General features: G+C 37.9%; 105 protein-coding genes, 1 tRNA gene and 2 pseudogenes (1 of these 108 running past the window's edge). 44 read left to right on the top strand and 64 right to left on the bottom strand.

Annotated features, from left to right (window positions below):
* Positions 1-331 (top strand): lipocalin family protein (locus HX129_RS09570; protein ID WP_286436168.1); only part of this gene is annotated, 331 nt, incomplete at its 5' end.
* 223 nt (positions 332-554) lie between these two features.
* Here HX129_RS09570 and HX129_RS09575 read toward each other — a convergent pair.
* Both HX129_RS09575 and rpiA read right to left on the bottom strand, forming a co-directional pair.
* Positions 555-1232 carry a YgjP family zinc-dependent metalloprotease gene (locus tag HX129_RS09575; protein ID WP_286434657.1) on the bottom strand — a complete coding sequence of 226 codons (678 nt, stop codon included), beginning with the start codon at positions 1230-1232 and terminating at the stop codon, positions 555-557.
* A gap of 129 nt (positions 1233-1361) precedes the next feature.
* Entirely contained in the window at positions 1362-2033 is a 672-nt protein-coding gene (gene rpiA / locus HX129_RS09580) for a ribose-5-phosphate isomerase RpiA (RefSeq protein ID WP_107008774.1), read from the bottom strand.
* Between the two features lie 116 nt (positions 2034-2149).
* On the opposite strand from rpiA, the gene ilvA reads away from it, so the two are divergent.
* Positions 2150-3688 carry a threonine ammonia-lyase, biosynthetic gene (gene ilvA / locus HX129_RS09585; protein ID WP_174492501.1) on the top strand — a complete coding sequence of 513 codons (1539 nt, stop codon included), beginning with the start codon at positions 2150-2152 and terminating at the stop codon, positions 3686-3688.
* Between the two features lie 180 nt (positions 3689-3868).
* Here the strand turns inward: ilvA and HX129_RS09590 are convergent, their stop codons facing one another.
* The 16 genes from HX129_RS09590 to HX129_RS09665 form a co-directional block, all read right to left on the bottom strand.
* Entirely contained in the window at positions 3869-3982 is a 114-nt protein-coding gene (locus tag HX129_RS09590) for a hypothetical protein (protein WP_286434658.1), read from the bottom strand.
* Between the two features lie 111 nt (positions 3983-4093).
* Positions 4094-4846, bottom strand: coding sequence for an SMI1/KNR4 family protein (locus tag HX129_RS09595; protein ID WP_286434659.1), 753 nt, complete (start codon positions 4844-4846; stop codon positions 4094-4096).
* 46 nt (positions 4847-4892) lie between these two features.
* Complete coding sequence (locus tag HX129_RS09600) at positions 4893-6671, bottom strand: amidohydrolase (protein WP_130073327.1); 1779 nt, start codon at positions 6669-6671, stop codon at positions 4893-4895.
* A 192-nt stretch (positions 6672-6863) separates the two neighbouring features.
* Positions 6864-10022, bottom strand: coding sequence for an efflux RND transporter permease subunit (locus HX129_RS09605; protein WP_286434660.1), 3159 nt, complete (start codon positions 10020-10022; stop codon positions 6864-6866).
* Complete coding sequence (locus HX129_RS09610; RefSeq protein WP_286434661.1) at positions 10012-11292, bottom strand: efflux RND transporter periplasmic adaptor subunit; 1281 nt, start codon at positions 11290-11292, stop codon at positions 10012-10014. Before HX129_RS09610 ends, HX129_RS09605 begins: the two co-directional genes overlap by 11 nt.
* A 1-nt stretch (position 11293) precedes the next feature.
* Complete coding sequence (locus HX129_RS09615) at positions 11294-12652, bottom strand: TolC family protein (RefSeq protein ID WP_286434662.1); 1359 nt, start codon at positions 12650-12652, stop codon at positions 11294-11296.
* A gap of 50 nt (positions 12653-12702) precedes the next feature.
* The gene (locus HX129_RS09620; protein WP_286434663.1) at positions 12703-13110 is read right to left on the bottom strand and encodes a cation efflux protein, CzcI-like; all 408 of its coding nucleotides are present in this window, start codon (positions 13108-13110) and stop codon (positions 12703-12705) included.
* 207 nt (positions 13111-13317) lie between these two features.
* On the bottom strand, positions 13318-14133 hold the full coding sequence (gene phnX, locus HX129_RS09625; RefSeq protein WP_286434664.1) for a phosphonoacetaldehyde hydrolase: 816 nt from the start codon (positions 14131-14133) through the stop codon (positions 13318-13320).
* A gap of 57 nt (positions 14134-14190) precedes the next feature.
* Positions 14191-15303, bottom strand: a complete 1113-nt coding sequence (phnW, locus tag HX129_RS09630) for a 2-aminoethylphosphonate--pyruvate transaminase (RefSeq protein WP_286434665.1) — start codon at positions 15301-15303, stop codon at positions 14191-14193.
* Positions 15304-15359: 56 nt separating this feature from the next.
* Complete coding sequence (locus HX129_RS09635) at positions 15360-16514, bottom strand: TIGR03364 family FAD-dependent oxidoreductase (RefSeq protein ID WP_286434666.1); 1155 nt, start codon at positions 16512-16514, stop codon at positions 15360-15362.
* Positions 16515-16637: 123 nt separating this feature from the next.
* Positions 16638-18350 (bottom strand): putative 2-aminoethylphosphonate ABC transporter permease subunit, encoded by a 1713-nt coding sequence (locus HX129_RS09640; RefSeq protein WP_286434667.1) that lies wholly within the window; start codon positions 18348-18350, stop codon positions 16638-16640.
* A complete protein-coding gene (locus HX129_RS09645; RefSeq protein ID WP_130073319.1) occupies positions 18344-19555 on the bottom strand; it encodes an ABC transporter ATP-binding protein in 1212 nt (403 codons plus the stop codon). Before HX129_RS09645 ends, HX129_RS09640 begins: the two co-directional genes overlap by 7 nt.
* A gap of 44 nt (positions 19556-19599) precedes the next feature.
* The gene (locus HX129_RS09650) at positions 19600-20595 is read right to left on the bottom strand and encodes a putative 2-aminoethylphosphonate ABC transporter substrate-binding protein (protein ID WP_373687888.1); all 996 of its coding nucleotides are present in this window, start codon (positions 20593-20595) and stop codon (positions 19600-19602) included.
* A 150-nt stretch (positions 20596-20745) separates the two neighbouring features.
* Complete coding sequence (locus HX129_RS09655) at positions 20746-21483, bottom strand: UTRA domain-containing protein (protein WP_416377004.1); 738 nt, start codon at positions 21481-21483, stop codon at positions 20746-20748.
* A gap of 103 nt (positions 21484-21586) precedes the next feature.
* Positions 21587-22087, bottom strand: coding sequence for a hypothetical protein (locus HX129_RS09660; protein ID WP_286434669.1), 501 nt, complete (start codon positions 22085-22087; stop codon positions 21587-21589).
* Between the two features lie 104 nt (positions 22088-22191).
* Positions 22192-22731: a hypothetical protein gene (locus HX129_RS09665; protein WP_286434670.1), complete on the bottom strand. Its 540-nt coding sequence runs from the start codon at positions 22729-22731 to the stop codon at positions 22192-22194.
* 321 nt (positions 22732-23052) lie between these two features.
* Here HX129_RS09665 and HX129_RS09670 point away from each other — a divergent pair, with 321 nt between their 5' ends.
* Together HX129_RS09670 and HX129_RS09675 are read left to right on the top strand one after the other, a co-directional pair.
* Entirely contained in the window at positions 23053-23706 is a 654-nt protein-coding gene (locus HX129_RS09670) for a potassium channel family protein (protein ID WP_130073314.1), read from the top strand.
* An 8-nt stretch (positions 23707-23714) separates the two neighbouring features.
* Positions 23715-25067 (top strand): TrkH family potassium uptake protein, encoded by a 1353-nt coding sequence (locus HX129_RS09675; protein WP_130073313.1) that lies wholly within the window; start codon positions 23715-23717, stop codon positions 25065-25067.
* Positions 25068-25137: 70 nt separating this feature from the next.
* Here the strand turns inward: HX129_RS09675 and HX129_RS09680 are convergent, their stop codons facing one another.
* The 3 genes from HX129_RS09680 to HX129_RS09690 form a co-directional block, all read right to left on the bottom strand.
* Complete coding sequence (locus tag HX129_RS09680) at positions 25138-26289, bottom strand: phospholipase A (protein WP_286434671.1); 1152 nt, start codon at positions 26287-26289, stop codon at positions 25138-25140.
* A 20-nt stretch (positions 26290-26309) separates the two neighbouring features.
* On the bottom strand, positions 26310-29249 hold the full coding sequence (locus HX129_RS09685; protein WP_286434672.1) for an insulinase family protein: 2940 nt from the start codon (positions 29247-29249) through the stop codon (positions 26310-26312).
* A 331-nt stretch (positions 29250-29580) separates the two neighbouring features.
* A complete protein-coding gene (locus HX129_RS09690) occupies positions 29581-30345 on the bottom strand; it encodes a COG4705 family protein (RefSeq protein ID WP_286434673.1) in 765 nt (254 codons plus the stop codon).
* Between the two features lie 488 nt (positions 30346-30833).
* Here HX129_RS09690 and HX129_RS09695 point away from each other — a divergent pair, with 488 nt between their 5' ends.
* The 8 genes from HX129_RS09695 (at position 30834) to HX129_RS09730 (ending at position 36640) form a co-directional block, all read left to right on the top strand.
* Positions 30834-31838: an adenosine kinase gene (locus HX129_RS09695; RefSeq protein WP_286434674.1), complete on the top strand. Its 1005-nt coding sequence runs from the start codon at positions 30834-30836 to the stop codon at positions 31836-31838.
* A 19-nt stretch (positions 31839-31857) separates the two neighbouring features.
* Positions 31858-32169, top strand: coding sequence for a Rieske (2Fe-2S) protein (locus HX129_RS09700; protein WP_130073348.1), 312 nt, complete (start codon positions 31858-31860; stop codon positions 32167-32169).
* Positions 32170-32188: 19 nt separating this feature from the next.
* Positions 32189-32797 (top strand): OB-fold-containig protein, encoded by a 609-nt coding sequence (locus HX129_RS09705; RefSeq protein ID WP_130073308.1) that lies wholly within the window; start codon positions 32189-32191, stop codon positions 32795-32797.
* 497 nt (positions 32798-33294) lie between these two features.
* Positions 33295-33486 carry a cytochrome oxidase putative small subunit CydP gene (gene cydP / locus HX129_RS09710; protein ID WP_174492480.1) on the top strand — a complete coding sequence of 64 codons (192 nt, stop codon included), beginning with the start codon at positions 33295-33297 and terminating at the stop codon, positions 33484-33486.
* Positions 33486-35072: a cytochrome ubiquinol oxidase subunit I gene (locus tag HX129_RS09715; RefSeq protein WP_286434675.1), complete on the top strand. Its 1587-nt coding sequence runs from the start codon at positions 33486-33488 to the stop codon at positions 35070-35072. The genes cydP and HX129_RS09715 overlap by 1 nt, the downstream gene beginning before the upstream one ends.
* Entirely contained in the window at positions 35069-36214 is a 1146-nt protein-coding gene (gene cydB / locus HX129_RS09720) for a cytochrome d ubiquinol oxidase subunit II (protein WP_286434676.1), read from the top strand. Before HX129_RS09715 ends, cydB begins: the two co-directional genes overlap by 4 nt.
* Before the next feature lie 23 nt (positions 36215-36237).
* A complete protein-coding gene (cydX, locus tag HX129_RS09725; protein WP_002120988.1) occupies positions 36238-36339 on the top strand; it encodes a cytochrome bd-I oxidase subunit CydX in 102 nt (33 codons plus the stop codon).
* 4 nt (positions 36340-36343) lie between these two features.
* Entirely contained in the window at positions 36344-36640 is a 297-nt protein-coding gene (locus tag HX129_RS09730) for a cyd operon YbgE family protein (protein WP_130073304.1), read from the top strand.
* 42 nt (positions 36641-36682) lie between these two features.
* On the opposite strand, the gene HX129_RS09735 is transcribed toward HX129_RS09730, so the two are convergent.
* Both HX129_RS09735 and HX129_RS09740 read right to left on the bottom strand, forming a co-directional pair.
* Complete coding sequence (locus HX129_RS09735) at positions 36683-37294, bottom strand: hypothetical protein (RefSeq protein ID WP_286434677.1); 612 nt, start codon at positions 37292-37294, stop codon at positions 36683-36685.
* 43 nt (positions 37295-37337) lie between these two features.
* Positions 37338-37736 carry a GNAT family N-acetyltransferase gene (locus tag HX129_RS09740; protein WP_286434678.1) on the bottom strand — a complete coding sequence of 133 codons (399 nt, stop codon included), beginning with the start codon at positions 37734-37736 and terminating at the stop codon, positions 37338-37340.
* Between the two features lie 228 nt (positions 37737-37964).
* On the opposite strand from HX129_RS09740, the gene purT reads away from it, so the two are divergent.
* The 5 genes from purT to HX129_RS09765 all read left to right on the top strand — a co-directional run bounded on the left by purT (position 37965) and on the right by HX129_RS09765 (position 47592).
* Entirely contained in the window at positions 37965-39179 is a 1215-nt protein-coding gene (gene purT / locus HX129_RS09745; protein ID WP_286434679.1) for a formate-dependent phosphoribosylglycinamide formyltransferase, read from the top strand.
* Between the two features lie 31 nt (positions 39180-39210).
* Positions 39211-41877 carry a [protein-PII] uridylyltransferase gene (glnD, locus tag HX129_RS09750; protein ID WP_286434680.1) on the top strand — a complete coding sequence of 889 codons (2667 nt, stop codon included), beginning with the start codon at positions 39211-39213 and terminating at the stop codon, positions 41875-41877.
* Positions 41878-41926: 49 nt separating this feature from the next.
* Positions 41927-43096, top strand: a complete 1170-nt coding sequence (gene dapC / locus HX129_RS09755) for a succinyldiaminopimelate transaminase (protein ID WP_286434681.1) — start codon at positions 41927-41929, stop codon at positions 43094-43096.
* Between the two features lie 169 nt (positions 43097-43265).
* Entirely contained in the window at positions 43266-44462 is a 1197-nt protein-coding gene (locus HX129_RS09760; RefSeq protein ID WP_286434682.1) for an efflux RND transporter periplasmic adaptor subunit, read from the top strand.
* A gap of 1 nt (position 44463) precedes the next feature.
* A complete protein-coding gene (locus HX129_RS09765) occupies positions 44464-47592 on the top strand; it encodes an efflux RND transporter permease subunit (protein ID WP_286434683.1) in 3129 nt (1042 codons plus the stop codon).
* Positions 47593-47698: 106 nt separating this feature from the next.
* On the opposite strand, the gene trpA is transcribed toward HX129_RS09765, so the two are convergent.
* Positions 47699-48478 (bottom strand): tryptophan synthase subunit alpha, encoded by a 780-nt coding sequence (trpA, locus tag HX129_RS09770; RefSeq protein WP_286434684.1) that lies wholly within the window; start codon positions 48476-48478, stop codon positions 47699-47701.
* A gap of 1 nt (position 48479) precedes the next feature.
* Positions 48480-49694, bottom strand: coding sequence for a tryptophan synthase subunit beta (trpB, locus tag HX129_RS09775; RefSeq protein ID WP_286434685.1), 1215 nt, complete (start codon positions 49692-49694; stop codon positions 48480-48482).
* An 80-nt stretch (positions 49695-49774) separates the two neighbouring features.
* Between trpB and HX129_RS09780 the strand changes: the two genes are divergently transcribed.
* Positions 49775-50698 carry a LysR substrate-binding domain-containing protein gene (locus HX129_RS09780; protein ID WP_286434686.1) on the top strand — a complete coding sequence of 308 codons (924 nt, stop codon included), beginning with the start codon at positions 49775-49777 and terminating at the stop codon, positions 50696-50698.
* Here HX129_RS09780 and HX129_RS09785 read toward each other — a convergent pair.
* The 3 genes from HX129_RS09785 to HX129_RS09795 all read right to left on the bottom strand — a co-directional run bounded on the left by HX129_RS09785 (position 50693) and on the right by HX129_RS09795 (position 52645).
* Positions 50693-51004, bottom strand: a complete 312-nt coding sequence (locus HX129_RS09785; RefSeq protein WP_130073294.1) for a hypothetical protein — start codon at positions 51002-51004, stop codon at positions 50693-50695. The genes HX129_RS09780 and HX129_RS09785 overlap by 6 nt on opposite strands.
* Before the next feature lie 26 nt (positions 51005-51030).
* Positions 51031-51501 carry an Lrp/AsnC family transcriptional regulator gene (locus HX129_RS09790; protein WP_065993943.1) on the bottom strand — a complete coding sequence of 157 codons (471 nt, stop codon included), beginning with the start codon at positions 51499-51501 and terminating at the stop codon, positions 51031-51033.
* 379 nt (positions 51502-51880) lie between these two features.
* A complete protein-coding gene (locus tag HX129_RS09795) occupies positions 51881-52645 on the bottom strand; it encodes a glutathione S-transferase family protein (RefSeq protein ID WP_130073293.1) in 765 nt (254 codons plus the stop codon).
* 377 nt (positions 52646-53022) lie between these two features.
* Between HX129_RS09795 and HX129_RS09800 the strand changes: the two genes are divergently transcribed.
* The 7 genes from HX129_RS09800 to HX129_RS09830 are packed head-to-tail and all read left to right on the top strand — an operon-like array spanning position 53023 to position 60447.
* On the top strand, positions 53023-54243 hold the full coding sequence (locus HX129_RS09800; RefSeq protein WP_286434687.1) for an SfnB family sulfur acquisition oxidoreductase: 1221 nt from the start codon (positions 53023-53025) through the stop codon (positions 54241-54243).
* A 25-nt stretch (positions 54244-54268) separates the two neighbouring features.
* Positions 54269-55513, top strand: coding sequence for an SfnB family sulfur acquisition oxidoreductase (locus tag HX129_RS09805; protein ID WP_286434688.1), 1245 nt, complete (start codon positions 54269-54271; stop codon positions 55511-55513).
* The gene (locus HX129_RS09810; RefSeq protein ID WP_286434689.1) at positions 55513-56961 is read left to right on the top strand and encodes an LLM class flavin-dependent oxidoreductase; all 1449 of its coding nucleotides are present in this window, start codon (positions 55513-55515) and stop codon (positions 56959-56961) included. The genes HX129_RS09805 and HX129_RS09810 overlap by 1 nt, the downstream gene beginning before the upstream one ends.
* A gap of 56 nt (positions 56962-57017) precedes the next feature.
* A complete protein-coding gene (locus HX129_RS09815; RefSeq protein WP_286434690.1) occupies positions 57018-57884 on the top strand; it encodes a MetQ/NlpA family ABC transporter substrate-binding protein in 867 nt (288 codons plus the stop codon).
* 4 nt (positions 57885-57888) lie between these two features.
* The gene (locus tag HX129_RS09820; RefSeq protein ID WP_286434691.1) at positions 57889-58725 is read left to right on the top strand and encodes a MetQ/NlpA family ABC transporter substrate-binding protein; all 837 of its coding nucleotides are present in this window, start codon (positions 57889-57891) and stop codon (positions 58723-58725) included.
* 11 nt (positions 58726-58736) lie between these two features.
* On the top strand, positions 58737-59807 hold the full coding sequence (locus tag HX129_RS09825) for a methionine ABC transporter ATP-binding protein (RefSeq protein ID WP_286434692.1): 1071 nt from the start codon (positions 58737-58739) through the stop codon (positions 59805-59807).
* Positions 59788-60447: a methionine ABC transporter permease gene (locus HX129_RS09830; protein ID WP_286434693.1), complete on the top strand. Its 660-nt coding sequence runs from the start codon at positions 59788-59790 to the stop codon at positions 60445-60447. Before HX129_RS09825 ends, HX129_RS09830 begins: the two co-directional genes overlap by 20 nt.
* A 193-nt stretch (positions 60448-60640) precedes the next feature.
* On the opposite strand, the gene HX129_RS09835 is transcribed toward HX129_RS09830, so the two are convergent.
* On the bottom strand, positions 60641-61015 hold the full coding sequence (locus HX129_RS09835) for a hypothetical protein (RefSeq protein WP_130073285.1): 375 nt from the start codon (positions 61013-61015) through the stop codon (positions 60641-60643).
* A gap of 124 nt (positions 61016-61139) precedes the next feature.
* On the opposite strand from HX129_RS09835, the gene ychF reads away from it, so the two are divergent.
* Both ychF and HX129_RS17790 read left to right on the top strand, forming a co-directional pair.
* Entirely contained in the window at positions 61140-62231 is a 1092-nt protein-coding gene (gene ychF / locus HX129_RS09840) for a redox-regulated ATPase YchF (protein ID WP_130073284.1), read from the top strand.
* 196 nt (positions 62232-62427) lie between these two features.
* Entirely contained in the window at positions 62428-62640 is a 213-nt protein-coding gene (locus HX129_RS17790) for a hypothetical protein (protein WP_130073283.1), read from the top strand.
* A gap of 151 nt (positions 62641-62791) precedes the next feature.
* On the opposite strand, the gene HX129_RS09850 is transcribed toward HX129_RS17790, so the two are convergent.
* The 3 genes from HX129_RS09850 to HX129_RS09860 form a co-directional block, all read right to left on the bottom strand.
* Positions 62792-64657, bottom strand: coding sequence for a SurA N-terminal domain-containing protein (locus HX129_RS09850; RefSeq protein WP_180045961.1), 1866 nt, complete (start codon positions 64655-64657; stop codon positions 62792-62794).
* Between the two features lie 129 nt (positions 64658-64786).
* The gene (gene hbs / locus HX129_RS09855; RefSeq protein ID WP_065993948.1) at positions 64787-65059 is read right to left on the bottom strand and encodes a non-specific DNA-binding protein Hbs; all 273 of its coding nucleotides are present in this window, start codon (positions 65057-65059) and stop codon (positions 64787-64789) included.
* 148 nt (positions 65060-65207) lie between these two features.
* Entirely contained in the window at positions 65208-65639 is a 432-nt protein-coding gene (locus HX129_RS09860; RefSeq protein ID WP_227554810.1) for a phasin family protein, read from the bottom strand.
* A gap of 258 nt (positions 65640-65897) precedes the next feature.
* Here HX129_RS09860 and HX129_RS09865 point away from each other — a divergent pair, with 258 nt between their 5' ends.
* From HX129_RS09865 to fdx, 8 genes are all read left to right on the top strand, one after another.
* Positions 65898-66551, top strand: coding sequence for a hypothetical protein (locus HX129_RS09865; protein WP_130073280.1), 654 nt, complete (start codon positions 65898-65900; stop codon positions 66549-66551).
* Positions 66552-66693: 142 nt separating this feature from the next.
* Positions 66694-67167: an Rrf2 family transcriptional regulator gene (locus HX129_RS09870; protein ID WP_130073279.1), complete on the top strand. Its 474-nt coding sequence runs from the start codon at positions 66694-66696 to the stop codon at positions 67165-67167.
* Between the two features lies 1 nt (position 67168).
* Complete coding sequence (locus HX129_RS09875; RefSeq protein WP_130073278.1) at positions 67169-68386, top strand: IscS subfamily cysteine desulfurase; 1218 nt, start codon at positions 67169-67171, stop codon at positions 68384-68386.
* Positions 68387-68494: 108 nt separating this feature from the next.
* Complete coding sequence (iscU, locus tag HX129_RS09880) at positions 68495-68881, top strand: Fe-S cluster assembly scaffold IscU (RefSeq protein WP_086209207.1); 387 nt, start codon at positions 68495-68497, stop codon at positions 68879-68881.
* Between the two features lie 44 nt (positions 68882-68925).
* The gene (gene iscA / locus HX129_RS09885) at positions 68926-69246 is read left to right on the top strand and encodes an iron-sulfur cluster assembly protein IscA (RefSeq protein WP_111857963.1); all 321 of its coding nucleotides are present in this window, start codon (positions 68926-68928) and stop codon (positions 69244-69246) included.
* Between the two features lie 104 nt (positions 69247-69350).
* The gene (gene hscB / locus HX129_RS09890) at positions 69351-69866 is read left to right on the top strand and encodes a Fe-S protein assembly co-chaperone HscB (RefSeq protein WP_130073277.1); all 516 of its coding nucleotides are present in this window, start codon (positions 69351-69353) and stop codon (positions 69864-69866) included.
* Positions 69867-69898: 32 nt separating this feature from the next.
* Positions 69899-71758 carry a Fe-S protein assembly chaperone HscA gene (hscA, locus tag HX129_RS09895; protein ID WP_286434694.1) on the top strand — a complete coding sequence of 620 codons (1860 nt, stop codon included), beginning with the start codon at positions 69899-69901 and terminating at the stop codon, positions 71756-71758.
* Positions 71759-71774: 16 nt separating this feature from the next.
* Positions 71775-72113: an ISC system 2Fe-2S type ferredoxin gene (gene fdx / locus HX129_RS09900; protein WP_130073275.1), complete on the top strand. Its 339-nt coding sequence runs from the start codon at positions 71775-71777 to the stop codon at positions 72111-72113.
* Positions 72114-72231: 118 nt separating this feature from the next.
* On the opposite strand, the gene HX129_RS09905 is transcribed toward fdx, so the two are convergent.
* From HX129_RS09905 to mfd, 3 genes are all read right to left on the bottom strand, one after another.
* Positions 72232-73680: an adenylate/guanylate cyclase domain-containing protein gene (locus tag HX129_RS09905; protein WP_286434695.1), complete on the bottom strand. Its 1449-nt coding sequence runs from the start codon at positions 73678-73680 to the stop codon at positions 72232-72234.
* A 49-nt stretch (positions 73681-73729) separates the two neighbouring features.
* A complete protein-coding gene (locus HX129_RS09910; protein WP_130073273.1) occupies positions 73730-74164 on the bottom strand; it encodes an HIT domain-containing protein in 435 nt (144 codons plus the stop codon).
* Between the two features lie 226 nt (positions 74165-74390).
* Positions 74391-77852 carry a transcription-repair coupling factor gene (gene mfd / locus HX129_RS09915; RefSeq protein WP_286434696.1) on the bottom strand — a complete coding sequence of 1154 codons (3462 nt, stop codon included), beginning with the start codon at positions 77850-77852 and terminating at the stop codon, positions 74391-74393.
* Between the two features lie 233 nt (positions 77853-78085).
* On the opposite strand from mfd, the gene HX129_RS09920 reads away from it, so the two are divergent.
* Positions 78086-78679, top strand: a complete 594-nt coding sequence (locus tag HX129_RS09920; RefSeq protein ID WP_130073271.1) for a DUF1269 domain-containing protein — start codon at positions 78086-78088, stop codon at positions 78677-78679.
* Between the two features lie 93 nt (positions 78680-78772).
* Here HX129_RS09920 and HX129_RS09925 read toward each other — a convergent pair whose 3' ends face one another.
* The 4 genes from HX129_RS09925 to HX129_RS09940 form a co-directional block, all read right to left on the bottom strand.
* Positions 78773-79129 carry a hypothetical protein gene (locus tag HX129_RS09925; protein ID WP_286434697.1) on the bottom strand — a complete coding sequence of 119 codons (357 nt, stop codon included), beginning with the start codon at positions 79127-79129 and terminating at the stop codon, positions 78773-78775.
* Between the two features lie 133 nt (positions 79130-79262).
* Positions 79263-80048 carry a glutathione S-transferase N-terminal domain-containing protein gene (locus HX129_RS09930; RefSeq protein ID WP_174492459.1) on the bottom strand — a complete coding sequence of 262 codons (786 nt, stop codon included), beginning with the start codon at positions 80046-80048 and terminating at the stop codon, positions 79263-79265.
* Between the two features lie 34 nt (positions 80049-80082).
* Positions 80083-80595 (bottom strand): ribonuclease E activity regulator RraA, encoded by a 513-nt coding sequence (gene rraA, locus HX129_RS09935; protein ID WP_286434698.1) that lies wholly within the window; start codon positions 80593-80595, stop codon positions 80083-80085.
* Between the two features lie 12 nt (positions 80596-80607).
* Positions 80608-81273, bottom strand: a complete 666-nt coding sequence (locus HX129_RS09940; protein WP_130073267.1) for an NAD(P)H-binding protein — start codon at positions 81271-81273, stop codon at positions 80608-80610.
* A 212-nt stretch (positions 81274-81485) separates the two neighbouring features.
* Here HX129_RS09940 and rpsT point away from each other — a divergent pair, with 212 nt between their 5' ends.
* On the top strand, positions 81486-81752 hold the full coding sequence (gene rpsT / locus HX129_RS09945) for a 30S ribosomal protein S20 (protein ID WP_111857950.1): 267 nt from the start codon (positions 81486-81488) through the stop codon (positions 81750-81752).
* 280 nt (positions 81753-82032) lie between these two features.
* Here rpsT and HX129_RS09950 read toward each other — a convergent pair whose 3' ends face one another.
* The 3 genes from HX129_RS09950 to pheA form a co-directional block, all read right to left on the bottom strand.
* Positions 82033-82413, bottom strand: coding sequence for a hypothetical protein (locus tag HX129_RS09950; protein WP_286434699.1), 381 nt, complete (start codon positions 82411-82413; stop codon positions 82033-82035).
* 139 nt (positions 82414-82552) lie between these two features.
* The gene (locus HX129_RS09955) at positions 82553-84799 is read right to left on the bottom strand and encodes a bifunctional prephenate dehydrogenase/3-phosphoshikimate 1-carboxyvinyltransferase (RefSeq protein ID WP_286434700.1); all 2247 of its coding nucleotides are present in this window, start codon (positions 84797-84799) and stop codon (positions 82553-82555) included.
* 24 nt (positions 84800-84823) lie between these two features.
* Positions 84824-85930 (bottom strand): prephenate dehydratase, encoded by a 1107-nt coding sequence (gene pheA / locus HX129_RS09960; RefSeq protein WP_130073264.1) that lies wholly within the window; start codon positions 85928-85930, stop codon positions 84824-84826.
* A gap of 249 nt (positions 85931-86179) precedes the next feature.
* Between pheA and HX129_RS09965 the strand changes: the two genes are divergently transcribed.
* Complete coding sequence (locus HX129_RS09965) at positions 86180-86698, top strand: DJ-1/PfpI/YhbO family deglycase/protease (RefSeq protein WP_130073263.1); 519 nt, start codon at positions 86180-86182, stop codon at positions 86696-86698.
* Positions 86699-86838: 140 nt separating this feature from the next.
* Here HX129_RS09965 and HX129_RS09970 read toward each other — a convergent pair whose 3' ends face one another.
* Together HX129_RS09970 and HX129_RS09975 are read right to left on the bottom strand one after the other, a co-directional pair.
* Positions 86839-87975, bottom strand: coding sequence for an acyl-CoA dehydrogenase family protein (locus HX129_RS09970; RefSeq protein WP_130073262.1), 1137 nt, complete (start codon positions 87973-87975; stop codon positions 86839-86841).
* Positions 87976-88158: 183 nt separating this feature from the next.
* Positions 88159-88929, bottom strand: a complete 771-nt coding sequence (locus tag HX129_RS09975) for an SDR family NAD(P)-dependent oxidoreductase (RefSeq protein WP_130073261.1) — start codon at positions 88927-88929, stop codon at positions 88159-88161.
* 145 nt (positions 88930-89074) lie between these two features.
* Between HX129_RS09975 and HX129_RS09980 the strand changes: the two genes are divergently transcribed.
* From HX129_RS09980 to HX129_RS09990, 3 genes are all read left to right on the top strand, one after another.
* Positions 89075-90100, top strand: a complete 1026-nt coding sequence (locus tag HX129_RS09980) for an AraC family transcriptional regulator (RefSeq protein WP_286434701.1) — start codon at positions 89075-89077, stop codon at positions 90098-90100.
* 139 nt (positions 90101-90239) lie between these two features.
* Positions 90240-90587 carry a hypothetical protein gene (locus HX129_RS09985; protein ID WP_286434702.1) on the top strand — a complete coding sequence of 116 codons (348 nt, stop codon included), beginning with the start codon at positions 90240-90242 and terminating at the stop codon, positions 90585-90587.
* A 2307-nt stretch (positions 90588-92894) separates the two neighbouring features.
* The gene (locus HX129_RS09990; RefSeq protein ID WP_286434703.1) at positions 92895-93269 is read left to right on the top strand and encodes a hypothetical protein; all 375 of its coding nucleotides are present in this window, start codon (positions 92895-92897) and stop codon (positions 93267-93269) included.
* Positions 93270-93556: 287 nt separating this feature from the next.
* On the opposite strand, the gene HX129_RS09995 is transcribed toward HX129_RS09990, so the two are convergent.
* From HX129_RS09995 to efp, 18 genes and pseudogenes are all read right to left on the bottom strand, one after another.
* On the bottom strand, positions 93557-95707 hold the full coding sequence (locus tag HX129_RS09995) for a DUF3987 domain-containing protein (RefSeq protein WP_286434704.1): 2151 nt from the start codon (positions 95705-95707) through the stop codon (positions 93557-93559).
* Positions 95704-95976 (bottom strand): hypothetical protein, encoded by a 273-nt coding sequence (locus HX129_RS10000; RefSeq protein ID WP_286434705.1) that lies wholly within the window; start codon positions 95974-95976, stop codon positions 95704-95706. Before HX129_RS10000 ends, HX129_RS09995 begins: the two co-directional genes overlap by 4 nt.
* A gap of 2 nt (positions 95977-95978) precedes the next feature.
* Complete coding sequence (locus HX129_RS10005) at positions 95979-96275, bottom strand: hypothetical protein (protein WP_130073254.1); 297 nt, start codon at positions 96273-96275, stop codon at positions 95979-95981.
* 2 nt (positions 96276-96277) lie between these two features.
* Positions 96278-96616, bottom strand: coding sequence for a hypothetical protein (locus HX129_RS10010; protein ID WP_502872641.1), 339 nt, complete (start codon positions 96614-96616; stop codon positions 96278-96280).
* Between the two features lie 123 nt (positions 96617-96739).
* Positions 96740-97276 (bottom strand): annotated as a pseudogene (locus HX129_RS10015) (BRO-N domain-containing protein); the annotation flags it as partial.
* Positions 97273-97488, bottom strand: a complete 216-nt coding sequence (locus HX129_RS10020; protein ID WP_286434706.1) for a helix-turn-helix domain-containing protein — start codon at positions 97486-97488, stop codon at positions 97273-97275. The pseudogene HX129_RS10015 and the gene HX129_RS10020, both read right to left, overlap by 4 nt.
* A complete protein-coding gene (locus tag HX129_RS10025; protein ID WP_286434707.1) occupies positions 97485-98198 on the bottom strand; it encodes a phage antirepressor KilAC domain-containing protein in 714 nt (237 codons plus the stop codon). The genes HX129_RS10020 and HX129_RS10025 overlap by 4 nt, the downstream gene beginning before the upstream one ends.
* On the bottom strand, positions 98195-98578 hold the full coding sequence (locus tag HX129_RS10030; protein ID WP_286434708.1) for a hypothetical protein: 384 nt from the start codon (positions 98576-98578) through the stop codon (positions 98195-98197). The genes HX129_RS10025 and HX129_RS10030 overlap by 4 nt, the downstream gene beginning before the upstream one ends.
* 3 nt (positions 98579-98581) lie before the next feature.
* The gene (locus HX129_RS10035) at positions 98582-98791 is read right to left on the bottom strand and encodes a transcriptional regulator (protein ID WP_286434709.1); all 210 of its coding nucleotides are present in this window, start codon (positions 98789-98791) and stop codon (positions 98582-98584) included.
* A 132-nt stretch (positions 98792-98923) separates the two neighbouring features.
* Positions 98924-99811 carry a DUF6387 family protein gene (locus tag HX129_RS10040; RefSeq protein WP_286434710.1) on the bottom strand — a complete coding sequence of 296 codons (888 nt, stop codon included), beginning with the start codon at positions 99809-99811 and terminating at the stop codon, positions 98924-98926.
* 150 nt (positions 99812-99961) lie between these two features.
* Positions 99962-101166, bottom strand: a pseudogene (locus HX129_RS10045) (tyrosine-type recombinase/integrase).
* Between the two features lie 181 nt (positions 101167-101347).
* A tRNA-Val gene (locus tag HX129_RS10050) sits at positions 101348-101424 on the bottom strand.
* Between the two features lie 50 nt (positions 101425-101474).
* Positions 101475-103469, bottom strand: a complete 1995-nt coding sequence (locus HX129_RS10055) for a transglutaminase TgpA family protein (protein ID WP_286434711.1) — start codon at positions 103467-103469, stop codon at positions 101475-101477.
* Positions 103470-103480: 11 nt separating this feature from the next.
* Positions 103481-104419, bottom strand: coding sequence for a BatD family protein (locus HX129_RS10060; protein ID WP_286434712.1), 939 nt, complete (start codon positions 104417-104419; stop codon positions 103481-103483).
* Positions 104420-104430: 11 nt separating this feature from the next.
* The gene (locus HX129_RS10065) at positions 104431-105390 is read right to left on the bottom strand and encodes an AAA family ATPase (protein ID WP_286434713.1); all 960 of its coding nucleotides are present in this window, start codon (positions 105388-105390) and stop codon (positions 104431-104433) included.
* A 170-nt stretch (positions 105391-105560) separates the two neighbouring features.
* Complete coding sequence (locus HX129_RS10070; protein ID WP_130073242.1) at positions 105561-105863, bottom strand: YbdD/YjiX family protein; 303 nt, start codon at positions 105861-105863, stop codon at positions 105561-105563.
* A 19-nt stretch (positions 105864-105882) separates the two neighbouring features.
* Entirely contained in the window at positions 105883-107985 is a 2103-nt protein-coding gene (locus tag HX129_RS10075; RefSeq protein ID WP_130073241.1) for a carbon starvation CstA family protein, read from the bottom strand.
* Positions 107986-108312: 327 nt separating this feature from the next.
* Complete coding sequence (gene efp, locus HX129_RS10080) at positions 108313-108882, bottom strand: elongation factor P (RefSeq protein WP_130073240.1); 570 nt, start codon at positions 108880-108882, stop codon at positions 108313-108315.
* A 373-nt stretch (positions 108883-109255) separates the two neighbouring features.
* Here efp and epmB point away from each other — a divergent pair, with 373 nt between their 5' ends.
* The 3 genes from epmB to HX129_RS10095 are packed head-to-tail and all read left to right on the top strand — an operon-like array spanning position 109256 to position 114276.
* Complete coding sequence (gene epmB, locus HX129_RS10085) at positions 109256-110272, top strand: EF-P beta-lysylation protein EpmB (RefSeq protein ID WP_130073239.1); 1017 nt, start codon at positions 109256-109258, stop codon at positions 110270-110272.
* A gap of 27 nt (positions 110273-110299) precedes the next feature.
* Complete coding sequence (locus HX129_RS10090) at positions 110300-112054, top strand: cyclic-di-GMP receptor FimW-related protein (RefSeq protein WP_286434714.1); 1755 nt, start codon at positions 110300-110302, stop codon at positions 112052-112054.
* Complete coding sequence (locus tag HX129_RS10095) at positions 112036-114276, top strand: EAL domain-containing protein (protein ID WP_286434715.1); 2241 nt, start codon at positions 112036-112038, stop codon at positions 114274-114276. Before HX129_RS10090 ends, HX129_RS10095 begins: the two co-directional genes overlap by 19 nt.
* 98 nt (positions 114277-114374) lie before the next feature.
* Here HX129_RS10095 and rpmE read toward each other — a convergent pair whose 3' ends face one another.
* Together rpmE and HX129_RS10105 are read right to left on the bottom strand one after the other, a co-directional pair.
* Complete coding sequence (gene rpmE, locus HX129_RS10100) at positions 114375-114602, bottom strand: 50S ribosomal protein L31 (protein WP_130073236.1); 228 nt, start codon at positions 114600-114602, stop codon at positions 114375-114377.
* Between the two features lie 221 nt (positions 114603-114823).
* Positions 114824-115343: the 3' portion of a bile acid:sodium symporter family protein gene (locus HX129_RS10105; RefSeq protein ID WP_286434716.1), read on the bottom strand. It continues 479 nt past the right edge of the window; only the last 520 of its 999 coding nucleotides appear in the window; its start codon lies beyond the right edge, outside the window; its stop codon occupies positions 114824-114826.

Genomic DNA, 115343 nt, shown 5'->3' on the forward strand with positions numbered 1-115343 from the left:
CCACTTACCCAAGTTACGCCTTAAATTTGGATCAATTAGGGGCGCTTTGCATTTCAAATCTTTGTGCAACAAAGCCCCTAAAAACTCAAAATTAAAAGTGAGTTTTTTACCCAGTATTATCCGTTGGTTGCCTATCGCACGTGGAGACTACTGGATTTTAAAACTTGATGAAAACTACCAAACTGCTTTAGTGGGAACACCAAATAAAAAATACCTTTGGGTATTAAGTCGTACACCACAACTCGATCAATCTATTCTTGATGAATATCTTAATTATGCAAAAACTCTAGGCTATGAATTAAATGATATTATTTACACTCAACATAAATAATTAAAGTTATTATTCAAGTCTATTTTCCCCACTATCTGTTTTCAGAAAATAGACTTGAAACTGCTTATTTCAATCTATAAAAACAACTGAATTTAATAGTTTATTTTTTAATATCCATTTTACCCTATTATTTTAAATCAAAGTAAATCTGAATATTTTTCATACACCCAATAAATCTATCTAAAATTATGTAATATGAAAACTATGTATTGAATGTAATTATTCAAACCACCCACCACCATGGCATCACACCACTTTTTAAAATTTTACGATGATTCTTATAATGCACATCATGTTTTTCAACTTCTGCCCAAAATGCAGGGCTATGATCAAAATGCCGTGTATGCGCTAACTCATGCACACAAACATAACGAGTAATATGTTGATCGACTAAAACCAAAGCACTATTCAACATAATATCGTGCTGAGCTGTGCAGCTTCCCCAACGGGTTTTAGGTTGGCGAATCGAGCAATCAGCAAACTTTAAACCAATTTCATTACTAACTTGTGTTAAATAAATCGGTAAATAATGCTTGGCATAAGCGATCACAAAAGCTTTTAAATAACGTGCAGAATCACGATCACTGATCAAAAGTTGATGATTTTTATCATCAAAAATATAAGAATTTTTCTGATCTTGGTAAATAATCTGTAAAGGACGATTTAAATTAAAAAGTTTTAGTTCAGTCGGCAATACTTTCTCAACTTTCCCGACTTTTTCCTGTTGTTTCTGCCATGTTTCAATCATCCATTGCTCGGATTGTTTTAAAAAATCTGTAATTTGACGTTTTGTACAAAACCGAGGCACTGTTAAACGAATCTGTGTCGGTTCGACACGTAAGCGTAATCGAGTAGCACGTGCATGATGGGTGATTTGGATTTCGGGGAGGTTTGGGGTCATTTATTCTAAATTTTATCATTTGATTTTGAGTCCCTTCTCCCTCAGGGAGAAGGTTAGGATGAGGGGATTATTCATATAAATCCTCTCCCTATCCCTCTCCTTTATAAAGGAGAGGGAACTAACGGCATGTTAAACCGCTGTACGCTCTTCAATACCATTGTCAGTTGCAACAACCGCAATATCCGCTTTGTTAATGGCGAAAATACCATTACACACCACACCCGGAATATCATTGATGGTTTTTTCAAGCTCTAAAGCATTCAAAATATTCAGGTTATGCACATCTAAAATCACATTACCATTGTCAGTCACAACGCCTTCACGATAGACAGGGTCGCCACCTAAAGAGACAATTTTACGTGCCACAGCAGAACGCGCCATTGGAATCACTTCAATTGGTAGCGGGAATTCACGTCCTAACTGCTCTACCCATTTAGAATCATCCACAATACACACGAATTTCTTGGCAATGGATGCTACAATTTTTTCACGGGTTAAAGCTGCACCCCCCCCTTTGATCATATGCATATGACGATCAATTTCATCTGCACCATCGACATAGGCATCTAAACCACCGACATGGTTCATATCAACAACTTCAATGCCGAGTTTTTTCAAACGTTGAGCCGTTGCTTCTGAACTCGCCACAGCAGCTTCAAGTTGCAGCTCAGGTAAAAGTTCAATTAAAAAATTTACAGTACTGCCTGTACCGACTCCTAAAATGCCCCCTTTTGGCAAGTGTTTTAAAGCTGCTTTGGCTGCTGCTTGTTTTTTCTCATCTTGGGATGCATAAAGGCTCATGACTTCTCTCAATAAATTTTCAAATTTCTGCACTTTTTGTATAATTTAAAAACGCAAATGTGCAGGGGGTTTGTTACAATCAAAGCTCATTTTAAACTGTTATATGGAAAATTAACATGCTGTCTCGTTTGGTTCGACAAATATTACAGGCAACGGTCTATGACGTTGCAATCGAAACCCCACTCGAAGCAGCGCCACGAATTAGTGAAAAACTAAACAACAACATTCGCTTTAAACGCGAAGACTTGCAACCTGTCTTTTCCTTCAAACTGCGCGGTGCTTATAACCGTATCAGTCAATTACCGAAATCTCAGTTGGAACGTGGCGTTATTACTGCTTCTGCGGGTAACCATGCTCAGGGCGTGGCATTATCTGGACAAAAGTTGGGTATTCGCGCCATTATTGTGATGCCAAAAACCACACCTGACATTAAAGTCCAAGCGGTGAAACGCTTAGGCGGTGAAGTGGTTTTACATGGTGACTCATTTGATGTTGCCAATAAATATGCCATCCAACGTGCCAAAGATGAAGATATGGCGTTCATTCCACCTTATGATGATGAATTGGTAATGGCTGGACAAGGCACCATTGCCAATGAGATTTTACGTCAATGGCGTGATGTCGATTATGTCTTCGTTGCTGTCGGCGGTGGCGGCCTCATCGCAGGTGTTGCAGCTTATTTAGGCGATGTTGCCCCACATGTTAAAGTAATCCCTGTGGAATATGATGAGTCAGCATGTTTAAAAGCAGCGTTTGAAGCCAATGAACGCGTGATTTTACCTTCTGTCGGTTTATTTGCGGATGGTACAGCAGTCGCACAAATTGGTGAAAAACCTTTTGAAGTCATTCAATTACAAAAATCAGATAACTCAGGTCCAATCGTTGAACGTGAAGTTGTACTGGTCAATACCGATGAAATCTGTGCAGCGATCAAAGACACTTATGATGAATGTCGTAGTATCGTTGAACCATCAGGTGCAATGGCTTTGGCAGGTATTAAAAAATACGTTGAAGCACATGGCTTAGAAAATAAAAACATGGTGTCGATTGTTTGTGGCGCAAACATGAACTTCGACCGTTTACGCTATATCGCAGAACGCACAGAATTGGGTGAACGTAAAGAAGCCATTTTTGCAGTGACTATTCCTGAAGAAAAAGGTTCGTTCCTGAATTTCTGCCGTGCCTTACAAGGGCGTAATATCACTGAGTTTAACTACCGTGCAAGTGATGCGAGCGCTGCACAAGTCTTTGTCGGCATCAGCTTAAAATCAGGGGAAAAAGAACGTCACGATATCTATGAAGCTTTAAAACTTCATTATGACGTAGATGATTTATCTGATGATGAAGTGGCAAAACTGCATATTCGCTACTTGATCGGTGGTCATGCCGACATTGAAAATGAACGTTTATTCCGTGTTGAGTTCCCTGAACGCCCGGGTGCCTTGTTGACTTTCTTAGAGCGTCTAGGTCCGACCCATAACATTACTCTGTTCCACTATCGTAATCACGGTGCTGCAGAAGGACGTGTTTTAGTCGGCTTAGAAGCAGAAGATGCGCAGCAAAATCCAGATGGCTTAGTTGAAACTTTAGAAAGTATTAGCTACCCATATGTAGAAATTACCAATAACTTAGGTTATCAACGTTTCTTAAAATAATATTGATCTAAATATTGTTTTAAATATTAAAGCCAGTTTATAGATCATAGACTGGCTTTTTTATTGATTGCTTTTATGTATCGTCATTAAATTTATACAATAAAAAATGAGCATATTGAAATACACTCATTTTCATTGAGTTTGATGGTCGGGAGAGAAACTCAAACTTCAAATATTATTTTACTGTAAGATAAATTCCCAAATGATATATCCTAAAGCAAAACCAAGAAATGAATAAAGCGTAATAATGAAAAAAACAAAACTGGCTTTATTTTTCTTTTTTAAAAAATTCATACTACAATCCAAATTTAAATTCAGCATGAACATACTAACTATTTGTTTTCAAAAAAGCGAATATTAAAAATAAAAACTTTATATTTCATCATCATATAAGAAAACATGTATTTAAAATTGATTTTTATTGGCTAAAAATTCAGTCGTCGCACCGATATTTTCGAGTTGTATTTGTATACATTGACAATGTTGCTGTGAACCTGTGTCGATCTCTAAAGGAAGTTGCTGAATACAATGTAAAGCTTCAGCACCTGTTAGCTTCAAATGCTGTTTGATAAAACTCACGACTTTTAATTTATGCTGACCTATTTCAGTTAATATTAATTTTCCATAAATCAAAGGTGTATATTCTTCAACAACAGTATTTTCATTTAACTGTGAAGTTTGAGTATTTTGCAATGAGCAATATAACTCATTCCATAGTTCTATTTTTAAATCTTTATGTTGTTGAATATATGCTGCAAATTTTAGTTTATCTTGTTGTAAAGTTTGAAAATATTTTAAATCTTGCTGAAACTGATCTAAATTTTCAGCAATTTTCTCAAAATTCCAACGCCCTGCGCCATGTTGAGCATAATACACAGGGAAACCTTGCGCAGACGCTGTCAAATAAATCACAAAGGGATCAGCAAAATAATTCACTGCGATAACATAAGCATCTGGATGCCAATCCCCTGCTTGATGTCCAGTTAAATCAGTTGCTGAGTTTCCACAAAATCGATAGCCCTCTTGAAAGTCCAAAAATGAAGCGATATCTGGATAATGACAAGGTAGACACATCATTTCCATTTCAAATGGCATCGCTAAAAAATCAATTAAATCTTTGGGTAAAACCACCGACATCATGCCATCCATTTTAGTCAATATCGCTGCAAATTTTATAACCTACGCTAACTCGTTCAATATAAAGTTAGCGCTGATAAATCAGTTGACCTTCTTTATACGTTGCTAAGATCTGAATGTCTTTAATTTTTTGACTGTCTATTTTCAATGGGTCATCACTTAAAATCACAAAATCACCATATTTCCCTTGCTCTAATGTACCTTTTTGCTTTTCCTCAAAATATTGATATGCCGCCCAATCTGTTACACTTTTTAAGGCAATATAAGGACTGACTCTCTGCTCTGCACCTAACACTTTACCCCTGCGTGTCGTGCGATTTACCGTCGCATCTAACACCATCATACTTTTTGGCGGAATCACAGGTGCATCATGATGTTGAGTAAAGATCATGCCACGTTTAAGTGCTGAACCTGTAGGCGAAATACGTGATGCACGTTGCTCACCTAAGGTTTGTGCGACATGCCAATCGCCCCAATAATAAGTATGCAGTGAAAAAAATGAAGGAATAAGCTTTAATTTTTTAGCTTGGTCTAACTGGTCTTCACGCATCGTTTGTGCATGAATAATCACATCACGGCGTTGTGCTGTTGGAAAATGTTTCTGTGAATTTGTAATCACACTGAGATATTGATCAATCGCTGCGTCACCATTGGCATGTGCTAAAATTTGCCAATCATGTTGAAATGCTAAATCAATCATTTTCTGTACATCTTGTTGTTGTGCAAATGCAGGATAACCCCGATAATTTTTATCTTGCCCTTCAGGTGGAATTATATAAGGCTGTGTTAGCCATGCGGTTTTACCCTGTGGTGAACCATCTAAACTGATTTTCACCCCACCTATGCGAAAATGATTTTGGTAATTTTTACTGCTACCGTGTTGTAACATATAACTTTGTTCAGAACTGATATCTGGATATGACACCACATCAATTGGTAATTGATTTCGATTGGCTAGACTACGCCATAACTCAGTGGTTCCATGATCTGCACGTCCTTCTTGTACAGTGGTATAACCATTTTCTACATAGGTGTTGACTGCTTTTAATGCCATTTTTTCCATCATTTGTGGAGGCACAGTTTTAAATGCCTGCATCATCGCCTGAATGACAATACTTTCCTCTAATACGCCATTCGGTTCATTTGTACCATTTACACGACGAATGACACCCCCATCTGGATTTTTTGTCGCAGAAGTAATATTGAGCAATGCTAAAGCTTTATGATTCACAGAAGCAAGATGACCTGATTGATGTAAAATCAAAACAGGTTGTGTGGTTGAAACTTGATCTAAATCGCTTGCTGTAGGATGCTTATTTTCTTGTAATTGTGCATCATCATAACCATTACCAATGATCCAGCCTGAAGTCGCTTGAATAAAATCAGGGTTTTGTGCTGCCCAGTTTTTCATTGCCTGAACTAAAGTTGCAATATTAACCACATTACCATCAGGAGGTGAATATAAGTTTGCGACCGTTTGTTGCATACCTACAGAGTTTAAATGACTATGTGCATCAATAATGCCGGGAATCACGGTTTTATTTTTTAAATCTAAGCGTTGCGCTTGGGCTGCTATTTTTTCAGCATCGACTAATTTTCCAGTAAAACGAATGATTCCATCTTCAATCAACATGGCTTCTACATACTGCGGCTGATCCCCCTGCATGGTTAAAATAGAGCCACCATAGACAAGTAATGAACTTGTATCATGATTTTGCGGTTGGTCTGATAAAGTATGTGGCAAATCTCGCTGTGTTTGAAAAGATGTAGAACTACATGCACTGAGCAATGCAACATGTGAAAATAATAAAGCACTTAAACCTAGAGAAAATTTATTTTGCATCATTTGTCTCATCCTCATTTCATTATCATTTTTTATCGCTTGATTGATTATAAACATATTTTTTATTTTTCATGTCGAAAATAAACTTGATTTATCAAATGATTTTTTGTATTTATTTCATGATCAATAGATTTAAATGTATAAAGAAAAAGAGCACAAACTCTCGTTTATGCTCTTTTTAAATATTTCAAAGCCTTATCTCATTACTTTTCTTTCATTGATCCAACGATAAAGCACAGGTAAAAGCACTAAAGTTAATGCGGTAGATGACAATATTCCACCAATCACGACAGTTGCCAATGGACGTTGTACTTCTGCACCTGTACCCGTTGCCAATGCCATCGGCACAAAACCTAAAGCTGCGACACAAGCCGTCATCAATACAGGGCGTAAACGCATCACTGCACCTTTCCATGTGGCATGATGAATATCAAACTGTTGACGTAATTCTTTAATAAACGTCAACATTACCAAACCATTTAACACAGCTACACCCGATAAAGCAATAAAACCAATCCCTGCCGACATTGATAATGGAATATCTCTGAGCCAAAGTGCAACAAGCCCACCGCATAATGCAAATGGCACACCTGAAAACACTAAAAGACTTTCTTTTATACTGTGGAATACAGCCATTAATAAAATAAAAATCGTGATCAAAGCCAAAGGTACAACCCATTGCATACGTGCTTTTGCTGACATCAGATTTTCAAATTGACCGCCATAATCTAACCAGTAACCACTAGGTAAAGTATCTTTGGCTAACGTGCTCTGTAATTCTTTGACAAAGGAACCTAAATCACGCCCTTCTACATTCGCAGTCACCACCACTCGACGTTTGGCATTTTCACGACTGACTTGGTTGATGCCTAAAATATTTTCAACTTTTGCGACATCTTGCAGTTGGATCAAACCACCATTCGGTAGTTGAATTGGAAGTTGTGCCAATTGCTCAGGTGTGCGTTGTGCTTCATCTAAACGCACTACAAAATCAAAGCGTTTGTCTCCTTCTAAAATCATGCCCACACTTTGTCCACCCATACTCATCGCCACTAAGTCTTGAATAGATTTTACAGATAAACCATATTGTGCAGCTTTGGTATGATCGATATCAATATTTAATAAAGGTAGCCCACTGGTTTGTTCAACATTGACGGCTGTTGCCCCTGAAATAGCCCGAACTTTTTGTGCAATACGATTGGCTTCTTGGTTCAAAACTTCCATATCATCACCAAAAATTTTGATTCCGACATCGCTACGTACACCTGAAATCAGCTCATTAAAACGTAGCTCAATCGGCTGTGAAAACTCACTGTTATTTCCAGGTAAAGTGTCCAAAAATGCAATCATACGTTGACGTAATTCATCAATGCTTTCTTTTGGATTTGACCATTGATCATGTGGCTTTAACAATAGAACAGCATCGGAAATATTGGGTGGCATGACATCCGTTGCAACTTCTGCTGTTCCTGTTCGGGCAAAAATTGCTTTTATTTCAGGGAATTTTTTTAACAATAATTTTTCTGTATTTTCTTGCATCCGTAAAGACTGCTCTAGCCCTGTACTTGGTGAGCGCATTTGTTGTACTGCAAAATCTCCCTCACTCAGTTGAGGTGCAAACTCGCTTCCAATTTTTGTGGCTAAAACTCCCGTTAAAACTAAAATACATAATGCAACTGTTAAAACAAAACCTCGAAATTCGTACGCCCAATCCAACATTTTTTCATAGCGTGTTTTTAAACCATGCATCCAGCGACTTTCAGTTTCTTTTACAGCACCATTGACAAATAATGCCACAGCCGCAGGAACAAAAGTTACGGATAAGATCATTGCACCAAGTAAGGCTAAAACCACTGTCATTGCCATCGGATGGAAGAGTTTTGCCTCAACCCCAGACAAAGCAAAGATCGGTAAATAGACAACAAGAATAATCAATTGACCAAAAACTAAAGGACGTCGTGCCTGTTTCGCTGCTAAAAAAACCTCAGTAAAACGTTCGGAACGTGTCAATAAACGCCCTCGATGTTTTTGTGCTTCAGCAAGGCGTCGAATACAGTTTTCGACGATGACCACCGCACCATCCACAATAATCCCGAAATCCAATGCCCCTAAACTCATTAAGTTGGCACTAATTTTTTGTTCTGCCATGCCTGACAAGGTAAACAACATGGATAAAGGAATAACACACGCAGTGATTAAAGCTGCACGAATATTTCCCAAAAATAAGAACAAAATGATGATGACTAAGATTGCACCTTCAACCAAATTTTTTTGTACAGTTTTAATGGCACGATCAACCAAATGAGTACGATCATAAACCGTTTCGATGATCACACCTTTGGGTAAACTGCTTTGAATACTTTGTACTTTCGCATCAATCGCTTGGGCAACAGTTCGACTATTTTCTCCCATCATCATCATGGCGATCCCGAGTACAGCTTCTTCGCCATTATAGGTTGCTGCACCTGTGCGTAAGTCGTGCCCAACAGAAACTGTCGCAATATCAGCAACACGAATTGGGTAACCATTTTTATTGGCGATACTGATATTCTCAATATCACTTAGGCTATTAAGTGTTCCCGGTACACGAACAGTGAGTTGTTGCCCATTTTTTTCAATATAACCTGCACCACGGTTTTCATTATTTTCAGTTAAAGCTGTTTGTAAATCACCTAATGGAATTTGTAATTGCTGCAAACGTGTTAAATCAGGGGTTACAACAAAGGTTTTATTAAAGCCACCAATACTATTAACCTCAGCAACGCCAGCAACTCGCTGTAACTGTGGACGTACTACCCAGTCTTGGATTTCGCGTAAATCCATTGCGCTATAGGGCGTTCCATCTGTTTTTTTTGCATTTGGCTCAGCTTTAATCACCCATTGATAAATTTCACCTAAGCCTGTAGAAATCGGGGACATCGTGGGCTGAATACCAACTGGAATTTCACTTGCAGCTTCTTGTAAACGTTGATTAATCAACTGCCGTGCCCAGTAAATATCGGTTCCATCTTCAAAAATAATGGTGACTTGCGATAGACCATAACGTGAAATCGAACGTGTTTGTTCGAGTTTTGGCAAACCTGACATCGCATTTTCAATCGGATAGGTAATGCGTTGCTCAGTTTCTAAAGCCGTAAAACCATTGGCTTGGGTATTAATTTGCACTTGCGTATTGGTAATATCAGGAACAGCATCGATGGGTAATTTTTGATAGCTATAAATTCCTACACCCATCCACGCCACCACAAAGAGCATGACCCAAATCGCATTTTGAATAGAAAACTGAATAATACGGTCAAACCAGCCTTCGGGCTTAGGTAAATAATGTTCGTTTTGAGGCGAGTTAGTGTTCATGGGTCGCCTCTCCTTTTTCTAATTCTGATTTTAGTAAGAAACTCCCTTGCGCTGCGTATTGCTGTCCGACACTGACGCCAGAAATTACACTGACCCATTCAGGATCATCAATTTCAGTATTTAATTGTACAGGCTGGGTGCTAAACTCGATTTTTTGATCATGATTTTTCGCAATAAATACAACACTTTGTCCATCAACTTGCTGTATTGCACTTTTTTGGATACGAATGCCTTGTGTCGTGCCTTGTTCTAATAAAATATTGACCATTAAATTTGGCTTCAACTCTGCCGACTGTGACAAGACTTTAGCTCTGACTTGTAAACGTCCTGTTTGTGCATCTGCTTCAGTATTTAAACTTTGCACTTCTGCTTGAAAATGATTGCCTGACTGTAATGATTTAAAGTTAATTTTTCGGTTTGGACTAAAATGTTGTACATCGGCATGCGGCACAATAAATTCAAGCCATAATTGATTCAACTGATCAATCACAAAAAGCTGATCTGCAAGTTGCACATTTTCACCTACGACCAAATCTTTTTTACTGATCACACCTGAAATGGGTGCTTTAAGCTGATATTGCCCACGACTGGAACTTGCCGCACCAAAAGCACTTAAGCGAGATTGAGCTGCTTGTACTTGAATTTGTGCTTGTTGATAGGCGTTATATGCACGTTGATAATCTTGTTTAGCAGAGATCCCTTGCTGCCAAAGTTGACGTTCACGCTCATAATCTTGTTTTGCTAATTGTAAATTGGCTTGCTCTAATTTTAAGTTAGCTTGTTGGTCGACCAAATCGGGAACAAGTAAAGTTGCCAACACTTGCCCTTTCTGAACAGATTGTCCCAACTGCACATAAACTGCCTCAACATGACCACTAAAATTAGGTGAAACATGGGCTTGCTGGTCGGTATTTACCGTCAATTTTGCAGGATAAGTTGCCAACTTCATTACACTGCCTTGTTCAACTTTAGCTAACTGAATACCTTGTTCAACCAACTGTTGTGCGGTTAAAGCAATACTTTCAGCATGTCCTTGTTCTGTATCTTTACCTTCATCATGTGCATGCCCTTCTTCACCTTCTTCATGTTCTTTTTCCTCCGCATGTGATTCTTCTGCACCATGCCCATGTTCATCTGTTTTGGCTTGATCTTTCGTCCACCAAATCAATGCCGCAGCTAAAATTGCAGTACTAATGACCGCAATGAGGATCAAAATAGACTGAGAAACTTTTCCTGATTGTGTATTTAAATCTAATTTTTGTTTGATCATTTTAGTTTCCCCCTACCGTTGGCAATGACTGAATATTGTCCCAAAGACTTTGATTGATTCCAGCTAAGCTATCATTTGACATGACAGCACTGGGTTCTAAACCAAGACTTAAGCTTTCAGCTGTGATCGCGTTTTGCCATGCGCGTTTTAACAATTCAACTTTACGTTGACGAATCTCTTGCAGTTGCAAAGTCGCTTGCTGTACATCTGTTAAAGCAAATTTTCCTGCACTAAATCCAAGTAGAGTTTTTTGCTGTACTTCAGTGGCAAGCACAAGTTGAGTGTGTTCAATCTCTTTAAACTGCACTTCTAAACCTTGTAATTCGGTCAATAAAGTCCCAATACGTAAGGCATTTTGCTGTGTATAAAAAGACTGTTGTTGGGTAAGCGCCTCTTGTTTTTGTTGTTGAACCTGCACACGATATTGTTGACGATCAAAAATATTAAGTGGCAGACTTAACCCTAACATCATTTGATTTTCACTTGAATTTTCAGGTGATTTACTACGATTCACACCAAAACTGACTGTAGGATTTGGACGACTGACTGCCTTACTTTGTTCTATTTGTGCATTGGAGATTTTTAGCTGTAATTGACGAGATTTTTCAATATAATTTTCTGTCAAATAACGCTGCACATTGTCATGACTTGCACTCGGCCACAACAATGATGGACGCATTGTTACACTTAATGTTTTATCTGACTCACCCCAAACACTGGACAGTTGTTGCTGTGCCAATTGAACTTGTAAATCCGCTTGTTTAAATAAACGGATATTTTCACTATGGCTGAGTTTTGCACGCTTTAAATCAACTTCTGCGACACTGCCTGCTTGAAACCTTTTTTGAATCGCATTGACATTTGCCTCACTGACACTCAATTGAGCTTGTGTAATCTGCTTTTCTAACTCAGCAATCGCCAATTGTGACCATAGATATTTTACTGCGAGTTCGAGTTGTGCCTGATAAATCTGCTGCTGTAATGCACTTTGATCTTGTGCCAATACCGCCAGTTGACGATTGGCTTTTCTGACACCAAACACATCCAGTTCTTGTGAAATACCAATGGATAACTCTTGTTCTTGATGAGAATCAAAACCTGTTTGTTCTATACTCAGCTCAGGGTTTTTCCATAACTGACTTTGCTTCACATTGGCAGTATCAATATTGTTTTGTATCGTCCAAATATGCTGTGATGCTTGATAAGCCTGTGTCTTTTCAAGTGCTTGCTCCAATGAAATTGGTGCCGCATTGACCCACGAGCCGAGTGTAAATAAAGCGACACTACAAGCAATATATTTAAGCCTAAAGCATTGCTGTGCAACAACATGTGATTGTTGTTGAAAATATTTTTTTGACATGAACATGCCCCACTTTTAAAAAATAAAGAAAAGTGGTGGGCTGTTTGCGACTACCCCACCTGTAGTGGGGCTAAAATTGGAGGCGGGTTATTTAATGTCAGATCAGGCGATTGATAAAAATTATACCAAGGCAATGCATTGACTAATGCAATGATTTGACGATTTAAAAATATAAAATAGTCTTGTTCTTCGACCAAAATCAGGGCATTAAATGAGGGTAAATGATCTTGATGATCATCCTCTAAAAATGAAAAATCACTTGAAAGATGACTAGGTGCATGTGAGATTTTAAATTCACTTTGACAAAACTGAGTCATTTGATGATGACCAAAATGTTGCGTTGAACTCTGGCTGAATGTCATTTCTTCATGCACGCAAAATGCTGCCGCAACATTCCAAAGACTTTGGAACGTCAACAAAGCAAAGAGCAATGTAATCCAACCACTTCGTTTCAACATTTTTAGATCAATGTACCTATAAACCGCTATAGCATAGCGAAATTTGCTTTGTTATAAAATTACAAATGTGAAATTAGCTCACCTTTAAATACAAATGAACACTTTACATCTATTCAAAGACTTCATGATGAGAGATATTTTATCAATCTAAATCTTTACAAAAAAATACCAGCCATCAAGACTGGTATTTTTTATACAAAAACTGCATTAAGGCTTTTCACCATTTGCTAGGCGCTGCTCAATTGCATCTAATACCGCAGGCAGATCAGCAATACTATCAATGACATAATGTGCACCTGAAGCATTCATTTTTGCATAGGCTTTTTCTTTTAAGTTTGCTTGTTCAGATGCAGAAAGCGCTGACCACTCATCAAAACTTAAGCCGACTTCATTGCCGCTGACTGCCAAACCCACCGTCCAGCAACCAGCATTTAAACCTTCTTCAATCCCCACCACGGTATCATCAACTTTTACCACTGTTTTAATATCAGAAACATCAAGTTCAATAAGGTTTTTCCAGAGCATTTCAGGATATGGACGACCATGCTTCACATCACTTGCGGTAATAATACAATCAGGTACATAACCTTGATCAGCAGCATCTTGAACTAACTGACCAATCATCATCGATGCATAACCTGTGTTACTGCCAATTTTTGCACCACGCGCACGAATATCTGCAAAAGCTTCTAATGCACCTGAAATCAATTGTGAACATTGTGGAATGGTTTTTAATTGGTATGGAATAAAGTCTTGATATAAACGGTCGATATCCGCCACTGTCACTTCTGCGCCATGTGCCTGTTGCCATGCGTCTGCAACACGTGGCATTTTTAACACAGCAGCAATATGATCACGTTTTTCTAAACCCATGGGCGCACGTGCTTCTTCAATTGAAATTTCAACTTTATTGTCTGCAAATAATGCCATAAATGCCAAAATTGGTGCGCGTGATCCGAAATCTACCGTTGTACCTGCCCAATCAAAAACAACGGCTTGTAATAATGAATTTGAAGTGTTCATAAGTTTGTCCTAAAAGTTTATGTCTTAAATTGATCAATAAATAAGTAAAAAATAAAATTAAGCCTGACGATATTGCTCAACTGCATTTAAAAGTCTTTCAATATCATCTAGATAAACCTCACCAATATTGCCAATACGGAAACAATTTAAATCGGTGACTTTACCTGGATAGATTACAAACCCTGCTTGTTTCAGATTTTCATACAAGGCTTGAAAGCTAAAATCTGCTTCATTTGGATATAAAAATGTGGTGATAATCGGTGATTGAGGTTGGTTTGAATCTAAGACCAATTCAAAGCCCAATGCCTGCATGCCTGCGGCCAAGCGCTGTTGATTATTTGTGTAACGTTGATAACGTGCAGCCACACCACCTTCTTGTTCAAGTTCTAAAAGTGCTTGATAAAATGCACGTACCACATGTGTAGGTGATGTAAAGCGCCATTTTCCATCATGCTGTTGCATGGTGTTCCATTGATCATATAAGTCTAAACTGACTGAACGCGCCAAGCCTTTACATGATTGTAATTGTTCATTTTTTGCAATAATAAAACCAAATCCTGGTACACCTTGAATACACTTGTTGGCACTGGAAATTAAAAAGTCGATCTCTAAATCTGCAATATCCATCGGCACACCACCGAATGAACTCATCGCATCTACGATCCACACTTTATTTTTCGCTTTGACAATTTTACCAATCTCTTGAATCGGGTTAAGTAAACCTGTCGTGGTTTCACAATGCACACAAGACACATGTGTGATGCTGTCATCTTCGAGTACTTTTTCAATGTCTGCTAAATTTGGCATTTGTGTTTCAGCATATGCCAATTCCACCACATCAATTTTTAAACAACGCGCCATTTGCACCATACGTGCGCCATAAGCACCGTTATTGATAATTAAAATTTTGCCATTGTGTGGAATAGCGGAACCTAAAACCGCTTCAACTGAAAAACTGCCACTGCCTTGCATCAATACTGCACTATATTTTTCAGTATGTTGTGTTGCCAACGTCACCAAACGGTGACGAATGTCTTGCACCAATCCATTATATTCTTTGTCCCATGTACACCAGTCTCGCTGCATGACACGGCGGACACTTGCAGATGTCGACAATGGTCCTGGTGTTAATAATAAATATTTATTTTCCAACTCAATATGTGCATTCATTTTGCTTAACCTTTGTTCAATTCAATACAGCATAATACAATCTGGTTTAAACCAGATTACAAAACATAATTTTCTAACATTTCTTTCATAAATCCTGCACCTGTAGTCATCCCCTTACCTGCAATCGCACTCACCAAGAAAATATTTGGCTCAGCCTCTGTCACACATGCCAATTCAGTAGGATGCGTGAGATAATAACCATTCCAACGTGACTCAATTTCAGGCAGTTCTAAGCCAATATTTTCTTTACAATATTGCAAAATAAATTGATTAATTTCTTCGCGTTGATTAAATTGTGGCGTTTCATCAATCGGGTAATATTCATGACTATCGCCCAAAATAAGTTGTCCAAATTGATTTTGCTTGATCAAAATATGAATACCGTATTTTTCGACTAAGCCTGTTTGTGATTGAGTTTTTAACTCTTGATGACTTGGGCAAATTTCAAAAGCAGGATAACGAGAGATTGATAAACCTGAATAAATTGAAGCATTCAAAGTGACTTTTAAGGGTTTTGTCATCGCCATTTGCAAAGTACAACGCAATAGCCCTTTTTGTTGTAATAGATCGGGATAAAGTAATTGAGTCACTTCACCATGACAGATTAAAACTTTATTTGCTGTGAATGTTTGCCCTGTTGCCAAACGAATGTGCGCTCTACCTTGACTCGACTGCGTCTGTACCACACAAGCATTGCACTGAATGTGTACCCCAAGCTTTTCTGCATATTGCAATAAACGTAGCCCAACCAAATGTGGTTCAACTGAATAATCCTCATGAAATAGCATGCCACCACGAATTGCTGTTTCAGGATTAAAATAGCGATATTGTTCAAAGAGTTGCTGTTTTGATAATAAGGTCACAGGAATCTGATAATGTGGTGCTGCCTGTGCAAACTCGTTTAAAACTCGCCATTCCAGTTCCGTATTTGCCACATATAAACCATCACGTTGTTGAAATGAAATATCGGTTTGTGCCTGAATCCATTGATAAAACTCACGAGTTGCTAAAGCATATTCACGCCATTTTGCATCTGGGCGGCTCAGTGTTGATGTCCCCACCATGCCAAAGTTACGCCGTGTTGCGCCAACGGGTTGTGCATCTTTTTCAAAGACTTGTACCTTTAAGCCTTGCTCTGCTGCTTGAATTGCAGCTGATAATCCTAAAATGCCTGCACCGACAATAATTAAGTCAAATTGTGCTGTATTCATGCTACTTTTCACCTTATTTACTTTTTTCAGGACGCAAAATCCCAAGCGCCTAAAAACAAGCGTTTAATTCATTACAAATGGTTTAAAAAATTTAAGAGTTAATATTGAATGATCAGTCTATGATCAGTGGCTTTGTTCACGCCATCGCTGAGTTGACGCCATCATTTTTCGAGTGAATAACCAATGCACCAACTTAACAGCACATGACGTAAGTAAAATCAAAATACTCATCGCAACCGCTGCCACGGTATCACCCGCATCATCCATATTCAGCACCGCCACTGAAGCCAAGTTGGTATCAGGCGAGTACAGAAAAATTGCAGCTGAAACAGTGGTCATAGCATTGACAAATAAATACACCGATACATCACATAAAGCAGGAAAAGTCAGTGGTAAATACACTTTATGAAACATTTTCCAATGTGAAGTCCCCAAGCTTTGTGCAGCATGATCAAGCTGTGTCGGAATTTGTTTAATGGCATTACTCAAAGTCAAATGTGGCACAGTGTAATAATGAATAATGGTTGAAATCACCAATAACATCATGCTGCCATATAGCCATGACAATGGGTTTTCAGGTGTATTAAAAAATAAGATATAGGCAATTCCGAGTACCAAACCAGGTACAGCCAAAGGCAATAGCACCAATATTTGTACATAATTTTTTAACATCGGATGACTTTTAAAACGCTCCGTAAACAGAGCAATGATGAAGATTAAAATCGTCCCGACTACAGTGCTTAACAATGCCAATTTAATCGAATTAAAATAACTCGCCCAACCACCGCCATCAACATAATCAAAACGGTAATGACTGAGTGTTAAAGACAAATCATATGGCCAATAGCGAATAAAAGATGCCAAAACTGCGGTCACAATAATCAGTACAATGCCGCCAGAAATCAAACTACAAAACACCATTAAAGCTTTTTCAAGTGTAGGATGACTGTGCATACGATAAGGTTGGATTTGAAAATTTTGATAACGTTCTTGACGGCGACTTTGGTAACGATCAAAAATAAATGCCAACACCGCAGGACATAACAATAAAATTGAAATCACTGCGCCCATATTCATATTTTGTTGACCAATGATCTGTTTATAAACATCCAAAGCCATCATATTAAATGAGCCACCAATGACTTTAGGAATACCAAAATCGGTAATGACATAAGTAAATGCCACCAAACAGGCACTGACCAAACCATAACGGATCGCAGGTAAAGTCACTGCCCTATGCGTTTGCCACGTATTTTTGCCTAAAGAATGCGATGCCTCAATTAAACGCTGATCAATATTACGAAATGCGCCCATCATTAACATGACCATGGCTGGAAATAACCAAAAGCAATAGCTGATTAAAATACCAAGCGGACCATAAATTTCGACATCACCTAAAATACCTTTCAAAACACCTTGTTGCCCAAATAAATACACCAATGCCAAAGAGGGTAAAATAGAGGGTGCAAGGATCGGTAAAAATGCCACGATTTTAAAAAAAGCTTTGCCGCGAATATTACAATTGGTCAGTGCAAAAGCATAAACACTTGCCAAGCTGACTGCGATCAACATCGCCGTCAAGGACACCCATATTGAATTAAAAATGGATGACATTAAGGCAGGATTGGCAAAATATTGAATAAAATTTTCTAAGCCTACAAATTGTCGTTGTTCATTTAAAAATGCACTTTGCATCAGCATGAATAACGGTGCAATTAAGCTTAAAGTCAATAAAATAGCAGCAACCGCAAGCACCATACTTGAACGCAAGGAATAACGAGAACGCTGTGCTGTCTGACTTTTTAACAAAGCGTCTGCCGCAGATTGATTTAACATCTTGCATGCCCTCGTGAATCAAACACATGTAAAGCATGCATAGGCACATATAAATACATATCATCTGCGATCGCTGCCATGTACTGATGATCAATATCGACCTGAATGACAGTCGCTTTTTCTTGTAAATTTTGGTTTTTTAACTCACAAAATAAACGACGCTTTGCCCCTAAAAACTCCATATTTAATATACGAATGGGCAATTTTAAACCTGTCGCTTGCTGCTGCAAATCAGTAAGATCGTGCTGTGTAAATAACGTTATATTTTCAGGTCGAAATGCTATTTCAAAATGTTCACCTTGAACACATGTTAAATGTGGAAACTCCAGTACATCTTGCGCTGCAATTTTTAAACAATGTGCATCTACTGCTACCGCCTGCATAAAATTCATACTGCCAATAAACTGCGCCACGAAACGCGTTTGTGGTTTGTAATAAATATTATGTGGTGTATCCAGTTGTTCAATCACACCTTTATTCATCACTGCGACACGGTCAGAAATACTCAAAGCTTCCTCTTGATCATGCGTGACCATAATGGCAGGCAAATTTAACTGCCGTTGAATATTTCGAATTTTTTGACGTAAGTTTAAACGTACCAAGGCATCCAAAGCAGACAAAGGCTCATCCAACAATAACAAATCAGGTTTTGGTGCAATCGCGCGTGCTAAAGCAACACGCTGTTGCTGCCCACCTGACAATTGATTGGGATACTTCTCAGCGATGTTTGGCAACTCAATCAAATCGAGCAGTTCAGTGATCCGTGCCTGAATTTGCGGTTTAGACCATTGTTTTTTATGCAAACCAAATGCAATATTTTCCGCGACTGTTAAGTTTGGAAATAACGCATAATTTTGAAATACAATGCCACATTTACGTTTTGCAGTATTAAAATGAGTAATGTCAATCTCTTGCTTAATGACTTTTCCATAATCAGGCTGTTCTAGCCCCGCAATAATGCGTAATAATGTGGTTTTCCCACAGCCCGAAGGTCCTAAAAAACTAACAAATTCACCTGCTTTTAAATCTAAATTAATATGTTCTAAAACTCTGGTTTTCCCAAAAGATTTTTGAATATCAACCGCTTCAAGCACTGTTTTTGATTCTGTCATTTTAAATGTTCTAAGCGTTGCAAGCAGATGTCCTGCTGTGTTTGGCATAACATGCCCTGTTTGACTCTTTTGTAAATGCGATGGGATTTGCATATTGCACCTAAGACTGAAGACCTTATTTTGTATCAATGGTTCAATTACTTTTCAAATTGTGCTGACCATTGTTTTAGAATTGATTCACGTTGCTCAGCTGCCCAATAAAAATCATTTTTCACCAACTGCTGAGCAAGATTTTTAGGGAAATCTTGGTTTTGACTGTGCACATTTTGATGTGCAACCATGGAGAAATTTTGTGCATAGGCTTCATTTGCTGCTTGGCTCACTGTCCAATCCATAAATTTTTCTGCACTGCTACGGTTTTTCGTCCCTTTCACAATCGCTGAAGCTTCCATTTCCCAACCTAAACCCTCCTTTGGATAGACAATTTCTAAGGGTGCTCCACGAGATTTGAGTTTAAAACCGGGATAGCCAAACGAAATACCGATGACCGTTTCACCTTGTGCAGCCATTTTGCAAGGCTTCGAGCCTGAATGTACATATTGAGAGATATTTTTATCGAGGGCTTGCATATAGTGCCACGCTTGTTTTTCACCGAAAATTTGCATCCATGCAGTTACATCTAAATAACCTGTCCCACTTGATGCAGGATTTGGCATGACGATTAAACCTTTATAGATCGGTTTGGTTAAATCTTGCCATGTATATGGAATTGGTAATTTTTTCTTGGCAAGCTCAACAGTATTAACACATACTGCCGACTCCCAAGCGGTCATTCCTGTCCATGTTGGAATCTCTTTTTGACTATAAAAATCTGTTTTTAATTGTTCGACATTTTTAGGGCGATAAGGCTGTAATAAGTCATTTTTTTCCATAACCAACAAACTGGTCAATGCCAAACCCATGACCACATCAGCTTGCGGATTTTTCTGCTCGGCTAATAATTTAGCCGTAATAACACCTGTAGAATCGCGCACCCATTTTACTTTTAATTCGGGATGTGCCTTGCGTAATTCCCATTGATAACGCTTAAGCTGATCCGCTTCCACTGCGGTATAAACGGTAATTTGCTCAACCTCATTTGAGCTTGATGAGGTAGTACAAGCAACCGACAAACACGCTGCTGTAAGACTCATCGTTAAGCTAAAAAACTTTTTTTGATGCTGTTTGAAATACTGAATCATGTGACATTCCTAACGAATGCTGCTTCTTGATAATACGTATTTCAACAAAAGTTTATGACATTTTAATTAATCTGGTTTAAACCAGATTAATTATTTTATATATTATTCTGATGCTTCAAAATGCAAATCAAGCACATCATGTAACCAATATTCTTGATCGACATCCGTAATTACACCATTTTGATCACAATTGGTACGGCAAATATATAAGCCCATACTGCCGACATTGACATGCAAAGCTTTTGCTTGCTGCTCTGAAAATGCGGTTGGATATAGGTTAATATGTGCACGTGTTAATTGACGCTGATAATGCTCAGCCATCAAGATGGTGATTGAATCTTCTAATGATTGTGTTAAAAAATCAGGAAATAAACGCGCATTTATACGCAAATGCTCAACAACAACAGGACGACCATTAATACTACGTCGACGCCAAATGGAATAGATCTCATCACCAACTGCGATATTTAAATGAGTTGCATCCCACTGTGTTGCTGATAGTAACTCTGCTGAAATCAATTCAGTGCTCGGTATGCCGCCTTGCTCTGTCACATATTGGTTAAAACTTTTAGTTGATTGTGGACGATAAATAATTCGTGGTGCACGTACAAACCAACCACGGCGGTCTAAACGATAGATTAAACCATCCATTTCTAAGGCTAACAGTGCTTCCCGAACTGCAACACGTGTCGTTACAAACTGTTCAGAAAGCACACGTTCAGAAGTGAGTTTAGTATTAGCAGTTAATTGCCCAGACTCAATTTCATGGGCAATCGCATCTCGAATGGCAATGTACTTAGGAATACGTGCAGCAGTGTTTTCACGAACAGACATAAACATTTATTTTTTGAAAATTTCTTCTAATATACTCAAATATCATGTCCAAGCGATGAAATTCTCAAAATATTTATTTTAGATTTTAAGACTATAGTGAATACAAAAATTAATACATCCCCATCGTGAGATCATCACGTTTAAAACTTTGATTAAATACATCTACAATCCGTTGTAGTTGCAATTCATCTTGCGTTGGCACCACCAACCAATACGGATTTTCTCGAAAAATAACCAGTAATGACAATTGTTTTTGCTCAGCAAAAAATTTGATTTGATCAAATAAGATTTCTTCGACTTTTTGTTGCTGTACTTCAATATCATCTGCATCATCATCTTCGTCTTCATATTCAAATGACTCAAAAAAGATATCAATCTCATTTTCAATCGCTTGATTTAAAGCTTCTGCATCCACTTGTTTTTGTTGAAATACAGTACTTTCATTAATACCATTGTCCTCATATTCTTTGATTTCAACATATTGAATAAACGAATGATCTTGATTGAGCCAATCTCTAAACGTAGTAAATTCAGTTAGATCATCGGGTAAATCTTGCTGTTTTAATTCAGGAAAAATCTCTTGAAAAATTTCATAAATATTTTGAGTCATATTTTTAAGCTTCAGTTTGTTATAAAAATGAAAGATGAATTAAACAAAATTATTTCTTAAATACCATTCTTTTTTGTAAAATACTCATTTTAATACAGTTTATATTAGGTTGAACGGCTACAGACATAACGCTCGTAATGTTCAATCAGAATATTGTGATCTTTAAATTGCTGATTGAATGACTTACAAAATTTTTCTATTTTAGCTTCATCATTCGGTACCAATAACCAATAATAAGCTTCGGCATACACCAATAAAAGTTGGTAATCAATCTGTTCTGCGACCGTGAGAACTTCCTCTAACAGAATATCTAAAATTTGTTCATTTACATCATAATAGCGCCCAATCACCGCTTTATGCTGTTCAAAATACGCTAAAATTGGATCTGCTTTGGCTGCAATGTTGTCTTTTAATACAGTTAAATCGATCTGAAAATCTTGTAAAACAGCAGATTGTTCCATTTCATTTTCAAACAAACAATCAGGCTGCATTTTCATCATATACAATAGCGTGGCAAAATTTTCCTCTTTGATCCATTGTAGAAAATCAGAAAAATTTTTCCGATATTTTTTCTTGGGAATCTCAGCATTTTTAAGTAATGGAAACCAATGTTGCAGAATTTTATAAATTTTTTTATCATCCATGGCAAAAACTCTAGTCTTTTTCGTGCTTGAATTTTATGACAAATGCATTTAACTCTGATGACATGATGTCGATTTTAAGCCGCAAAGCGTTGTTTTTCTGTAGCCACATGAATGCTATTTAAAAAATACAAATAAAAATATAATATTGAATTTAATCATCTTTTTCATTTAAAAAACAATTAAATTACTGTTTTTTAAAGTTTAAATCCTGAGTTCATTGGCTCAATCTCGCTTTAACGATAAAATAGCCCGAGAAAATACCAGATCAACACTTTTAAGTATGCAAATTGATTGATCTACAAGCGTAAGGATAAATTCATTATGGCACTATTTGCAGTCATTGGTTTAGGGAGTTTTGGCGGCACAGTAGCGCTAGAATTGACCCACTTAAATCACGATGTGATTGGGATTGATACCCTGAAAAAGAATGTCGAAAATATCGCAGATCAAATCAGTCACGCCGTGATTGCTGATGCGACCGATGAACATGTCCTCGAAGAACTCAATATTCAAAATTGTGATGCTGTTGTCGTTGCCATTGGTGATGATATTGAAGCCAGTATTTTATGTGTTCTTCATTTAAAAAATTTAGGCATTCACCAAATCTTGGTCAAAGCCAAATCCAAAGCACACCACATGATTTTATCGCATTTGGGTGTAGATCAAATTATTCATCCTGAAGAAGACATGGGAATCCGTGTTGCACAGTCGTTAAGTTATCCGATGGTACGCCGTTATATGGCACTCAATAATGAGCGTTATATTGTCAAAATTGAAATTGCATCCAATTTACAAGGTGCACAATTTCAAACATTAATGGATGATAGCAATAATGAAATTCATACCTTGTTATTGCAACGTGGCTCGCATGTACTCTATCAGATTGCACCAGGTACCATTTTACAAGAAAAAGATATTTTGATTGTTGAAGGTCCTGTGGAACAATTACGACAACTTTCTAATCGCTTCTTATAGAATGAATTATGCGTTTATCTAAAAAAGAATTGATCAATAAAAAGCATAATCGCATTAATCTCAGTCCGCCGAGTTTATTAGCCTTAGGTTTTTTAAGTTTCATTATCATTGGTACTTTGTTGCTGAAGCTTCCTTTTGCGCATCACGGGGAACTTTCTTGGATTAATGCCTTATTTACTGCAACGTCAGCCGTCACGATTACAGGTTTGTCAGTGGTCAATATTGGTGAGTCCTTCACGACTTTTGGCAAAGTGGTGGTTATGTTGCTGATCCAATGTGGTGGTTTAGGCTTTATGACCTTTGCTATTTTGGCTGCACTCAGTTTGTCCTCACGTGTTGGTCTTAAACAACAAGTGATGGCACAAGAAATCATTGGACAAACCAGCCTATCTAAAGCCACAACGACCATCAAAGGCGTACTGATTTATTCTTTGTTTTTTGAAGCCATTGGAACGATTATTTTAACCATTGCATGGTCAAATCACTACGATATTGAACATGCCTTTTTCTACGCCCTGTTTTATAGTATTTCCGCCTTTAATAATGGTGGATTTTCCTTATTTCCCAATAGTTTAATGAGTTTCTCTGATCAGTATATGGTCACATTCACCATTAGTATGTTGTATATGATTGGTGGGATTGGTTTTGTCGTATTAATGGATATTCGACGTGCTCAAAAATGGAAAAAACTCTCTGCCAACAGTAAGCTAGTGCTCTCCACCATTGCAGGATTAAACTTATTTGCTTTTGTAACGATTTGGTTAATTGAAGCATCCAACCCTTTAACGCTTGCACCTATGTCGATAGGAGATCAAGCCTTAAATGCATGGTTCCACGCAACTGTACCTCGTTCTTCAGGCTTTAACAGTCTCGAAGTTGGCAACATGAGTAATGCATCCACCTTAGTGACCATGGTACTCATGTTTATTGGTGGAGGCTCTTTAAGTACCGCAGGCGGTATTAAGGTGGGCACATTTATTATTATGATTTTAAGTGTGGTGACTTTCTTAAAGCGTTCAGATGAAATTAGGGTGTTTGGACATTCCATTTCACATCAAGCGACATTTAAAGCACTTGCCGTAATTGCCATCAATTCCTTATTGATTCTGATCGGTTTCTTTACCCTTTTGCTGCTTGAACCGAATAAAAAGTTCTTAGATTTATTATTTGAAGCCGTATCTGCGGCATGTACTGTCGGTTTATCTCGTGGTATCACAGAAGACTTACATGCAGGTAGTTTAATTACATTAATGCTACTGATGTTTGCAGGGCGATTAGGGCCTTTAACCTTGGCATATTTAATTGCAACACCCAATAAAAGCCGTGTTAGCCATCCTAATGCTGAAATTCAGGTGGGTTAAAATATCAACTTTTGTTCTTAATCAATAAAAAACCGCTCAAAATTGAGCGGTTTTCTTTATGCTGTATCTTTTAATACGCATTCATCAATGAAACACCTAAACCAACATAAGTTGCACGATGATTATAATCAATCAAGCTTTCACCATAACCATCAAACAGTTGGAAATGTCCACGTAATTTGCCTTTAATTGGAAATGCCCAATCAAACTGTGCTGCACCATGTGAATCGTCACCACCTTTGAGCGAATGACGCAACATCAAAGAAAACTCATTGTCTTTCCAGCGATAAAATGCAGTGACATCACCACGTCCAACATAGTCTTCAATATCAGCATTATTATCATCTTTGGCATCTTCATCTAAACGATACCAAGGACGAATCATCAAAGCAAAGTTATCTTTTTCAAAACCAAGATTCATGATCACTCGGTTCCAACTACGCGACAATGGATCTGAGCGCCCGTTAGATTGGTGATTTAATGTCAGTCCCAATAAACGTCCATTGAGTCCCAACACTTCATAATTGGTTCTAAAAATTAAGCTCGCTTCAGGCTCATAATTGGTTTCACGAAATGGACGCGACTCGTCTTCATTATAAACTTGCCAACGTGATGACTGAGTATAGCCTACCCATAAATCACCATTATCACCGATTATATTTTCAACCGCTTTGGTTTTTAACGAGATTTGGAATTTCGCTTCAGTTGATTTTAAATCTTGTGCTTCTTCCACGGTATTCTGTGGATTTGGACTGTGTGGAAATTCATTTTTATTACTTGTCCAATAAGCAGGTAATAAATACACAGGTTGGTGTGCACGAATGTTCCATGTTCCGAGTTTACTGTCTGGCGAAAGTTCCCAACGCTTATCTAAAAGTGAGGTATTCGGATCAATCTTTGCCCCATGTACTGAGAATAAACTTTCTACTTTATCTTCAATTTTAGCTTTGATGCCTTGTGGCTCAGCTTTTGGTGCTTCTAATTCTTTTGCAGCGCGTTGTTCCGAAACAATGACAGGAACTGGCTCAGATGTCCCCACTTTAAAAAGTGCATCATAACATGCCAAACGATCTGCATTTGATTCTAAAGCCACACAGGCTTGTGTGCTTGCAGGATTAACAGATGCTGTATCCTCAGCATGTGTCGCTGTCACCCAACCAAAACTGAGCATCATTAAGATGCTCAGATTCAATGGTGTGCGTTCAAAATTTTTGAACGACATAGTCTTCTCCAAAAAGGGTTTTAATTGACTTTTTTGATTTCAAAACCTAATTGTTCTAAAGCCTCTTTTTTGGCGAATGGTGCAACCACTGCTTTTGTTGGCTTTTGACCGATTAAGTAAGTTTGTGCAACACGTTTTAAATCTTCCAAGCTCACTTTCAGTAAACGTTCACGCATTTGACGTCTAAATGCAGGTGTACGTCCATGCAATAACGCATAACAAGCCGTAATTGCTTCACCCGCAGGTGAACCTGGTTTATCCATACTTGAAACTAAACCTAAAATGGCCTCTTCCAGCTGATGTGGTTTTTGTTCTTCATTCATCAACCAGTTTAAACTTGCTTCAAAGTCGGCAAATGTTTCTGCTAAGCGAGGGTCACGATAGCTATAGAAACGGAATGCACAGGCATTGCCATCATAGCTTGCTCCACCACCATAGGCACCGCCTTTCTCACGAATCGCACTATGCAAGAAACCATTGCGTAAGTATGCTGCCAAAATCATGAGTGGCGCAGCATCAGGATGTGACACTTCTACTGCTTGATAAGCCGAGGCGCAGAATTGTACATTGGCTTGAATCAGCCAAGCTTCATCTGCATCACTAGATGAACGCTCAACTTCTGTCAATAAAACAGGAGTCTGATCTACATCTAATTTATCCCAAACATTTTGAATTTCTTCAAGTAAACGTTCAGAATGATGTTCTTCACACACCAACAAAAATTGTTTTGGCGCCAACATTAAACCGCGATGAATTGCTTTTAACTCATCAATTAAAGCATCAAACTCAGCTGCATCATTTTCGATTTTAGTCACAAGTTCAGCTAACCAATTTAATGCCCCTAAACCTGTATTTTGGTAATCACGCTGTGCCAAAGCACTGCTGTTACGAGAGGCAATTTGCATCGCATAACTATGACCTGAACCTGACAAACGAGATGCCCAACGGGTTTTACGTTGCTGCAATAGCTCTAAAATACGGTCTTTTTCATCGAAACGTAATTGCTCAAATGCCAACTTTAATAAGCCAATTGCATCAAGTTTGTCGGATAAAGACTTAGTGGTTAATGTCAACCAAGCCGTAATTTTGCCTTTATCATCAGTTTTTGAACGTAAAGATGCCCCCATACCTAAGCCGCCACTAACTGCTGTTTGCAGTTGTTGTAACTCAAGATAATCATATTGGCCTGCACCCACTTCACCCATCAAAATCGACAGTAAATTAAAATATGGTGACTTCACAATTTGATCAGGAATTTGAATCAACACTTGTTGATAGTAAATACCATTAGTTCCTGCATGGTACAGATTTAAAGGTGTATCCACCTGATTTGAAATGATTTCACGCAATTGACCTTGTACGATGGTCAAGTCTGCAGGAATATCTTCTAACCCGACTTTTGGCAATAAATTTAAATCATCAGGTGTTTCTTGACGGATTTTTAACGCTTCAGTTTGTGCAATAATTTCTGCTTTTTCAGCTTCTGTTAATGCTGCACCGATTTTCGCTAAACGTGCCTTTTCATCTGCTGCTTCTTGTGCTGATTTATGTGCATCAGGCACTAAAGTCAGTTGTACACGATGTGGGTTGTCCAAAAGATAAGTTTGAATCAAGTTTGACAACCACATTGGGTCTTTAAGTTCTTCTTTTACTTCAGCAATGGCGGTATCGACATCCCAAACATGCACGGGGTCATTATGGTGAATCGCACTGCCTAAACCATTTAAAATCAAAGACAAACCATACGGTGTACCATCGCCATTGATTTCACGTTGATGCAATTCGATTTGATGTAAAATTGCTTCAACAATCTCAGGATCGGCAGGTTTAGACGCAGCCTGTTGTAAAATATTCAACACACCATTTTTAAATTCTTCCGCGTGTTCAGGGTTTGAACCTTGTACCGCACAGTAGAATGTCATTTCAAAATTAGAATCATCCACACCCATAAACGGACCTGTAGACTGTGCATAACCACACGTTTCTAAATAATGACGTAGTGGTGAAGCCGAATTTTCTAGCAAAATTCCTTCAACTAAACGCATACCTAAACGCACTTTGATATTGCTTGCCTCAGGCAATAACCAAGACAAAACATGATAGGTTTTATCTTTTAAATCATCACCATCAAGTGCATAAGTCTCTTGTACGGCAATCGGTGCAGTCAAACGTTGTTCAGGTTTTGAATATAAAGTCTCACCTTTTTCAAATTTTGATAAGGCTAAAGTTTCAAATTGCGCTTGTAAATCATAAGCAGTTTGATTACCAAAGGTCATAAAGACCGCATTACTTGGATGATAGTGAGATTTATAGAAACTTACCAATTCATCATAAGTTAGGTCAGGAATATCTTTTGGGTCACCGCCTGAGTTGTAGTGATAAGTCGTTTTGGGAAATAAATGATGAGCCAATTGGTGATAAAGCTGATCTGAAGGAGAACTCATAGCCCCTTTCATTTCATTAAAAACCACGCCTTTATACACAGGTTCGCCATTTTCCAGCTCAATGCGAATGCCTTCTTGTGCGAAATCTAAGGGATTCAAATTCGCTGCAAATGCAGCATCCATATACACTTCTAAAAGGTTTTGGAAGTCCTTTTTATTTTGTGTTGCAAATGGATAAGCTGTCCAATCTGCTGCGGTAAACGCATTCATGAACGTATTCAGTGAACGGCGAATCATCAAGAAAAATGGATCACGTACAGGGAATTTTTCAGACCCACATAATGCAGTATGCTCTAAAATATGCGCTTCGCCTTTAGAGTCCATGGGTTGTGTACGGAAAGCAACTAAGAATACATTCTCATCATGTTCAGTTGCCAGATGAAAATGTACAGCACCTGTCACTTTATGCTTATATTCTGAAACTAAAATATCTAAAGCTTCAACATGGTGTTGACGTACCAACTGAAACGCAGGATGAACAGTTTGGGCTAAGGTTTCAGTGACATCTACAGTCATGTGATCTCCTAAAATTTAAAAAAATATTACATCTAATATGGCATTATACATTCAGAATTCAATCTAATTCATCTATTAAAGATGATGCCATTACAAAAATCCCTAGTTCTATGCTCGGAATTGTAAATGTAATTATTTTTCAGGTTATTGATCACACTTTTAAAATGACTGCTTTTAGCAAACTAACAGGTCAGATCAGCACATTTACAAAGTCTTATGGCTTTAAATTGAACCGAATATACAAATACCTCATATAAATGTTTTAAACCACAAACGTAAAGCCTAATTACTTAGGCTAAATAAACGTTATTATGTACTTTTAAAAATCAGATTAGGATTGCTGTATTTGAGTCTGATTGAGTTTTTTTGATAGAAAAATACAGACTAAAATCGCAATTAACAGCACCGTAGATGCAGCGAAACGACTTAAATCCAAACCACCATGATCTAATGGTTTATCTAAGAAATCGCCAACAACTGCACCTAGAGGACGTGTAAGTACAAAGGCTGCCCAAAACAATAAAGTTCGAGAGACTTTGGTGCAAAAATATAAAGCCACGATCACGGCCAATAAAGCCACGTATAAGAAAATACCACCTGTATATCCTAATCCTGCTGTATCTGATGACCAATCACCCAAGGCTGTACCTAAAGTCTGTGAAAAGGTAATGGTCAACCAATAAAACAATTCTGTACGAGGATGATCAATCGAATGCGGAGAAATTATCCCTTCAACTTTGTACCAACTATATAATGAAATTAGCACCAAACTTAGTAATAATGTACTTCCTCCCAAATAACCAATGCCCAATGAGCGGTCAACAAAGTCCGCTAAAGTCGTCCCCACTGTCGTACTGGAAATAATGGTAAACCAATACAAATATGGCTGATAAGTTTTAGCCTTGACTTGAAAAAATACAAAAGCAATGAAAATAAATGCAAAAATAAAAGTACTGACCAAGTAGCCCAAATTCATGGACATCGACACAGCATCACCTGCTGTTTCACCAAATGTTGTGGCAAATATTTTAGTGATCCAAAACAGCAAAGTAACTTGAGGAACTTTTGAAATAAGTTCGGATTTGAGATTTTCCATGACAGTATGCTAAATATCGAAGAAAGTCTCATCATTCGCTGAACAACTTAATCTGAGCTTAAGATTTTCAAAGTACAAATATTTTTTTATTTTTAACCTAATACACTCATCAAGACTTTATCCATTAAAAATCGCCCTCAATCCCACCCCTCTCCCTGAGCCGTATCATGCTTGTTGTCAATTTTCTACACATAAAATATCGATCATTTGCACTTGATCACGATTTACCGCAACATCTAATTGCATGATTTCATGCTCAAACCATTGTGTTGGTAAAATACGCATTGGCTTTAATTGTGAACTTTGATTTATTTTTTGAGTTGTAGTTTAAATGTAAAATTTAAGTTTTTAGATTTAACTGCTTACTTCACAAATGAATAAACCATCTGAACAATGCTGATTGAGCTGAATTTTCTTCAACAAACTATGGTAAAACTGAGCATTCGTGTAAACTTTAGCTTTTTAAAACCCTAGATGTGATGAATAACATGGCTACAGTTGATCTTTTTGCAATTGGTAATGCACTCATTGACCAAGAATTTACAGTATCTGATACATTTTTAGCTGAACAAAATTTGCAAAAAGGCACCATGCAACTCACCGATGGTGAAACCCAAACTCAACTTTATAATAATTTAAAAGCCAGTCAAGTTTATAAAGGCCAAGCTTCAGGTGGTTCTGCTGCCAATACGACTGTGGCATTTAGTGCCTTAGGTGCTTCTGCATTTTATGCATGCCGTGTTGGAAATGATGAACTCGGTGCAATTTATTTAAATGGTTTAAATGAAGCAGGTATTCAAACCTCAGAAAAGTCTATCAGCGAAGGCATAACAGGAACCTGTATGGTTTTAGTGAGCGAAGACTCTGAACGCACCATGCATACGTATTTGGGTATTACAGCTGAATTGTCAGATGTACAAATGGATTTTGAACCCTTAAAAACAGCAAAATGGCTGTATATTGAAGGTTATTTATCAACAAGTGACTCTGCACGTGCAGCAGTCAAAATTGCTCGACAAATTGCGCGTGAAAATGGTGTTAAAATCGCACTCACATTATCTGACCCTGCAATGGTGCAATATGCACGTACAGGCTTAGACGAATTAATTGATGATGGTGTCGACCTCATTTTCTGTAATGAACAAGAAGCCATGATGTATACCGAAACTGATTCAGTTGAAGCAGCCTTGGCAAAATTGAAATTACTTAGCCATGACGTTGTCATTACACTCAGTGAAAAAGGTGCGCTTGTTGCTAATCAAGAACAACATTTCCATATTCAAGGACGTAAAGTGGTGGCAGTAGATGCGAACGGTGCAGGTGATGCTTTCGCAGGTGCATTCTTATATGCACTGAATGCGGGTGAATCTTTACAAACAGCTGCACAATTGGCAATTTTAATCTCAAGTGAAGTGGTTTCTCAGTTTGGTCCTCGTTTAGCAGTTGTAGATTATGCAAACTTGCTTGCAAGCTTTAAAAAGGAATGTGCATAAAATGTCTGAAAAAATTGCCATGATGGAAGAAATTCCAGAACGTGAAGCACGTGCATTTGACACCATGACAGGTGATACGATTTTCATTACTCAGCGTGATGGTGCATTCTATGCCTATCAAAATGTTTGCCCTCACCTACAAACTGAGCTTGAGTTTTTAGAAAATCAGTTTTTAGATCGTGATGGTGAATACATTGAATGTTCAACACATGGTGCTTTATTTAATGTTGAAACAGGCGAATGTATTTCTGGCCCTTGTTTGGGCGATACGCTTGAAAAAGTGAATATCAAAGTACATTCTGACGGTGGCATTTACATCGTAGAAGAATAATTGATTCGCAGGGACCGCCATGTTTGCATTTTTTTTAGAATATGACTTAATGCCTTTTCATTTAAGTGTACTCGCTTTAATTTTGCTAAGCATGGCGGAAACGATTGGTTATTATGTGGGCTTAAGACCCAGCACTTTTCTGAAACGTATTTTGCCACATTGGCTGTCCCGTGCCCCACTACTACAGGTAAAGTTTGCTAAAGTTCTAATTTTTGTATTTTTATTGATTAATTTCAGCTTTGCAGGCTATTTTTTACAACTGTGTATTTTTGCCAGTCAGCAACAGTTTTTCCCTTGGTACTATGTCATTTTACCCGCTTCAGTCATCGCTATTTTCTTTACGGTATTTATGATTCACTGTTTAGATCAGGTGATCAAGCCCAAGTTCAGTTCAACAACCGTCAATTTGTTAGGTCGTTTAGCAACCGTATCGAGTGGCAATGCTCGCCCTGGTTTTTCAGCACAAGCGCGTGTCCGTGACGAATTTGGTCAACTGCACTATGTACAAGTTGAACCTGAATTTGGTGAATTAGAATTTCAGTCGCAAATTATTTTGATCCGTTTTCGTAAATCACATTACATTGCCAAAAAAATCTCAGTCTCTAATGATTTATTTAGCTTAGAATAATTTTCAATCAACACAGCACATCAGTGCCTATTTATCTAAAAAATCTTAAATTAAATTTTAATTTTCCCAAAAAAATTTAAATCCTGTCTCTGGCAAACCTGTTCGAGGATTTAATCCTGGTGATGTTGTACTCAATTTTTTAGAAACCAACAATCAATGAATTTAATATAACAATCTTTATAAGATCAATTATCATTATTTATTTAATTACACTTAATTTTCAAATTATCCCAGTGTAAATTAATCGACTTAAATTTAAATCCATACCATTTTAGTTTGATTTAAAATATGAATTTAGACTATTTTAGTCTACTTTATTTTTTAATTCCAAGTATTTTAATCAACTTTATTTTTTAGTTTATTTTTTAATTAATTAAAATACAAACCATTGTTTATATTGAAAATAATAATATATTTTTATTTTAATTATTTTATCTATTTATTTTCTGTTGTGTTTTGTTTAATAATATAAACAGAGTTTAAAAATAGGCTTTGTTATGAGCTTTAAACGCACTGATATAAATCGTCGTCTAGTCAGAGAAATTACGATCATTTTAATAATTAAGGTCATTCTTTTACTTATCATCAAACATATTTGGTTTGATGCTCCGACGATTCCTAAAGATTTTGATAACCAAGTTGCTGAGCGTATTGCTGGCAGTCCTTCCCAAACTAAGGAGACACGTTGATGATTTCTGAAAGCGTGGTCGATCTTTCGCGGTTCCAATTTGCAATGACCGCGTTGTATCACTTTATTTTTGTGCCTTTAACTCTAGGTTTAGCTTTTATTCTTGCCATTATGGAAACCACATACGTGATTTCTGGTAAAGAAATTTATAAAGACATGACTAAATTCTGGGGAAAACTCTTTGGTATTAACTTTGCCTTAGGTGTAACTACAGGTTTAACCATGGAGTTTCAATTCGGTACCAACTGGGCGTATTACTCACATTATGTGGGCGATATTTTCGGTGCACCGCTTGCTATTGAAGGATTAATGGCATTCTTTTTGGAATCAACTTTTATTGGTTTGTTCTTTTTTGGCTGGGATCGCCTCTCTAAAGTTCAACATTTAGCCGTAACATGGCTCGTCGCCCTAGGCTCCAACATGTCGGCATTGTGGATTTTAGTCGCTAATGGATGGATGCAAAACCCTGTCGGGGCTGCATTTAACTATGAAACTATGCGTATGGAACTTGTGGACTTCGGTGCGTTGATTTTCAACCCTGTTGCCCAAGTCAAATTTGTTCACACGGTTTCTTCGGGTTATGTGACTGGTGCGATTTTCGTTTTAGCTATTTCAAGTTTTTACTTGCTGAAAAAACGTGACATGCCTTTTGCACGCCGTTCTTTTGCCATTGCTGCCATCTTCGGTTTAGCATCGACATTGTCTGTGATCTTACTGGGTGACGAGTCTGGTTATGAGTTGGGTGATGTTCAAAAAACTAAACTTGCAGCCATTGAAGCGGAATGGGATACCCATCCTGCACCTGCACCATTTACTTTGTTTGGTATTCCAAACCAAGAAGAACAACGTACCGACTATGCTGTCCGTATTCCATACGTGATGGGGATCATTGCGACACGCTCTTTAGACAAAGAAGTCACTGGTATTAAAGATTTGATGGTTCAACATGAAGCACGTATCCGTAATGGTATGGTGGCATATAGTGAACTTGAAAAATTACGTGCGGGTGATCGCTCTCCTGAGTTGTTGGCATCATTTGAACAAAATCAAAAAGACTTAGGTTACGGCTTACTTCTTAAAAAATACACACCCACTGTTGTAGATGCGTCTGAAGATCATATTAAAGCAGCAACAAAAGATACGATTCCAAACGTCACTGCCTTGTTCTTCTCATTCCGTGCGATGGTCGCTTCAGGTTTCTTGATGTTATTACTGTTCATTCTTGCAACATATGCAGTGGCAAAACGTAATGCAGAAAATAAACCGTGGTTGCTTAAATTTGCACTGTATGCATTACCTTTACCCTGGATCGCAACTCAAACAGGTTGGTATGTGGCTGAAGGTGGTCGTCAACCATGGACCATTGGTGAAGTATTACCAACACATTTGTCAGCATCTAGCTTAAGTACAGGTGATGTGTGGGGTTCAATCATTGCACTTGCAGCGTTCTATACCGTACTTCTCATCATCGAAATGTACTTAATGATTAAGTTTGCGCGCTTAGGACCAAGTTCTTTGCATACAGGTAAATATCATTTTGAAAAATTAGAAGCTCAAAACCAAGCTGTTGGGGAGGCTCAATCATGATCGAATATGAATTACTGAAAATCATTTGGTGGGTGCTTGTTGGTGTTCTACTGATTGGCTTTGCCCTCACCGATGGCTTCGACATGGGTTCTATGGCCATCATGCCATTTGTAGGCAAAACAGATGACGAACGTCGTGCGGCAATCAATACGATTGCCCCACACTGGGACGGCAACCAAGTCTGGTTCATTACCGCAGGTGGTGCCTTATTCGCTGCATGGCCGATGGTCTATGCCACTGCCTTCTCAGGCATGTATTGGGCGCTGTTACTGGTTCTCTTTGCCCTATTCTTACGACCTGTGGGCTTTGACTATCGTTCTAAACTTGAAAATACCCAATGGCGTACATCATGGGACTGGGGCTTAGCCATCGGTGGTGCTGTACCTGCGCTGGTCTTTGGTGTTGCATTTGGTAATATGTTCTTAGGCGTACCTTTCACACTAGATGAAACTGTACGTTCGACTTATACAGGCAGCTTCTTTGCCTTGTTAAACCCATTTGCATTAATTTGTGGTTTAGTCAGCCTTTCTATGCTGAATGCCCACGGCGGTGCGTGGCTCATGCTCCGTACAGATGGTGCATTACGTCAACGTTCTGCGAAAGCAACACAATTAATGGGTATCGTATTCCTCGTATGTTTCTTAGGTGCGGGGGCATGGTTATACTTTGGTAATATCGAAGGTTATACACTTGCTCAACCTTTTGATACCAATGGCGTTGCTAATCCTTTGGCTAAAGAAGTCATTACCAACAACAACCACGGTTGGATGAATAACTATTCAACTTATCCAATTACCATGATTGCACCGATTATGGCAATTTTGGGTAGCTTAATCGTGATTGCTTCAGCGGCTAAAGGCAAAGCAGGCTTGAGTTTCACAGGTACTTCACTCATGATTATAGGTGCAATCCTCACTGCTGGTTTTGCATTGTTCCCATTCCTTATGCCATCAAGCATCAACCCAGTTGCAAGCTTGACCATGTGGGATGCTGTTTCAAGTAAAAATACTTTAACTGTCATGACTGTTGCTGCATGTATCTTTGTACCGATCATTTTGTGTTATACCACTTGGTGTTATTACAAAATGTGGGGTGTGATCACCAACAAACATGTACAAGAAAATTCACACAGTCTTTACTAAGTTAAAGTCGAAGGAGAACAAATATGTGGTATTTTGCTTGGATTCTTGGGATTTTGATGGCATGTTTTGCAGGTGTGCTCAGTGCGCTCTACATTGAACATCATCAAGATTTAGATGAGGAATAACAACATGACAGAAATCGCAATGACAACAGAAGAAAGTAAGCCTAACAAATTTGCTATGGCAGTTTCATTTTTAATGGCATTGCCTTTAGCTGCGGTTTTATTACTCCATCCTGCAATGATGCTCGATGCCAATGGTCACTATAACCATACGGTTTTAATGTTGGTCATGATCGGGATCTCAGGTGGATTTATTCATGGCGTAGGATTTCTGCCACGGTTTTGGTTATGGAAATGGTTATTTAGCCCTTATGTGGCATGGCCACTCATGCTTTGGGGCTATTACACGTGGTTCTTGACCTGATCCTTTAAAAGAAAACCCTGATTTATTCAGGGTTTTTTATATCTAGTTATCAAATCCAAATATAAAACGTATTTTGCCATGCAATTTTTTTAATCGAATGACTTCATCAAAAAAATACGCTAGATATTCACGAATGTCCTGTTGCCAATAAATTCGAATATAATCGCCTTTTTTACCAAACTGAAATTCTTCTTCAGTCAAAATAGTCGAACCAGAAGTAAAAAATTTATAATCAAAAAATGGAGTAGACGTTCTGTCCCAACTTGGATATTCCTGTGTCGTAATTAAGCCATCTACAATATTCAATTGTGGTGATGAATACCATTCAAGCATTTCATCATCACTCAGCCATGAACGGGAATGATCACCCATCCAAAATTTTAAAAATTCTTCTGTTTCTGCAAATTTAGGATCAACTTTTGATAACCATAACGCCATAGAATCAGTTTTGTAACAATAATCTTCATCTAACATTATACCTTCAGGTAGACCTCTAGGTTCAGCAATAAAATTTGCGACTAACTTTTGGTGTTCTCGTTGATTCGCAAGTGCTGAAAATAGGTAATAATCACGTCTTTCATCATATTGCGAAGTGATATCGACCCATTGATTATTTTCATATTTTTGAAAAAAACCATGAATATCTGTTCCCATTTTACCTTCTTCTCATTTTTCTCAATGATAAAACATTAGAAATCTAAATGACCTTCCTCATCTCAACCAAACATAAATCAACCTGTGGAATTCCCACATCCGCATCCAATGGGTAATCCTCCACGACTCCCGTTTGTATATACCCTCGTCTTTCATAAAATTCGATTAATTCTGTACGTACACTAAGTACCCACATCACATATGTTTTTAAATCAAACTGAATATCTTTAGCATATTTTTCAGCATTGTCTAAAACCAATTTTCCCAGCCCCTGATTTTGCCAATTAGGCGAAATGGCAAAAGTGCCTATTTCCACTGATAACTCTTCAAAAGTTAAACCAATACACGCCACAACTTGATTGTTTTGTTCTGCAACAAGCAAATGAAAATTATGATTTTTGAATAACTGCTCAAGCTGAGCATATGAGATTCTTTCCCCCATCACGATTAAGGATTTTTGTCATTGTTCAAGTTAGCTTTTCATTTTCTAAAAATGATAGCCTAATTTTATGATCTTCACACAACAGCTTTAACAAATAGTCCCTGTCTAATCACCCCTTCATGTTGCACTCTGACACCATTGTCCAACAATCTTCTCGATTTCTTATAATCAAGTCTTAACACTGCGCTCAGTTCTGCTATGCTAAACACAACTTATTCTTAAGCATGGATGAATCGCATGAGCGTAACTATTGGTACTCCACTCCAATCTTCTGCTTTTAAAGTACTCCTTTTGGGTTCAGGAGAATTGGGCAAAGAAGTCGTGATTTCATTACAACGCCTAGGTGTCGAAGTACATGCAGCAGATCGTTATGAAAATGCGCCCGCAATGCAAGTTGCACATTTTGCTTATGCCTTAAATATGGCAGACCCTGAACAATTAAAAAAACTCATCGAAAAAGTAAAACCAAACTTGATCGTGCCAGAAATTGAAGCCATTGCGACACAAGTCCTCATTGAAATCGAAGAACAAAATATTGCAACCGTCATTCCTTCTGCCAAAGCGGTCAATCTCACCATGAACCGTGAAGGAATCCGTCGTTTGGCTGCTGAAGAACTCGGTTTACCGACGTCTGCTTATCGTTTTGCAAATAGTTTAGAAAGCTTCCGTGCAGCATGTGATGATATTGGCTATCCAAACTTCGTTAAACCTGTCATGTCTTCATCAGGTAAAGGTCAATCACGCGTTAAAGCATTTGCTGAAGTTGATGCTGCTTGGGAATATGCACAAACTGGTGGTCGTGTTAACCAAGGTACCGTCATTGTTGAATCACAGATTGATTTTGACTTTGAAATCACCCTACTGACTGTACGTGCTAAAAATCCAGAAACAGGCGAAGTTGAAACCCATTTTTGCGATGCAATTGGACACCGCCAAGATGCAGGTGACTATGTAGAAAGTTGGCAACCGCAACCCATGACGGATGCTGCCTTAACTGAAGCCAAGCGTATTGCCGATAAAGTGACTGTTGCACTCGGTGGTTGTGGTATTTTTGGGGTAGAACTATTTGTCAAAGGTGACAAAGTATGGTTTAGTGAAGTATCACCACGCCCGCATGATACTGGTTTAGTCACGCTTGCTTCACAATTCCAAAGTGAGTTTGAACTTCATGCACGCGCAATTTTGGGCTTACCTGTCAATACAGCACGTCATAGCGTTGCAGCAAGTGCTGTGATTTATGCAGGTGTCGATGCGAAAAATTTAGAATTTTCTGGCTTAAATCTTGCTTTAGAAAATCCAAATACAGATTTAAGACTGTTTGGTAAACCTGAAGGTTTTAAACGTCGCCGCATGGGTGTGACAACAGCACGTGCTGAAACAACAGAACAAGCACGTGAGTTAGCATTTGAAACGGCTTCAAAAGTCACAGTGCAACAGAACTAATGTTTTAGAAAAATTTACGGACAATAATTTTATGATCAACACGTCTCCTCTGTTGAATTACGTCAGTAGTAATCATGATATTCAAGCCATTAACCAATGGCGTACCGATGTAGAACAACAACTGCAGGAGGCGTTTGAACAAGGACAGCCCATTCGTGAGGTGATCCATACCCGTTCTAATTTTATTGATGAAGCGCTGATTTTTTTATGGCAACATGCAGGACTCGATCAAACAGATCTGAGTCTTTTTGCGGTCGGTGGCTATGGTCGCCGCGAGATGTTACCCTACTCTGACGTAGACATTATGATCTTGTCAGAAAATGATTTAACCGCTGAACAAGAACACATTGTTTCGAGTTTTATTTCCTCTTTATGGGACGTTGGTAACTTTAAACCAGGAGTTAGCGTTCGTAGCATTCAAACTTGTTTTGAACAAGCTGCCAATGATCTCACAGTCGCGACGGCATTAATCGAAGCGCGTTTGATTACAGGCAATCAACACTTGATCAAATGGCCACGCCGTGTGGTTTCACAAACATGGACAGATAAAACCTTCTTTGATGCAAAGATGGATGAACAAGCTCGCCGTTATGCGCAACATAATAATACTGAAAGTAATTTAGAACCCGATATTAAAAATGCACCAGGCGGCATTCGCGACATCAACCAAATTGGTTGGATTGCAAAACGTCATTTCCGTGTCAATCGCATTTATGACCTCGTCCATTTAGGGTTTATTTCAGAGTTTGAACTTGGTGTTTTAGAAGAATCTGAAAATTTCCTTTGGGAAATTCGCCACCATTTACATCGTTTAACCAAACGTGATGAAAATCGTTTATTGTTTGATTATCAACGTGAAATTGCAGGTATTTTCGGCTATAAAAAAGAAGAAGGTAAACATATCAATTATCCAATTGAACAGTTTATGAAACGTTATTATCGGACTGCGCAGCAAGTATCTACCTTAAATGAAATGCTACTTGCCTATTTTAATGAGTCAGTCATTACACCACGTTTGCCCAATTATGAACGTAATATTGAAATCATCAATGAACATTTTAAATTGGTCGATGGCAAACTTGCAGTACAACATCACAAGATATTTTCTGAAAATCCGAGTGCCATCTTAGAAATTTTCTATCTGTTGGCAAATCGCCCTGAGATTCAAGGGATTCGTGCAAGAACCTTACGTTTATTGACTTTGGCAGCTAAACGTATCGACCAAAATTATCGTAGTAATCCTACTCATCAAGCCTTATTTATGGCAATTATTCGTTCACCTTATCGTTTGTATGACACGATGGTCGCGATGAAACGCTATGGTGTTTTAGGAAATTATATTCCAGCATTTGGACAAATTATGGGCTTGATGCAATATGATTTATTCCATATTTATACCGTTGATGCACATACATTATTGTTGCTCCGTAATTTAAATCGTTTTAAAGAACCTGAATTCGCTAAAGATTATCCTGTGGTCAGCTCGGTGTTCCAACGTTTAAACCGCCGAGATATTGTATTCCTTGCAGCCTTATTCCATGACATTGCCAAAGGTCGTGGTGGTGATCATAGTGAATTGGGTGCAGTCGATGCGATTGAGTTCTGTCGTGCACATGGTTTTACTGAACGTGAATGTAACCTTGTGGCTTACCTCATTCAAAATCATTTATTGATGTCCATCACAGCACAGAAAAAAGATATTTCAGACCCTGATATGGTAAAAGAATTCGCTGAAAAAATTGGCGACATGGAACATCTGGATTATTTATATACCTTAACTGTTGCCGATATTAACGCAACCAATCCAAAGCTTTGGAATACTTGGCGTTCATCATTAATGCGTCAACTCTACACACATGCGCGCGATGTGATTCGTTCCGGTTTAGGGCGTCCTGTCGATTATCAAATGCTAATCGAAGACAGTAAATTCGCAGCCAGTGAAATTTTAGTCGATGAATTTGCCTTAGATGAAGTTGAAAAAGTATGGCAAGAACTGGGCGATGAGTATTTTCTTAAAGAATCAGCCGATGAAATTGCATGGCACACACGCGCCATTTTGCAGCATGGTGATAATCCTGCACCATTAGTGCTCTTACGTGCGCACCGAAAAGCAGCACAAGATGCTGTGCAGTTGTTTATTTATACACGTGATCAACCAAATTTATTTGCAACCACAGTGGCTGTACTTGATCGTATGAATTTAGATGTACAAGATGCGCGGATTATCACTGCGACCAAAGCATTCAGTTTAGATACTTATGTGGTTCTAGACCGTTTCGGAACTTTATTAACAGATCCTGATCGTGAAGAAACAGTCAAAGAAGCGCTGGTGAAAGCCTTAAGTCAGTCAGATAAATATCCTGGGGTAATGCAACGCCGTATTCCACGCCAACTGCGTCACTTTGACATTGAAAATACTGTGGATGTCAGCTTGAATGAAGCCTTACAGCAAAATATGGTTGAAATTGCAACCTTAGACCACCCAGGTTTACTTGCCAAAGTAGGTGGTCTATTTATGATGCAAGGTTTGGACATTCACTCTGCTAGAATTGCAACCTTAGGTGAACGTGCAGAAGATATTTTCTTTGTCACCAAAAAAGATGGCTCACCTTTAAATGAGGAGGAAGCTGAATTGTTTGCCTCACAGTTAAAGGCAGCTTTAGATGAAGCTTCTCATCAAGTTTCACACCCACACTAATGTTTAGTGTGATCATTTAATTTTATTTTCACATCATGGTAATTGTTTCATGAACTCAAGTTTGTCTTTATTACATCCTTATCCATTTGAAAAACTTAATCAGTTATTTCAGGATGTACAACCCGCAGCAATGCCTTTGATTCCTCTTTCCATCGGTGAACCAAAGCATCCTGCACCTGAGTTTGTGAAACAAGCGATTATTGATAATTTTAAGCATCTTTCCACTTATCCAAATAGTAAAGGTTTGCCTGAATTACGCCAAAGCATTGCGCATTGGTTAACGCGCCGCTTTAAACTCAATACAATCAGTGCTGAATCTCAAATTTTGCCTGTTTCAGGCACACGTGAAGGGATTTTCTCTTTTGTACAAGCATTAATTAACCGAGATGAAAACCCATATGTGGTGATGCCCAATCCGTTTTATCAAATTTATGAAGGCGCAACGCTACTTGCAGGTGCAACTCCTTATTTCATTAATTGTACTGAAGAAAATGGTTATTTAGGTGACTTTGATGCTGTACCTGCCGAAGTATGGCAAAAAACAGCACTTTTATTTGTCTGTACACCGGGCAATCCAACAGGTGCAGTACTGTCAAAAGAACAATTTAAAAAACTCATTGAATTGTCTGATCAATATAATTTTGTCATTGCATCGGATGAATGTTATTCAGAATTATGGTTCGATGAAGCTCCTGTAGGGTTACTTGAAGTCTGTGCTGAAATAGGGCGTGATAATTACAAAAATTGTATCGTGTTCCACTCTTTGTCTAAACGCTCAAATTTACCTGGGATGCGCTCAGGCTTTGTGGCAGGTGATGCCACATTACTGCAACCTTATTTAAAATTCCGTACTTATCACGGTGCGGCATTGCCTGTACAACATCAGTTAGCATCCATCGCTGCTTGGGATGACGAGCAACACGTCGAAGAAAACCGTCAATTGTACCGTGCCAAATTTGAATTATTTCAAAATGAATTAGGTCACCTTTTACCTTTACAAAAACCTGATGCAGGCTTTTATTATTGGCTAAAAGTCGACAATGATGAACATTTTGCCAAAATGTTGATGGAAAAAGCGCATATCAAAGTGCTGCCGGGACGTTATTTATCTCGTGATACAGCACAGGGGAATCCAGGTGAAAATCATGTCCGTATGGCATTAGTTGCTGACATTGCACAGTGTGAACAAGTCATTCAGCGCTTAAAAGCCATTTTGTAAGCGTGTCATTTTAGAAACACCTTACATCTTTAAATTTCAGTAGATCAAGCGTTAAAAAATCTTCGACCTGTCGGGGATTTTTTTATTTCCAAAACGATTACACGATACATCAACATTTTTCATAAATTTGTCTATACTGCTTAAATGTAAATAACTCTGAAAAAACACAATGAATCATTCAGAACCTTCTTCTCATCAAGGTTTTAGTCGTAAACATTGGCTTATTTTAGCTGTTCTTATTCTTGTCATTTTAGTGACAATTTGGTGGTGGCAATCTCAAGCTAAAAAATCAGAACAAACGCTTGTCACGCAACCTGCTGAAAAAAGTCAACCTAAAGCAGCTTTAACCGTTACCGTCATTCAACCTGAACGTCAAAATTGGCAACAAACACTCACAGCCAATGGCAATATTGCCGCTTGGCAAGAAGTTGTTATCGGCAGTGAGCTGTCTGGACAACGTATTACCAAAGTGTATGTCAATGTAGGTGATCAAGTAAAACGTGGTCAAGTGCTTGCTGAAATCAATAGTGATACGATTCGTGCAGAATTAGCCACAGCCAAAGCCAATTATAAAGAAGCACAAGCTGTACTGAATGATGCAGTGATTAACAATAAACGTATTCAACAACTGCGCAATACAGGTGCGATTTCAGCCCAAGAGTCAACCCAATACCAAACTTCTCAAGCCACCGCGCAAGCACGCTTAGAAGCTTCAGATGCACAAATTAAAAGTAATGAACTGCGCTTAGCTCAAACTCGTGTCATCGCGCCTGACAATGGTGTGATTTCAGCACGCTCAGCAACGGTAGGTTCATTGGCACAAACCGGACAAGAACTTTTTCGTCTTATCCGTGATCATCGTCTTGAATGGCGTGCAGAAATTACCACAACAGATTTGTATAAACTTAAACAAGGCATGAAGGCGAAAATCATTTCTCCTGATCCCAACCAAAATGCGGTTACAGGAACAGTCCGAATGATCGCTCCTGTGATCGACCCACAAACACGTTATGGTTTAGTTTATGTGGATTTACCCATCACGCAAGCGGTACGTATGGGTATGTTTGTTAAAGGCGAATTTGAACTCGGTGAACAATCTGCACTGACCATTCCACAGTCGGCTTTGTTACTGCGTGATGGTTTTTCTTATGTATTTGTCGTGCAGCAAAACAACCGTGTGAAACAGCAAAAAGTGACCGTTGGACGTCGTCAAAATGATTTGGTTGAAATTCTAGATTTGCCTGAAAATGTCAAATTGGTGTCTTCAGGTACAGGCTTTCTTAGCGATGGTGACTTAGTCAAAGTGGCTGCCAATATTCCTGAAACACCTCTCAGCAAACAACTGATGACTCAGCAGGAGAATTAACATGAATTTTTCTGCATGGTCAATCCGAAATCCAATTCCTGCGATTTTACTGTTTATCATGTTGGGACTAGCGGGATTGATGTGTTTTCATTGGATGAAAATACAACAATTCCCCGACATTGAACTCCCCATGGTCACAGTGACTGCGAGTTTACCAGGTGCAGCTCCACCACAACTTGAAACAGAAGTGGCGCGTAAAATTGAAAACTCGATTGCCACCATTCAAGGTTTAAAGAACCAATATGCCAATATTCAAGATGGTGTCGTGGTCATCACCGCAGAGTTTCAGCTTGAAAAACCCTTACAAGAAGCTGTCGATGACGTACGTAATGCCGTTTCACAAATACGTTCTGACTTACCGACAGATGTACGTGATCCGATTGTCAGTAAAATCAATCTATCAGGGTCACCAATCTTAACCTACACCATTCAGTCACCCCGTATGGATGAAGAGGCACTGTCATGGTTTGTCGATTACGACGTTACACGCGCCATGCTGCAAGTCAAAGGTGTCGGTGCTGTGGCACGTGTCGGTGGTGTAACACGTCAAGTTGACGTCGAAATTCAACCTGAAAAATTATTGGCACTGAATGCTACAGCCACCGAAATTACTCGACAGCTACGCCTAACCCAACAGGATGCCTCTGGTGGTCAAACGAAAATTGGCGGTAGTGAACAATCAATTCGTACCATTGCCACCGTCAAGACTGCAGATGAAATTGCAGCGATGGACATTGCACTCAATGATGGACGACATATTCGTTTAGACCAAGTTGCCACAGTAAAAGACAGCTTTGCCGAACGGCGTTCAGCCGCTTTGCTCAATGGTCAACCTGTGATTGGTTTTGAAATTACCCGAAGCAAAGGCGCAAGTGAAGTTGATGTTGAAAAAGGCGTTATAGTAGCCTTAGACAAGTTAAAAGCTGCGCATCCGGACATTAAAATCACTGAAGCATTTAACTTTGTCACACCTGTTGCTGACAATTATAAAGGCTCAATGTCCTTACTGTATGAAGGTGCAATTTTAGCGATTTTAGTGGTGTGGTTATTTTTACGCGATTGGCGAGCAACCATTATTGCCGCAACTGCACTCCCCTTGTCGATTTTACCTGCTTTGATTGGCATGTATTATTTGGGGTTTACTTTAAATGTCGTCACATTATTGGCAATGTCTTTGGTCGTCGGAATCTTGGTCGACGATGCGATTGTTGAAATTGAAAATATCATACGGCATCTACGAATGGGCAAAACGCCCTATGAAGCAGCCATGGAAGCGGCGGATGAAATTGGCTTAGCTGTGATTGCGACAACATTTACCCTGATTGCTGTCTTTTTACCAACAGCCTTTATGAGTGGAATCGCAGGTCGTTTCTTTGTTCAGTTTGGTTGGACAGCCGCTCTAGCCATCTTTGCCTCATTATTGGTTGCCCGTTTACTCACCCCCATGATGTCAGCTTATATTTTAAAACCGTGGGTACATAAAGTCGAAGATGCACAAATAGCCACTGAAGATTCTTCAATCGATCAAGGTCAAGCTGCGCTTGCAAAAGACCGAAAAAAAGATGGTCGTGTCATGCAAGGCTATATGCAGATGGTGACATGGTGTCTACATCATCGGTGGTTAACGTTATCGGCTGCTATTTTATTTTTTATTGGTTCTCTTTCCTTAATTGGTCTATTACCGACGGGTTTTATGCCACCGCCAGATACAGGACAAACCCAAGTCCGTTTGGAGTTAACACCGGGTTCTCAGTTTGATGAAACTTTAAAAACAGCAGAATATGCACGACAGTTAATTCAGGATCATCCCGAAATCAAAAGTATTTATACCACTATTGGTGGCGGTGCTGCGGGTACAGATCCCTTTTCAGGTGGTGCATCCTCTGAGCCACGCAAAGCAACCTTAACGATTCAAATCACACCACGTAGTGATCGTTCTACAAGTTTACAAAGCATTGAAGATCAAATTCGGCAACGTCTTGCACCCATTCCCGGTGCACGTATTCAAGTCGGCTTAGCAGGAAATAATAGTCAATATCAGTTGGCGCTTTCAGGTGATGATTCAGAAAGCCTCATGGCAACGGCATTAAAACTAGAACGTGAATTACGCACTATTCCCAATATCGGCAGTATTACTTCGAGTGCAGCCTTAGTGCGCCCCGAACTGGTGATTCGTCCTGATTTTGCCAAAGCAGCAGATTTAGGTGTAACCACACAAGATATTGCAGAAACTTTGCGTATTGCAACAGCAGGAGATTTTGATCAAAACCTTGCCAAAATGAATTTATCACAACGACAAATTCCTGTGGTCATCAAACTCAGCCTCGAAGCACGCCAAGACCAAGACCTGATTAAACGGCTTATGGTTAAAGGCAGTCATGGCCCTGTCATGCTCGGCACGATTGCTGACATTAATATTGAAAGTGGTCCATCACAAATTGATCGATTTAACCGTATGCGCAATATTAATTTTAATATTGAATTGAATAATCAACCTTTGGGCGACATCACGACTAAAGTTGATCAACTCCCGACCATGCAAAATTTACCACCGACAGTGAAACGTACAGACATTGGTGATGCTGAAGTCATGCAGGAGTTATTCTCTAGTTTTGGCTTAGCCATGCTCACAGGTATTTTATGTATCTATGTTGTCTTGGTTCTTTTATTTAAAGACTTTTTACAGCCCATCACCATTTTGGTGGCATTACCACTCTCTTTAGGTGGTGCATTTGTGTTGTTGATTTTAACTAAAAGTAGTTTATCCATGCCGAGTCTTATTGGTCTGATTATGCTGATGGGCATTGCCAGTAAAAACTCAATTTTATTGGTCGATTATGCCATTATTGCGAGAAGTGAAAAAAATTACTCTCGTTTTAATGCCTTATTGGATGCGTGTCATAAACGTGCCCGTCCTATCATCATGACAACCTTGGCAATGGGTGCAGGTATGTTACCGATTGCGCTTGGTATCGGCACAGATCCAAGTTTTCGTGCACCCATGGCAATTTCTGTCATTGGTGGACTCATTACTAGTACATTCTTGTCTCTCTTGGTCATCCCTGTGATTTATACCTTTATTGATGATCTTTACCGCATCATCAAAGGCTTTAAAAAGTCCAAAGCCTGAGACAGGTCATTTTTGATCTATATCGTATAAACGCCTTCTTCATTTTTTAAGAAGGCGTTTATTGTTTATATGCTTTAGATCTTTTGGCAATGGTAGGGGGCTCGGTCTAATCCCTTAAAACTTTTGCAAAATTCTGGACTTTTTGCAAAGTTGCAGCTACACCTGATTGTGCCAAACACTCTACAAGCGTTGTTCCTACAATCACCAAATCTGCCTTATTTTTTAATGCTGCAATATCCTGTTCGGTTTTAATACCAAAACCAATACCAATTGGAATCGTAAAATATTGCTTTAACTGAGCAATTTTTTCATCCAAGTTTTGCTGCTGCCGCTGCATACCTGTGACCCCATTTTCTGCCACGTGATACAAAAATCCTTGCGCATTTTGAGCAATCAGTGCCAAACGTTCTTTGGGGGTTGAGGGTGCAGTTAAACAAATAAAGTGGATTTGATTCTGTTGTACATCATGTAAATATTCACTTTGATATTCATAAGGTAAATCTACAATCAACAGCCCATCAATCAAGCCTTTGGCATCTTGTAAAAATTGTTGAAAGCCATATTGCAAAATTGGGTTGACATAGCCCATGAGCACAATCGGTGTTTGCTCATCTTTCAGACGAATTTCTTTGACCAATTGTAAGGTTTTTGCCAATGTATGTCCTTGTGCAATCGCCTGATGATGTGCCGCTTCAATCACTTCACCATCAGCAACAGGATCTGAAAATGGCATACCTAATTCAATAATATCTGCGCCTACTTGCCCAATTTGGGTTAGTAATGCGACATCACTTGAATAGTCAGGCGCCCCTGCCGTGAAATAACACACCAAACCACTACGTTGTTGCTGCTTTAATTGCGCTAAACGAACATCTAAACGATTCATCTTATACTTCCTTATTGTTATTGTCGTAATTTTTCACGCTATGCATGTCTTTATCACCACGACCACTCAAATTGACAATAATGACCTGTTCGGAATGCATGCTTTTCGCCAATTTACATGCAAAAGCAATGGCATGTGAACTTTCTAATGCAGGAATAATACCTTCTTTTTGCGTGAGTAATTTAAAGGCAGCAATGGCTTCGTCATCGGTTGCACTAACATAATTAACTCGTCCTGTTTCCTTTAATAAAGCATGTTCAGGACCTACACCTGGATAATCTAAACCAGCTGAAATAGAGTGTGCCTCAATAATTTGACCATCCTCATCTTGTAATAAATAGGTCAAATTTCCATGTAAAACACCGGGTTTGCCCCCTGACAATGAAGCTGCATGATAAGCAGTATCTAAACCTTTACCGCCAGCTTCAACACCAAAACATTGCACCTGTTTATCTTTTAAAAAGGCATGCATTAAACCAATTGCATTTGAACCCCCACCAATACATGCCACTAAAGCATCCGGAAGTTTTTGTTCTTTTAGTAAAATTTGCTCACGGGCTTCTTTTCCAATAATTTTTTGAAATTCACGTACCATCATCGGATAGGGATGTGGCCCCGCGCCTGTCCCGAGCAGATAATACGTACTGTCTACATGACGAATCCAATCCTGTAAGGCTTCATTCATGGCATCTTTTAAGGTTGCATTGCCTTTTTTCACACTGTGGACTTCTGCACCTAACAATTTCATCCGCTCAACATTCATCTGTTGACGCTGTACATCTGTCTCCCCCATAAAAATGACACATTTCATGTTAAATAAGGCACATACTGTCGCCGTTGCTACGCCATGCTGCCCTGCACCTGTTTCAGCAATGATGCGGCTTTTCCCCATTTTGCGTGCCAATAAAATCTGTCCAATACAATTATTGATTTTATGTGCACCTGTATGATTTAAATCTTCACGCTTTAAATAAATTTTTGCACCACCACACAAAGCTGTTAGATTTTTTGCATAAAATAATGGACTTGGACGCCCGACAAAATCATTTAATAATTGCTGATATTCAGCCCAAAATTGAGGCTCATGTTTGATTTCATTAAATGCAGTTTCAAGTTGATTAATTGCTAACATCAAGCTTTCAGGCATATATTTACCACCAAACTGCCCAAAACGCCCAAGTTCATCTGGTCCATCGCCTGTATATAAATCTGTCATTACCACGATCCTATTACTTTATGATGGTTATTTTATGGATTTTGTAGAATATTAAAATTGATATAAACTCAGATCATTATGTGAAAAAAACTAACATCATGCCTAAATATCAACTTCCACCACTCAACGCACTACGCATGTTTGAAGCTGTAGCACGTCATAGTAGTTTTAGCATGGCAGCAGATGAATTATGTGTCACACATAGCGCAGTGAGTCATCAAATCAAACAACTTGAGGCTTGGGTTGGAAAAAAATTACTGATTCGTCATGCACATGGTGCAACCTTAACTGTAGATGGGCAGGCATTATTTAGTAGCTGTGTACAACTTTTTAGCGGATTAGATCAGTGCCTTGAACAAATCCGTCAACAACCCACACAACATGAGTTAGTTTTAGCTACGCCCACAAGCTTTATGGCACATTGGCTAATTCCTAAATTAGAAAATTTTGAAGCGCAATATCCTGAAATTTGCATCAAACTGATGAGTAGTAATGATCTAAAATTATTCGAAAAAAATCAAATTGATGCGTTAATTCTTAGCCATAGCCAACTGGATAAACTCCCAGAACATATTCAAAATATTACTTTATTTCAAGACCAGATCGGACCTGTGTGTACACCACAACGTGCACGAAAATTACATCACATTTCCGATATTTTTCAGCATACGCTATTACACACCCAATCCAACCAACAGGCTTGGCAACTGTGGGCGACACAACATAAACTCGATATTTCGCAAGCCAAACAACAACGCTATTTTGAACATCTCAATTTGATGATTGAAGCGGCGGCATCCGATCTTGGCATTGCCATCGCACCGCAGAGTTTAGTGGAAAAAGAACTTTTAAGCGGACGGTTGATTGCTCCATTTGGCTTTGTCGAATGTGGTTTATTATTTTCTTTATGCTACCTAAAAAAATCAATAAAAAATGAGCATATTCAATCGCTACAACATTGGCTAATCACGCAAAATTCAAGCGCATGTTCTGCTTCATTATAGTTGCCATCCCATTTTTACATGCAACCATACAACTAAAATACCGCCCACAACAGTTGAGCAAATCCATAAACATAATGCGAGTAATATTCTATAAAAAATACGCTCAATTTTATCGTATTTTTGAAACAAGTCTAATGTCGCACATAGCCATATTAAATACATCACCACAAAGAAAATGACGTTAAAAATGAGATTAAAAATACCTGAAAAATGAGGAATGATTTCATATACAGTCATAAAATCAACCGCAAACCAAATCAGCAAAATCAGGCTTGCAACCCCAAAAAATCTCAACGTCATTTTCATCTTATTTTTCTTATCATGTTAAGGTGTTAAACACGACTTAATAAGCCGCTACAGTTAAAAACATTATATTCTTTAATCACAAAACTCGAGTGCAGTGCCACGACAAACTCAATTTTACCAATCCTTTTCAGTAAAATTTCACTATAGTTTTCCATATCTTTTGCAACGACTTCGACTAAAAAGTCCGCCGACTGACCTGTTACTAAAAATGCATTAATGACTTCGGGAATATTTTCTAATTCTTCTAAAAATTTTGCAAAAGTATCGGTGTCATGTTTACTGAGTGAAACTTGTAAAATCACATGTAATTTAAAACCTAATTTCTCGTAATTAATATCACGTTTTAAATTGGTCATAATATCTGTTTCGATTAAATGCTTAATACGACGATGTACAGAACTGACCGATAAATTGATCCGCTCAGATAGCTCATTTAGATTAATATCTTCATGCGTCAAAATTTCTAAAATTTGCTTATCGTAACGATCTAGTTCCATTATTGACTCCAGCTTAGCCCGTATTTAATCATCTGTATTTTTGAATCTAATCGTCTTTTTGGATTGATTTAAAATTCATTCTGATCTTCAGTATATCGCAATGTTTCTGAGAATTTTTTTCTTATTATGTTCTTTTTAAGATAATTTTTTCCAAATTTTAATATTTATATCTCAAATACCATCGTTATAGAACACAATATGTATATGAAAAAATCAATCATGAATATTTGTGGTAGATCAAAATCATCTTAATTCAATCACATCATACTCAAAATAAAATGATCATTTTTCAAATAATCTAGTCCTGTAAGCAAAAACGCATAACTCGATTCTACGCAATTCACCCTCATATTGTTCACTGACTGACATGATGTAACGATTAGATCCCGCGCCAATCGACTCGTGCGTTCCGCTCAGTCATATAAATACGCTGTACATATTGCCCTATTGGTAAATTCAGCAACTCATTTTTATAATTTTTAACCTCTTCCGATACACTTTGCTCAGACTCAACTTCCCACGGTGTTCCATTTAAAAATAACAAGGGTGCAAGCATAGAACAGACGGCAATGTCTGCCAAACCTAAGCGGTCGCCCACCAAATAGCGACATTGATTTTCAACAAGTTTACTATTAAGTTGTTGCGTAATTTCATCGATTTTACGTTTAGATTCAGCAACTTTTTCCACATCCAATTGATAGCTTTTTGAAACCAACGTTTTTAAAATAGGTTTGGAAAATTTTTCGAATTGGCGTAAATAACCTTTTTCACCCAACATAATCTCTAAAGGTTCATCACTGGTCGATAAAGCCTGTGCTAAACCCCAACGGCGTACATGTAATCCCAATTCATTGGCAATCGCATTGATTTCTAATGCGTGTTGACGAAGTTGCGTATCTAAACGAAGCAAAGTATGTTCTGGATACTGATCATCTAAATACAATGCAATTTGGGTAGAGTCGGCAATCCAGCGCTCACCATCTTTTAAAATCGGTAGTTTATTTTGCCCTGTTTTCAATTGAGCAAATGCTCGATGCACCCCAGGCATCATATTTTGTGCTACAAAATCGATTTCTTTATGATCAAGTAACCAACGTGCTTTTTCACAGTAATGCGACAAAGGAAATTGGTAAAGGGTGCGCATATAATCTCCAAATTATTTTTTTAATCAAAGCTTTAGAATAATACCAAGCGATTACATCTACTTTAACTTTTCACTTAAAAAATTACAATGTACTTTTTGTTCAAAAAAATGGGCAATTATTCAAATTGTCATCATCAATTTATATGAGTTTAATCAATCTTTATTCTTAAATTGAATATGAGTTTCTCAACGCGACCCACTTTAATCGCTTGAAATTAATTTTCATCATACTAAACAAATACTTAACTTATAATTAAAAAATATTTTTTATGCAATTTTAATTTTAAAACTTTATTCATATAAGAATAGCATAATAGTTCGTTTAATTTTTCATGCTTTTGTGCTTAGCGTTTTGATATCTATTGAAAGGTATCGATATGACTCATATTAATTCAGCACAACTCGCACATCACATTGAAAATGATCAACAAGCGATTAACTCTGCTTTTCAAGTGGCTGATTTTGCATTGGTTGAAAGAAATATTCGTGATCAACAACGTATTTTGCCCGTTGATGTTATTGAGCAATTTAGTCAAAAAGGGCTAGGTGGAATTCGCATTGCAAAAAAATATGGCGGTGCTGAAGTTTCTAATAAAACTTTGGCGCATGTTTTTCGTATTTTAAGCAAAGCTGATGCAAATGTTGGACAGATTCCTCAGAATCAATTTGGTTTACTCAATGCCATTGAAAGTATTGCAAGTGAAACGCAAAAACAGTTTATATACAGCGAAATTTTAAAAGGTAAACGCATTGCTAACGGTGGGCCTGAACGTTATAGCAAAGACACAAAAACCATCGAAACGCGTTTAAGTTTTGAAAATGGTCAGTACCTTTTAAATGGTGAAAAGTTCTATTCCACGGGTTCATATTTTGCTGATTATTTAGCCATTCGCGCCCTCCATCCTGAAGGGCATATTGTATTAATTATTATTGATGCCAAATCTCAAGGAGTTGAAGTTGTCGATGACTGGGATGGTTTTGGTCAGCGTACTACAGCGAGTGGCACAGTTCGCCTTAAAAATGTCGTGGTCAATCCTGAACTGATCATGAATGAACACGTATTAGCAGATGCAACAAAATACCGTGGGGCCTATTCACAGCTCATCCAAGTCGCAATTGATGTCGGGATCGCAGAAGCCGCATTTGCTGAAACTATTTCTACCATTCATAAAGCACGCCCAATTGTTGATGCTAATGTCGAAAAAGCCAGTTTTGAAGCCTATACCTTACAAGAAGTTGGCAAGTTAAATGTGTTATTGGATGCTGCCATTTTACTACTCGATGAAGCCGCTGACTATCTTGATGAACTGGATTTCCTGTCACAAAGTACTGAAACAGGTATTAGTGTAGAACAAGCCAGTAAAGCCTCAATCATCGTGGCAGAAGCTAAAGTCTATGCCAATGATGCGGCACTGATCATTTCAGAAAAATTGATCGAACTCGGTGGCAGTCGCTCAAGTTTAGAAACACATAATCTCGATCAACATTGGCGTAATGCCCGTGTTCATACCTTACATGACCCTGTGCGTTGGAAATTTTATGCCATTGGTAACTACTACTTAAATGGCATCCAAAACCAACGTCATGCATGGATTTAACGGTTAAAGAATCAGGGAGAATCAAATGACCACATTTCAAAATATTAACAAAACTTTAGAAGCTCAAAATCGACCTTTTGGCAAAGCACACATCATCAAAACGGATGCAGAAGCGTTGGAAATTGCGCAACAACTCAGCCAACAATTTAAACAAAATGCGGTACTCCGTGATGCTAATCGTATTTTACCTTTTGATGAAATTGAAGCCTTTAGCCAGTCTGGTTTATGGGCGATTACTGTGCCAAAACAATATGGCGGTGCTGAGGTCTCAAGTCTTACGGTTGCAAAAATCATTGCATTGTTCAGCGGTGTTGATGGTTCTATCGGGCAAATTCCGCAAAACCATTTTTATGCTTTAGAAGTATTGCGCAATAATGGTACAGAACAACAAAAGCAGAAATTTTATACAGAAGTTCTTGCAGGTGCACGTTATGGTAATGCTTTAGCAGAATTTAAAACAAAAACGGCAGCCCAAAAGCATACCCAAATCACGCAAACTCAAAGTAAAAATCAGCATGGATACCTTATAAATGGTGAAAAATTTTATTGCACAGGGAGCTTATTTGCCCATCGTATCCCGACATTGGTGCGTGATGATCAAGAGCGTGAGTTTTTAGCCTTTATTTCATCGGATGCTCAAGGCGTACAACGCATCAATGATTGGACGGGTTTCGGGCAAAAAACTACAGGTAGTGGCACGGTTAAATTCAACCAAGTCTTTGTCGAAGCCGAAGATGTGGTTCGTTTTGATACTGCCTTTACGACTCCAACCCTAGTCGGTCCATTTGCGCAAATCATGCATGCAGCCATTGAAACAGGCATTGCCCGAGCTGCATTTGAAGAAACCATCGAACGCGTCAAAAAAGCGCGCGCTTGGATCGATTCCAATGTTGAACGTGCTGACCAAGACCCACTGACCATTTATGAAATTGGTCGCATTGCTGCGGATGTACGTGCCAGTGAAGTTCTATTAAAACAAGCGGCACAATCAATAGATGTGGCGAAACCAAACCCTACTGAAGAAAATATAGCTAAAGCATCCATTGATGTTGCAAAAGTACGTGCGCACAGCACTGAAACAGCGCTCAAAGCATCGTCAAAATTGATTGAACTTGCAGGTAGCCGCGGTAGCCAACGTACCGATGGTTTAGATCGTCATTGGCGTAATGCCCGTGTGCATACCCTACATGATGCATCACGTTGGAAATATTATTTTATTGGTAACTATATTTTGAACAATATCCTTCCACCACGTAGAGGGACATTGTAATGACGCAATTAAATCAGACTCCCGAAAATCATAACTCGAAAAAACAGATCCTACTCAATGCATTTGATATGAACTGTGTAGGTCATATCAATCATGGACTATGGACACATCCACGAGATGAATCACATCGTTTTAATGAACTGAATTATTGGACTGATCTTGCTAAAACTTTAGAAGATGGTTTATTTGATGGCTTGTTTATTGCCGATATTACAGGAGTTTATGATGTCTATCAGCATGGCATTGATTTAACTTTAAAAGAATCGATTCAATTACCAAGTCATGATCCTTCCACCCTGATTTCGGCAATGGCAAGCATCACTCAAAATCTTGGTTTTGGTGTTACGGTGAATTTAAGTTATGAATCGCCTTATCAATTTGCACGGCGCTTTGCGAGCTTAGATCATCTTACACAAGGTCGTATTGGTTGGAACATTGTCACAGGTTATTTAGACAGCGCCGAACGATTAATTGGTCAAAAAGGTTTAAAAGACCATGATCTACGTTATGAACAGGCTGAGGAATTTTTAGAGCTTTGCTATAAGTTTTGGGAAGGTTCTTGGGAAAATGATGCTGTCTTAAAGGATAAAACCAATCGTATTTTCACTGACCCTAGTAAAGTTCATCAAATTCAACATTATGGTAAGTTTTACCAAAGTGAAGGCGTATTCCAAGTTTCACCATCTCCACAACGCACGCCTGTTTTATTCCAAGCAGGTGCTTCACCACGTGGCTTGGCATTTTCAACCCGTCATGCGGAATGTGTATTTATTGGCGGTGATCAGCCTGAAAAGATTAAACAACAAGTCGATAAAATCCGTGAATTGGCAGTACAACAAGGGCGAAATCCTGAAGATATTAAAATCTTTGTTGGTATCACCGTGGTTACGGCAGAAACTGATCAATTGGCGCAAGAAAAATTAGCAGAATATGCAAGCTATGCAAGTCCTGAAGCAGGTTTGGCTCATTTTTCAAGTTCTGTGGGTATTGATCTTTCCAAATATGCAGATGATGAAGCCATTCCCTATCAACAAACCAATAGCATTGCGTCAGTAAATAACAAGTTTAAGGAAAATAAGATCACGCCCAATGATCTAAAAGCACAGCATAAACTTGGTGGTCGTTATCCTTTGATCGTTGGCAGTGGTGAAACTGTAGCAAAACGCCTAATCCAACTGATTGATGAAACTGGGATTGATGGCTTTAACCTAACACGAACTGTCGCACCTGAATCTCACCATGATTTTATTCGATTGGTGATTCCTGAACTTCAACAGCGTGGCAGATTCAAAACTGAATACGCCAGCGGAACATTAAGAAGCAAAATTTTCAATCACGGCGATCATTTAACAGCACAACACCCTGCCTCACACTTTCGATGTCAAAGCTCAACCGATAAACAAAACACCGAGCCAAATTCGGTAAATGTACATAAGCAAAGTGCTTAATTTATTTTTTTCATTCGATTTTTAATTTATAGATTTAACACATTTCGGGGAACTTTATGACTCAAACAAATTCTTCTATACACAATAATGCATCCAAGAATAAATTTATTATTCTCGGCATTATCATCATCGCAGTGATTGCAGGGCTTTTCTATTGGAAGCATCATAAAAAAGCAGGCTCAGAAGAAATCACTATTGGTATTAGCCCGCCTTTTGCTGTGCCTTTACAAGTTGCTGTAGATGAAGCAAAACAAAAAGGGATTAATGTCAAACTGGTTGAATTTTCAGATTGGAATACACCCAATATTACGCTGAATCATGGCGATATTGATGCCAATTATTTCCAACACCAACCCTTTTTAAGCAATGCGCTGAAAGAAACAGGTTTTAAACTCAAACCGATTGCAACAGGTGTTGCAACCCATGTCGGTTTATATTCTAAAAAGTACAATTCTTTAGACGCTGTACCTGAGAATGCACGTGTGGTTATTCCAAATGACCCAGTGAACCAAGGTCGAGCATTGTTACTTTTACAACAAGCAAAGCTGATTACACTCAAAGATCCTGAAAATCATTTGTCGAACTTACAAGACATTACAGCGAACCCTAAACATTTCAATTTTATCGAAGTTGAAGGTCCACAAACTGCCCGTGCCGTAGATGATGCAGACCTAGTATTTAGTTATCCACTTTATTTACGTCTTGCTAAAACCATTGATCCAAATAAAGCTCTCCTTTTAGATGACAATACCAATACCCGTTATGCCATCTTGTTTGTCGTAAAAGATGATTATGAACAAACCCATCCTGAAAAAGCTGAACAGCTCAAAGAATTTATCAAGATTTACCAAACTTCAGACAAAGTTAAACAAGCTTTGAATGATGATGTTGGTGAAAAACTTTGGTTTGCAGGTTGGAAATAAGATCATGTCGCAAACATCTAAAGCAAATTTAAAGAAAATCCTGATTGGCGTTGCTGTCATAGTTGTTATATTGGGTTTAGCTGCCTATCGCTATACCCAAAAGACGCAGCAAGATAACGTACTTACCATTGGTATTAGCCCGCCTTATGCAGAGCTTTTACAAACCGTTGCTAATGAAGTTGAAAAAGATGGTATTCATGTCAAATTGGTAGAGTTTTCAGATTGGCAAGCGCCCAATATCGCGGTTCAAAACCGAGATATTGACGCTAATTTTTTCCAACAAAGTGTATTTTTAAAAAATGCCATTAAACAAACCAATTATGACTTACATGCTTTTGGGGTCGGAAGTGGTAGTCATGTCGGTTTATATTCAAAACAATATAAATCTTTAGATGCATTGCCACAAAATGCACGTGTGGTGATTCCAAGTGACCCTGTAAATTCTGCACGAGCACTGATTTTGCTAGATCGAGCTGGACTTATAAAAATCAAAGATGTAAATAACGAACTTTCAACCCTACAAGATATTGTATCCAATCCTAAACAATTGAAATTTTTAGAAGTTGAAGGTCCTCAAACCGCTTTGGCTTATGACGATGCAGATTTAATTTTCGGCTTTCCTCACTATTTAAATATGGCAAAAAAAGCTGATCCACATAGCGCATTATTTTTAGACCCTATTGATAAAAAATACGCCATTCTTTTTGTAACGCGTACCGATTATCAAGACCAAAATCAAAAGTTAGAAAAATTTATTCATGCTTTCCAAAACTCACAAAAAGTCCGTGAAATCTTAGATAAAGATTTCGGAAAAGATATGTGGTTTGCAGGCTGGAAATAAGGAGAATTAAAATGGTGAGTTTCGGTTCAAAGGTGGATTTTTCAGTTCCACATATCAAAATCCGTGATTTAAATAAATTTTATGACGGACAAGATCAACAGATCCATGCGCTAAAAAATATTAATCTCGATATTCCCCAAGGAAAAATTTTCGGCATTATCGGTAAAAGTGGTGCAGGAAAATCCTCACTCATTCGCACATTAAATGGTTTAGAACGTATTTCTGAAGGCAGTATTCATATTCACCAACAGAATTTATCTGAACTGAATCATGCTGAACTCATTCAAACGCGACAAAAAATTGGCATGATTTTCCAGCATTTCAATCTAATGTCAGCTAAAACAGTGTGGGAAAATGTTGCACTGCCTTTGAAAATTTCGGGTGTAAATAAAGTTGAAATAGAAACACGTGTCAATGAAGTTTTAAAATTGGTTGGCTTAGAAAATAAGGCACATAACTACCCTGCTCAATTATCTGGTGGTCAAAAGCAACGTGTTGGTATTGCACGGGCACTGGTACATCACCCTGAAATTTTACTTTGTGATGAAGCCACCTCCGCACTTGATCCTGAAAGTACTTCGGTGGTTTTAGCTTTATTGAAAAAAATCAATCGTGAACTCGGTATTACCATCGTTTTAATTACCCATGAAATGCAGGTGATTCGTGAAATCTGTGACCAAGTTGTGGTGATTGAACATGGTGAAATTGTGGAATCAGGTCAGGTCTGGTCAGTATTTTCAAAACCACAGCAAAAAATCACACAAGAACTGCTCAATCTTGAACAATTGGATTTACCCTTCCAAGTGAGTCGTGACTTACAAGAAGATTCAACACATCGCATTTTAAAACTACGTTATGAAACCGATCCAAAGCATTCACCCGATTTAACCAAATTGTTTCAAGTTTTTGAAAGTTCAGTACATTTGTATCAAAGCCATATTGACAGCATACAAGGACATTTGATTGGCACGCTCATCGTAGGTATTGCTCAAACCGATCTCGATCTTGAATTTTTACAAGAAAAATTAAAACATGACATCGCACAAATAGAGGAACTAGGCTATGCACGACCAGCTCATTGATTTATTACTCACAGGTACGATTGATACCTTAATTATGGTCGGTGTTTCTGCATTGGTTGCCTTTTTAATCGGCTTGCCTTTAGCTGTGATTTTGGTCAATACCTCTGAACAAGGCATTTATCCATCAAAAAAAATTAATCATGCTTTAGGAACTGTGATTAATATTACTCGTTCAGTGCCATTCTTAATCTTAATGGTGGCTTTAATCCCTTTGACCCGTTGGATTGTCGGTACAAGTTATGGGGTTTGGGCGGCGGTTGTTCCACTGACTTTAGCAGCAACACCTTTCTTTGCACGTATTGCAGAAGTGAGTTTGCGTGAAGTTGACCACGGCTTAATTGAAGCAGCACAAGCAATGGGATGTAACCGCAAACAAATCATTTGGCATGTATTACTTCCTGAAGCCTTACCTGGCATTGTGGCAGGTTTTACCGTAACCATCGTCACCATGATTAACTCCTCAGCGATTGCAGGTGCAATTGGTGCAGGTGGTTTGGGTGATATTGCCTATCGTTATGGCTACCAACGTTTTGACATACAAATCATGGTTGCAGTGATTGTCGTATTAGTGGCGTTGGTCATGTTGGTTCAAGCGTTTGGAGATCATTTGGCGGGTCAGTTGGATAAAAGGAAGGTTTGATTTTAGATTGCTCATCTATTTGTTTAAAGATACATTAGATGAGCAACTATTTTGATTAAAAAATAACGCAATCTTTGAATATAAATGACGATTACCCTATTCAAATAGGTTTCTCCTCCTTATACAGAAAATGATTTATATGCAACGGATTTATTAGATCGAGTTTGTCAGTTAACATAAAAGATAAACGTGATCATTCATCAATATTTCCCGTTGAGTTTTTGATGATCGGCTCTAAATAATAGTTCAGCAAATCCAATTTCGAATCATCTAAATGTGTTTTGATTTGATCAACAACCTCAATAAATTCAGCCAACGGAATCACTTTTAAAAGCTTCAAATAATATTGATCAGATGCATGCGGAAGTGTTTGTAAATAATATTCCAAAATCGCCTTACGTTCGAATTTCTTCCATGTATCACTAGCAATTAAAAAATAGGCAATATAATAATCTTTGGCACTGATTGGGTAATGCTCAAAAAGCCACTGCAAACGTGAAGAACGCTCTACTTTGCGAAACTCCAATTTTATTTGTTCGATGTATTCCTGCAAATTGAAAGTCGCCATTTTTATATACGCAGCCCTGTGTCATTTTTTGAATGCTTTAAATCTTAAGTCTTAGACCTGACTTTGTCATGGCTTTCATGTAAAATCATCCACAATTTTTAGATAACACTTTGTGAGTCATTTCATGGGTTTTAATTGCGGTATTGTCGGCTTGCCGAACGTTGGTAAATCTACACTTTTCAATGCATTGACTAAAGCTGCTATTGCTGCGGAAAACTTCCCATTCTGTACCATTGAACCGAACACAGGCATCGTACCTGTACCAGATCCACGTTTAGACAAATTAACAGCGATTGTAAAACCACAACGTGTCATTCCTACAACAATGGAATTCGTTGATATTGCAGGTTTAGTTGCAGGCGCATCTAAAGGTGAAGGCTTAGGTAACCAATTCCTTGCCAACATCCGTGAAACAGATGCTATTGCACACGTCGTTCGTTGTTTTGAAGATGAAAATGTGATTCATGTGAATGGTAAAATTGATCCTTTGGATGATATTGCAACCATTAACACAGAGCTTGCACTTGCTGACTTAGACACAATTACCAAAGCAATCACACGTTTAGCAAAATCTGCAAAAGGTGGCGATAAAGAAGCAATCGCGACTAAAGCTGTTTTAGACAAAATCCTGCCTTTACTAGAAGAAGGTAAACCTGCGCGTGCAGCTGACTTAGATGACGATGAGCGTAAACTTGTGCGTGGTTTTGGTTTAATGACTTTAAAACCGACCATGTACATCGCTAACGTTGCAGAAGATGGTTTTGAAAATAATCCACATTTAGACGCTGTTAAAAAATTAGCAGCTGAAGAAAATGCAATTGTGGTTCCACTTTGTAACCAAATCGAAGCTGAAATTTCACTTCTTGAAGATGAAGATCGTGCTGAGTTCCTTGAAGCTTTAGGTATGGAAGAGCCTGGATTAAATGTCGTGATTCGTGCAGGTTATGGTCTTCTTGGCTTACAAACCTACTTCACAGCAGGTGTACAAGAAGTCCGTGCTTGGACAGTGAAAATTGGTGCAACTGCCCCTCAAGCTGCTGGTGTAATTCACACTGACTTTGAAAAAGGCTTCATCCGTGCTGAATGTGTCGCTTATGATGACTTCGTTCAATTCAATGGCGAAAACGGCGCGAAAGAAGCAGGTAAATGGCGTTTAGAAGGTAAAACATATATCGTTCAAGACGGTGATGTATTACACTTCCGCTTCAACGTTTAATTTCCCAAGCACTCATTTTGTCTTTAAAGCATCCTTCATGGATGCTTTAATTTTTAAATCCTTAAAACAAACTTAAGCAACTGTAATATATAAAATTTTCAATATAATTAAACAACAATATATAGCTAACACCCTACATTCATTTATCTTATATTTGCTTTAAGGTACTTTCACCTTATTTCATGCAGGTCTAATAATGAAAAAACTCACACAACTTTGTTCAGTCGGCATTCTTGCTACTTTATTAAGTGCTACCGCATTTGCCTGCCCCAAAGGAACAACACTCTCAGGTGGCACAGGACCTAAACATAAAGGAGGAAAATGCGTTCTCATTCAAAATAATCAGCATTCAACCAAACAACAAATCACTCATAAAACAACAGCACAACCGCCTGTTCATAAAGTATGAAAATACGCTACATCCGCAAACAAAAAATACACATACACCAACTTAATACCTAAGCTATGTTTCATTGCTGAAAAGCATGACTTATTATCATAAATCAAATAAAAAACCCCAGTTGAAACTGAGGTTTTTTTGTTTAAATTAAAGTATAAAATTACTTAATTTTTGCTTTCGATTTTAAATATTGCGTATAGTCATCCAATAATTGCTGACCACGCATTCTTTGATAAAGCTGTGTTAACTCTTTCGCTTCTGTAGGATCTAAACTATCTATAGATGCTTTTTTCACTTCAGCCACTGCAACCACCACCATTTCATTAGACAATGATGTCGTCGTTACAGACCACATACCTGCTTTCGGTGCAGGTACACTAAAGGCAGCACGCTCAATTTCACGTTTTAAACCCTGAGAACGAGTAAATGTTCCCGCAGATTCAAAATGAAATGGATATTTTGCTAAAACTTGCTGTGCAGGTAATTTTTTGAAATCCTCAAGCATTGCTGCAATTTTCGCTTTTGCAGCTTGTGCTGCTTTCTCTTGGATCAATTTCGCTTTTACACGTGCTGTTGCTTGTGCTAAAGGCTGTACACCTGCTGCATGATACTCACGTACTTTCACCCAAACCGTATTACCATCTTTCAATTGAATACTGCTTGATACGTTTTTATCACCATTTTTCACATCATCGCTAAATATTTTTGCTTTGACACTTGGATCGGCCAATACCGCATTGGTGGTTGCAATCGTCACTGCTTTTGCAGATTCTATTTTTGCCGCTTTCACTTCGCTTGGAATAATGTCTAAAGCATCATTACTCACCACTTGCTCATTTAGGCTATTCACTGTATCTGCAAATAAATTCGCAGATTTAGACTTTAATACTTCTGCTGTTAAGTCCGCTTTTTTCGCTTCAAATGATGGAATTTGACCTACAGTAGAGTGTACTTCAATCAGATGATAACCATATTGCGTTTTTACAGGACGCGTAATTTCAGCATTTTTTGCAGATTTCACCGCATTATCAAAGCTACTGCCAAAAGCACCTTCGATATAATCTAATGTACCACCATTGGTTTTAGATGAAGGATCTTCAGAATATTGTGCAGCAGCTTGCGCAAATGTCATTCCACCTTTAATTTTTGCATACACATCATTGGCTAATTTTTCAGCTTGCTGTGCATCACGATTATCTGTGGTAATTAAAATATGCTTCACATCACGTTTTGCATTTTTCTTTTGCTGCTCGACAAATGCTGCATATGCTTTATCTAACTCAACTGCAGAAACCTCTGTGCTCGCTTGTGGCAACATTGCAGGCGTTAAAAGTACATAATCCACATCAACAGATGCCACCTGTTTAAATTTATTTTGATGTTTATTGTAGTAATCTGCAATTTCTTGATTTGAGACTTTTACATTTTGCTTATATTCATCAAGATTTACGCTTGCCAAATAAAGGTTGCGTTGCTCAGTCTGTAAATTGGCAATTTGTGCTAAGTCTAATTTACTGACTAAGGCATTGTCTGTAAATGTACTCATCAACATTCTTAATGCATGATCTTGACGAAGATTTGCAATCAAGCCTGCACTTGTTGTGCCTACAGAACGTAGATAGTTTTCATACAAAGCTTTAGAAAATTGACCATTTTCTTGAAAACTCGGTTGTTGTGCCAACATCTGTTCAATTTGCGCATCACTTAACGAGATGCCCAATTTTTCAGCTTGCTGAACCAACAAAGTACGTGCAATTAAACTATCTAAAGCTGTATTTTGAATGAAAGAATTATTTAATAAAGACTCATCCCCATTGACCATTGTCAAATATTGGTCTTTTAAACCTTTGGTCTGTGCTTCTAAATCTTTTTTAGATATTTCTTGACCATTTACAGTCTTCGCCACATCTGCTTTATTTCCCCCACTAAAATAACCTTCGATACCAACTAATGCTAATGGAGTTAAAAATAAAACGAGTAGGACTTTTCCGAGCCAACCTCTTATGACTTTACGAAACGATTCCATAAATCTTCCAATATTTTATTTGCTAGGGAGTTTAACTGATATTCAGATCTGAATGAATGTGCTCAGCCCAATTAATTGGTTTATTCCATAAAAAAACGCGCCCTACGGCGCGTTTTGGAGCATCAAAGATTAAGCAACTGAATCTTTAAGCCCTTTACCAGCTTTGAAGCTTGGTACTTTACTTGCTTTAATTTGAAGCTCTTCACCAGTTTTCGGGTTACGACCAGTACGCGCTGCGCGCTCTTTTACACTAAACGTTCCAAAGCCAACTAGAGTTACAGTATCACCGCCTTTTAACGCTTCACCAATTGAAGCAATAGTCGCATCCAATGCTTTACCAGCATCAGTCTTAGACAATCCCCCTTTTTCTGCAATCGCGTCAATTAATTCTGATTTATTCATGAAGATTAAGTCCTCTTATATCGTTCGTTTAAGATCTAAGGTTGTGGTTTCAAAGGCCATGCAGACTTTATAGCAATGCTTTGGGGGAAAACGCAAGACTACAACAACGCTTTTCATCAAAATAATCTGCAAAAAATGCAAAATTAATTTATTCAACTCTCTGACTGACCATTTTTTGTATCTGATCTGACAATTTTTGGTTTTCTTCCACCAAACTATCGACCTTCTTATGCAATTGTAAGATCAAAGTCTCTAAATGCTGCATATCTTTAACAGTCACTAGACCAATACGATTTAATGAATGATTTAAGTGCTGATCTAAAGTTTTTTCAACTTTTTCTTTGGTTTCAGTCACTGTTTCTTTGGTTTTTTCAACCACATTTTTGCTAGATTGATCAGAATCTTGATCTTCAACACTTTTTGATTCTAACTCCTCACCCACCTTGACGAGGGAGTCAAAGAGTTTATTTCCTTCTTCTTCAGCACGTGAAAAAGCGCCTAAACCTGCAAGCCAAATTTGTTTAGTATATTTTCTAAAATCAAGTGGAGATTTACGTAAAGATTTTTCTTTTATCGACATTTTTTCTTTTGCAACCAATGTATTTAGATCGCCTTTCGATCTCTGCTGCTCCAAATCCATTCTATTTTTCTCCTGTATACTTTGATATACAATATCATCATTAAAATGTGAAATATCGTTATAATAACAAATAAATTACTTGAACCTTTTGCAAAACTGTTCTACAAAGCAAAGTAATTTATTTAATTTAAATGTGAACCAGTTCTCCATAGATATAACACGAGATCGGATTGTCTGTATCAATTATAGGATTTCTTTATGAGCGAATCGCAACAAAATCAAGGCCAAAGTCGTTTGTTGCTTAATACATTGATGATTATTTTAGAAACATTCTATTCATTTGTATTAAAACACGACCGCGTGGTTCGCTTGCATGCTAAACATTTTGTAGCACAACAAATCACCATTAAAATAAATAGCTACATCCCATACATAGACTTTTATATTCAATTTACCGACAAAGGTATTTTATTTGACCTAAAAGAACCTGAAAAACCTGTAGATTTAACTGTAAGCAGTACCGTCTTAGACCTCATTCAAATTTTTGTATTTGCCAACCGCCGCAGTATGAAAAAATTACGCATTGAAGGCAATGAGCTACTCAAAGACCAATTTCGTGATTTAATTCTGCCTTTTACAATTCCTAAATTATTGGCTGACTGGAAACAATGGCTTACAAATCCAAAGCATGACGAAACAGGTGTTGGTTCTAGAAAACGTATTGCCCCACTTTTAGAAAAAATTGATCAACAACGCTCTAAAATCAATACACTACAAGTTGAAGTTAAGCAGTATCAAAATCGTATTCGCCGCATGGAACAAAAACAAAAAACAGTAAATATATTGTTATCTGTAATTTCGGTTCTTTTTATTACGTTAATTGTGTATAATTTATGGCAGATATTTTCCTAATAAGTCTATTGAAACAATAAATTATAAGTTCGTGTAAAAATACCTTACCAAATTAGTCTGAATTAAACTTAAAAATACTTGACTATTTTAGTCAGGATTCATAAAATCGGTATATCTAGTCTAATAACATGTGTATCGAATCATGCGCCTTACTACTCGCGGTCGCTACGCAGTGACTGCTCTACTTGATCTAGCTTTGCAGCCAACTGAAAAAACGATCACGCTTGCTGAAATTGCAGCTCGCCAAACTATCTCTGTCGCTTATCTTGAGCAATTATTTGCCAAACTAAAACGCCATGGTTTAGTTTCTAGTGTTCGTGGTGCCAACGGTGGTTATCTTCTTGCGCGCAATGCTGAAGAAATTACAGTATTAGAAATCATTGAAGCCGTAAATGAAACCGTTGACGCGACGCGTTGTGACCACAAAGGCAACTGCCAAAATGGTGCAATGTGTTTAACACACGATTTATGGCAAGAACTCTCCCATCATATCGCCGATTATTTAGCGAATATTACACTTGCCGATCTCGTTTCACGAGACAACGTACAAACTGTTGCTCTACGCCAAAACACTCCAAGTTTAGATTCAGCCCTTTTATCGGCTACAGGTATTTGACATGAAACGTCCTATTTATCTTGACTATGCAGCAACTACTCCTGTCGACCCTCAAGTTGCTGAGCGTATGATGGAATGCTTAACCTTTGATGGTATCTTTGGTAATGCAGCATCTCGTTCACATGCTTATGGATGGCAAGCAGAAGAAAAAGTTGAATATGCACGTGAACAAGTCGCAAACTTGATCAAAGCTGACCCACGTGAAATCGTGTGGACATCAGGTGCAACTGAGTCAGACAACCTTGCACTTAAAGGTATTGCGCAGTTCTATGCATCGAAAGGCAAACACATCATTACTTCTAAAATTGAGCATAAAGCGATTTTAGATACTTGTCGTGAGCTTGAAGAAGAAGGCTTTGAGATTACTTATCTAGAGCCTGAAGAACGTACAGGTTTAATCACACCTGAAATGGTACAAGCCGCTTTACGTCCTGACACGATTCTTGTTTCACTGATGATGGTCAACAACGAAATTGGTACTGTTACTGACGTTGCTGCAATCGGCGAATTGACCCGTGCAAATAAAACATATTTCCACGTCGATGCTGCACAAGCTGCGGGTAAAGTTGAAATCGACCTTTCAACCATGAAAGTTGATTTGATGAGTTTCTCTGGTCATAAAGTATATGGCCCTAAAGGCATCGGTGCACTTTATGTTCGTCGCCAACCACGTGTTCGTATCAAAGCACAAATGCATGGTGGTGGTCATGAACGTGGCATGCGTTCAGGCACATTAGCTACTCACCAAATCGTGGGAATGGGCGAAGCTTTTGAACTTGCAGGTAAATCATTACACGCTGAACAAGCACGTTTACGTGTACTGCGTGACAAACTTTGGAATGGTTTACAAGACTTAGAGCAAGTATTCTTAAATGGTCACCCAGAATTTAATGTTGCTAACTATTTAAATGTAAGCTTCAACTTTGTTGAAGGTGAATCATTAATGATGGCACTAAAAGATGTTGCTGTGTCAAGTGGTTCAGCATGTACATCTGCAACTTTAGAACCTTCTTATGTTCTTCGTGCTTTAGGTCTTTCAGACGAACTTGCACATAGCTCAATTCGTTTCAGTTTCGGTCACTATACCACTGAAGAAGATATTGACCATGTCATTGAAATTACCAAAGCTGCAGTTGAAAAATTACGTGCTCTTTCACCACTTTGGGACATGTATAAAGAAGGTATTGACCTAAATTCAGTTGAATGGGCTGAACATTAATTCCAGATATTATTGATCGCATCTTTTTGAGCTGTTCTGATTGAAAATCAAAAAGATGCCCCAATATTATTTATTATCAACGCTGACCCCGAGGTTTGGAGAAGCATCATGGCTTATAGTGAAAAAGTAATTGATCATTACGAAAACCCTCGTAATGTTGGTGTATTAGATAAAAATGCTGAAAACGTAGGTACAGGTATGGTCGGTGCACCAGCTTGTGGTGACGTTATGCGTCTACAAATTCAAGTAGATGACAATGGTGTTATTGAAGAAGCACGTTTTAAAACCTATGGTTGCGGCTCTGCAATTGCATCTAGTTCTTTAGTGACTGAATGGCTTAAAGGTAAAACTTTAGACGAAGCACAAGCGATCAAAAATATTGACATCGCAACTGAACTTGCATTACCACCAGTAAAAGTCCACTGCTCTGTACTTGCAGAAGATGCAATTAAAGCCGCTGTTGAAGACTATCGCAGCAAAAAATCTAAAGCTTAACTTTGCTTTTGACCATTTACAGAAAATGAATTAACGGAGTTTTCATGATCCATTTAACTGAAAATGCTGCAACTCATATCAGCAATTATTTAAAAAATCGCGGTAAGGGTGAAGGTATTCGTCTGGGCGTGAAGACTTCAGGCTGTTCTGGTTTGGCTTATGTACTTGAGTTTGTAGATGATGCAGACACACATGATCAAATGTTCGAGCAGTTTGGTGTAAAAGTTTTTGTAGACCCGAAAAGTTTGGTGTATTTGGATGGCATGGAAATGGACTATGTAAAAAATGGTCTCAATGAAGGCTTCGAATTTAACAATCCAAACAAAAAAGGTGAATGTGGTTGCGGTGAATCTTTTACCGTTTAAAAGCATTTTCAGCTTTGTTTCGCATTAAAACAGTGTCCTACACTGTTTTAATCACATTTAATTCTGCTATTTTATGCAAACCCAATCGTGGATGAATATTTCCCATGAGTCATTTTGAGCTGTTCGATCTCCCAGAAGCACTCGATATTGATTTAGCAACATTAAAATCAAATTTTTTAAAATTGCAGCAACAATATCATCCTGATAAAGCCGAAGACAAAGACCAAGCCTTGATTAAATCGAGTGAGATTAACCAAGCTTATAAAGTCTTATCTAATGTTGACAGTCGTGCTGCTTATCTCCTCTCTTTGAAAAAGCAAGATCACCATTTAGACCAATCCATTAATGATTTTGAATTTCTACAATCAGCTTTAGAAATTCGTGAACAATTGGATGAGTCTCACGATATTGAACAATTACATTCACTCAAAAATGAAGTTCAGCAATGGATTGATGGTTTAGTACGTGAGTTCAAAATTGATTATGCCGATGAAGACTGGGCAGATGCTCGTGACACTGTACGCAAATTGCGCTTTTTCCAAAAAGTCATGAATGACATTGATAAAGCTGAGGATCGGCTTTTAGATGATGAAGATTTTGACTTAGATGATGATTTTTAATTTATTTATTTTTTTATTAAGGATGTAACACAATGGCACTCTTGCAAATTGCAGAACCGGGACAATCAAGTGCGCCACATGAACACCGTATTGCCATTGGCATCGACTTAGGAACCACACATTCTTTAGTTGCAACGGTGCTTTCAGGCAAAGCTAAAGTTCTCAATGATGAACAGGGTCGCGTGTTACTTCCTTCTATCGTTCATTATTCAAAAAATTCAACAGAATATGGTGATGCAGCCAAACCATCCATCACCACCGACCCAAAAAACACCATTGTTTCAGTGAAACGTTTTATGGGTCGCTCAAAAGCAGATATTAAGTTTCAGCACCCGTACACCCTTGTTGGTGAAGACAATCAAATGCCTGCATTTGAAACAGCACAAGGTCGTAAAACACCTGTCGAAATTTCTGCTGAAATTTTACAACAACTTAAAGAGCGTGCTGAATCTAGTTTAAAAAATCCTGTAAATGGTGCCGTCATTACAGTTCCTGCATATTTCGATGAAGCCCAGCGCCAAGCAACACGTGATGCAGCACAGCTTGCAGGTTTAAATGTTTTACGTTTATTGAATGAACCTACTGCTGCTGCGGTTGCTTATGGCTTAGATCAAGAGACTAACCTTGCAACCAATCGTAATTATGTCATTTATGACTTAGGCGGTGGTACTTTTGACGTTTCCATTTTACGTTTTGCACAAGGTGTGTTTGAAGTTTTAGCTACAGGTGGTCATACAGCATTGGGTGGTGATGATTTAGACCGCTTAATTGTCAAGTGGGCAAAAAAACAACTCAACATTGAAAAACTTGATGATACAGAATATGCACATTTTGTTGTTGCCGCACGTAAAGCCAAAGAAGCACTGTCTGACAATACCACTGTTGAACTTAAACTTTTAGATCAAGTTCTCACACTTGACCGTGAAAATTTTGAACAGATCATTAAAGTTGCTTTAGATAAGACGATTAGCGTATGCAAGCGTGTATTGCGTGATGCCAAACTTGAACTTGATGATATTCAAAATGTCGTTTTAGTGGGTGGCTCTACCCGTTCATACGCAGTACAAAAAGCTGTTGCAGAAGTATTTAACCAAGAACCATTGTGTACGATTAATCCTGATGAAGTAGTTGCCATTGGTGCAGCAATTACAGCAAATCAATTGATTGGCAATAGTCAAGATGGATCATTACTGTTAGATGTCACACCTCTTTCTCTTGGTTTAGAGACCATGGGCGGCCTGGTAGAGCGTTTAATTTCACGTAATACTGCAATCCCTGTTGCACGCCGTCAAGAATTCACCACATATCAAGATGGTCAAACAGCAATGCTCATCCATATTGTACAAGGTGAACGTGATTTGGTGGAACATTGTCGTAGCCTAGGACGTTTTGTACTACGTGGCATTCCACCAATGACTGCGGGTCAAGCGCGTATTGAAGTCACTTTCCAAGTCGATGCAGATGGTCTACTCACTGTGTCTGCCAAAGAAACAACGTCAGGTGTACATGCTGAAATTGACATCAAACCATCTTATGGTTTGTCAGAGACAGATACTGAGCGTTTATTGTTAGATGGCTATAAGTTTGCCGAAGAAGACAAACATTTACGTCACTTACATGAAACCAAAGTAGAAGCACAACGTGAAGTCGAAGCATTAACACAAGCACTAAAAGCGGATGCACAATTGTTGAGTAAGGAACAATTAAATGCGCTCACACAAGCTCAAGCTCATTTAATTGTTCAACTTGCAACAGATGATATTCAAGCCATCGAAGATGCTGTGGAAAAACTCAAAATTCATAGTGATGCTTTTGCTGCTGAACGTATGAATCAACATATTGATCATGCACTCAAAGGCACAAAACTTGATGACTGGTCAAACTCAAACTAATTTATAGGTAAAGACTATGCCACGTATTAAAGTACTACCTCATGCAACAATTTGCCCAAATGGTGCTGAGTTTGAAGCTGAAGCAAATAGCAATCTTTGTCAAAGTTTATTGGACAATGGAATCAAAATTGAACATGCTTGCGATATGTCAAAAGCGTGTACCACCTGTCATGTTGTGGTACGTCAAGGCTTTGACAATCTTGAAGAAATGGATGATATTGAAGCTGATTTACTTGACCGTGCTTGGGGCTTAGAACCCGACTCACGTCTGTCATGCCAAGTAAAAATTACTGATGAAGATATGGAAATCGAAATTCCAAAATATACACTCAACCATGCTTCTGAAAATCACTGATTTTCCAAGATAAAAAAATAAGCTACCCTTTAAAGTAGCTTATTTTTTATTCCACTTAATTCTGAGTTTGTAATTAACTTAGCACTAAATCAATCAAATAATACAAACAGCAAATAAGTTAATGAGGTGGAATAATAATTTCATCTTCACTATTTAATTGTGCAACACCCATAGAATTCGTTAATTGTTGTTGTAACTGAATACGTTCGATCATTTTTTCTAAAACACTGACCAATTCTGTATATTCAAAATTCTGCACTTCCTGCATATTTAAAACCAAATGAAAACCTTTATATTCATAATCAAACCATTGTTCATTTTCATTATGAATATTGCTATATTTTTCCATCACTTGCCAAGTTTTAACAGCATCTTGAATGCCTTTCAGTTCCATTGGCTCTTTAGGTGCACATAAATAACTACTTTTGACCAACTTATAAGTTTCATCTGAAATTAAAATTTCATCTATTTCTGCAGCACTCTGTAAACGCGCAGCTAAATTTGCATCACGCCCAACAATAGTATATGCCATGCGATGCATTGCCCCATAATTCCCAACGTGACAATATCCTGTACTGATTCCCATACGAATATGTAATGGTGCATACCCCATTTTTTCCCAACGTGCACGCAAAAACTTCATCTGTTGACGCATAGCAAGTGCCATATCTAGACAATTTTTCGCATCCTGCTCCACACCTTGCGAATCAGGATCACCAAAGAAAATTAAAATTGCATCACCCATGAACTTATCAATCGTTGCACCATATTGCTTAGCGATTTCTGTCATGTGGCTTAAATAATCATTCAATACGAAGGCGAGATCATCAGGAATTAATGTTTCAGATAATTCAGTAAATCCTTGAATATCAGAGAAAAAAACTGTAATTTTTTTACGTTTATACTCAAGCTTCGCCTCAGTTTCACCTCGCATGATGGACTGCCAAAGTTGCAGAGGTGCATAACGACTCAACTGATTAGATAACTGAATATAACGATTCATTTCATTAAAATAATTTTGGCGCTGTGTATTTATACGCTTTATTCTTCTATTTTGATAATAATTAGCAATATTGATAAAAATAATCAGCCCAATAAAACTAAAAATTGTTAATTCAATTGAAGTCTGTTGAAAATAATCATCAAAACCAAAAACAAAAATAATATTTAAATAGAAAAGAATAATACTAATTAGAATCGCCAATGAACTAATCATCATTGAAATTTTATAATTAACAGCAATATAAATAATGACAAACAACAAGATAAAGGTAATCACTAAACTTAAATATACAGCTGCCAAAACTGTTGAAATCACAATAATATCAATTAAAAAATAAACATTACGGCGTACTAATGCACCATATTGATATTCCAACCAACGCGATAACCTTGGACTAATCAATAAAATAAAGAAAATAAAAATCGGCACATAAAGCTGATTATATGCATTCGGTGTAGTAAAGCTATAAATAACCAACAACATTGCAAGTATGCTATATCCCATCAGCCGTTGGAATATTTCAAATTGCTTGGGTTGTTTATCCAACATACGATCTAATGGCAAAAGAGAACCTCGAACGTTATTGATTATTTATATTCATATGCAATAGCGTTTAGTCCATACGCCAATCAAAAGGCATATCTCCTTGACCACGCAATGCCAACATCAAGGTTTGGCGCATGTGTGCTAAAACTTCGTTTGAATATGGCACCGCAGGTAAACCAAAGACTGGTTTTGGCCATGCCACATCATTTTGATAACGTACAACATGATGAAAATGCAATTGTGGAACCATATTGCCAAGCGCCGCGACATTCATTTTATCTGCACGGAATACACGAGAAAGTTGGCTCGACAACCAGCTTGATTCACGTAAAAATTGCTCTTGGTCAGCTTGACTCAGCTCATATAGCTCTGTAATGCCCGGTACACGTGGAATCAGGATTAACCAAGGAAATTGCATATCATTCATTAAACGACATGTAGACAGCGGAAAATCGCCGACAAAAAAAGTATCTTGAGCAAGTTGAGGATGCAGACTAAACATATCTTTATAAATGACATAAAATTAAAAAGGATGCCTAATACTAACACATCAGTTTTAACGTGAATATTGTTAGACTTGTGTTTTGGTACAAATAAATACAGTTTGTTTTGAACACAATCACAAATTTATGACAGGAAAAGTTATAAAAAATTTTCTTGATCCATTTTGCGTATTTCACCTTCTCGTTATTACACTTTTCAAAAATGTAACAACGAGAAATCTAAGCTTATTTTAAATCACCTAAAAGCGTACTAAGTAGGTCTAAAATAAACTGAATCCTTTTTTGATTTTCTTCTAACATCACCATAACTTTAAGACGTTGTCCACCTTCCATACGGAACCAAGTCGGATGTTTCTGCATCAATTGAATCATGGTAATGGCTTGTACAGGTGTGTCAGGTGAAAATTCAATCGCACCACCATTCGCCCCAATATCAATTTTAGTAATACCCAACTGTTCAGCTTGAATGCGAATTTGATGCACACTGAACAATTGTTTGACGGCAAGTGGTGGCACGCCAAAACGGTCTATCAACTCCATACGAATATTATCAAGTTTATCTTGGGTATCCGTATTACTAATGCGTTTATAGAACATCAAACGTTGATGCACATCACCTAAATATTCATCAGGAATTAATGCAGGCATATGTAAGCTAATTTCAGAGGTTAGCGACAATGGTGCATCAAAATTTGGCGTTTTACCTTGTTGAATAGCTTTGGTCGCTTTTTCCAGCATTTCCATATATAGGCTATAACCTATTGCATTCATTGAACCACTTTGCTGTTCGCCAAGTAGCTCACCTGCACCACGAATTTCCAAATCTTCGGTTGCTAACATAAAGCCTGCACCCAAAGTTGAGGCACGTGAAATCGCATCCAGACGTTTTTCAGCATCACCTTTTAAGCCCTTGATTGAAGGCACCATGAGGTAAGCATATGCTTGGTGATGTGAACGCCCAACGCGACCACGTAATTGATGTAACTGTGCCAAACCAAGCTTATCCGCACGTTCGATGATAATCGTATTGGCATTTGGTACGTCAATACCTGTTTCAATAATCGTTGAACACACCAAGACGTTATATTCTTTGTGATAAAACTGTTGCATGACTTGCTCAAGTTCACGTTCACGCATTTGCCCATGCGCAACTGCCACACGTGCTTCAGGAACTAAATGACGAATATTTTCAGCAGCACGCTCAATGCTATCGACTTCATTATGTAAAATATAGACCTGACCACCACGCAGCAATTCACGTAGAATCGCCTCTTTCATCGTTTCATCAGTCTGTTCATTGACAAATGTTTTGACTGCCAAACGGCGTGCAGGGGGTGTCGCAATAATCGAAAGATCACGCATTCCAGAAAATGCCATATTCAAAGTGCGTGGAATCGGCGTTGCGGTCAGTGTTAACATATCGACATCAGCTCGCATTGCTTTAATACGCTCTTTGTCACGCACACCAAAACGATGTTCTTCATCGACAATCATTAAACCCAAATTTTTAAACTGGACATTTTGTTGAAGAATTTTATGTGTACCAATGACAATATCAACTTTACCGTCAGCTAAATCTTCAATAGTTTTAGTATGGGTTTTACTTGTACCAAAACGGGATAACACTTCAATTCGAATTGGCCAATCTGCAAAACGGTCTTTGAACGATTCATAATGTTGCTGTGCGAGCAAAGTCGTTGGCACTAAAACCGCGACCTGCTTATTATTTTGCACTGCAACAAAAGCAGCACGCATCGCCACCTCTGTTTTACCAAAGCCCACATCACCACAGACCAAGCGATCCATCGGTTTGGCTTGTTGCATATCATGTAAAGTCGCCTCAATGGCATTGGCTTGATCAAGCGTTTCTTCATAAGCAAAACCACTTGAAAATTGCATATAACTGCTTTGCTCAAGCTCAAAACTGATGCCAGGCTTAGACTGACGGCGTGCCTGAATATGCAGTAATTCTGCTGCAACATCGTGAATTTGCTCAAGTGCTTTACGTTTGGCTTTACTCCATGCATCTGTCCCCAATTTATGCAGAGGTGCCAGATCAGGATCACCACCACTAAAACGGCTAATCAGGTGTAAATGTGTCACAGGCACATAAACTTTAGCTTCATCGGCATAATTGAGCTGTAAAAATTCATAGTCTTGCTCATCGATATTCAGCGTCACCAAACCTGCATAGCGCCCCACACCATGATCAATATGTACCACAGGTGCACCGATATTTAATTCAGTAAGACTTTTAATTAAAAATTCTTCTGAAACTTCCTGTTGACGTTTTTTACGACGCTGTACAACACGATGCTCATACAACTGATTTTCTGAAATGACTGACAAATGATCAGTGATCAGCAAACCACGATCCAAAGGTGCATGGGTAATTGCAACTGAAAAATGAGATCGTTGAAATGCTGAAAAGCTTTCAACCACAGGAATTTCGCCCAAACTCGGACGTAACGCATCTTTTAAGGTTTCACGACGACCTGCACTTTCTGCAACCAACAACACAGGATGATTCGCATGATCAATATACTGTTTAACAGCTTTAAAGGGTTGTTCCTGTTTAGGATCAACAGGAAGTTGAGCAGGTTGTTCTGCCGCTAAATTGATTGCACCTGACTTCAAAGCATCTACAGATGCAACAGAAGCAATAATTCTCGGAAATTTATTGAGATATTCAAAAACCTGATTCGGTTGAATAAACAATTCTTCAGGTGCTAATAAAGGCTGATCAACATTGTGACGACGGTCTTCATAACGACGCGTCACATCTTTCCAAAATTGGGTTAATCCATCATCGAGATGCTCATCTGTAATGACAATGCAATGCTTTGGTAAGTACGCTGTAAGGCTACTTTGCGACTGCATCGCCTCTTTACTAAAAAATAATGGAAAATAGAAATCCAAACCTGCTGAGGCAATACCATCTAAAACATCGGTATAAATTGGATTTTTCTTTGGATTTGCTGTGGGAAAACTTTCAGCATAACGGTCACGAAATGTAGAGCGTGCTTCTTTAAGTGGAAACTCTTTAGCAGGCAAAACCGTAAAATGATCCAACTTTGTTGTTGTTCTTTGTGTTTCAGGATCGAAAAATTTTAAGCTGTCAATTTCATCATCAAATAGATCGATACGAATCGGCGCATTTTGCCCTGAGGCATAAATATCCATGATGCTGCCTCGTACCGCAAACTCGCCATGATCATAAACGGTATCAACCAAATGATAACCCGCTTGAATCAAACGCATTTTTTGTTGTTCTAAGTCAAATTTCTGCCCGACTTTGATATCAAAGTGTTCACCAAGCACCCATGACGTTGGTGCGACCCGTTGTGCCAAAGTCGTTGCGGAAACAAGTAAAATACCTTTGCTTGGCATATTAGATAAAATTGAAAGTCGTTCAGATACAATATCTTGATGTGGTGATAATCGATCGTATGGCAAAATTTCCCAGTCTGGAAATACGGTTGGTTTTATGCCATAAAACTCTAATTCGCTTTCAAGTTGGTTTAAATGCTGATTGTTTCGAGCAACTAAAACATACAATTGCTCAGATTGCTCTGAAATCTCTTTGAATAATAGTGCTGCTGATGAACCCAACATTGAACCAATCCAACGTTTTTCACCCGCTTTCAGTTGTTTTAAATTAAGGTCTGAGATTTCTTGTTTAAACATAATCGCATCAGGTCAAAAAGACATGGACGATAGTTTAACATGAGGATTTTGTAGATGGACATCTTGTTATTTGATTTCACACGACTGCTCATACAGTATCGTGCACACCACTATCCAAACAATCATCACATAATGATACAAATTTATTGAAGTACATCACCATAATAAAATAAAGATTATGTTATGAATATTCACTCTAGATTATATTTAAAACAGAAAAGGAACAATAAAGAATGTCTCATCATCTATTACTCGCAACATGGGCTGATTCAGCAAAAGCCTTTGAAAGTTTCACAAAATTAAAAAACACCACTTTTTCCCATGACATTAACAGTGCAATTATTATTGAACGTCAAGAAGATGGTCGCTTTAAAATTCAAGATCAACTCAATAATCAAGATAATACCAACACCTTAGGTGGTGGTTTTTTTGGTTCATTGCTTGGTATTTTAGGTGGTCCTCTCGGTGTTTTATTGGGCTTCAGCACGGGTGCTTTAATCGGCTCTTTGTTGGATGCTGATAATATTGACGCAAATCAAGCTGTATTAAGTAAAATTAGTCAATCCTTACCTGTTGGCTCCACAGGTTTATTTATTGACCTTGAAGAACAAGATGAAAGCCTCATAGATGCTCTATTCCCATCAGATGCGTCGCTTTTACGTTGGGATTATGATGTTGTCGTCAGCGAAGTCGAAGCCTCTGTAGCTGCATGGGAGGAAGCACAACGTATTGCTAACCATACACTTCATGAACAGAAAAAAGCTGAAAATAAAGCCAAACGTCAACAGAAATGGGCTGACTTTAAAGCTAAATTTCAAACGCATTAAACTGATTTAAAAATCAGTTTCATTAAGGGAATGCTATATTCGACACCTTCACATATGAATAAAGCATTCCTGACCTCATCAATCAGATATTTTTTACTTATCCCGTTGAAAATTTTTATAGTAATCACTCAACTTCTGAATAATGTGCTTAAACTGTTTCAAATTTTCTTCAGTATTCCCCAATCTCGCGACATAGCGACCCGATGCAATTTCCAAATCAATTTTTTCATTAATCAAAATAGCTTTATAAAACAACTCTTTTAAATCATCAAAATTTTTAAGCTTACGATTAGAAAAATACTCAAGGCGTTCTTTCAATTCAGTATTTAAAACGATGCCATCAACAATAAAACCCTGCTCAGGATCAATTTGAATATTATGTTTTTCTAAAAATTCAACTTCAGCTTTCGCCTCTTTACCTTTAAATAAATCAGCAATTTTGGCAAACATAATGTATTCCAACGTTTTAACAATCCATGTAGTTTAGTCAGATTTAGACCAAGATTAAAGTATCAAAGATCTTAGGCTATTTTAAATTCTATAATAAAAAAGCATCCTTTCGGATGCTTCATTTTGTACTATTTCAACCATATTGCTTTTGTAGATAATTTACGATTGATTCAGATTCAAATAGTTGAGCACCTGTATTTGGATCAACTAAATAAGGGACTTGAATATCCTTTTTGACCCGCCCCATCACAGGAACAACTTTTTCACGCTTACCGCCCGCCAAAGGCACATATTTACCAGGCTTTAAACGCAATACTGATGGCCCTTGATCTTGCCAACGCTCTTTTGCCACATTATGAAAAATAAAAGGAATTTCTAGTTCAGTTAACACCCCACGTACCACACGGGTATATGGACTTGCCTCAAAGCCCCACAACTCTAAAAGTTGCTCAGGTGCTGCACGATGAATAATTTTTTTATTGATCCAGACACCTCGTGCACCATTAATCAATGTACCCGCAAATGCTACAAGCGGTAATTTTGGATAATGTGCATATTTCTTGGGTATTTGACCATTTTTGCCATAATTTTTAAAAAGATAATGCACAATATCTTGCGATTCATACAACTTTTCGCCTGTATTTTCATCGACTAAAAATGGAAATTGTGCTTTTCCACCTTGTTCTTTGACAATTTTACGGTATTTAGTTCCCCCTTTTGGACAAGGATATACCTCATAATCCAAGTTCAATAAAGTCATCACCTCACGAACACGGCGACAAAATGGTGAACCTTCAAACTCGTACAGCTTTAACGCTTTTTCAGGCTGATTGGGAAATGGCGTACCATTTGCGCCACGTCCACCCTCGGTAATTGCTGAAACCAATGCTTGAGCAACTTTAATCTGATGATGCACCATTTTGTTATCCTTGGGGTTTGACTAACCCTAAATTTTAAAGATCTACTAATTTTTCTTTTGCAACTACAATGCCGTTATTGTCCGCATAGATAAAATCACCAGCATTGAAAGTTACGCTACCAAAATACAAGGGTAGATCCACTTCGCCTATGCCCTTACGGTTACTTTTTTGTGGAATTGCAGCCAATGCATGTATACCTAAATCAAGCTCAGCGAGAGCATCTACATCACGCACACAACCGTAAATCACCACACCATTCCAATGATTTTTAACTGCCGATTCAGCAATCATATCCCCCATCAAGGCACAGCGCATTGATGCCCCACCATCTACAACAAGGACTTTCCCTGTACCATCTGTTGCTAACAATTCTTTGACACGTGAATTGTCTTCAAAACATTTCACTGTGACGATTTGACCACCAAAACTTTTACGTGCGCCATAACTTTGAAAGAAGCGACCATCCAAAGATGGAATTAAAGTTTGAATCTCTTTATCAGGATGATAATCCAATAAATCACAAGTTACAAAAGCGGGTGAACTCAATTTAATTCTCCATTATTTAGCATTTTGTATGTATAAATTATCATAAATTTCAAATTTATCGGTTTGAGTTTGTGCAACCTCGACCATAGTATGAGCCACTTGTTCAGCTGTCACTGGCTTATATTTAAATGTATTTGGAATGAAATGCGAGAATTTCTGAAAGATTTTTTGTCCTACATCTTCCAAAACACGTTGCTCGTCCCGCTCACCGATCAGTAAAGAGGGGCGAATGATTGAAATACGTAATAAATCTAAACTTTGTAAATAATTTTCTAGTTCGCCTTTGACACGGTTATAAAATATTTTAGAGCTAGCGTTTGCCCCCATCGCACTGACCAAAATCAATTGTGTATCGGTATTTTCAAAAAGATCTGCAAAATGTGCATTAATTTCATAATCAATGGCATAAAATTTTTCTTTAGAACCTGCTTTTTTCTGAGTAGACCCCAAACAACTAAATGCATGACTAAAACCATTTACATCTTGATCATTTAATAATAAAAAATCATCTAAGACCAATTGTTCAACTTTTGGCAATTGTTTAAGTTCCATATCTTCTTGTCGCACAATCGCGGTAATTTTTTCACATTGCGCTAACTGGCTCAGCTTTTTGACCAATATTTTACCGACCAAACCTGTTGCCCCAATAACGATCGCATTTTTAATCGTTTGTGTCATTTTTAAACAATCTCCTACTTTTAGAAATAATCTACCGCTTTCTTTTCTTTTTTTCTGCATCTATTTGGTGTCAAAGCATGTCAAGACTTGACTTTACTAAGCGCTTTAATCAAAATATGGCACTTGTTTACGGGCTGGTGAAAATTCTCTGATGTGGGTTTTCAGATGTAATTTCAGCCCGCCCAGACCAATCTATTTCAAGGAGTGCACGAGTGGCAAACTCTGCTCAAGCTAAAAAACGTGCTAAACAAAACGTTAAAGCACGTAAACACAACGCAAGCTTACGTTCTATGGTTCGTACTTATCTTAAACGTACAGTAGCGGCTATCGCTGCTGGTGATTATGCTGCAGCTACTGAAGCTTATAAAACAGCTGTACCAGTAATCGACCGTATGGCTGATAAAGGCATCATCCATAAAAACAAAGCTGCTCGTCATAAGAGCCGTTTAAATGCACAAGTTAAAGCTTTAGCTAACTAATTTGTTGCATGAAAAGAGCCCCTTGGGGCTTTTTTTATGCCTAAAAATATATTTATCCTATTCTCTTTAAAACAATCCAACCCAGTCTTTAATAAATAGACTTCTCTTTTCAGAAATTTAAATAAATTTGTCTCGCAGCTATCCTACCTACGGCGCAAAGCAGTATTTATTTTGGCTTAACCCATACACCGAGAAAAAAGTTTTTTGTTCGACCTCAAAAGTCCTCAGCCACTTCAAAACATTTTTTTAAAGCAGCATGTTTTAAAATCCTATTCTATATTTATGCTTTCCATTGAAATTCGCTAAATAAAGCATCTTTTTTCAAGGTATTTTCTACGGCATTTGCAAGTTGTTTAACCATGCTTTGCGTTTCTATTTTTTTAAACCATGCTTGTTGTTCATTGGCATGGGCTGAAATCTGACACGTCAGTAAACCGTCATCATTTAAATGACAATGCACGCCCAAACCAATTGGATGATTTCCCACACTGACCGCTAAACGTTCTTCTGAATGGGTCAACTCAGCTTTAAAACCATATTCTGTAAGCTGTTTAGATAATAAATCCGTCACATAGGCTTGAGTGACAAGACAGGCATTTTCACCCTTTGCATTCGTTGGGCTATGCTTCTCACAGTTTGCTGTAAATTGTAATGTTCTCATTGCTTCATCCAAAGGCTTTATAGTTGTATGGGTTTAGAATAAGCAATATAAACAAAACAGCCAAGCATTTGCTTGGCTATTGTTGAAGAAATATACAAATATTAGACCAATTACTCAGTCATCCGTATTTGGTCATAGATTACTCATCGACTTGAATGTGCAAACCTGCTTGATTTGTCAATTGAGTAAATGTCGGGAAACTTGTTGCGACTGTTTCAGTACCCATGATCTTAATTTCACCTGAAGTACGCAAACCTGCCATCGAGAAACTCATGGCAATACGATGGTCATGATGTGATTCAATTTCACCACCTGTGAAAATTGCACCCCATTCGCCAGATTTGCCTTTACCTTCAATGATGATGCCATCATCAGTCGGTGTACAGTCAATCCCCATGGTTTTTAAACCATCCGCCATGACTTGAATACGGTCAGATTCTTTCACACGTAACTCAGCCGCGCCCGTCAAAATCGTTTGCCCTTCAGCACAGGCTGCTGCAATAAATAAAGATGGGAATTCATCAATCGCCAATGGCACTTGATCTTCAGGCATGTGAATACCTTTAAGCGTACGTGTACCACGAATACGAATGTCTGCAATTGGTTCACCACCTGCAATACGTTCATTTTCAACGGTTAGGTCAGCACCCATTTGTTTTAAAATTTCAATCACACCTGTACGAGTTGGGTTAATCCCTACCGCTTCAAGAGTAACATCTGAACCTTCAGTAATCGCAGCACCCACCATAAAGAACGCAGCAGAAGAAATATCTGAAGGCACTTGTATTTCAGTACCTACGAGTTTTCCACCACCTTGTAGTGAAATGCGATTGCCTTCCGTTTTCACGTCATAACCAAAAGCACGGAGCATACGCTCAGAATGATCACGCGTCGGTTCAGGTTCAGTGACAGACGTTTCACCCTCTGCCCATAAACCTGCCAATAAAATCCCTGATTTTACTTGTGCAGATGCCATTGGCAAATCGTAGTGAATACCTTTAAGTTTTTGTCCACCCGTAATCGAAATCGGTGGCGTACCACGTTCACCTGTAGACTGAATGTGCGCACCCATTTCACGTAAAGGTTTTGCAATACGTTCCATTGGACGTTTTGACAATGACGCATCACCTGTCATCACAGAATCAAAAGCCTGCGCAGATAAAATACCTGAAAGCAAACGCATCGATGTCCCTGAGTTACCCATATACAGCGCAGTTTTTGGTGCTTTTAGACCATTCATACCAACACCGTGAATGGTTACTTCACCATTCTTAGGACCTTCAATGCTCACCCCCATATCACGGAAAGCTTGAAGTGTTGCCAAAGCATCTTCACCTTCAAGGAAACCTGTCACATGTGTTGTTCCTTCGGCAATCGCACCAAACATGATAGAGCGATGTGACACTGATTTGTCACCCGGCACGGTAAATTTACCCTTAAATGTCTTCTCACCTGGCAAAATGGTAAATTGTTGTGTCACCTTATTTTTCTCCATCAAAGGTTTTTTAGCGAGCATATGATTAAAATGCTGTCGTGCTGCTTGTGCATGACCGAGCAAACCCATCAATGCTTGTGAATCTTCATTTTCAATCAATTGACGTAAAGTTCTGAGTTGTGTTTCAAAACCATCAACTGCTTTGAGTATGGCAGTTTTATTGGCAAAAAAGATATCGTGCCACATTTGCGGATCGCTTGCCGCAATCCGTGAAAAGTCACGAAATCCACCTGCGGCATACCGGAAAATATCGAGATTATCTTCACGATTTGCCAGTTGCTCAACCAAGTTAAATGCCATTAAATGTGGTAAATGACTGGTATGTGCAAGCACTTCATCGTGCTTATCGACATCCATACAAATGACTTCAGCTTTGGCTGCCTGCCAAAGTGTGATCAGTTTTTCCACCGCCCAATCCGCACTGCTTGGTAATGGCGTCAAAATCACTTTGTGGTTGGCAAAAAGATCTACTTTGCCTGCATGCACACCTGTATGTTCTGCACCTGCAATCGGATGCCCTGGAACAAAACCCACTGGTAAATTTTCACCATAAACCGCTTTGGCAGCAGCAACCACATTGCCTTTGGTACTGCCAACATCAGTGATGATGGCATTTTCCAAAACATAAGGTTTAATGGTTTCAAGAATTTTTTGTGTTGCACGTACAGGTAAAGCCAATACAATTAGATCTGCATCCTTTACCGCTTCAACAGGATCACTAAACCCTTCTGAAATAATGCCAAGTGCTTTTGCATCGTCCAAAGTTCGTTTAGATCGTGTTGACGCGACAATTTTTTCTGCAAGTTGCTCTGCAATAATCACGCGAGCCAAACTTGAACCAATCAGCCCAAGTCCGATAAAAGCAACTTTTTTAAATAAAGCTTGTGTCATGACTTTGTTTTCAGACCTTCAGTTTTAAAGTACTGCAATCGGGTATGAACCCAATACACGCACTTCTTTCACCAATGGACGAATTTCTTCAATCGCCGCTTTAACATTGTCTTGCTCAACATGACCTTCTAAGTCAATGAAGAACACATACGCCCATTTCTCAGGCAATGCAGGACGCGTTTCAATACTGGTTAAGCTAATATTATGTTTCGCAAATGGTGCAAGAATTTCCAATAACGCCCCTGCACGGTCATGTGCTGAAACCAATAATGAAGTTTTGTCATTACCTGATTGCGGCACTTTTTCACGACCAATAACAAGGAAACGTGTTGTATTTTCAGGATTATCTTCAATATTACTATGTAAAATTTCTAAATCATAAATGCTTGCAGCAACGTCCGATGCAATTGCAGCAGAGTGCCATTCATTACGAATACGGCGTGCCGCTTCAGCGTTTGAACTTAACGCAACGCGTTCTACACCTGGATAATGTGCATCTAACCAACTACGACATTGTGCAAGTGTTTGTTGGTGTGCATAAATTTGTTTAATGCTGTCTTTGCGGGTATTTGCAGAAATCAAGAACTGGTGATGAATACGCAATTCAACTTCACCAATCACATTTAAATGCGATGCTTTAAAACAGTCTAGAGTATGGTTAACCACACCTTCAGATGAGTTCTCTACAGGCACTAAGCCATAGTGAGCACTACCCGCCTCAACTTCACGGAACACTTCGTCAATGGTTGGAAGGGGGCGAACCACTGCATCTTGACCAAAATGCTTCAACACTGCGGAATGCGTATAAGTACCGACAGGTCCTAAGAATGCAATACTTTGTGGTGCTTCTAGTGCTAAACAAGCGGACATAATTTCACGGAACAAACGAGCCATCGTTGTATCTGACAATGGACCTTCATTACGCTCCATCACATTACGCAACACCTGTGCTTCACGTTCAGGACGATAAAACAACGGATTCTCTTCTGCAGCAAATTTTGCTTTAGCCACTGCTTCTGCCAACTTTGCACGGCGATTAATCAGTTGCTGGATTTGTTGATCTACTGAATCAATATCATCACGGATTTGAGCAAGATCGAGAGAAGTCGTGTTTTGATCATCGTTGATCATTGTTATATCGCCCTTTTAAAAATCTAGAATTACAGATGGTTTAAATTTTAAACCACTCACAGTATAACAATAGTTCATGCGAATTTGTTGCACAATACTGCTTTTATGTACGTTTTAAATCCCTTTCCTGACATTCATTCCTTCCTACAAGGTGAAGCAACAAAGACCTTCAACTTTACAAAGCCTCTATAGAAGTTTAAGCCACAGCATTTATGATAAATAAGTTAAGCGCAACTCGAGCACTAAAAGATGAATAAGAGAATCGCTGTTTTGATCACCCATGATTTTGAAGATGTGGAATATCACGATCCTGTTGAAGCATTTAGAGCGGCAAGCCATTCGGTACGCAATATCGAAAAAACAGCAGGAAATATCGTCTATAGTCAACAACGCAAATCTGCCGTCAGCATTGATTATGGAATTGATGAAATTTCAGTTCAGGACTTCGATGCTTTAATGATTCCGGGCGGAAATTCAACTTACTTACTCAAACAAGATATGCGTTTTATTGAATATCTACGTAATTTTGCCAACGCACAAAAACCCATTTTTTTATCTTGTTATAGTCCACATTTACTTATTGATGCACAAATTGCAATTGGACGCAGGCTAACGTCTATCCAAACTATCATTCATGACTTAAAAAATGCAGGTGCTGTAGTTTTTGATGATGACGTAGTGAATGACAATAATTTATATATTTCTTCTCGCTCCACCCAAGAATTACCTAGATTTATTCGTGAATGTCTCAATGTTTTAAGTGTTTGATTATTTTGCTGTATGTTCAATCCTAAATGACTTTATTTAAATGAAGTGCATTTTACACATTGTTAAAATCAAGCAAAATCATCAGCTATTCCTTGAGGCAACATGACCCACATGTCACCTCAACCTACAGCATATTATTTTTATGCTTGAATGACTTCACGAGCAATCACAAGACGTTGAATATCAGAAGCCCCTTCATAAATTTGGCTCACACGTACATCTCGATAAATTCGTTCTACAGGGAAATCAGAAACATAACCATAGCCGCCATGGATTTGAATCGCATCTGAACACACTTTTTCAGCAATTTCTGAAGCAAAAAGTTTTGCCATAGATGCTTCTTTTAAACAAGGTAATCCTGCATCTTTTAAACTTGCCGCATGTAAAACCAACTGTCTAGCTGCTTCAATTTGCGTTGCCATATCGGCTAAACGAAAAGCGACAGCTTGGTGCTGCACCAACTCGACACCAAAGGTTTTACGCTGATTGGCATATTCTACCGCTGCATCTAATGCTGCACGCGCCATACCCACACATTGTGATGCAATCCCAATGCGACCTGATTCTAGATTTGACAAGGCAATTTTATAACCTTCCCCTGCCTGCCCCAATAAATTTTCAGCAGGAATTCGACAGTTTTCAAAAATAATGGTCGCGGTATCGGAACAATGCTGCCCCATTTTATCTTCAATACGTGAAACAATATAACCTTGAGTATCCGTAGGAACCAAAAAGCAAGAAATCCCTCGCTTACCTGCGGCTTGATCAGTTACCGCAAAAACAATAGCAATCTGCGCATTTTTTCCTGTTGTAATGAACTGTTTTGTACCATTGAGTACCCATTCATCTCCCTCACGCACTGCTTTACATTGCAATGCACCTGCATCAGAACCTGCTTGTGGCTCGGTCAAACAAAAACAACCCAGCCATTCCCCTGTTGCCAATTTTGTTAAATACTTTTGCTTTTGTTGTTCTGTACCATAACGCTGAGTAATACCACAGGGTAAAGAGTTTTGCACACTCACAATGGTAGAAATTGCACCATCCCCTGCGGCAATTTCCTCCAAAGCCAGTACCAAAGAAATATAATCTAAACCTGCACCGCCATATTGTTCCGACACCGTCATCCCCAACGCCCCCAATTCACCTAGTTCTTTGAGCTCTTGTGCAGGGAAATGCGATGTTTGATCACGTTCTGATGCGCTCGGTTTAAGCTTATTTTGTGAATAATCACGCATCATCTCCTGAATCATTTTCTGTTCTTCATTTAAAATCATGGCAGCATCCTGTCTATATACTTTTTTAGGCAAAAAACTGACTAACTTGGTTCATAAAATAACCAAGAGAATCAAAGATAAATTAAAATTTTGATGAGAAATTCATATACTTCTTCATTGAATACAAAGAAGTATATAAATAAAAATAGATAATTAAATTGAGAAAAATCTTATTTTAATGCATTATTTAGGTTGCATACGAATTGCACCATCGAGACGAATCGTTTCACCATTCAAGTAACTATTCTCACAAATTTGCCCAACCAATGATGCAAATTCTTCAGGTTTTGCCAAACGTGGTGGGAATGGCACCATTTGCCCCAATGCATCTTGGACATTTTGTGGCAATGCTTTAAGCATAGGTGTTTCCATGATTCCTGGTGCAATGGTCATCACTCGAATAGCATGTTGTGCAAGCTCACGTGCCAAAGGTAAAGTCATTGCCACAACTGCACCTTTTGATGCTGAATAAGCAGTTTGTCCAATTTGTCCATCAAATGCCGCAACTGAAGCCGTATTGATAATTACACCACGGTCTTCCTCACCTGCTTGTAACTCATATTTTGCAATCAAATTGGCAGCAAAACGTAGCATATTAAATGTGCCTGACACATTGATATTTAATACGCGCTGAAAATCTGTTAATGCATGAATGCCTTTTTTACCCAGAACTTTGGCAGATGGACCAATACCAGCACAGTTCACGAGACCATTCAACTGTCCATATTCTTGTTCTACATCATTAAAAAATTGTTCAACGGTAGTCTCATCTGTCACATCAAGTTGCACAAACTTGGCCTTTTCACCCAGTTGTTGCTGTGTTTGCTGCCCCAATTCATTATTCATATCGACAATGATAACTTTAGCATCACGCTCAACTAAAAAAGCTGCGGTCGCTGCACCCAAACCCGATGCACCACCTGTGACAACAAAAACTTTTCCTGCAATTTTCATATTATTTTCCTATTCATTTTTTGAATGAGCACTCGACTTAAGCAGCAGAGTAAACATAGAAATACTTCAGTACAATTCCCAAAAGTTGCATTTTAAATGATGCATTTGGACAATGACGTCGTGCTACAAAATAATGGAATAACCTATGGATAATCAACTACCCAAGTACAGTAAGGGAACGATTTCTATTACATTGGTACAAGAAGCCCTAGCCACTGCACAAAATAAAAATTTAGACTTAGCACAATTAATCCAAAAAATGGGCATTTCTCCAGAATTAATGCAATCAGATAAAAGTAGAGTTTCCGTTCATACATTTGCCCTACTTTGGACAGAAATCGCAAATCAAATGAATGATGAGTTTTTTGGTATGGACAGCCATGCGATGCGTAGAGGCAGTTTTCAACTCTTGTCAAAAATGCTGATGCAAGCTGAAAATGTCAAAATTGCACTGACACAAATTTTACAGTTTTTAAATGCAATTTTAGATGACTTTTCGAGCACGCTATTTGTTGAAGAAAATTATGCTTATATTGTCATTTATGATCGGCAAGCACCTAAAAATATGTTTGCATATGCCACCTATCTCATGCTAATTCATGGTTTAATTTGTTGGCTCAGTGGACAACGTTTAATCATTAACAAAATTCAACTGCGATGTGCCGCTCCACAAGATGATCATGATTATAAAGTACGGTTTTGTGAAAACATTCATTATCATTCAGATGAAAATTACATCCAATTTGATGCTAATTATTTAAAAATCGCCATCAAACAAGACCAAAAGTCTTGGTATGAATTTATAAAAAATACCCCTGAAAACTTATTGGTTCGTTTTAAAAATCCACATGCTCTGAGCTCAATCATCCGTAAATCCCTCATGCAACAGTCACCTGAGCAGTGGCTTGAGCTGAATGTTTTGGCAAAACAACTCAATATGTCGGAAGCGACGATACAACGCCGCTTAAAAAACGAAGGCACAAGTTATCAGCAACTCAAAAATGAAATACGCCGTGATACTGCGATTGAACTTTTAACAACCACACAAAAAACATTACAAGAAATCAGTAATGAATTATATTTCCAAGACCCGAGTGCATTTCATCGTGCATTTAAAAAATGGACTGGTGTAAATCCAGGCTCTTATCGAGACTCATCCCTGGTATTTTGAAATATTTTAAAGAGACTGTTCATTCGTCCGAATCAAGTTGATTCAACCATTAAAATAGGTTATTTTTCATTCAATTTCTAGCTTCTTTATGGCTAGTTATCTCTCCCTCTTTAGTCTTACTGTTTTTACAGGTTCTTCCATGAATAAAATTTCTGACGTGCTTGAACAATCACTTGTGCAAAATTTTGTTGTTTCTTTATCTGCTCAAACTGAACAACTCGATGAAATTATTGATGCCATGTTAAATGCACCACAACATGATTTAAATCAAGCGATTGTGCAGTTTATTGCAAGCCAAGAAAGTCATGATTTCGCACGTGCTTTAGATATTCAAAAAGAAAATTTAAATGCAATTCAAAATGGTCTTGCATTGCAAAAAGAACATTTAGCCGACGCTGCAAAGATTGTCGCATTATGTTTAGCATTAGAAACCAATTCTCTGAAAAAACTGAATATCGCTGAATCTTTGAATGACTTTCCCATGTAAAGATTGAAAAATTATTTTAAAGTTAAACAATAAAAAAGGGAAAATCTTGATGATTTTCCCTTTTTTAATATTGATCAAATATCAATAAAAATCTTGGTAGGTTTAACCTCTACCGAACTTTAATATAAATAATTGTTTTATATTTAATTATTTTTAAGTTAAATTCTAATGTACACCACAGTGTACAAATTATCTGTTGCTAGGCATTTTTTAGCTCAGTTTGGTGGATAAAATAGGAGTACAACTGAATGAATGGAAGCTAGTTTGGTGGTCGCCATCGGAGATGAATCAATGTCCCATAAATTTTAAGATTTGAAAATAGATAGGGGGGATTGTCACAATAACCATGCCTTAAAATTAATGACCGCACCTATAAACATATTTTTATACGTCCAAAATTAAAAATTGAGGGTCTTGACTTGATGAATGATAGGTGAATGGTTCAGCTGCTCTGCCTCATGCGCTCCAGTGCGTTTTATTCTACTGGTGACTTGTTCGGGTTCATTATGTTTTTCACATTTCAAATGGCGAGTTCAACTGCCTTGATCTGTAGGCAATGACAACCATAAACAACTGCCTAAGAACTTGTCGTCAAAAAAGACGGACAGGTATATCCAAGCTGCTCCCTTAAATGGAGGATGATGTAATAGCTGTGCCATTTATCGGCAGTGCTTTTTCATTCTTATGGGATGTACCTATATTTAGTCTTACGTAGTCTTACAAAATGAATATTCGTCAAAGATGACGTAAAGCCTACACCATATAGCTTTGAGCCTAATTTAAGATGATTTTTAGCATTGAGCTGTAAGACTAAATATAGGATGCCATTTGAAATGTGACCCTTTGAGATTTCAAATCTAATAGGGCATGTTCTTACTATCTTTGCTTTACGTAGCTATACGAAATGCAAATTTATCAAACTGCATGAAAGCATTGGAATATATAGCTTAGAGGGTAGTTTGATAAGAATTATTAATAGAGGCTGTAAAGCAAAATAAAATACGCTCATGGCATGCACAAGACAGCCGATCTAGTCGCACAGATCCACCCAGTCGTTAAATCAATCTTGTTTTACGTAGTTTTACGGATGGCATATTTAAAAATCCACTGTAAGCATTGCTGTATATAGGCTTGAGCCATATTTATAGAGTTTTCTCGTAAAACAAAAAATTACCTGGATGTACTTGGATGAAACAGAAAATTATTCATGTTTTATGCTGTGCTGTTTTATTGATTACTGGTAAATCTTGCATGACGTAGCATGACAAAACCACTTTTATTGTTAGACGTAGCACGACAAAACGAATATTTATGAAAAATGATGTAAGCCTTATATAGCTTGGCTTTGAGCGTGTTTTTATGGTCGTTTTTATGAGTACTTTGTCAAGGAAATATAATTAGGTCTGTCATGCAAGATTTTGTGATACGTAGTGATACGAAATTAATCTATTTACCTTGATGTACCTTGATGGAATGCAGTTTTAATAAAATAGCTGTAATGCTTTTCTAGTAAGGGTTTGGTGGGGTTTTATAGTGCTTTTGGCGAGTTGCTGTCAAGGTGAATTTCAAAGGTGCTGTATCACTAAATTTGACTGATTTAGGTTGACGTACGTTGACGGAATGACATTTTAGCAAAATGGGTAAAAGCCTTTAGATATATAGCTTTTAGCGTGATTTATGCCTTATTTACGCCGTATGTTGTCAACCTAAATTAAGAATCAAATTATTGTTTTCAAAGCAAAGCGCAAAATTGCGTTTTGCAATTTATTAAGGTCGTCAAAAAAGACGAGCTTTCAATCATCATGATTTTAGTGATAGATCCACTTGGTTACATTTAGAATCGCAGCAAGTTAAAACCTGAATGGTTAAAATGACCATGCAGATATTTAAGAGCTTCTTGTGTATGTCGATAGAAAGCTAAAAAATCGACATGAGGTGTCTTATATGTCGATATGGCAAATATGAATTGATTATTTCACAATCAAGACTACTGTTACTCACCTTGAGTTTTACCCAGTCTTATTTTTGTTACATCATAATGAGTTCAATATGTAATCATTGTTACGTCATATACCGATTATAATTTAGCCTTTGTTACATCATAAGGTGAATGGAAATTAATCACTGTTACGTCATAAAACATAGTAGTTTAATAAAAAAGCCTCAATTAAGAGGCTCAATAAAGATCAAAGCAACTGCAATACATCTGCCCGAACTTCGACTATCTCCCGATCTGCACCGCTTTGATATAAAAACTTAATTGACTATCATAGTGATAAGGATAGTGAACATAAATAAAGAATGGTTATGAAGAAAGTAGTTATAGTTTTATCTGCAATTTTAATGACAGCTTGTACACACAATAAGTTATTACTTGAATTACCCTCACCAAATAAAACTTATCGTATTGAGGTATTACAATGCCAAGAAAATGGCTCATTCTGGGGAACTGAGAAATTACAAATTGCTGTACCATCGAAAGGCACCTCAAAATGCCAATCAGCAGTAGATACTTATATTGTTTTTTCTAGTGGAATGCCATTAAGCGATTTGCAACTAGAGTGGATTTCAGATACTGAAATACGTGCTTGGCATCCAAGTTTTAATCCTAAATTTGGTCCTTATGCAGCCACACTAGGAGGTCCCAATGATCCAATAAAAATAAGTTTTAAACCAAAATAAAAAATTGGTGAGTATCTTTTAAGTGATATCTATTAAACGACTGCCCAACGTCCGTTTGATTTTTTCATTTTTATATATTTTCTTAGAAATCTTGGCTTAATGGCTTAATTGAGCTGTAACCCTTATGTGGTAATGTTTTTCACTTAGCCAACATCCTAAAAAGCAAGTGGCATAATGGCTTAATCATGATGATTTATTCACTCATTAAGCCATTATGCCACTATACAAAACACTATCATGCTTAATGGAAAGCCTTTGATAGCAAGCCTTTCATTGCTATTAAGCCATTAAGCCACACTTCCTAGCAAAATAGGGTTAATTGAAATATAACGAATCTTGGATATTTCCTCTACTTTTAGGTAATGGCTATCAATAAGTTCATCTAATACAGGCTCTAGTTTTTGCTTACTACCTCTCATTGGACGAGGACAACTATTCATAAAACTCGAATAAGTCATTCTTTCTATATTTTTGTTAGAGCAATATTTAACGAACCACTTAACCAACTTCTCTGCATCACTTTCGGTTTTAACCTCAATATCTGCATACATCGCCCATTCATTCAGCGAGTGCTTAACGACTTCACACGCTCCCTTTAGGGTACTGGCATCAATCCACTGTAAACCCTGAAAATAAGCGAACACGGTAGCCAAACGTCGTGCTAATTGGCTTGCACGACTGGCAAACGCCTGTAGGTATTCATAGCGTTTACCTTTGCCCTGTAATTCCTCAAACATATTATAAAAGGCAAGGTCAATTTCTCTTGCCTGTTCATTCATTGGAATGACGTATCTACCGTTATACAGCTCTTGATCTGCATGAGGGCGAGGGCAGTCATCAAGTAAGTATTCGCAACGTGTCCAGTAAGCAATTAAGCGATGGTCCGTGTTGGCATTCTTATTTTGATAGATTGCATCTTGTAGCCGTGTACCTGCTAAGTTCTCAGGAATAGTTAAAATGAATCTAGGTAAAAATCCTTGTCCACGTAGTACCGGGTCCTTGAGTGCATCGGCTAATACTTCATGTTGTCCCTGCAGGTTGAACGTCAAGCGAACGTCATAAGCACGACCACTACCGTTTAAATTGGATTTGGAACGCGTTCTCTCTACAAAACCATCATCAAATAACTTAGCATAACCTCCAATGGCTTGAGTACGTGTGTCGCCTTTCATGGTATAGCCACTAAAAAATTGACCTGCTTCATCACTGGCAATAGAGGCATTATTGAGTACACCATCCACGTAAAGCCCTGCAATAGATTCAAGGGTAATGTCACTGTAAAGCGTACTCGGGTCATGTGGTGGGGGATTCTCAGCACAATAGGCTTCACGATCCTTTTTATTTAATGAAGCTTGGCCACTTTTCCATTGTTCAAGGTCACGGCGGTATTGTTCGTATTGTTTACGTTCATGCTGAATAATGGCTTTGTCGGCCATGTTTCGACTGGTACTTTTACGGCTTCCGCTTTGCCCCTCAGTGAGTAAATACAAACTACATGGCTCACCTTGAGGATTAAATGGATGTGGTGCATTAACATGAGCTTGGGCAATATGGGACATGGCACCTATGACGCATTGGGCAGCCATTGCAATAGGAGCTTGCACATACTCAGCAATGGCCAATACAGCTTCTTTCGCCAATGGTGGTAAGGCATGAATAGGATAAGGTGTATTTATTGCAGATTCTGCTTGTGTAAGCGGTAGCAGTTCTCCCCATTGGTTATCCTGTTTAGGTAGGCGACTGATTGCTTCATGAATAAATGCCTGTACTTCTGCATCGTCCTCATCACGATTTAAATCAATATGAAATGCTTTATCGCCATACTGCATGGTTTGATTTAATAAGCGTACCGCCGTATTTTGCTCGAGGTTTCGATAGGATTTAAGTTTTATATGCTCTGCTCGTATTGGCATATAGATCTGTGTATAGCTTGCTTGTGAGAGTTGATTAATCACAAACTGTATTTGCTCAAAATCAAATGCTTTAAGTGTTGTTTTATTGGCATGATATAGATGAGGCAATATCACCAATACAACGGAAAATGGCTGTAATGGTGGTTCAAAACCAATCGCAATACTTGAAGCAATTTTAAAGAAAGCTTCCAAACTATGTGTAACGATGACAGGTTTATCCTGGTGCAAATCACCATAGTAGGCAAAGCCTTTTGCTAAGCCATCAGGGATGACTTGAATGAGTTGTCGATCTTGTACTACAGCACATTGAATCAGTTTTAATTCACCATTGACGATAGGCAGAATCAAAGGCTGTTTATAGCTCACGCCGTTAATCTCTACATTGCATTGGTCCACATAGATCGGCTGTGATGGACTGCCAAAACGCTGAATAATCGGATGATTGATATAAGCGTCATCGAGTGGATTAAGTACCGTACAATTTGCTAAGATGGATTCGGGTTTGATGGAGGTGGTGATATTCATAGTGTCACCGCCTTTTTATTTGTGTTTAATTCCTTTTGATAGGCTTCACGTTGTAAATCGTGTTCATCGGCAAAAGTATCAGATAGATATTGAGCTACATCCAATAATTCTTGGTTATGGTAAGTTTTACCCATCTTATTATTTTGAATGACTGTCGATACCAGTGCATTAACCCATGATAGGTGTGATTTTGCCAAGGTATGAGCGTCAACCATGTCACCTGCACTATAAGTCTGTGAAAGGTTATTTAATTCATTACGTTTAGTCATGATTAAACTCCCTCCTTATGTGCTGCCCATTCTTGAGCGTGTTCTTGGTGTAAGCGTTCCAAAGTTGCCACACGATCGTCAGCCATAAATTCGGATAGGTCTAAAAGTTTGTCTAGGGTATAAAAATGACCGTCATCTACATTGTAATGCGTAGATAATTTTTCTTTGATTTGATCTTTTTCTTTTTTAACTTGAGCAATTAAAGTGGATAGCCATTCTGTGAACTCGCATGATTCACCGTACATACTGGCTAAATCTGCATCATTATAAATTTTAGGCGTGTTTGTATTTTTAGGCATGATTAATGCGCTCCTAATTGAGTTTTAGAAGCCTTGCCATTCACGACCAAATGAGGGTGGCAAAGCTGAAAGGGGTTGGTCGACCAGTCAATTAGTAAACTGGCACACTCGAAAGTGTCCCCCTCCAACTTCACCATAAAATGCGAACGCATAGAGATATTACACATACAAAAAAAGCCCATTAAGCGGACTGTATGCGCTAATTGATAATAGCCGACCAAAGCTAACTTTGAGATTTTGCTCAAAGCAAGGGAACTATAACTACGAAAGTTTCGTAGTGCAACAAAAAAAACAGCAATAAAGTATTTTAGTGGTGCATCCAATTTTGGATATACCCCCATAGGATTTAAAATACAGTCAGAATAAATGTGAGCAAATTTGCTCATATCTAAATAGATGTACTTAGATTTGAGCGTATCTATTGCCTGAATTTTAGGGGGTGTATGATTTTTCATTGTGTAACCCCCCTCAAAACCAAGTTGAATATTTGCCTTACATGTTTCGATACGTTTGGCATTTAAGTATTTTTCGTGTTTACGGCGGTGCATACCGTGACTGTGAAAAGTACCTTTATCCTTTGATACCTTTTCTTGCATACAAAGGCGGTTTAATTCCTCATAAGCAGTTTGTCGTGCTGAATAACTGCCAGTCTTACGAATTGTCGGTAATACCTCTGCAAATACCCAATTTTGGAAGTTCAATGCTTGGGGCTTGTTGGATCGAAAGATAACTCGATATAAGTTTTCTTCATTAATAAAAGCGAGTTCTTGCATACCGCCATTAGTTGAAATGCGAATTTTATGCACTCCAGTAGGGTTTAATGCTCCTTGTCGCTTAGGGGTTTCGTTTTTAACATACCCCTTTGATACTTGTACCAAGTCAGATGAGCGAGAAATATTCATCACCTTACAAACATCAGGTAAACAAAACAAAGGTTCACCATTTGCACCATAAACAACTCGAACGCCGTGTTCATTAAAATTAAAAATAGATGGGTTCATATTTGCACCTCATTTAATTCATATCGAGCATGTGTGCCTTTGTTGTTTAAGTTCGGCTCTTGGTGGGTCACAATGTCATGACCTGAATTGCGTAGGCGTTTAATTACCGCACTCAGGCGATAGCAATCAAAATGATAGATTGCTTCGGCTTGGCTCAAGGTTTTACCTTGTTTGAGGTGGGCTAAAACTTGGGTTTGATGGTTTGTACTCATGCTGCAGTACTCCCAAAATGTTTAACGAGGATCTGCATTCCTTTCGGCAGAATAAAAAATTCGATCCGGGTATAGCTGCCAAGCTCACCATTGGTTTTAACCTTTACCACTTCCTCGTATTTAGTTTCACAATAGCCACGTTCTTGGCTGTAGTAGGTCGATGCACGTGCATTATTCAATCGTCTATCCCAACCATGCTTAGAAAGCCATTCAGCCAATACATGACGTTTGATATTGAGAATCTTACAAGCCTGTTGGAACTTCACACCTGCAGGTGTTTGGGTGATGGTTTGAATAGATTGTTCTAAGCCTAAATTTTTATGCTCAAGCTCGATGACCTGTTCTGTATATTCAAGCAATGCCTTACGCAGTGCATGAGGGTTATTCAAATCGACATTATATGATTTAGGTTGGTTCTCTAGTTCTTGCCAACGATCGACTAAACGAGCTGTGAACTCTGGGCATAATTGAGCAACCACAATAATTGAATCACGTTTACCTTGTTCACCTGAAAACTCATAGACATTTGCAAATCTATTTGGGCTAGTTGATTGTTTATTCTCAACTTTCACCATTGGAGGAAGTTGAATAACTCCTTTTTTAGCTAAACGCTCAATTGACAGATTTACTGCACGAGGTTCAGATTCAACTAAGTCAGCAATTTGGATACCGTTCATTGTCACAGTAGGTAAATTCACAAGTTGATTCATGCTTTTTCTCCCACTTTGATTTGGTCCAGTAACGTAGAAAGGTGGTGCATTGCTTGTTGCTCTGTATCAAGCATTTGAACGATTTGCTTAGGTGATATATGAACGGTCTTAAGTCGAGTTGGTCGGATGTATTCAGCTAAGGCATCAATATGTTTTTTAATAAGCTCGGTGTATTCCATTGCCTCTGTAAAGCATGATTTGAGGTTACGCTCATAGAACGTATCGAGTACGCTGTATAGATCGTCCAGTGATGCAGATACTTCTTTTAACTGTTCATGATTAATTGCTGTGACTAAATCACGGTTATAAACGTCCTTTTGGATGACATTTAATTGACGACTGGCAGTTAAACCAATGGCTTTGATTTGATTTTTAGTCATGGATTAAGCCTCCATTACAGCAAGGCTTTTCATTTGATTGTTATGCCATTCGATCAATTGGGCATAGTCAAAATAGACAGGTGCTTGGCGTGTTGTACCTGCCTTGTATGGTTTCGGGAATGTAGGGTCATTCAATGTGAGTTCACGTAAAGCATTGCGCTTAATACTTAATAACTCGCATGTTTGATTGAATGTAACTCGGATGGGTTGCATGTGTTTAGCTCCACATAGTTGTATAACGTGGAGCTAGTATGTTTATGTCTTATATAGCTTTAAAGGAATGAGATTTAGAAATAATAATCCGCAATTTATTAATATTATTTTTTTACGGAAATTTTAAAGGTTTTATTTTTCCGTTTGAGCTTTTTCATGAAACGCTAAATAGCATAAGGAATCAAAGATACTGACTTCGTTTACTCCATCAGCACTATCAAAACCTATCTGAGTTAATAACTTTTGCCTCAATGGTTCTACACTTTTACGCAAATTATCTTCGCCGTACTCACCCCTTGGATAAAGGACAGAACAAATTACTGGATTGGTTATTTTTATACCCTCATAAATTTCTAGCAACTTTAAATCTAAGTAAGGAAGTAATCTGTAAGATGCCCAATTGATTAAATCTTTATACGAAATTGACTTATATTTTGAATTATTTTTAGACCTCTTACTTCTAATTTTGGTCAGCATTTTTTTGAATTCATCAATAAGTACATGGTCAGGATAGTAAGGGTTTATTGTGATAGGGTAGTTAACAAAGATATATTCTTCTGAAAATAAAGGCTCAACCACCTCTAAAATAGATTTATCATCATCAGTAAATTTTCCACCAAAACTATTTACCATTGAATGTATCAAATCAAAGTCTTTTGCATAAAATTCAGATACTGGCAAATGATTTTTCTTAAAACCGTTGCTTTCAGGGTCACTTATTTGAATACAAATAGTTTCACCATTTTGCTTTTTATAATTTATTGATAAGTTTGGATTTAGAGGATTTTTAAAAAAATACTCAAGCAGTAGTGTGGTAGCTTCTTGTTCTTCATCAGTATTTAATTCATCTTTTCCAAGCCAAAACTCTAAGCCTCTACCCTCAAGTATTTCATGATGAATTAAAAAACGAGCTTCTAATAAATGAAACCATGTATTTGCAGAAAGCCTGTCCATATCTGTATATCTATCAATACTAAATAATGGCGGTAATAAATCGCTTGATCTAATTATAGTTCTCAAGTTTTGCCTCCCACAGCATCCCAAAAAATAGACAAGGCTAAGCCAATCAGATTGGGTATCTGACTTTCGGGGATCAACCTAGACTTAGCAATATGAATATAAACGATAAAAGGTTAAATAAGAATATATAAGGCTATTTACTGCGACATATTACGGCGTATTCGTCATACGATCTATTTCATCTGCCCACCACTGCATCATTCCTATACGCTCCTCAAAATGTGCGCCTTTGTCATATACCCCTTTCACGCCTTTTTTCAGGTGTGCCAAACACGCTTCTACAACCTGCTCTTTATCACTGAATTTATTATTTAACTGTGTACTGGCGATATGTCTAAAGCCATGTGGGTTTTGTCGCCCTTGATAACCTAAACGGTTTAAAGCCTGATTGAATGTATTGTCTGACACTGGCTCGGTTAGACTACCCCTCCCTGCAAACAATAGATTTGATTCAGTCCGATACGTTTCTAATTCTTTTAACAGCTTAATTGCTTGTTTAGGTAAAGGTACTGCATGAGCAATATCCTTTTTCATAATTTCGGCTGGCTTAATCCATACAGCTTGATCAAAATCAAATTGTTCCCAAGTGGCATACCTTAGCTCTACAGGACGAGGGAATAACAAGGCAAATAGTTCCAAACCGATTGCCATATCTCTTTTAGGGTATCTTCTAATCGCATGGATCAAAGATGGAAATTCGTTCATTTCAACAAATTTCATATTACCGCCGTTATTCTTGTCTAAATGCCTAGTGATGCCCTCCAGTGGATTAAATACAATTTTCTCTTGGAACTTAGCCCAATCATAAGCATTACGGACATACGAGGTTAATTTCTCAACTTGGGTATATATTCTAAATCACGTTGCAAACCCTGAAAAAAATCAAACCATTCTTTTGGTGATATGGCTGTAAAATCCCTTTCCCCAAACTCAGGTATGATATGACGTTTGATCGACTTCACTGCCTTATCATAAGTGTCAGTCCCCCAATTGGATTTTTTAGTATCTAACCAGTCAAACATTAAAACTTTGAAACGTAGATTTTCATTTTCTATATTTTGTTGTTTAACCATATTTTTGGTCGTTAATGATTCGCCGTTAGAAATCTTTTCGGAGAACTCAGCAGCTTTCTTTCTCGCTAAAGCTCCTTTTATAGTTGGATAAGTACCAAGCCCAAGCCATGACCATTTACCGTTGTCTTTTTTATAGCGAAATAGCCAAGCCTTTTTGCCATTGGGTTGTACACGAAAATATAAGCCATTGCCGTCAAGCTCCCGATATTCTTTGTCTTCGGGTTCTAAACTATCTAGAACTGTATCGGATAAAGGTCTTTTCTTAATATCTTGTCTTTTCACACTCACAACCCTGTACACTGAGTTAAGGTAGTCTTTCAGTGTACACCACTGTGTACACGGATTCTATTGCTATATGAGTTTAAGATAGGTTATAAGAGGACATAAAAAAGCCTTGAATCGTTATAATTCAAGGCTTTAATATACATATAAGACTATATAAGTTTATACGATTTTAGGAATTTGGTAGGTTTAACCAGATTCGAACTGGTGACCTCTACGATGTCAACGTAGCGCTCTAACCAACTGAGCTATAAACCTGAGGTGCTGAGAATACTATTCATTTTTCTATCATCTGACAAGTATTAATTTCATCTCTTTAAATCATTCGCACACTCTTTAAGCAAAAATTTAAATTTCTGAATATCATTTTGATTTTTATCAGCTAAATACACAATTTTTTGAAACATCTCATTGGTCTGCATAAACAGTTCTGCTCGCTGTGACTGCTGAGACAAACGACTCATCCACTGTTGAAAAGTTTCAGAGATCGCTTTTTGATGGTGCACATCTAATTGGCGGTTAAAGTTCAAAATGAGTCTTTCCACAGTCGACATTTTTTGAATATTTAAAACTTTGTTCACTCCCCAATAGAGCAACAACAGTCCCATCATTCCCAAAATTAAAACCAAGCCAAAACTGTAGCTTGATGTTAAACCTAGTTTTTTCATCCAACTATTTTGCTTCTCGGCATCATAACCCACGACTTTACTTTGCCACTGAAAGCTTGCGTAATCACTCCACACTCTGAAACTACGCAAAATCGAAGAATGTTGTAATTTTAAACTCGAATAATGCGTATCCCCAAAAATCACCTGATCATCCTTCATCATATTTTGCATGCCATTATCCACCCGCATTGGTGCAATGATTGCTGTAGGGTCAATACGGTGCCACTTCCCTTGTACATAAACTTCCGTCCACGCATGTGCATCGAGTTGACGGACCTCCCAACTTTGCCCATCGGGGGCAAGTTCTCCACCTTGATAACCTGTCACCACACGGGCAGGAATGCCAACATAACGCATCAGCAATGTAAAGCTTGCAGCATAATGTTCACAAAAACCTTGTTTGGATTGAAATAAAAACTCATCCATACGATTATTCGCTAACTTTCCTGGTGCAAGGGTATAAACAAATTTTTCTTTTTTATACCAATTCAATACATTATGAATATATCGTTCAGGGTTGTGTTGGCTTTGTTGATATAATTTTTGTGCTAGCTTCTGCGCTTGTACATCACGATCTAAAGGATAATTCAAACTATTCTTTAGCATATGTTGGCTTATTACGCCATTTTCTACATCAAACCCATCACTCCCAATCCATTGCAACTGAATGGGTTGCGTTCGCTGCACCATACGCCGTGGAATAATTGACCAATCTTCACGCAAAATATATTTATTTCCCGTTGGCACTGATTTTTCTAAAGCAGTAATCCACGTTTGACTTGGATCACTGGGCAAATATTGATAATCAAATCCTATATTTGCCACAAGAGATGGCGTCGATTTTACTTGTTGATTCACAAAACTACTGGTCCAACGTGTACCATCATAATGATCTAACACCATTGCCCGCCAATACAGTTCAGAGCGTGCTGGTAATGCTTGCATATTACCAATAATACGAAAAGCCAAAGCACTTGACTGCGATAACTCCGCGAGATCACCAGGTGACATGCTATCACTAAGTCCTGTCACTGCTTTATTTTGTGGAATAGGAATCTGCCAAAGTGGCGGTAATCGTGGGAAAAACAGGAACAGTAAAATAAAAAATGGCAATGCCAAACCAATAAATTTTAAAATATGTAAAGCATCTGTTTTAAGCGATTTTAATACAGGCTGTGAAGTTTCAAAATTTACCGTTTGCACTCGATAAAGCCCAACCAAACAACTGATTAAACAACATAAAACCAATAATGCCATCCAAAAGGCTTGACTGTGTAAAAATAAACTTGCACTCACAAATAATGCAAAATTAAACAGAATAATAAAATCTCGTTTACTTTTCGTTTCTAAAGCTTTAGCAAATAAAAAAGTCGATAAAACAGCAGTGCCTGCCTCCACACCCAAAAATGTTCCAGCATCTAAATAGATAATCACTAAAGCTAAAACAGCAAAAATAATTTTGGGATATTTGGGGAAATCAAAAATTTCATGCTGATTTTTTTTATGATAATACGCTGCCAAACCCATAATATTCAGCAAAAATAAAATCGACAATGCGATCGGCATAAATGCCACTTGTGCTAACCAAATTAAACCCAATGCACACAGAATGGAAATTTGAATGGATTTATTCATGTTCAACACCCCTAAGCCTGTGCCAACAAAGTTTTGACTTGAATATAATGTCGCTCACCAACACCTTGCTCAATCTGTGCATGCGGTAAAATCACGCAATACGGCGTTTGAGAATGCTCACATTGATCTACCAACTCCATCATAAAACTCAGTTTTTTTTCATGGTCTGCACTCGGCATTTGATGATATTCAATCTGCATCACATACTGATCCACCAAATCTTCAAATTGTTTAACAAATAGTCCCTGCCCACGAGCTGCTTGTTTCCACGAAACGCTTTGCAAAGAATCTCCCAACTTAAAGTTACGCAGTTCCTTAAACTCATCTAAATCAGGGTCACCTGTATGTGAAAAGTGCTGCAAATTCTGTGAAAAAGCTTGAGCTTCAGGTGCGACCCAATAGTTTTCAGTTAAATAAATATAGGTCCACGCACGCACCAAACCGAGCGGATACGTAGAATAAATTTGAATCGGTGGGATTTTTAATTGACCACGCTGATCTGGGATCAAATGGATTTCAAAGCTTTGTTGTTTGTCTTGAAATAAAAAACTATGAATTTGAGCATCCTTATTTGATGCTTTGTACTCAGGATCACTGATTTTAAAATTTAAATACTTTGTGCTTGCCTGTGCTTGTTGCAAAATAATTTTAACCTTAAAAACTTCATTAACTTTGCCAACTTCATCGACCACAACTTGCAAAGTAACACCATGCAACTGCTTAAAACTCAAATAAAAACTGATACACAAAATCGCACTGATTAAAAAACAGAAAGCTAAAATCAGGTTATTGGCATAGTTGATTCCCGCTATAAAAGTGATGAATATTAAGACCAGATATAAAAAGCCTTGTTGGTAGATAAAAACTAGGACTTCATTTTGTTTTAATGTACGGATGCCTGTATAGCGAAAACGCAAATGTAGCCAGCGGACAAACCTTTCTTTTAACATGGTCAGTCCTGTCAACCTTTTACTGCAACTTTTTGCATCAATGCCTGTGTTTCTGCGTCACCCAATCCAATTCGATGCGAAACCACAGCCACAAATACCGCTTGCACATCATCCGTAATGACAAACCGACGTTTTTCAATCAGTGCATATGCTTGAGCTGCTTTCTTTAATGCCAAAAGTCCACGTGTAGATAAGCCATGACGACCTTTACGAGTTTCTTCCGCCAAATCAAGTATATAATCAAAAACCAAATCATTTATTGTAATTTTATTGGCATGACTTTGTAATTGCAAAATTTCCTGCTGTTCAAAAATAGATTGCAATTGGCTAATCAAATTCTGTCGTGAATCCTGCTGTAATAAGCTCTTTTCCGCAGCACGTGATAGATAGCCCAAGGATAGTCGCATGAGAAATCGATCGAGTTGAGATTCAGGTAGGCTGTAGGTTCCACTCTGGAATAATGGGTTTTGTGTGGCAATGACCCAAAATGGTTTGGGTAATTCATAACGTGTTCCATCGACCGTAACATTACCCTCCTCCATTGCCTCTAACAGTGCACTTTGAGTTTTAGGACTACAACGGTTAATTTCATCTGCTAATAATATTTGCGTGAAAATAGGACCATATTTAAACTCAAATTGATGTTCTTTTTGGTTAAACATATTAATCCCTATCACATCACTTGCCAGCATATCATTGGTAAATTGAATGCGTTGAAAATCTAAGCCAGCAAGGCGTGACAAACTACTCGCGAGTGTCGTCTTCCCCAACCCTGGCAAGTCTTCAAATAATAAATGCCCACCTGCGAGTAGGCTGCACAAAGCAAGTTTTGTTTGTTGAGGCTTATCTAAAATAATACGATTGATTTTTGTTAAGAATTGATCAATTTTTGGGTAGTATGCACCTAAATCTAAATGTTCATTTGTCTTATTTTGTTCTATAACTTTTGGTGTAGTTTTTCCCCAAATCACTTTTTATTCCCCAATAAAAATTTTAAGCAATTTGATTAACATACACGGTTTTAAGGAATACTCAAAGCGAATACAATAATGACTTCAACTTTACATAGTGTTTGTATAGAGCGCTAATTAAAACGGCATCTTACGATGCCATTCATTTCATGCGAACTAATCATAAATGATTAACAAGGACACTTCTTCAAACCACCTTTTGCCGATGGATAGCGTGCATCGACACAATAACGATGAAAGGTTTTTTCATCCATCGCATCCATATCAGGATGGTGCTTTTTCATATGCTCCAGATAATTTTGATAATCAGGCACGCCCACCATTAACCGAAAACTCTGCTGCAAACGTGTCCACAAAGTTGCGATTCTCGACCAGTTTTTGGGATTAAAAATCAGGTCTTTTTGCGACATGATGGTCATTTTGATGATTTTATAAATCACCGTTTTACCACTTTTGGCAAATTTAAGATTCATCTGACTTACCTCTCAAACATTAATGTTTCGCTGAAGTTACAACCGTATCTTCAGGGTCTGCATAAACCGCAGGCGCTTCATTTACGGTTGGTGTTGGACTCGCTAAGGCACGACGAATCACACCAATCGCAGCAAAAATCATAATAATCGCCACAATCATAAAGAATGCACATAAAGCTGCATTAATTTGATTTGAAAATACAATGGTTTGCATTTCTTCCAGTGTTTTAGCAGGTTTTAAAATCTCACCTTTGGCAATTGCATCAGAGAATTTATTGGCTTGTGCCAAGAAACCGATTTTCGGATTTTCATGGAAGATTTTTTGCCAACCTGCAGTCATACAAGTAATGATTAAGAAAATAGTTGGGAGAATCGTCACCCACACATATTTTTCTTTCTTCATTTTAAACAAGATGACCGTACCTAGAGTCAATGCCATCGCCGCAAGCATTTGGTTACCAATACCAAATAGTGGCCATAAGCTGTTAATACCACCGAGTGGATCGACCACACCTTGGTAAACGAAGAACCCCCAACCTGCTACTGCAACGGCAGTTCCTAGCATATTCCCAACAAAGTTGTGTGAATTTTTAAGTGCAGGAACCACGATACCAACTGTATCTTGCACCATAAAACGACAAGCTCGAGTACCAGCATCTACAGCAGTTAAAATAAACAATGCTTCGAATAAAATTGCAAAGTGATACCAAAATGCCATCATTGAACGGTTATTAAAAATCTCCGTAATGATGTGTGCCATCCCAATCGCAAAAGTGGGTGCCCCCCCTGTACGAGAAAGAATCGTTGTTTCACCAACCTCTTTAGCTAAAAGCGTTAAAGTTTCTGGTGTCACCACAAAACCTAAGTTACGCACAGCTTCCGCAGCAGACTCAACCGTTGTACCCAGTACGGCAGCAGGTGCATTAATTGCAAAATATACACCCGGCTCAAGTACCGTTGCACAGATCATCGCCATGACTGCGACAAATGATTCCATCAACATACCACCATAACCGATGACACGAATATTCACTTCATTGTCGACCAATTTCGGGGTTGTACCTGAAGAAACTAGAGCATGGAAACCTGAAATCGCACCACAGGCAATGGTGATGAATAAGAATGGGAACATTGAACCTGCAAAGACAGGACCTGTACCATCAACAAAATGCGTTGTTGATGGCATTTTTAACATTGGCATCGCCACCATGATACCAATTGCTAAACCTGCAATCACACCGATCTTTAAGAAGGTGGATAAATAATCACGTGGTGCTAACAACAACCAAACTGGTAGAACCGATGCAATAAAACCATAAATGATCAATGCCCATGTTAACTGCGTACCAGTCAAGGTAAACAATGGCCCCCAATATGGGTGTGCCGCGACATCACCACCATAAATAATGGCTGCCATCATTAACACAAAACCAATAATCGACACTTCTGCGATTTTTCCCGGACGCAGATAACGCATATAAATGCCCATAAAAATGGCAATAGGAATGGTTGCAGCAATACTGAAAACACCCCATGGACTATTGGTTAATGCCTTCACGACCACCAATGCCAAGACTGCAAGGATAATGATCATTACCCCTAAAGCACCAAGCATAACGATGACACCAGCAAATGAACCGAGTTCCTGTTTTGCCATTTCACCGAGTGAACGACCATCACGGCGTGTCGAAATGAACAAAACCAAGAAATCTTGTACTGCCCCTGCAAGCACAACACCGACGAGAAGCCAGATTGTGCCAGGTAAATAACCCATTTGTGCAGCAAGAATCGGACCGACTAAAGGTCCTGCACCTGCAATCGCTGCAAAATGGTGTCCGAATAACACATATTTATTGGTAGGAACATAATCCAAGCCATCTGCCAAACGGTGTGCAGGTGTGAGACGTCTGGGATTAAGTTCAAAGACTTTATTTGCAATAAATAAACTATAAAAACGATAAGCAATGCTATACACACAAATGGCAGCTAAAACTAACCATACAGCATTGACATGTTCACCTCGACTTACAGCTAAAATTCCAAATGAGATTGCGCCTACGATCGCAACGATAACCCATATCAGTTTTGATAATGGTCCTGATTTTTTTTGAATATTTTCCATTCATACCTCACATCTTGATTACAAAAGCAATTCCTTTGTTTTTATGTACGTAATACAGTTTATGTGATCCATTTCCCTGATGACTTTACTCCTTGATTTTTTATTTTCATCTACGACTTTGGCATACAAATTGGCTCTAATATGCCCATTTAGCATGACTAGATGATGACGTTGACTTTGAGTGTACCGAACAATTTATGCCTTTTAGTAAAATCCTTATACCTTTCCATACACAAGTTGATTCAAAATCATTTGCATTCTGAAAATATCCCAATAAAAAAGGGATGATTTTCATCATCCCTTCGATCATAATCTATTTTTCAACGATTATGCACGTTCTAAATAATCACCTGTACGGGTATCTACACGAACGCTTTCTTCTTGCTGTACGAATAATGGAACACGTACCACAGCACCTGTTTCAAGTTTCGCAGGTTTACCGCCACCGCCAGATGTATCACCACGAACACCTGGATCAGTTTCAACAATTTTTAACACCACGAAGTTTGGTGCATTCACTGTTAAAGGTACGCCATTGAACAACATGATCGTACATTTTTCATTTGAATCATCTTTTAACCATTTTGCAGCATCACCCATTGCAGTTTTATCTGCAGCGATCTGTTCAAATGTTACAGGATCCATGAAGTTCCACATTTCACCATCGTTATATAGATAGTCCATTTCAACTTCTACGATGTCTGCAGCTTCTAATGAGTCGCCTGATTTAAAAGTTTTTTCTAAAACTTTACCAGAACGTAAGTTACGTAATTTTACACGGTTAAACGCTTGACCTTTACCAGGTTTAACGTATTCATTTTCCATGATTGCGCATGGGTTACCGTCAAGCATGACCTTAAGGCCTGACTTGAAATCATTTGTAGAATAATAGGCCATGAAAGGCTCACTCCAAACTTTAATCTTAATCTATTAACACAGTCCAAACCGTGTTAGAGAACGTACAACAACAAAAAAAGTGCTTAGCAAAAGCTAAAATTGTCATTTTAGAATATTGTAAATGAGCAAGTAGTCATGAAGCAATGTTAAATTCTTCTGTTACACTGTAAAACTGGCTGATCATCATGCATACAGACACAAATAAACACTATTTATCCTTGATCTTGTTCACGTTAAAATCAACTCTTGCTGGGATGTAAAACTAGGAACGATACATTAATTCGTTACACATTTATATCCATTTTCAAGGTTTTATACAGCATCACGATGTGAAACCGTGTTTGACCCTCAACTTTTTCAACTAGTATGTGGCATGATAAACTATTTATACCAAGAGCAAAACTGGCAATCTCAAATGAATCAGTTAATTACTGATCCTCATGAGCTGCTCGATATTTTACAACTTTCACCTGAACAATTGTTATCAGGCGCAATTTTAGCCAGTGAACAGTTTAAATTACGTGTGCCACGTGCTTTTGTTGCAAAAATGCAAAAGTCGAATCCATTCGACCCACTCCTATTGCAAGTTTTGCCACATCATTTAGAACTTGAAGAACATGCGGGCTTTGTTACAGATCCTTTGGGGGAAGAAGCTGCCAATCAATTAGCTGGGGTATTACATAAATACAAATCTCGTTTTTTATTGACCCTGACAGGCGCATGTGCAATACATTGTCGTTATTGCTTCCGCCGTCATTTTCCCTATCAAGAGAATTTACCTAAAAATGAGGATTGGCAGCATATCAAAAATTACTTACTCAATCATCCTGACATTAATGAAGTGATTTTAAGTGGTGGAGATCCGCTGACTTTATCTAATCGTAAATTAGCACTATGGTTAGAACGTCTTGAATCTTTGCAACAAATTAAGATTTTAAGAATTCACTCACGTGTCCCGATTGTTATTCCTGAAAGAATCGATGAGGAATTAACTTACTTATTGAAAAACAGTCGGCTACGTGTCATCCTAGTGGTGCATGCTAATCATGCTGCGGAACTTGATTCAACGACTTGTAGTAAACTTTCAAGTTTGGTTCAACAGCAAGTTTTGGTTTTAAACCAATCTGTGTTGCTTAAAGGTGTGAATGATTCCACAGAAGTGTTGGTTGAACTCAGTCAACGCTTGTTTGAGGCAGGTGTATTACCGTATTATTTACATGTATTAGACAAAGTTAAAGGTGCACATCACTTTGATCTACAAGCAGATACCATTGATCAGATTTATACAGATCTTCTGGCCAACCTCCCTGGATATTTAGTTCCAAAGTTGGTTCGAGAGATTGCGGGAGAGAAAAATAAAACACCGCTGTTTGGGGCTATAACTTTTTAGATTTCTTTAAATGAGTTTAATATAAATATGATAAATAAGGAAATTTCCAATATTTTCCACTCTTCAACGGTTTTAAATCGTGAACAGTTAAGCTTCTCCTCGGCTTCAGTAGAAGCACTGCACCAATGGGTGTCAGGCTTATCCATCATGAAGTTAGGAGATACGTCTGAAGCTTTGTTAAATGCGATGTATGAAATTGCAGAATTAAATTGCTCAGAAACTTTACGTTTTGATTTATTGCAAGTATTGCATCCGAGCATCGAAAATGTGCTCATTGGTTTAGAAAAATACTTTCTAGATCAAGGCTTATCACATTCTGATCGCAATGAGCACATTATTGAGCTCACCACTTTGATGCGCGCTTTTTTTGTGAAAATTTATGTCAATATTGCACACCGTAGTTCACAACAACTTACACAGCAAAAATATTCGATTTTGAAATTTGCTCAAAATCGTAGTTTTAAAACGGCACGTATTTTAGCAAATTATTATGCTTTACAACAACTAGGATTGTTATTAACCCAACAGCAAATGTTATATAGCCCTGCACTTTCTCATCAGTGGCAAACCATTCATCAACTATATGAATTGGCATTGAAAAATAATGAGCTGCTCATTAATGTCAATCATTTACAGGGTACACATTTTTCTGTGCAAAACATCCAACAAGCTTATGCGCAAGTTTTGTTATTAGATGTATTTAATACGCATCAGATTCGTCCAAATGAGATTCAGGCACTTTATGAATGCAGTCTAGATTGGGCGAAATTAGCACAAATTTTACCCCGTGAAAGTTCACTTTCTCGCTATATTGTAGATACGAGCAAAGACCACTCTCCGATTTACAATCGTAAGCATCATGAAGATTTTAAGCCCAATGTTTTTATTTCAACGCAACAATTACTTGAACATATTAATGACACGATTCAAAATGAATCTGCATATTTGTCTGCAAATGAAAAAGATCATTTATCCTCAGCTTTAAAGTTTCATGTTCTCAATGTGTTAGGGACTCACTCTGAACGTCAACATGAACGTTATGAATATTCTGCACAGTTAGAAATTTGCTTTACCTTACAAACTGCACATTTTTATTTGTCTCATGCTAAGAATTTTGATGAAACCTTACAACTCAAACAAAATTTCAGTTTTAGATCCGAAACCAATTTACAAGGCAATATTTCAAATAACGCGCATGATACCTCGCAAACGCAAAAAATTAAGCAGCTTGACCGTGAAGTTAAACAAATTTATCAAGCCGAAGTCTTAGATATCAGTATTAATGGTTATCGTATTGCTTGGTCAGGTGAAGTACCGAAAAATTTACGTACAGGTGAACTGATTTTAGTCAGTGAAACACAACAAAATAAATGGAAATGTGCAGTCATTCGTTGGATTAAACAAGCCGAGCACAAAAGCTATGAGGTCGGCGTGGAAATTTTGTCACAGGATATCTATCCTTGTGCTATTAAAGTACCTTCTGAGATTAATAGTTATATTTATCAACCTTGTTTATTGGTACAAACAGATCAAGATGAACTGACAAAATTATCTTTAATTTTACCGAATTTACCGAATTTTAAAGAACAACAAGCGTTGCACTTACGTTTTAATCATCAAGAAATTAAAGTGTATTTATTGAAGTCCTTATTTATTTCACAGAGTTTTGTGCAGTTTGATTTTGAATTGCTCAATGATGAAGAGCAGCTCTTGATTGACCAGTATATCCAACAACAATTATATGATTCAAATCATCATGACTTATGGGACAGTTTGAAGTGAGAAATTTATTATTATCTAAAAAGTTAAAACTCTCTGAAACACGAGTACTGATTATTGATGATAATCAAATTCGATATAATTCATTAATGGAACTTTTTGCAAGTAAAGAACATTTAGCACAAGGTCTGCTATTAGATGACTTAAAAAGTTTTGAAAAACAACTCAATACGTCTTGGGATTTAATCATTTTTGGTCGTGCTTATGATTTAAAAATGGAACAAGTCATCACCTTGATTCAAAACTCTGAACAAATCAATATTCCTGTCATTTTATTACGCCCAACAGAGTATCAACCTGAACAATATGAATATTTTATTCATAAAGGGATCTATGACATTATCGATTTAACAGCACCTGAGCATTGTTATATCAGCTTAGTCCGTGCATTATCTTATAGTCGTGCGCTTCAGTCTAAACAACACTTACTCAAAGACTTAGAAAGTGCCAAGACCCAAGCACAAAGCTTAGTTGAAGAACAACATAAAGCCTGTGCTGTACTTGAGGAAGGTATACATACGCAAGCAAACCCTGAATATTTACAACTTTTCGGTTTAAAACGTGAAGATGATATTATTGGTTTGCCTGTTTTAGATATTTTAAAACCTGAAGATTTGAACGATTTTAAAAATCGTTTTAAGAAAATTACCCAAGGACAGTTCGATTACGCACGTTTTGATATTCAAACTCTCAACCAAAATGCAAAAACACAAAATCCTTTAAAAATTGAGTTTTTACCAGGTTCAGAAGAAGATGTCTTACATCTCACGATTGAAATGTCTTCTCAAAACGATCAAGTGGCAGGACATGCCTCTACAAGGGCTCAAACTTTTTCACAGCTTCAACGTGCGATGATTGACCAACCTGCTAAAGTAAATGCGCTGATTGTGTTTAGTTTGGCACAATGCCCAAATGAAGTTCTCAATTTAACTTGGCAAAATATTTCACGTTACTTTGAAGGAATTCAAAAATTTATCAAAGAACAAACCAATCAAACTGTTCTTAAAATTGATGTTGGTGTCTATGGTATTCTATTACAAGCAGGTTCGGATACATTATTAGAATCACGCATCTCTAACTTAAACGTTTTGCAAAAACCCCAGTTACTTGAAATTGATCAAAAAACTTATCAATTTTATCTAAAAATTGGTTGTGCTGTGATTGACACAGATCAGTTTAATGAAGCGCATTTTTCCGCATTATTGATTCAAGCGTATAATTCACGATTGTCAACTCAACCATCTGAATCAGATTTACAAATGAGTGCGTCTCTACACACTACACAAATTGAACTGACCCCATTGCTGCATGAAGAAATTCGTCTTGAAGAAACCGCACCATACAATATCCCCGCATTAGAAAGCATAACACTGGCACAAGATATTCAAATAATACCAACAGCAAATATCAGTCTAGAAACGCCAAGCATCGCTGAAGAAAAAATTGTACCGACCACAGTACAACTCACAGATTCACCTATTCTACGCCAAATTGCGGAAAAATTAGAACAAGGTGAAATTCGTATTAAATACCAACAACTTTATGATAAACAAGATACCAATCTGTATACTTATGAAGTCACAAGTGGTTTTATTTATGAGAATCACTGGAAAAAAATCAGCAATTTGGTTGAACTCGATGATGACGTTGAATTATCCATTAAATTAGACCGTTGGATTTTGGTTGAAGCCTGTAAGCAACTACATAACTTTATCCATCAATGCCCGACGGCAAAAATCATTGTTAATTTAAACCGCCATGTTTTATTCCATGACAAACAATTCCCTGAACTTATTGCTAAGCTCATTACCATTGTTGGAAGTCGAACAGCGTATCCTATTATTCTACAGTTTGATGAAGAGGATATTGCTAAAAACATCATTGAAGCACAAAAAAATATTGCGATACTACGTGAATATGGCGCTGATATTGCAATTCGTCGTTTTGGTTCTACGATTTCAAGCGAAGCGATCTTAAAGCAAAGTGATATTACCCATTTCACCCTAGATGAAAAATATACACATATGCTAGACAAAGAGCCCACAACGCAATCATTGCAAGAAATGATTCATAAATATATAGAAATCAGACCTGTAGAGTTTTTATTGACTCATTTAGATGATATGAACTCTTTTGCAAATGCATGGAATGTAGATGTACGTTTCTTACAGGGTGAATACTTCCAAAAGAAATTGGATCAATTGACAGACGTACAAGATCAATAACTATTCAAAAATCGGGGATATTACGATAAACCCGATTTTAAACTCAATATAGAGTCATAAAAAAACGGGCAAATGCCCGTTTTTTTGGTTTTGCTGTATTAACCACGTTTGATAGAACGTGACATACCTGCAAAACGTTGTTTGAATTTGTCGATACGACCGCCAGTGTCAACATTCTTCTGTTTACCAGTATAGAATGGGTGACAAGCAGAACATACGTCTAGGTAAATTGTTTCTTTACCTAAAGCAGAACGAGTTTCGATGACGTTACCGCATGAACAAGTAGCAACTAATTTTTCGTATTTTGGGTGAATATCGGCACGCATGGTCGATTCTCCTAAGTTAAGAAAGGTTTTGCTGTCATCGCAATTAACCACTCTCAGCTTAAATGCTGAGGCAAGGTTGAATAAATTAAAAAATTAATTCAACAGGCTAACACCATAACAGACCATTTCTTTTGAGCCCACCGAGACTATAAGTGTCAGAGCTAAGCACAACAAGTGGACAGTATTATACGGCAATTTTTATAAATATGCGAATAATTAAATCACCATCCCGATTCTTGTTCTTTTACTGTACGATTACGCTTAGACCAATAGTTTGCAATCACACCACAAACCATTAACTGAATCTGATGAAAAATCATAATGGGCAATACAATCATCCCAAGCGGCTGTCCAATAAATAAAATTTGCGCCATCGGCACACCACTAGCCAGCGTTTTCTTCGAACTGCAGAAGAAAATTGCGATCTGATCTTGTTTGTTAAAGCCCAACCATTTTGGAATATAAAATGCCAAAAGCATAATGAGGGTCAAAAAAACTGAACATACTAATGTTAAATAAAACAACGTAGTCCAGCTCACTTGATGCCACAACCCTGCCACCACTGCACCACTAAATGCACCGTAGACCACCATTAAAATGGTTCCTTGGTCAAAAGTACGTACTATACTCGGTACTTTTTGCATATATGGAAATACATAAGGTCGTAGTAACTGTCCTGCAATAAAGGGTACAAGTAATAGCAAAGTAATTTCAATAATCGATGAGGTTGGATCATAGTCA

Source organism: Acinetobacter sp. 251-1, assembly GCF_030329305.1.
GTDB lineage: Bacteria > Pseudomonadota > Gammaproteobacteria > Pseudomonadales > Moraxellaceae > Acinetobacter > Acinetobacter piscicola_A.

Excerpts from the sequence above, each read along its gene's own strand:
- HX129_RS09575 (WP_286434657.1), bottom strand. The coding sequence starts at position 1,232 with ATGACCCCAAACCTCCCCGAAATCCAAATCACCCATCATGCACGTGCT.
- rpiA (WP_107008774.1), bottom strand. The coding sequence starts at position 2,033 with ATGAGCCTTTATGCATCCCAAGATGAGAAAAAACAAGCAGCAGCCAAA.
- ilvA (WP_174492501.1), top strand. The coding sequence starts at position 2,150 with ATGCTGTCTCGTTTGGTTCGACAAATATTACAGGCAACGGTCTATGAC.
- HX129_RS09590 (WP_286434658.1), bottom strand. The coding sequence starts at position 3,982 with ATGAATTTTTTAAAAAAGAAAAATAAAGCCAGTTTTGTTTTTTTCATT.
- HX129_RS09600 (WP_130073327.1), bottom strand. The coding sequence starts at position 6,671 with ATGATGCAAAATAAATTTTCTCTAGGTTTAAGTGCTTTATTATTTTCA.
- HX129_RS09605 (WP_286434660.1), bottom strand. The coding sequence starts at position 10,022 with ATGAACACTAACTCGCCTCAAAACGAACATTATTTACCTAAGCCCGAA.
- HX129_RS09610 (WP_286434661.1), bottom strand. The coding sequence starts at position 11,292 with ATGATCAAACAAAAATTAGATTTAAATACACAATCAGGAAAAGTTTCT.
- HX129_RS09615 (WP_286434662.1), bottom strand. The coding sequence starts at position 12,652 with ATGTCAAAAAAATATTTTCAACAACAATCACATGTTGTTGCACAGCAA.
- HX129_RS09620 (WP_286434663.1), bottom strand. The coding sequence starts at position 13,110 with ATGTTGAAACGAAGTGGTTGGATTACATTGCTCTTTGCTTTGTTGACG.
- phnX (WP_286434664.1), bottom strand. The coding sequence starts at position 14,133 with ATGAACACTTCAAATTCATTATTACAAGCCGTTGTTTTTGATTGGGCA.
- phnW (WP_286434665.1), bottom strand. The coding sequence starts at position 15,303 with ATGAATGCACATATTGAGTTGGAAAATAAATATTTATTATTAACACCA.
- HX129_RS09635 (WP_286434666.1), bottom strand. The coding sequence starts at position 16,514 with ATGAATACAGCACAATTTGACTTAATTATTGTCGGTGCAGGCATTTTA.
- HX129_RS09640 (WP_286434667.1), bottom strand. The coding sequence starts at position 18,350 with ATGTTAAATCAATCTGCGGCAGACGCTTTGTTAAAAAGTCAGACAGCA.
- HX129_RS09645 (WP_130073319.1), bottom strand. The coding sequence starts at position 19,555 with ATGCAAATCCCATCGCATTTACAAAAGAGTCAAACAGGGCATGTTATG.
- HX129_RS09650 (WP_373687888.1), bottom strand. The coding sequence starts at position 20,595 with ATGAGTCTTACAGCAGCGTGTTTGTCGGTTGCTTGTACTACCTCATCA.
- HX129_RS09655 (WP_416377004.1), bottom strand. The coding sequence starts at position 21,483 with ATGTTTATGTCTGTTCGTGAAAACACTGCTGCACGTATTCCTAAGTAC.
- HX129_RS09660 (WP_286434669.1), bottom strand. The coding sequence starts at position 22,087 with ATGACTCAAAATATTTATGAAATTTTTCAAGAGATTTTTCCTGAATTA.
- HX129_RS09665 (WP_286434670.1), bottom strand. The coding sequence starts at position 22,731 with ATGGATGATAAAAAAATTTATAAAATTCTGCAACATTGGTTTCCATTA.
- HX129_RS09670 (WP_130073314.1), top strand. The coding sequence starts at position 23,053 with ATGGCACTATTTGCAGTCATTGGTTTAGGGAGTTTTGGCGGCACAGTA.
- HX129_RS09675 (WP_130073313.1), top strand. The coding sequence starts at position 23,715 with ATGCGTTTATCTAAAAAAGAATTGATCAATAAAAAGCATAATCGCATT.
- HX129_RS09680 (WP_286434671.1), bottom strand. The coding sequence starts at position 26,289 with ATGTCGTTCAAAAATTTTGAACGCACACCATTGAATCTGAGCATCTTA.
- HX129_RS09685 (WP_286434672.1), bottom strand. The coding sequence starts at position 29,249 with ATGACTGTAGATGTCACTGAAACCTTAGCCCAAACTGTTCATCCTGCG.
- HX129_RS09690 (WP_286434673.1), bottom strand. The coding sequence starts at position 30,345 with ATGGAAAATCTCAAATCCGAACTTATTTCAAAAGTTCCTCAAGTTACT.
- HX129_RS09695 (WP_286434674.1), top strand. The coding sequence starts at position 30,834 with ATGGCTACAGTTGATCTTTTTGCAATTGGTAATGCACTCATTGACCAA.
- HX129_RS09700 (WP_130073348.1), top strand. The coding sequence starts at position 31,858 with ATGATGGAAGAAATTCCAGAACGTGAAGCACGTGCATTTGACACCATG.
- HX129_RS09705 (WP_130073308.1), top strand. The coding sequence starts at position 32,189 with ATGTTTGCATTTTTTTTAGAATATGACTTAATGCCTTTTCATTTAAGT.
- cydP (WP_174492480.1), top strand. The coding sequence starts at position 33,295 with ATGAGCTTTAAACGCACTGATATAAATCGTCGTCTAGTCAGAGAAATT.
- HX129_RS09715 (WP_286434675.1), top strand. The coding sequence starts at position 33,486 with ATGATTTCTGAAAGCGTGGTCGATCTTTCGCGGTTCCAATTTGCAATG.
- cydB (WP_286434676.1), top strand. The coding sequence starts at position 35,069 with ATGATCGAATATGAATTACTGAAAATCATTTGGTGGGTGCTTGTTGGT.
- cydX (WP_002120988.1), top strand. The coding sequence starts at position 36,238 with ATGTGGTATTTTGCTTGGATTCTTGGGATTTTGATGGCATGTTTTGCA.
- HX129_RS09730 (WP_130073304.1), top strand. The coding sequence starts at position 36,344 with ATGACAGAAATCGCAATGACAACAGAAGAAAGTAAGCCTAACAAATTT.
- HX129_RS09735 (WP_286434677.1), bottom strand. The coding sequence starts at position 37,294 with ATGGGAACAGATATTCATGGTTTTTTTCAAAAATATGAAAATAATCAA.
- HX129_RS09740 (WP_286434678.1), bottom strand. The coding sequence starts at position 37,736 with ATGGGGGAAAGAATCTCATATGCTCAGCTTGAGCAGTTATTCAAAAAT.
- purT (WP_286434679.1), top strand. The coding sequence starts at position 37,965 with ATGAATCGCATGAGCGTAACTATTGGTACTCCACTCCAATCTTCTGCT.
- glnD (WP_286434680.1), top strand. The coding sequence starts at position 39,211 with ATGATCAACACGTCTCCTCTGTTGAATTACGTCAGTAGTAATCATGAT.
- dapC (WP_286434681.1), top strand. The coding sequence starts at position 41,927 with ATGAACTCAAGTTTGTCTTTATTACATCCTTATCCATTTGAAAAACTT.
- HX129_RS09760 (WP_286434682.1), top strand. The coding sequence starts at position 43,266 with ATGAATCATTCAGAACCTTCTTCTCATCAAGGTTTTAGTCGTAAACAT.
- HX129_RS09765 (WP_286434683.1), top strand. The coding sequence starts at position 44,464 with ATGAATTTTTCTGCATGGTCAATCCGAAATCCAATTCCTGCGATTTTA.
- trpA (WP_286434684.1), bottom strand. The coding sequence starts at position 48,478 with ATGAATCGTTTAGATGTTCGTTTAGCGCAATTAAAGCAGCAACAACGT.
- trpB (WP_286434685.1), bottom strand. The coding sequence starts at position 49,694 with ATGACAGATTTATATACAGGCGATGGACCAGATGAACTTGGGCGTTTT.
- HX129_RS09785 (WP_130073294.1), bottom strand. The coding sequence starts at position 51,004 with ATGAAAATGACGTTGAGATTTTTTGGGGTTGCAAGCCTGATTTTGCTG.
- HX129_RS09790 (WP_065993943.1), bottom strand. The coding sequence starts at position 51,501 with ATGGAACTAGATCGTTACGATAAGCAAATTTTAGAAATTTTGACGCAT.
- HX129_RS09795 (WP_130073293.1), bottom strand. The coding sequence starts at position 52,645 with ATGCGCACCCTTTACCAATTTCCTTTGTCGCATTACTGTGAAAAAGCA.
- HX129_RS09800 (WP_286434687.1), top strand. The coding sequence starts at position 53,023 with ATGACTCATATTAATTCAGCACAACTCGCACATCACATTGAAAATGAT.
- HX129_RS09805 (WP_286434688.1), top strand. The coding sequence starts at position 54,269 with ATGACCACATTTCAAAATATTAACAAAACTTTAGAAGCTCAAAATCGA.
- HX129_RS09810 (WP_286434689.1), top strand. The coding sequence starts at position 55,513 with ATGACGCAATTAAATCAGACTCCCGAAAATCATAACTCGAAAAAACAG.
- HX129_RS09815 (WP_286434690.1), top strand. The coding sequence starts at position 57,018 with ATGACTCAAACAAATTCTTCTATACACAATAATGCATCCAAGAATAAA.
- HX129_RS09820 (WP_286434691.1), top strand. The coding sequence starts at position 57,889 with ATGTCGCAAACATCTAAAGCAAATTTAAAGAAAATCCTGATTGGCGTT.
- HX129_RS09825 (WP_286434692.1), top strand. The coding sequence starts at position 58,737 with ATGGTGAGTTTCGGTTCAAAGGTGGATTTTTCAGTTCCACATATCAAA.
- HX129_RS09830 (WP_286434693.1), top strand. The coding sequence starts at position 59,788 with ATGCACGACCAGCTCATTGATTTATTACTCACAGGTACGATTGATACC.
- HX129_RS09835 (WP_130073285.1), bottom strand. The coding sequence starts at position 61,015 with ATGGCGACTTTCAATTTGCAGGAATACATCGAACAAATAAAATTGGAG.
- ychF (WP_130073284.1), top strand. The coding sequence starts at position 61,140 with ATGGGTTTTAATTGCGGTATTGTCGGCTTGCCGAACGTTGGTAAATCT.
- HX129_RS17790 (WP_130073283.1), top strand. The coding sequence starts at position 62,428 with ATGAAAAAACTCACACAACTTTGTTCAGTCGGCATTCTTGCTACTTTA.
- HX129_RS09850 (WP_180045961.1), bottom strand. The coding sequence starts at position 64,657 with ATGGAATCGTTTCGTAAAGTCATAAGAGGTTGGCTCGGAAAAGTCCTA.
- hbs (WP_065993948.1), bottom strand. The coding sequence starts at position 65,059 with ATGAATAAATCAGAATTAATTGACGCGATTGCAGAAAAAGGGGGATTG.
- HX129_RS09860 (WP_227554810.1), bottom strand. The coding sequence starts at position 65,639 with ATGTCGATAAAAGAAAAATCTTTACGTAAATCTCCACTTGATTTTAGA.
- HX129_RS09865 (WP_130073280.1), top strand. The coding sequence starts at position 65,898 with ATGAGCGAATCGCAACAAAATCAAGGCCAAAGTCGTTTGTTGCTTAAT.
- HX129_RS09870 (WP_130073279.1), top strand. The coding sequence starts at position 66,694 with ATGCGCCTTACTACTCGCGGTCGCTACGCAGTGACTGCTCTACTTGAT.
- HX129_RS09875 (WP_130073278.1), top strand. The coding sequence starts at position 67,169 with ATGAAACGTCCTATTTATCTTGACTATGCAGCAACTACTCCTGTCGAC.
- iscU (WP_086209207.1), top strand. The coding sequence starts at position 68,495 with ATGGCTTATAGTGAAAAAGTAATTGATCATTACGAAAACCCTCGTAAT.
- iscA (WP_111857963.1), top strand. The coding sequence starts at position 68,926 with ATGATCCATTTAACTGAAAATGCTGCAACTCATATCAGCAATTATTTA.
- hscB (WP_130073277.1), top strand. The coding sequence starts at position 69,351 with ATGAGTCATTTTGAGCTGTTCGATCTCCCAGAAGCACTCGATATTGAT.
- hscA (WP_286434694.1), top strand. The coding sequence starts at position 69,899 with ATGGCACTCTTGCAAATTGCAGAACCGGGACAATCAAGTGCGCCACAT.
- fdx (WP_130073275.1), top strand. The coding sequence starts at position 71,775 with ATGCCACGTATTAAAGTACTACCTCATGCAACAATTTGCCCAAATGGT.
- HX129_RS09910 (WP_130073273.1), bottom strand. The coding sequence starts at position 74,164 with ATGTTTAGTCTGCATCCTCAACTTGCTCAAGATACTTTTTTTGTCGGC.
- mfd (WP_286434696.1), bottom strand. The coding sequence starts at position 77,852 with ATGTTTAAACAAGAAATCTCAGACCTTAATTTAAAACAACTGAAAGCG.
- HX129_RS09920 (WP_130073271.1), top strand. The coding sequence starts at position 78,086 with ATGTCTCATCATCTATTACTCGCAACATGGGCTGATTCAGCAAAAGCC.
- HX129_RS09925 (WP_286434697.1), bottom strand. The coding sequence starts at position 79,129 with ATGTTTGCCAAAATTGCTGATTTATTTAAAGGTAAAGAGGCGAAAGCT.
- HX129_RS09930 (WP_174492459.1), bottom strand. The coding sequence starts at position 80,048 with ATGGTGCATCATCAGATTAAAGTTGCTCAAGCATTGGTTTCAGCAATT.
- HX129_RS09940 (WP_130073267.1), bottom strand. The coding sequence starts at position 81,273 with ATGACACAAACGATTAAAAATGCGATCGTTATTGGGGCAACAGGTTTG.
- HX129_RS09950 (WP_286434699.1), bottom strand. The coding sequence starts at position 82,413 with ATGAGAACATTACAATTTACAGCAAACTGTGAGAAGCATAGCCCAACG.
- HX129_RS09955 (WP_286434700.1), bottom strand. The coding sequence starts at position 84,799 with ATGACACAAGCTTTATTTAAAAAAGTTGCTTTTATCGGACTTGGGCTG.
- pheA (WP_130073264.1), bottom strand. The coding sequence starts at position 85,930 with ATGATCAACGATGATCAAAACACGACTTCTCTCGATCTTGCTCAAATC.
- HX129_RS09965 (WP_130073263.1), top strand. The coding sequence starts at position 86,180 with ATGAATAAGAGAATCGCTGTTTTGATCACCCATGATTTTGAAGATGTG.
- HX129_RS09970 (WP_130073262.1), bottom strand. The coding sequence starts at position 87,975 with ATGATTTTAAATGAAGAACAGAAAATGATTCAGGAGATGATGCGTGAT.
- HX129_RS09975 (WP_130073261.1), bottom strand. The coding sequence starts at position 88,929 with ATGAAAATTGCAGGAAAAGTTTTTGTTGTCACAGGTGGTGCATCGGGT.
- HX129_RS09980 (WP_286434701.1), top strand. The coding sequence starts at position 89,075 with ATGGATAATCAACTACCCAAGTACAGTAAGGGAACGATTTCTATTACA.
- HX129_RS09985 (WP_286434702.1), top strand. The coding sequence starts at position 90,240 with ATGAATAAAATTTCTGACGTGCTTGAACAATCACTTGTGCAAAATTTT.
- HX129_RS09990 (WP_286434703.1), top strand. The coding sequence starts at position 92,895 with ATGAAGAAAGTAGTTATAGTTTTATCTGCAATTTTAATGACAGCTTGT.
- HX129_RS09995 (WP_286434704.1), bottom strand. The coding sequence starts at position 95,707 with ATGAATATCACCACCTCCATCAAACCCGAATCCATCTTAGCAAATTGT.
- HX129_RS10000 (WP_286434705.1), bottom strand. The coding sequence starts at position 95,976 with ATGACTAAACGTAATGAATTAAATAACCTTTCACAGACTTATAGTGCA.
- HX129_RS10005 (WP_130073254.1), bottom strand. The coding sequence starts at position 96,275 with ATGCCTAAAAATACAAACACGCCTAAAATTTATAATGATGCAGATTTA.
- HX129_RS10010 (WP_502872641.1), bottom strand. The coding sequence starts at position 96,616 with ATGGGGGTATATCCAAAATTGGATGCACCACTAAAATACTTTATTGCT.
- HX129_RS10020 (WP_286434706.1), bottom strand. The coding sequence starts at position 97,488 with ATGAGTACAAACCATCAAACCCAAGTTTTAGCCCACCTCAAACAAGGT.
- HX129_RS10025 (WP_286434707.1), bottom strand. The coding sequence starts at position 98,198 with ATGAATCAACTTGTGAATTTACCTACTGTGACAATGAACGGTATCCAA.
- HX129_RS10030 (WP_286434708.1), bottom strand. The coding sequence starts at position 98,578 with ATGACTAAAAATCAAATCAAAGCCATTGGTTTAACTGCCAGTCGTCAA.
- HX129_RS10035 (WP_286434709.1), bottom strand. The coding sequence starts at position 98,791 with ATGCAACCCATCCGAGTTACATTCAATCAAACATGCGAGTTATTAAGT.
- HX129_RS10055 (WP_286434711.1), bottom strand. The coding sequence starts at position 103,469 with ATGAATAAATCCATTCAAATTTCCATTCTGTGTGCATTGGGTTTAATT.
- HX129_RS10060 (WP_286434712.1), bottom strand. The coding sequence starts at position 104,419 with ATGTTAAAAGAAAGGTTTGTCCGCTGGCTACATTTGCGTTTTCGCTAT.
- HX129_RS10070 (WP_130073242.1), bottom strand. The coding sequence starts at position 105,863 with ATGAATCTTAAATTTGCCAAAAGTGGTAAAACGGTGATTTATAAAATC.
- HX129_RS10075 (WP_130073241.1), bottom strand. The coding sequence starts at position 107,985 with ATGGAAAATATTCAAAAAAAATCAGGACCATTATCAAAACTGATATGG.
- efp (WP_130073240.1), bottom strand. The coding sequence starts at position 108,882 with ATGGCCTATTATTCTACAAATGATTTCAAGTCAGGCCTTAAGGTCATG.
- epmB (WP_130073239.1), top strand. The coding sequence starts at position 109,256 with ATGATAAACTATTTATACCAAGAGCAAAACTGGCAATCTCAAATGAAT.
- HX129_RS10090 (WP_286434714.1), top strand. The coding sequence starts at position 110,300 with ATGATAAATAAGGAAATTTCCAATATTTTCCACTCTTCAACGGTTTTA.
- HX129_RS10095 (WP_286434715.1), top strand. The coding sequence starts at position 112,036 with ATGGGACAGTTTGAAGTGAGAAATTTATTATTATCTAAAAAGTTAAAA.
- rpmE (WP_130073236.1), bottom strand. The coding sequence starts at position 114,602 with ATGCGTGCCGATATTCACCCAAAATACGAAAAATTAGTTGCTACTTGT.